Genomic DNA, 114,285 nt, shown 5'->3' with positions numbered 1-114,285 from the left:
GCTGGAGTTCGGCCGCGTCCTCGACCGTGATGATGCGCTCGTGGTCGGGGATGAGCCCGGAGAGCGCGTTGAGCAGAGTGGTCTTCCCGCTGCCCGTCCCTCCCGAGACGATCACGTTGAACCGGGCGCGGATGAAGCCCGACAGCAGCGCGACGGCGTGCTCGTCGAGCGTGCCCATCGCGATCAGTTCATGCAGCGCGTAGGCGCGGGGGAAGCGACGGATGGTGAGCGTCGGGCCGGTGAGGGAGAGCGGCGGGACGATGACGTTGACACGCTCGCCGGAGGGCAGGCGGGCGTCGACCATCGGATTCGACTCGTCCACACGCCTGTTGACGGTCGAGACGATGCGCTCAATGGTCTGCATGAGCTGCTCTTCGGAGGCGAACCGGACCGGCACCTGCTCGACACGGCCCGACCGCTCGACGAAGACCTGATCCGGTCCGTTGACCATGATCTCCGTGATGGAGGCGTCCTCCAGCAGCGGTTCGAGGACGCCGAGCCCGAGGGCCTCGTCCACGACGCGCCGGATGAGCAACTCCCGGTCGACCGTGGACAGTACGGGCCCCTCGCGGCTGATGAGGTGCCCCAGCACACGCTCCAGGCGGGCCCTGCGCTCCGACGAGGGAAGGGCGGACATCTCCGCGAGGTCTATCTCTTCGAGGAGCTTCGTGCGGTAGGCGGACACGAGGTGGGCGGTGCCGCCGTCGGCTGGCGCCCCGGTACGCGTCCGGGACTCAGGGGTGGTCATGCGGGCCCGCAGACTCAACTCCGACCTCCTCTCTGTACGTTCGCGGTGATCAGTCGCGCGGCATGGTCGCGGAACGGGTCGCGTCGCCGAAGTCGTCGACGCCGGGGACGACGGACGGGATGGTGACGGTGATGGTCACCTTCACCTCGTCCTCTCCCCCTCCGAGGTCGAAACTGGCGCGGGACGCCGTCCAGTCGGACATGGCCGCCTTGCCGGTCGTTTCGAAGTCCTCGGCGAGGTCCTCCTGGCTCGCGATACGTGCGGCGGCGCGGGCGCCCGTACCGGCCTGCTGGACGGTGTAGCCCGCGACGCCGAGCTGGATCGCGGCCATGGCCACGAGCAGGAGCAGCGGCATCATGCCCGCCAGCTCCAGGCTGGACGCGCCGCGTTCACCCTCCGCGCCCCCTGCGCTCCGGGAACGTGCCCGCAGGGCTCGCGCAACCTGCGTGAGTCCCCGGTCCGTCCGTGCTCTGCGCGCCGTCCGCGTCCGTCTCATGCCGCTCTCACTTCCCCTCCTCGGCAGCGCCGGCCGTGCCGGTGATGCTGAAGGGGAGCTTCCCCGCTCCGGGGAAGAGGACAGGTGCCGACAGGTCGACGTTCGCCTTCCACAGATGGCCTTCGAGGCTGCAGCTGACCGAGGACTTCTCCCGCCACTCGGCCGGCAGGTGCTCGGTCGCCGCTGACTCGCAGGCGCCCTCCGGGTCGCCGTTGAACGCGGCCGCCGTCGCGGCACGTGCCGCCTCGTCGGCGGCGTTTCCGGCGAGCGAGAACGTGTAGCCGACGAGGACGCACTGCCAAAGGATTGCCAGGACCGCGAGCACGACGGGCGCCATGCCCGCGAACTCCACGGTGACGGCGCCCTTGTCGCCCCACACGCTCGCCTCGCCCTCGTCATCGAGGTCGTCGACCTGCTGCCGTGCGTGCCGGCCTCCCGATACGTGCCCGATGTCGGGGCCCACCGGACCCACGCGCGTGCGCGTGTGGAAGGGCGCCGCGCTGTTGGGCTCGTGCGGCCTGCGGTGGTCGCGGTACTCGTTGCCCACGGGCGCCGCCGGTGCCTCCCCGGGCATGCCGTTCTCGCCGCCCGAGGCGCCGGGGGGCAGGGCCTGCCGGCTGCCCCCGGGGGTGCTCCCCTGCCGGGCCTGGGGGGTGCGTGGCGGAGGGAACTGGCCGGGCGGTGCCGTCTGCGGGCGCGGCGCTCCGCGGCCGGCCTGACCCGTCGGGCGTTCGGCGCCCTGGCTTCCCTGCACAGCCTGGACCTGGGAACTCCCCGATCCGCCCGCGGGCAGGGCGCGCCCGTCCGGCTCCGTGCCGGTGTCGGAGAGCGCCTGCTTGGACTGTCCGCTCTGGCCCTTCGACGCCTTGGCGCTGTGCTTGCCGCCGCTGTTGCTGCTGGTGACCTCCGCCGCGGTGACGAGGCCCAGTTCGGCCGCGAAGGACCACAGGGCCTGCTTGACCGTGCTCTTGACGTCGAGGTCCTGGATGCGTCCGGCGTCGACGGCGGCGTGAAGCTCCTTGTACCCGGCGGGAATCGTCGTCCCGGCCACGGACGTGCCGACGATGCGTGCGATGAGCCCCGGGTGGATCTCCGTGTAGCGCGACGTCCGGTTGACGAGTGTGACGGTCTCCTCGGCCTTGCGGATCTGCAGCCGGTCCCACATCCGGACCATGCGCTTGGCCGCCCGTACGGAGATCACGTCCGGTGTCGTCAGCAGCACCGCGCTGTCGGAGGTCTCGATCGCGGCGGCGTTGGCGGCGTTGAGCTGGGTGCCGCAGTCGATCACGACGATGTCGTAGCGGGCCTTGAGCGCGGAGATGATCTGGCGGGCCGCACGGTCGTCGACCTCCTCGCCCCGTTCGCCCTCGCCGGGGGCGAGCAGCAGCCCGAGCCCCGACTCGTGCGCGAAGAGCGCGTCCTGGAGCACGCGGTTGGAGATGTCGGCGATGCCCGCGAGGTCGGCCGCCGAGCGACGGAACTGCACGTCCAGGAACGAGGAGACGTCCCCGGACTGCAGGTCCATGTCCACCAGGGCCGTACCTCGTCCCGACGCCTGTGCCGCGAGCGCCAGCTGGACCGCCGTCAGGGTCGTGCCCACGCCGCCCTTGGCGCCCGTCACGGCGACGACGGTGCCACCGGGGCCGACCGTCTCCTCGGGAAGTGTGCCCAGATGCTTCCGTACGCCCACCGCCCAGGAGGCGGCGGCGCCGACCCGCGCGGCCAGGTCGTCGTAGCTGAGGGGCAGCCCGAGTACGCCGCGGGCTCCGGCGTCCATCGCCGCCGAGTAGAGCGGCTGGCTGGTGTCGCGGGTGATGAGGATGACGCCGACGGCCGGGAAGCGGAGCGCGATCTCACGGATCAGCTCCAACGCGGGCATTGGGCGGATGAGTTCGTGTACGAGCACGACCTCCGGCAGGTCCGCCACGGTCCCCTCGGCCAACCGCGCGAGCGAATCGAGCAGTTGGGTGGAGTCGGTGGCGGCGGGCACCGGCTCGCTGTCCGGAAGCTGGCTGAGCAGGCCAAGGACCGACCGGGCCGCTTCCTGGTCGCTGACGGCTGGCTGAATGCGGGTGACCATCGGCTGATTCCTGCCTCACTTGTCCCCGGTGAGCGTGTACGTCTTGTCGCTCTCGGGGATGTCGTTGCCGTCGCCCGGTGCCACGAGGGCGAGCCGGACGTGCTCCGCGAAGGACTCCGCGTAGGCGACGCGCTGCGCGTCGGCCGTGGAGAGGGCGAAGGTGATGGGGACGCCGTCCCGTTCGCTCAGCCGGGAGCGGTCCTCGTCGCCGGAGTTCTCCTTGAACGGCGTCAGCTTCCCGACGTCGATGACCTTCGCGTCGTTCACGATGACCTTCGACTGGTTCGCCGACTGGCCCTTGCCGCCCGTCTGCTGCTCACCCTCGAAGGTGGCGAAGATGTTGACCCGGCTGCCCGAGTTGATCTTGCCGGCGACACCGGTCTCGGCGTCGATCATGATGGCGATCTCCTGCTGGCCCGGCTTGAGTTCGGGCCGCTCGTCGATCATGTCCGTCTGCAGCAGCGACCCCTTGCGCAGCTTGTTGGTGGCGACCTTGCCGCGCACCTCGTCGAGGTCGGTGACCGCGGTCTCCGGAAGCCAGCGCTTCGGTATGGACACCTTCTTGAACTGCCCCTCGTCGAGGGACTTGTACGGCGGAACGTCAGCCTTGAGCTCGTACGCCGTCGTCTCGGGACCGACCTTCGACTCCACGTCGCGTATGAGTGTCAGCACGCCCCCGAACGCCGCGAGGGCACACAGGACGGAGACGACCAGCAGGATGACGCCACGGCGCTGGCGTGAATTCATGGACTACAGACCTCGGGGATCGGCGACAACGGCGTGACTGGATTGCGAGTCGGAGCGTGCGGCGGCGGCCGCGTGCCTCTGCTTGAGGAAGGCGCCGAGGCCGGCGCCCCTTCGTGAGTTGTCCGTACGGTCTCCGTCGTCGTCCTGACCGGTACCGGAGGAGGAACCGCCGGAACCGGAAGCGGTACGGGAGGAGAGCGCGGAACCGGAGCGGTTGCGGGCGGGCGCCGGGCGCACCGCCGCCGCCCTCCGTGAGCCGGTCCCGTAGGGGGCGGGCGCCGCACAGAACGCGCAGCGGTCACCGATGAGTTCGAGTCCGCACCAGTGGCACTCGTCCCGCCGCACCGAGGAGACGAGTCGGTAGAGCACCGAGACGTCCGGGATCGCGGCGGCGAACTCCACGAGCTTGCCGGTCCCCCACCAGCGGGCGGCCTCAGCCGGCAGATACGCCTCCTGCACGCTGCCGACGCGCCACTGCGGAGCCAGGGAGCGGGTGACCCAGTCGGAGTTGAGCTGGCCGTTGGCGTAGGTGAGATGCGTCGGGAACTGGGGCCCCGTGAGCGCGGCCCTGACCACGCCGCGGGCACCGCTGTCGGTGCGCACCAGCTGGGGCGTGGGCGTGGCCAGCACCGCGAACTGGGCCTTGGGATTCCAGGACCTGGCGCTCGCCGTGTAGGAGAGCGGCAGATGATCGAGCTTCGCCACGGAACTCAGCAGCGCACCCGCGTAGATGTAATGCGAGAGGAGCCGTACGGCGGCGCCCAGCACTCCCGGGCTGAACTCGCACAGCGAGAGCTGCCTCAACTGCCGTACGAGGACCGCGGTACCCAGCGGCGGCAGTGGCGTCGGCATCAGCGCGACGCGGTCGCTCTCCAGGACCGAGCGGATGGCGTGGAGCCTGTGCAGGAAGGGCTTGGGCAGCGTCGTGGGATGCACGACGATCAGATGGCCGTTCTGATCGATCAGCCTCTGCGTCTGTGCGAGCGCCACGTCGAACGGCTGCTCGTCCGGCGCCTGGTAGACATGCGCCCGCGGCGTGTGCCGGTCCGGCGGGGGCAGCATGTGGCCGTGGCTGGTGACTGCTATTGCAGTGGTCATCCCCGCCCCCGAGCTCCAAGTCGGACCGGTCCGGTCCGAGTACCCGATCGTCAATGTTGATCTGACGACACCACACCTTACGGGCGGGAGCCCTGCCTCGGAACAGCTTCGGCCCGCCCGCTCTCCCTGCCATACCCCGCGCCGTCCGTTGGTCAATCGGCTCGCGGGTCGGCACTCGTCCCGACTGCCGGGATAGTGACGTTTCGTCGGCGACTGTTTACGAGGGAATCTCCCTCACCTGTTACCAGGGAATCTCCCTCACCTGCTGCACGCACAGCACGATGAAAAGCATTCCCGATACGAAAAGCATCACGTTGCTGACAATTCCGTTGCGCCATTCCCGCGGGGTCCGGTCCGAATTGAGCAGCCAGAGGAGCGTCAGCGCGAGGAACGGCATGAAGAACGCGCCGAGCACGCCGTAGACCACCACGAGCAGGAAGGGCTGCTCCAGCCAGAGCAGGGTCATCGGCGGGAAGGTCAGCCACAGCAGGTACGCGCGGAAGGGCAGCGACCGCTCACGCTGACCGCCGACCACGGCCTGCACCCCGGCCTCGCCGCCTGCGCCCTCGCTGTTCGTCTTCCGGGCGGCGCGCATCCGCTCCACGAAGTCGGCGAACATCAGGCTCACGCCCTGCCACACGCCGATCAGCGACGTGAAGGACGTGGCGAAGAAGCCGATGAGGAAGAGCGTGGAGGTGAACGCGCCGAAGCGGTCCTCGAGCACCTTGTCGAGGTCGGCCAGGCCTTTGTCGCCCTCGGCGATCGCGATGCTCGTGGAGTGCAGCAGCTCGGCGCCGACGATCAGCATCGCGACGACGAAGATGCCAGTGGTGACGTAGGCGACGCGGTTGTCGAGCCGCATCATCTTCATCCAGCCGCTGTCGGTCCAGCCCTTGGCGTTCACCCAGTACCCGTACGCGGCCATGGTGATGGTGCCGCCGACTCCGCCGATCAGGCCGAGGGTGTAGAAGACCGAACCGTCCGGGAGGACGGGAACCAGCCCGGCGAAGCTGGCCCCGATGTCGGGCGAGACGAGTATCGCGACGTAGACGACGACCACGAACATGAGGCCGACCAGGAACGTCATGACCTTTTCGAAGATCGCGTAGCGGTTGAACCAGACGAACACGAGGCCCAGGAGGCCGGTGATGATCGCCCAGCCCTTGAGGTCGAGCACGCCGGGGAAGAGCGCCTCCAGGGGAAGCCCGGAGGAGGACATGGCGGTTCCGCCGTAGACGAAGCCCCAGATCACGACGTAGATGGCGAAGTAGACCGTGGTCCAGGAGCCGAGCGAACGCCAGCCGTCGAAGATGGTACGGCCGGTGGACAAGTGCCAGCGGCCGGTCGCCTCGGCGAGCGCGATCTTGATGATGCAGCCGATGACGGCGGCCCACATGAGCGCGTAGCCGAACTTGCTTCCCGCGATCAGCGTGGCGACCAGGTCACCGGCACCGACTCCCGTCGCGGCGACCACGAAGCCGGGGCCGATCAACTTCCAGCTGGCCTTGCGTACTCGGGGCCCGGAGCCGCCCTTGTCCTCGCCGGACGAGTCCGGGGTGGAGGCGGCTGCCCCGCTCTGCTCGCTGTCCTCGGTTGCCATCGCTGACCGCCTTCGCACTCGTCCCCTGGAAGCGCCCTACCTGTGAAGAGGCCCTTTCCCGGCGCATCCAATCCCCCGATGGCGATCAATACAAGAGCTCGGACGACTGCCGGAAGTCTTGACAAGGCAATTGGTCTGGACCATCTTGTCAGCCAAGCGCAGGGCCCGCGCACCACGCTCGACCCCTTTCCTCCCCATCTCCCCCCACCCCGGAGGCAGTTGTGGCACGCGCAAGATTCCTGTCCCACTCGTATGCACGCCCCCGCGTCCTCGCCGCCGTCACAGCGGCGGCACTGACCTTGTGCGGACTGCTCACAGCCGGCGCCGCCAGCGCGGGCGCGGCCCCGTCCGCCGGAAAGGCCCCGGCCGTCGGCGCATCCGCCGTACCCGCGCACGCCGTGACGGGCTACTGGCAGAACTTCGACAACGGCGCGACGACCCAGAAGCTGTCCGACCTGCCGGACGACTACGACATCATCGCCGTGGCCTTCGCCGACGCCACGGGCACGCCGGGCCAGGTCGACTTCAAGCTCGACCCTGCGACGGGCTACGGCTCGGAGGACGACTTCAAGGCCGACATCAAGGCCAAGCACGACGCGGGCAAGTCGGTCATCGTCTCGGTGGGCGGCGAGAAGGGCGCCGTCAGCGTCGCCGACGAGGCCTCAGCCGGCGCCTTCGCCGACAGCGTCGTCTCCCTCATGGACGAGTACGGCTTCGACGGGGTCGACATCGACCTGGAGAACGGCCTCAACTCGACCTACATGACCAAGGCGCTGGACGCCGTCCACAGCAAGAAGAGCGACGTCGTGGTGACGATGGCCCCGCAGACCATCGACATGCAGTCCACCTCGACCGAGTACTTCAAGACCGCGCTGAACATCAAGGACTACCTGACGGTCCTCAACATGCAGTACTACAACAGCGGTTCGATGAACGGCTGTGACGGCAAGACCTACGCGCAGGGCGGCGTCGACTTCCTGACGGCCCTCGCCTGCATCCAGCTGGAGGGCGGCCTCGACCCCTCACAGGTGGGGATCGGCACGCCGGCCTCCTCCAGCGCGGCGGGCTCGGGCTTCGTCGACCCCAAGGTCGTCACGGACGCGCTGGACTGCCTCGCCGAGGGCACCAACTGCGGGAGCTTCAAGCCGGAGAAGAAGTACCCCGGCATCCGCGGCGCCATGACCTGGTCGACCAACTGGGACGCGACGAACGGCAACAAGTGGTCGGGCACGGTCGGCCCGCACGTGCACGGACTGCCGTAGGCCCGAACCGCGGCCGCCCCTACGGAGGGGCGGCCCACCGGCTGCTGCGGGGTGGCCCCCACCTCCCCGTACGCACGCGACGCCCCCGGACAAGCTGTCCGGGGGCGTCGCCCGTCCTCGGCCGTGTGCGGAGGTCAGCGCCGGGCCGGCGTCATGGTGCCGCCGCACCACGCCGCCGGCCGGCAGCCGCCGGGCTCCGACACTGGCGGCCCGACGCTTACGGCTTCGGCAGCTTGCAGTCCGGCAGACTCAGGTCGACCTTGTTCCCGGCCGCGACGCAGCTGGTGAGGGTGTGGGTCTGCTGCCCGTAGGCGATGCCCTCGTGAACCGTGACCTTGCCGTCCTTGTCCACCTCGCACGGGTTGTTGAGGGTGCACTCCTCGCCGTCCTCGTTACGGGTGTTGTTGATCCCGACGATCTTCCCGGTCGAGTCGTCGATCACCGGAGAACCCGAGGTGCCGCCCTTGGTCTCGCACTCCTTCGTGTACCGGATCGAGTCCTTCATCGTCCAGCCGTCCTCGCGCAGTTCGGGCACGAAGGCGTCGATGGAGCAGCTGTAGGTCTCCTTCCAGTACCCGGAGACGACGGTCATGGCGGTGCCCTCCTTGGGGTGCTCCGCCTGGACCTCGAGCGGGTCGAGATTCGTGTCCTGCTTGATCTCCTCGTACGTGGCGTCGAGTTCGTAGAGCGAGACGTCCGTGTCCGTCATCGTCGCGTAGGCGATCTTCGTGGAGGTCAGCGAGCCGGCGTCTTCGCCCTTGGCGTCGAGCAGCGTGAAGTTGCGCTTCACGTCCTCATCGACGATGACCTGGCCCGGCTCCGGCATGCCCGCCTCACGGCAGTGCCCGTTGGTGAGCACGAGCCCCGGGTCCGACGCCTTCGACTCGGGCATCTTCACCAGCGAGCCGGAGCAGTTGCTCAGCGCGACGGTGCCGGCGAAATCCGGTGCGACCTTGGCCTTCTTGGTGTCGGCGGCCCTGGTGTCCTTCGCCTCCTTGGCGGCCTCGGCCTTGGGGGCGTCGGCGGCGGAGGCGGTCGTGGGGACGACGGCGATCCCGGTGACCGCGGCGGCTCCGAAGAAGGCCGTGGCCAGGATGCCGACGAGAGGTCTCTTCATGGTGGGGGGTTCCTCTCCTTGATCGAATCAAATGTGACGGTGATTCGTCGGGGGTGACGCCGTGCATTCTTGGCGCAGGAGAGGCACCCCCACAAGACCCCAACGGCGCCACCCGAAACGGACGATGATGTTCCGCGCGGGGGCGCCGTCGAGCCGGCTCTCTCTAGACGAACGGACTGATGACGGCCGCCACGGCGAAGCCCGCCACCGACAGCACGGACTCCAGCACCGTCCACGACTTCAGCGTGTCCCGCTCCGAGATGCCGAAGTACTTGGAGACGATCCAGAATCCCCCGTCGTTGACGTGCGAGGCGAAGATGGAACCCGCCGAGATCGCCATGATGACGAGGGCGATGTGCGGCTGCGAGTAGTCGCCGGACGCCAGTAGCGGAGCCACGATGCCCGCGGTGGTGACGATCGCGACCGTCGCCGATCCCTGTGCGACCCGGAGCACCAGGGAGAGCAGGTAGGACAGCACGATGACGGGGAGTCCCGCGTCGCCGAAGGTGTCCGCCAGCGCCTGGGCGACGCCGCTCCCGTCCAGTACCGCGCCGAAGACACCACCCGCACCGACGACGAGCAGGATGTTGCCGATCGGCTTCAGCGAGGCCGTCGAGACGGTCTCCAGCGACTGACGCGACCAGCCGCGCTTCAAGCCCAGCAGCCAGTACGCCAGCAGCAGCGCGATCGTCAGCGCGACGAAGGGATGCCCGAAGAACTCGATGACGGAGCGGAGCGTCGACGGGTCGAGCGCGATGGACGAGAACGTCGCCAGCAGGATCAGGATGAGCGGGGTGCCGATGATGCCGAGCACCACGCCGAGCGAGACGGGCTTCTCCGTGGAGACGCCTGCCGCCTTCTGCTCGGCGGCGACGGCCGCCTTGGCCTCCTCGGCCGCCTCGACCATGTCGTGCGGCACCTCGACGAAGAGGCGGTTGCCGATCCACGCGGAGTACGCCCAGGCGGCGATCACGGCCGGGATGCCGGTGATGATGCCCATCAGGATGATCCAGCCGAGGTCGACCTTCAGCAGCCCCGCGGCGGCCACCGGACCGGGGTGGGGCGGCAGGAACGCGTGCGTCATCGACAGGCCGGCGAGCAGCGGCATCGCGTAGAGGATGATCGATTTTCCGGAGCGCTTGGCGGCGGCGTAGACGATCGGTGCGAGGACGAAGATGCCGACGTCGAAGAAGACCGGAATGCCGAAGATGAGGCCGGTCAGGCCCATGGCCAGCGGTGCGCGCTTCTCCCCGAAGAGGGCCAGCAGACGGCTGGAGAGCGCCTCGGCGCCACCGCTGACCTCGAGTATCGCGCCCAGCATGGTGCCGAGCCCGATGATGATGGCGACGTGGCCGAGGATGCCGCCCATCCCGTCCTCGATGAGGGAGACGGCCTCGGACTTCTGCACGGTGCCGAAGAGTTCGGTGACCGAGAGGCCGGCGGCCAGGCCGACGGCTATGGAGACGCCCAGGAGCGCCACGAAGGGCTGCAACCGGACTTTGATGATCAGGAACAGCAGCAGCACGATGCCCAGGGCGGCGACGGTCAGCAGACCTGGGGTGCCGCCTATGAGCGCGAGAAGGCCGCCAGTGTGTGGTGGCGCCTTCTCGGGCGCGGATGCGAGCAGCATGGGTGGACCTCGGATTTTCTGTGTCAACAGCCGTGACTCTTCAGAGGGATGGGGACAAACGAGGGGGGTGGTGGTGTGTTGGGGTCCGGCGTCCGTTCCCACCGGTGCGCCGGGAGTCGTCCGGGCGGGCCCGGTCCGGCTCAGCCGAGAACCGCCAGCGCGTCGATCTCGACGAGCAGCCCGGCCGGCAGGCCGACGTAGACGGTCGTGCGGGCCGCCGGGGCCTCGGTGAGGCCGGCGAAGTACTCGTTGTAGATCTCGTTGAGCTCCGCGAAGTGCGAGGTGTCGGTGAGATAGACGCGGATCATCACCACGTCCTCCCAACTCGCCCCGCCCTCCTGCAGGATGGCCTCGACATTGGAGAGGGTGCGCAGCGTCTGCTCGCGCAGCCCCGGGCCCACCGGTACCGGCGCCTGGCCGGGTACGGCGGGCGCGAAGCCGACCTGGCCCGCGACCTGGAGGATGTTGCCCTTGCGCACGCCGTGCGAGAACTTCGCGGGCGGCGTGGTGTGGGTGGAGGGTGTGAGGGCCGTCTTGGCCGGCTTCTCGCTCATGGCTGCCGTTCCTTGTCTGGGGTCTTTCCGGAGTACTCGTCGCTGATGGCGTCGGCCGTGCGCCGCACCAGCGGGAGAAGGGTGAGGAGTTCCTCGGCGCTGACCACGACGTTGGGTGCCGACACGGACATGGCGGCCACGGCACGCCCGTCCGGACCGCGCACCGGGGCGCCGACGCAGTTGATGGACTCCTCGTGGCCACCCAGGTCGGTGGCCCAGCCCTGTTCGCGCACCGTCGCGAGTTCGGCGAGGAACGCCGCGGAGTCGGTGATCGAACGGGAGGTGTAGCGGGGGTAGTCGAGCCGTTCGGCGAGCGAGCGCCGCTCCTGCTCGGGCAGATCGGCCAGCAGCAGCTTCGCGACCGCGGCGACCGTGATGGCCACCGGTTTGCCGATCCGCGAGTACATCCGCACGGGATAGCGGCTCTCCACCTTGTCGATGTAGAGGACTTCGTCCTCCTCGTGGACCGCGAGGTGGATGGTGTGCCCCGTCCTCGCGTTCAGCTCCACGAGGTGCGGATGGGCAATCTCGCGCACATCCAGGTTCTCCACGGCCTGCTGCGCGAGCGCGAAGAGCCGCGTCCCCAACCGGTAGCGCTGGTCGGGCTGGCGGTGGACGATGCCGTGCTCGTGGAGCGTGCGCAGGAGCCGCAGCGCGGTGGACTTGTGCACGCCGAGCCGGTTCGCGACCTGCTCGAGGTTCGCCGGTCCCTCTGCCAGCAGGGGCAGGATGCTCAGTGCGCGGTCGACGGTCTGGCTCATGACGGATTCGCCTTCCCTGTGTTCCAGCCGGGCCCCAGGTGCAGTGCCCGCCAGTCCTTGTCGTCCAGGGCCGCCAACCGGTCGGCGACCTCGCGCGACGGCGGTTCCGCGAGATCGCCGGGCACGGTGAGAGCCGCCGCCGCGGTGAGATGTCCGTGCCGCAGCCGCTCGGCCAGGGGCAGTCCGCGCAGCGTCGCCGAGAGGAAACCGGCTGCGAATCCGTCGCCGGCACCGACGGCTCCCGCGACGTCGATCCGCAGGGCGGGCTCGTAGTGGGCGGTGTCGGCGGCCTCGTCGTCACCGCCCTCGTCGCCGCGCACGAACGCGGTCGCTCCCTCACGCCCCTGTTTGACCACGAGCACCGCCGGCTCGGGCAGCCGCTCCCTGAGCGCCTCGGGGCCGCCGGTCACGCCCCACGCCGCGGCGGCCTCGTCCTCGCCGGCGAAGACGACATCGCAGCCGCGGGCGAGTTCGAGCAGCACACCGGGGCCGGGGGCCGCATCGCCCTCGGCTCGGTTCCACAGACCCACGCGGTAGTTGACGTCGAAGGAGACGAGCGGGCGGTCCGGGCGCGGGCCCGTGAGCAGGCGCATCAGCTCCAGGCATTCCTCCGAGAGCGCGGCGGTGATGCCTGTGACGTGCAGCACCTCGGCGTCGTCGACGATGTCGAGGTCCACGGTCTGCGGCGACATGGCGGACGCGGCCGACCCGGCGCGGTAATAGACGACCTCGGCCGAGCCGACGCGGTCACCGGCCGCGTCGAGCGTCGTGGGGCGCTCGCCCTCCGTGCGGAAGTAGATGCCCGTGGGCCGTCTCGGGTCGCGTCCGACGAAGCCGATGTCGACCCCGCGCGCGGCGATGGTCTCCACCAGGTGGTCGCCGAATCCGTCGGCGCCGACACGGCTGACCCACCGCACGGAGTGCCCCGAACCGGCAAGCGCACAGGCCACGTTGGACTCGGCCCCGCCGATGGCCCGCTCGAAGGACGGCACGTCCGCGAGGCGTCCGGCCTGCGAAGGCAGGAACGTGACCATGGATTCGCCAAGGCAGACGACGTCGGTACTCACCACTGTCGGCATCCGCTCCCTCATCGATTGACGGGTGTTCGGCGGGATGCTAAACAGCTCTGAGCGAAATACGCAATGTCTATTGCACTTACTGCAACGCCACGACGCAAATGCCGAGGAGTAGGAGTCCACATGGCCGGCGCGGACCCTCTCGCCTCCCTCGCCGAGGAGCGCATCGATCACCGCTTCAAGGGGCTGCCCCCGGACGCCGCCGGCCGCACCGTGGCCGACCTCACCGCAGAGGGCCGCAACCTCTTCACCGGAGGCTTCACCACGCCGGTCCTCGCACTGTCCGCGGAGCGCCTGGAGCACAACCTCGCCCTGATGCGGACCTACACGCAGCGGCACGGCCTCTCCTTCGCCCCACACGGCAAGACCTCCATGGCCCCGCAGCTCTTCCACCGCCAACTCGCCCACGGCGCATGGGGGATCACGCTTGCCGTGCCCCATCAGGTGCGCGTGGCCAGGGCGTTCGGGATCCGGCGCATCTTCCTCGGCAACGAACTCGTCGACCCGGTCGCGCTCCGCTGGCTCTCCCGGGAGCTCGACGCCGACCCGGACTTCCGCTTCATCTGCTACGCCGACTCCACCGAGGGCGTCGCGCAGATGGACGCCGCCCTGAAGGAGGCCGGGGCCGCGCGTCCCGTCGACGTCGTCGTCGAACTCGCTGCCGGGGAAGGCGCCCGTACCGGAGCCCGCACCGAGGCCGAGTGCGAAGCGATCGCCACCGCCGTGGCGGGCACATCCACCCTCCGGCTGGCCGGGGTCGCGGGTTACGAGGGCGAAGTCCCGGACGCCTCCCCCGAGACGGTCACGGCGTGGCTGCGCCGGCTCAGCGCGCTCGCGACCGCGTTCGACGCCGACGGACGCTTCGACGGGCTCACCGAGATCGTGCTCAGCGCCGGCGGCAGCGCGTGGTTCGACACCGTCGCCGAAGTCTTCGCCGCACTGCCCCCGCTCTCCCGGCCGGTACTGAAGCTGCTCCGCTCCGGCGCGTACGTGTCGCACGACGACGGCGCCTACCGGGAGAAGACGCCCTTCAACCGGATCCCCGAAGAGGGCGCGCTGCAGGCGGCGTTCACGCTGTGGGCGCAGGTCGTCTCCCGGCCCGCTCCCGACCAGGCTTTCCTCAACGCGGGCAAGCGCGACGCCGCGTTCGACCTGCACCTGCCGCAGCCCCACACCGTCCGCGCCGGCGACGGCACGACGCGCCCGGCGCACGGCATCACGGTCACGGCGCTCTCCGACCAGCACGCCTGGGTCCGTACTGAAGCGCCCCTGGAGGTCGGGGAGTGGGTGGGGCTCGGCCTGTCACACCCGTGCACGATCTTCGACAAGTGGCAGCTCATCCCCGAGACGACTGCGGACGGCACGGTCACCGGCTACGTCCGCACGTTCTTCTGACGGGCGGACGGCCCGCACCGGCTCCGAAGGGACCGCCCTCATGGACCTGCTCATCCGCAACGCCGACATCGTGGACGGTTCCGGGACGAGCGCCGCGTACCGCGCCGACGTCGCCGTCGAGGACGGCCGCATCACCGCCATCACCCGGGAGTCGGACGGCCCCGGCGCCCGTGCCGCCGGTGCCCGTCGGACGCTCGACGCAACAGGGCTCGCCCTGGCCCCCGGGTTCATCGACATGCACGCTCACTCCGACCTGGCCCTCCTGCGCGACCCCGACCACTCCGCCAAGGCAGCGCAGGGAGTCACCCTCGAAGTCGTCGGCCAGGACGGCCTCTCCTACGCACCGGCCGACGACCGCACCCTCACCGAGGTGCGCAGCGCCATCACCGGCTGGAACGGCAGCGCGCCCGGAGACACCTCCGTCGAATTCGACTGGCGCACCGTCGGCGAGTACCTGGACCGCCTCGACCGCCAGGGCACGGCCGTCAACGCGGCCTACCTCGTGCCGCAGGGCAGCGTCCGCATGCTCGCCGTCGGCTGGGACGACCGTCCCGCGACGGCCGCCGAGACGGAGGCGATGCGGCGCCTGGTCGCCGAGGGCCTGGAGCAGGGCGCGGTGGGCATGTCCTCCGGCCTCACCTACACGCCCGGCATGTACGCCTCCGACGCCGAACTCACGGATCTGTGCCGCACGGTGGCCGCTTACGGCGGCTACTACTGCCCCCACCACCGCTCGTACGGCGAGGGCGCCCTCCAGGCCTACGAGGAGATGGTCGCCCTCACGCGGGAGGCGGGGTGCGCGCTCCATCTCGCCCACGCCACCATGAACTTCGGCGTCAACAAGGGCAGGGCGCCGGAGCTGACAGCGCTGCTCGACCGTGCGCTCGCCGCCGGCGCGGACATCACCCTGGACACGTATCCGTACACCCCCGGGTGCACGACGCTCGTGGCGATGCTGCCGAGTTGGGCGAGCGCGGGCGGCCCGGAGGCGATCCTCACCAGGCTGTCGGACGAGGAGACCTGTTCCCGGATCCGGCACGTCATGGAGGTGGAGGGCGCCGACGGCTGCCACGGCGTCCCCATGGACTGGGAAACGATCGAGATTTCGGGGGTCAACGACCCCGCCCTGGCCGGCCATGTCGGCAGGACCGTCGCCCAGTCGGCGAAAGAGAACGGCGAGGAGCCCTTCACCACGGCCCGGCGTCTGCTGATCGAGGACAAGCTCGGCACGACGATCCTCCAGCACGTGGGCCACGAGGAGAACGTGCGCCACATGATGCGCCACCCGGCTCATACCGGCGGCAGCGACGGCATCCTCCAGGGCGCCAAGCCGCACCCGCGCGCGTACGGGACCTTCCCGCAGTATCTCGGCCGCTACGTACGGGAGTTGGGCGTCCTCTCCCTGGAGGAGTGCGTCGCGCACCTCACCTCGCGCCCGGCGGCACGGCTGCGCCTCCCCGACCGGGGCCTGGTCCGGGAGGGCTACCGCGCGGACCTCGTCCTGTTCGATCCGGCCACGGTCGCCCCGGGCGCCACGTTCGACAATCCGCGCGTGCTGCCCACCGGCATCCCGCACGTGCTGATCGACGGCCGCTTCGTCATGGAGGACGGCCGTCGCACGGACGCCCTCGCGGGCCGCTCCGTCCGCCGCACGCCGACGCCGACGCCCTAGGCCCCGCCGACCGCGGCGTTCGGGGGCTCGTCTCCGCCATTCCCGCGCCGGTGTCACCTCGGCTCAACGAGCGGCCGAATAGCTCAGATCCAGCGCTTTCATAGCCGACGGAACCAGGCGCAGCCACATCGTGCCGCGCCGTTCGGGGTCGTCGTGCAGGTAGTCAACGAAGCGCCGGTCCCAGCGGGACTCGTCCGCGCCCAGATAGCGGACGAGCTTGCGCCGGCCCCGAGGCACGTCGAAGTCCCTGAGCTCGGCGCTGCCTCGAGCGACGACCTGCAGCACGCTGCCCGTCACGATGTCGCACTCGTCGACGACGAGCGCGACCCGGGGATCGGCCCTGACACGGTCGAACAGCCTTGCCCACGGCCCCGTCAGGATCCAGAAGGCCCCGTCCTCCCACAGGAACCACACGGGCCGCACGGTCGGTCCGCCGGTCGCGATACGTGCGGTGAGCGGCCGGCTCAGGAAGGCGTCCACGTCGAACGGAGATGAGGTCATCCCGTCATCCTCGTGCCGTGCAGGCGCCGCTGACAGGGCGCCGGACCCAGGTCCCGCGGAGGGGCGACCGTTACGCCCGCCCGGCGCCAGGGTTACGCGTGCTGGTAAGCCACGAGCGAGATCCCCACGTAGTGCACGACGAACGCGGCCAGCGTGAACGAGTGGAACACCTCGTGGAATCCGAACCAGCGCGGTGACGGGTTCGGCCGCTTGATGCCGTAGACGACACCGCCCGCGCTGTAGAGCAGGCCACCCACGATCACGCACACGAGCACGGCGATGCCGCCCTCACGCATGAAGTCGGGCAGGTAGAAGACGGCCGCCCACCCCATCGCGATGTAGCACGGCGTGTAGAGCCAGCGCGGAGCACCGACCCAGAACACGCGGAAGCCGATCCCGAACAGGGCCGCGGCCCACACCCCCCACAGCAGCGGCCTCCCCGACCCGTCGGGGAGGAGAAGGATCGTGAGCGGTGTGTACGTCCCCGCGATGATCAGGAAGATGTTCGCGTGGTCGAGGCGCCGCAGTACGGCATTGGCCCTCGGCCCCCACTCTCCCCGGTGATAAAGCGCGCTCACACCGAAGAGCAGACAGGCTGTCAGGGTGTAGACGGCGCAGGCGATCCGGCCACGGGTGCTGTCGGCGAGCGCGGTGAGAAATATCCCGGCGGCGAGCACCGCGGGGAACATCCCGGCATGCAGCCATCCGCGCAGCCTTGGCTTGATCAGCGCGGGAATGGCCGCGGCACCCCTGGAGGCAGCCGAAGTCACGGCCGCGGCGGCCGACTCCACGGAGGCTGCGGCAGAACTGCCGGTGCTTTCCGGCTTCTCGGTTCCGTCAACGCCGTCTTCGGAGTCCGCGCAGTTCACGGGCTCAAGCGGACGAGGCGCGTCAGTCATACGGCCCATCGTAGCTACGGGGCCGCAACCGGCGACATGCTCTTCCGAGGGTCCATGCCGCTCATCGGAGTGGTGATGGACACATCCTTTCCATCTGGACAGGCAGCCGATACGCTCACATGCTCAGAGGAGCAAGGGTGACACCGGATGAGCGAGCCGCGCAGACGCACCAGCCCAGCACCACCACGAACGCATCCGGGTCGCGGCCCCCACGGGGCGAGTTGAAGCACCAAGCCAAAAAATGCGGATACCAGTGCAGTTATCCGTCGAACCCTCAACGTCTGGAGAGATCGTGGCGCGCAGTTCTGCGGCTCCCGCCATCAACCCCGTTCCCACCCGCCACCAGGAGCTGGTCTCCTGGGTCGAGGAAATCGCCGCTCTCACAGAACCGGCCCGCATCGTCTGGTGCAACGGCTCCGAATCGGAGTACGAGCGCCTCTGCGAAGAGCTCGTCGAGAACGGCACGTTCACCAAGCTGGACCCGGTGAAACGGCCGCACTCCTACTACGCCGCCTCCGACCCCAGCGACGTCGCACGCGTCGAGGGCCGTACGTACATCTGCTCCGACAAGGAGGAGGACGCCGGCCCGACCAACAACTGGAAGGCTCCTGACGAGATGCGGGCCGTCTTCCAGGGCGAGAACGGCGAAGGGGGAATCTTCCGCGGCTGCATGCGCGGCCGCACCATGTACGTCGTTCCCTTCTGCATGGGCCCCCTCGGCTCCCCGCTCTCCGCGCTGGGCGTCGAGATCACCGACTCCGCGTACGTCGCCGTCTCCATGCGCACCATGACGCGCATGGGACAGCAGGTCCTCGACGAGCTCGGCGAGGACGGATTCTTCGTCAAGGCGGTCCACAGCGTCGGCGCCCCACTGGAGGCCGGCGAGCAGGACGTGCCCTGGCCGTGCAACAACACCAAGTACATTTCCCACTTCCCCGAGAGCCGCGAGATCTGGTCCTTCGGATCGGGCTACGGCGGCAACGCACTGCTCGGCAAGAAGTGCTACGCGCTGCGCATCGCCTCCGTCATGGCGCGCGACGAGGGCTGGCTCGCCGAGCACATGCTCGTCCTCAAGCTCACCCCGCCGCGCGGTGAGTCCAAGTACGTCGCCGCCGCCTTCCCTTCGGCCTGCGGGAAGACGAACCTCGCCATGCTCGAGCCCACCGTCAAGGGCTGGACGGTGGAGACCATCGGCGACGACATCGCATGGATGCGCTTCGGCGAGGACGGACGGCTGTACGCCATCAACCCGGAGGCCGGCTTCTTCGGTGTCGCCCCCGGCACCGGCGAGCACACCAACGCCAACGCCATGAAGACCCTTTGGGGCAACTCGGTCTTCACCAACGTCGCCCTCACCGACGACGGCGACGTGTGGTGGGAGGGCATGACCGAGGAGACTCCCGCTCACCTCACCGACTGGAAGGGCAACGACTGGACTCCCGAGTCCGGGACTCCGGCCGCCCACCCCAACGCCCGCTTCACCACCCCGGCGGGACAGTGCCCGATCATCGCGCCGGAGTGGGAGGACCCGCGGGGGGTGCCGATCTCGGCGATCCTCTTCGGCGGTCGCCGCGCCACGGCGGTGCCGCTGGTGACGGAGTCCTTCAGCTGGCAGCACGGCGTCTTCCTCGGCGCCAACGTCGCCAGCGAGAAGACCGCCGCCGCCGAGGGCAAGGCCGGCGAGCTGCGCCGCGACCCGTTCGCGATGCTCCCCTTCTGCGGCTACAACATGGGCGACTACTTCGCCCACTGGGTGAACATCGGCAAGAACGCCGACCAGGCCAAGCTGCCGAAGATCTACTACGTCAACTGGTTCAAGAAGGACCAGGACGGCAAGTTCGTCTGGCCCGGCTTCGGCGAGAACAGCCGCGTGCTCAAGTGGGTCGTGCAGCGGCTCAACGGCGAGGCGGAGGGCGTCGAGACGCCCATCGGCGTCCTCCCGACGAAGGAGTCCCTCGACCGGGACGGGCTCGACATGACGGACTCGGAGCTCGACTTCGTCCTGGAGGTGGACAAGGAGGTCTGGCGCGACGAGGCCGCGCTGGTCCCCGAGCACCTCAACACCTTCGGTGACCACACGCCGAAGGAGCTGTGGGACGAACACCGCGCGCTGGTGGAGCGGTTGGGCTGACGGTCGGGCTGACGCCCACAGTCTTCCGGCTGGAGACGGTGCCCCTCACCTCTTGGTGGGGGGCACCGTTGTGCGCGTACGGTGCGCGGTCGACCGGTGCGTGCCGCTCCGTCGCCGGACGCACGCGCACTTGTCGTCCGGGCAGAAAATGTACACGGCTCAACTTTAGACCGAGTCTAAGTTAGGCTGGCATCCAGGCGATGTGACGCAGGAGGCCGACCGTGTACGAACCGATCCGCAGCAAGTCGGTACATGCCATGGCCGACGCCGATTTTCCCCACCGCTCGCGGGAAGAGGAGCTGGACATCCGCCTGGCCGGTCACCTGACGGCCCTGCTGACGGTGACGGACGAGCTGCGCGCCCTCACCCCGTCCGACGAGCTGGACGAGGCCGCGGAGGAACTCGCCTCCCAGGTCACGCGCCTGCGCGCGGCCCCGCTCAGGGCCGACCCCTCGGCGCACGACGCGGACCCGGCGCACATCGATTCTCTGCACCACCGCGCGCACACCCTGGCCGGCCATGCGGTCGTGATCGCCACGTACCGCAACGACGAACCGGCGATGGCGGTGGCCGGCCAGTGCCGCGACTTCCACGCCGCCGCCCTCGGCCTGACAGCCGCGTGACCACGACGTACTGACGGCCGCCGACGGCGGAAGGGCAGGACCCGGAAGGGGCAGGACCCCGGAATCGAACCGGTTGCGCCCCGCGAGGCTACGGCTGGCTGTAGCCGTCCAGGAAGGCGCCGATGCGCGTCACCGCGTCCTCCAACTCGTTCACCGGCGGCAGGTTCACGATCCGGAAGTGGTCCGGGTCGGGCCAGTTGAAGCCCGTGCCGTGGACGATCATGATCTGCTCGGCCCGCAGCAGGTCGAGGACCATCTCCCGGTCGTCCTTGATCTTGTGCACCTTGGGGTCCAGCCGCGGGAACGCGTAGATCGCACCCTTCGGCTTCACGCACGTCACGCCGGGGATCTGCGTCAGCAGATCGTGGACCATGTCGCGCTGCTCCAGGAGCCGCCCGCCGGGGAGCACCAGGTCGTTGATCGACTGCCGGCCGCCGAGCGCGGCGGCCACCACGTGCTGCGCGGGCATGTTCGCGCACAGCCGCATGTTGGCGAGGATCGTCAGCCCTTCGATGTAGCTCTGCGCATGACTCTTCGGCCCGCACACGGCCATCCAGCCGGCGCGGTACCCGGCCACCCGGTACGACTTCGAGAGCCCGTTGAAGGTGACGGTGAGCAGGTCGGGGGCGACGCGGGTCGTGGGCGTGTGCGTCGCACCGTCGTAGAGGATCTTGTCGTAGATCTCGTCGGAGTAGACGATCAGGCCGTGGCGCCGCGCGATGTCCGTGAGGCCGCGCAGCATCTCCTCGTCGTACACGGCGCCGGTGGGGTTGTTCGGGTTGATGACGACGAGCGCCTTCGTGCGATCTGTGACCTTGCTCTCGACGTCGGCCAGGTCCGGCATCCAGTCCGACTGCTCGTCGCAGCGGTAGTGCACGGCCCTGCCGCCGGAGAGGGAGACCGAGGCCGTCCACAGCGGGTAGTCGGGGGCCGGCACGAGGACCTCGTCACCGTCGTCGAGCAGCGCCTGCATCGACATCTGGATCAGCTCGGAGACGCCGTTGCCCAGGTAGATGTCCTCGACGGAGAGCTCGATGCCCTGCGTCTGGTAGTGCTGCATCACCGCGCGGCGCGCTGAGAGGAGCCCCTTCGCGTCGCCGTAGCCGTGAGCCTCGCCCACGTTGCGGATCATGTCCTCGAGGATCTCCGGCGGACACTCGAACCCGAAGGGTGCCGGGTTGCCGGTGTTGAGCTTGAGGATGCGGTGACCTGCTGCCTCCAGCCGCATCGCCTCCTCCAGGACCGGGCCCCGGATCTCGTAACAGACGTTTGCGAGCTTCGCCGACTGGATCACCTGCATTCCGCCACCATACGGGCCGACCTGGTGCGCGGCCACGTGTTATTGACCACCCGGGGTACGGCCGGGCACTCATCTTGACATGGCAAACTTTTTGAGAGTCACTGTCAAAAGACACTGACCATCGGAGTTGGCCATGACTGCACCGCCCGACCCCCGCCGCTGGTGGGCCCTCGCAGCTCTCGGCACGAGCATGCTCGTGCTGGGTTTCGACCTGACGATCCTCAACGTCGCCCTCCCCGCGATGGGGCGCCAACTCGGCGCCGGAACGGGGCAGATGCAGTGGATCGTGGACGCGTACATCGTCGTCTTCGCCGCCGCGATGCTGCCCGCGGGACTGCTGGGCGACCGATTCGGACGGCGGCGGCTGCTCGTCGCGGGCCTTACGGTCTTCCTCGCCGCCTCGCTGCTCGGCGGGCTCGCCGACGACGCCGGCTGGGTCATCGCCGCCCGCACCTTGATGGGGCTCGGAGCCGCACTGGTCACTCCGCTCGCGCTCTCCGTGATCCCGTCCCTCTTCGCGGACGAGGCCGAGCGCACCAAGGCCGTCGGCATCATCACCGCCTCGGTGGCCGGAGGCATGCCGCTCGGGCCCGTCCTCGGGGGCTGGCTCCTCGACCACTTCTGGTGGGGCTCGGTCTTCCTCGTCAACGTGCCGCTCGCCGCACTCGGCATCCTCGTCTGCCTCACGCTGCTCCCCGAGTCCCGCGACGAGTCGGCGCCCCATGTGGACGTGTTCAGCGCGGTGTTGAGCATCGCCGGCCTCGGCTCACTCGTCTTCGGCATCATCGAGGGGTCCGCGCGGGGCTGGAGCGACGCGTACGTCGTCGCTGCTCTCGCGGCATCGCCGGTGCTGCTGACGGCGCTCGTGCTGCGTGAACGCCGGGTCGAGCGGCCGATGCTGGACCTGAAGCTGCTGGCCCGGCCAGCGTTCGCACGGAACGCCTTCACCGCGACGCTGATCACGCTCGTGCTGGCCGGGCTGCTCTTCGTGCTGCCTCAGTACCTCCAAGCAGTGCTCGGCGTCGACGCGTTCGGCACCGGGCTGCGGCTGCTGCCGCTGATGGCGGGCCTCCTGGTCGCGGCGCGCGGATCGGGACCGCTGGCCGCGCGGCTCGGGTCGCGGCCGGTGATCAGCGCAGGGCTGGTGGTGCTGGCGTTCGCCGCGTTCCTCGGTGCGCGTACCGACGTGGGCGACGGATACGGGCTGACGGCGACCTGGCTGACCGTCACCGGGTTCGGCGTCGGATTCGCGATGGTGCCGGCGATGGACGGTGCTCTGGCTGCCGGCCGCGCAGGCCGGAAGCGGTTCGGGACTGTTGATGACCGTGCGTCAGACCGGTGCAGCGATCGGCATCGCCGCCCTGGGGAGCCTGCTGTCCGGCACGTACGCCGCCCGGCTCGCGACGGACGGACTGCCCGCGGGCGCGGCGGACGCGGCCGGGGACTCCGTGATCGCTGCCCATGCCGTCGCCGGGAGGCTGCATTCGGAGGCCCTGGCGGCCTCGGCGGACGCGGCCTTCATCGACGGCATGACGCAGGTGCTCTCTGTCTGCGGTGTCGCCGCGCTCGCCGCCGCCGTCATCACGGCACTGCTGCCGGAAAGGAAGCACGGGCAGGTACCCGTGCCGGAAGCGGAAGCAGCGGAGGGGGACGGCAAGACTTGGGGGTCCCCCCGGCCGGAGGTTGGGGGAGGGCCTGGATCGCTCCCCGTCCCCGGCGCATAGCTGGCCCCGGAGAGCCCGGATGGCGGACAATGAGCCACATGGCCCCTGCACGTACCGAGTCCTCCGCGGTTACCGAGCCCCGTCCGGGCCTCCGCGAGCGGAAGAAGATCAAGACCAGGCAGGCGATCCGGAAGGCCGCCTACCGGCTCTTCGACGAGCAGGGCTACGCCGCCACGTCCGTCGAGCGGATCGCGGACGAGGCGGAGGTCTCCCCCAGCACCGTCTTCCGCTACTTCCCCACGAAGGAAGACATCGTCCTCACCGACGAGTACGACCCGCTGATGCACGACGCGCTGCTCGCACGCCCCGCCGATGAGCCGCCGGTGACCGCGCTGCGCAGGGCCATGCTGGACGTGATCGAGCAGGCCATGCGCCTGGAGCCCGGCCGGGAGCCCGCCGAGTCCCACCAGCGGATCCGGCTCGTCCTGGAAGTGCCCGCGCTGCGTGCCCGGATGACCGAGCAGATGTCGGAAACGGTACGGATCCTGGCGGCCGCGCTGGCCGGGCGGACCGGACGGGATGCCGACTCCCTCGAACTGCGGGTGTGCACAGGGGCGTTGGTCGGTGCCATGTCCGAGGCCATGTTCTATTGGGCCAGGCGCGACGAGCCGCAGGAGGACCTCTTCGCGATCGTCGAGCGGGCGCTGCGCGTGGTGGAACGGGGAATCCCCCAGGCCCTCGGGGCGGAGGGAGCGGCTCCCCCAGGTCTTTAGGACCGAGCGGTGGGGGCACCCCTGGCCCCGCAGGACCTAGGGGGGTCAGCTCCGCAGTGACCGCTCCAGGACCTCGGGATCGGCGGTCGGAGCGTCGCACGTGAAGTTGCGGCACACATAGGCCGTCGGGTTCCCGTCCAGCAACGGACGGTCCCGCAGCAGCGGCACGTCGAGCGCCGCCGGGGAGCCCGGCTCCCCGAGCGCGACCACCGCTCCGGGCGCGGTCGCCAGCAGCGCCGTACGGTGCAGCGTGCCCGTACCGGCATCCGTGTGCGGGCCGACCACGGCGATCTCCCTCGGGCCGTCCAGCACGGCTTCGGCCGCGGCGAGACCCCACCCGATGAAGCGCGGCGCGCGGGATGCGAGAGCCCGCACGATGCCGAGCGCCCGCTCGGCGGCCTCTCGGTGGCGCGAACTGCCGGTGTAGGCGGCGTAGGAGAGAAGGGCCTGCGCGGCTGCCGTCCAGCCCGACGGGGTGGAGCTGTCCGTGGGGTCCTGCGGGCGGCGGATGAGGGCTTCGGCGTCGTCGGCGGTGTCGAAGAGCGCGCCGTCGGGATCCGTGAAGTGGTCGAGCACGGTCTCCAGCAGTACGCCGGCGGTGTCGAGCCAACCGGCCTCTCCGGTGACGGAGTAGAGACCGAGCAGGCCCTCGGCCACGTCGGCGTAGTCCTCCAGCACACCCGCACCCGAACCGGTCGTGCCGTCGCGCGAGGTGCGGGCGATGCGGCCGTCGCCGTTCAGGTGCAGATCGGTCAGCAGACGTGCGGCCGCGGATGCGGCCTCGACCAGGTCGGGACGGTCGAAGTAGGCACCGGTCTCCGCGAGCGCGGCGACAGCCAGCCCGTTCCACGCCGCGACGACCTTGTCGTCACGGGCGGGGCGCGGCCGCTGTTCGCGGGCACGCAGCAGCCTCTCCCGTACGGACGCCGCACGCGAGGCGTCCGAGAGCTGCTTGCCGTCCCGGAGTTGGAGGACGGACGCGCCCTCTTCGAAGGTGCCCTCGTCGGTGACGCCGAAGTAGGCCGCCGCCCACTGCCCGTCCTCCTCGCCGAGGACCTCGGTCAGCTGGTCGGGGGTCCACACGTAGTAGGCGCCCTCACTGTGCCTGCCGTTGCCGTCGTCGCTGTCGGCGTCGAGAGCGGATGCGAACCCGCCCTGGGGCGTGCCCAGTTCGCGGACCATGAAGTCCGCGGTCTCCAGGGCGACCCGGCGGGCCATGTCGGAGCCCGTGCTCCGCCAGGCGTGGGCGTAGACGCGGCAGAGCAGGGCGTTGTCGTAGAGCATCTTCTCGAAGTGCGGCACGACCCAGCCCGCGTCCACGGAGTAGCGCGCGAATCCGCCGCCGAGCTGGTCGTAGATGCCGCCGCGCGCCATCGATTCGCACGTGGCCCGGGCCATCTCCAGCGCGCCCTCAGAACCGGTGCGGGCGTGGTGGCGCAGCAGGAACTCCAGCGCCATGGACGGCGGGAACTTCGGCGAACCGCCGAACCCGCCCCGTTCGGCGTCGAATTCACGCGTCAGCTCCAGCAGCGCCGAGGCCAGCTCCTCGGGGCCGGGCGGCTGCGGCTGCTCGTAGCGGATGCTGCGCGCGGCGAGGTCCCGCACGATCCGGCCGGCCACGTCGGCGACCTCCTCGCGCCTCTCCGACCATGCCGTGGCGACGCCGTCCAGCACCTGCCGGAAGGAGGGCATGCCGTGGCGGGGAGCGGGCGGGAAGTAGGTGCCGAAGTAGAAGGGTTCGGCGGCGGGCGTGAGGAAGACGGTCATGGGCCATCCGCCCTGGCCGGTGGCCGCCTGCACGGCCTCCATGTAGACGGCGTCAACGTCGGGGCGTTCCTCGCGGTCCACTTTGACGGGGACGAAGTGGGCGTTGAGGTATTCGGCGGTGGCCTCGTCCTCGAAACTCTCGTGGGCCATGACGTGGCACCAGTGGCAGCTGGCGTAACCGACGCTGAGCAGCAACGGCACCCCGCGCCTGCGCGCCTCGTCGAAGGCGGCCTCCGACCAGGGCCACCAGTCGACCGGGTTGTCGGCGTGCTGAAGGAGGTACGGGCTCGTCTCGTCCGAGAGTCGGTTGGCCATCTGTCCATCGTGCCTGACGTGCCCCCGGGCGGGCGTACCCCGCACCCCTCGGCGGAGGTCTTCGAGCGTGGTTCCACCCGCCGGACCAGCTCGTCTCCGCCCCCGCGGCACTGCGAGGGGTGCGCAGCAGGCGCCTCCGGTCCCGCCGGCCGCGGTCAGATCTGGGCGCGGTCTCCGCCCGTCGCCTCCCAGCCGGAGACGGCCAGCGCGCGGTAGGCCGAGTAGTGGCTCGCCGGGTCGCCCGAGTCCGCCCAGGGGATCGCGCCCACGTAGCCGTCGACGACGCGCAGCGCCTCCATGGCCTCGCCGTACCGTTCGGAGCGTACGAGGAAGCAGACCAGCAGGTGCAGGACGTGCGGCCGCACGGGATGGCCGGCCTCGACCTGGTCGACGGCGTACTCCGCGGCCTCCACGGCCTTCTCGATTTCCGCGCTCTGGTACAGGCCGCGCACCATGTTGACCTCCGGCAGATGCTCGTACGCGGCGAAGAGCGGGAGCGCGGGAAGCAGGGTGCCCTCGGGCGCGTGGGCGGCGGCGGTCTGCGCGAAGGCATCGGCCTCCGCGCGCGAGCCGCAGCCCTTCTCCGACCAGTACGGCAGGGCGGCCATGTGCGCGCCCATGTGGTTCGGGGCCTTGCGCCGCAGCGTCGCCCACAGTTCCTCGAAGTCGGCGCGCCGGTAGGAGAGATGGCGCGCGATGAACAGTTCGGTTATGTGCGGCGTGGGGTCGTCGGGAGCGAGCCGCGCGGCCTCCTCGCAGACCGTACGGGCCTCTTCCAGGATGATGCGGTGATCGGCGGAGGAGGGGTCGGCGACGGCCTGCCACACCAGGAACTGCGCGTAGACCTGGGCGCCGCCCGGGTCGCCGGGCTGCTCGGTGCGCCACTGCCGCAGCCAGCTCGCGTCGCGCAGGCCCGGTTCCTTGCTGAAGGAGACGCCGCCCGCGGAGCCGCCCTTGCCCGTGGCCGGCGACTCCGGTGCTCCGAGCGCACGCGCGTGGGCCAGCTCCATCGCCGCCGCGCCCGCCATCGACTGCACGCGCTGCCAGCGCAGTTCCCACTCGTCCCCGGTGAGGGCCAGCAGCCGCGCGACGGGCTGCCAGTCCTGGGTGCGCTGCGTCTCGTCCAGCGCCTCGGTGAACTCGTGGTCGGGGCCCGGCAGTCGTACGTCGAGCTGCTCTGTCGGTACGAAGCCGTAGCCCGCGCCCGGGTCGACGGCGCGGGCTACGCCCTGAGCGCCTTGAAGACGCTGGCGCCGGCGGCGCATCGCCGGGGCGACCAGGACGCCGAAGATGGCGGTCAGTGCGATCAGCACGAGCAGGGCTTCCATGGCTGCGTTCTCCCCGTTGGTGCGCGGGCCGGACGTGACAGGAGTAATCCTCTGAAGCGGTTCGCTTGAGCCGCTCTGCCTACACCGTACGGCGCATTACGCTCGCCCCATGAGCGACCAGCGCGACAGCGGGCACACGCCCCAGAGCTTCGAGACCCTCGCGATCCACGCGGGGCAGACCGCCGACCCCGCGACGGGTGCGGTCGTACCGCCGATCTACCAGGTCTCCACGTACAAGCAGGACGGCGTCGGCGGGCTGCGCGGCGGCTATGAGTACAGCCGCTCCGCCAACCCGACGCGTACCGCACTCGAGCAGAACCTCGCCGCCCTGGAGGGCGGACGCAACGCCTTCGCGTTCGCGTCGGGCATGGCCGCCGAGGACTGCCTGCTGCGGACCCTGCTCGTGCCCGGGGACCACGTGGTGATCCCGAACGACGCCTACGGCGGTACGTTCCGCCTCTTCGCGCGCGTCGCCGAACGGTGGGGCGTGGACTGGTCCGTGGCCGACACCTCCGACCCGGCGGCGGTACGGGCCGAGCTGCGCGAGCGCACGAAGGCGGTGTGGGTGGAGACTCCGTCCAACCCGCTGCTCGGCATCAGCGACATCACCGCGCTCGCCCAGCTCGCGCACGGCGCCGGCGCACGGCTGGTCGTGGACAACACCTTCGCGAGCCCCTATCTCCAGCAGCCCCTCGCGTTGGGGGCGGACGTCGTCGTCCACTCGACGACGAAGTACATGGGCGGCCACTCGGACGTCGTCGGCGGCGCCCTCGTACTGGACGAGTCGGAGCTGGCCGCGGAGATCGCCTTCCACCAGAACGCGATGGGCGCCGTGGCGGGCCCGTTCGACTCCTGGCTGGTCATGCGCGGCACGAAGACGCTGGCCCTACGGATGGAGCGGCACAGCGCGAACGCCTCGCGCGTTGCCGAGATGCTCCAGGCCCACCCGAAGGTGACACAGGTCTACTACCCGGGCCTGCCCTCGCACCCGGGGCACGAGACGGCGGCCAAGCAGATGCGGGCCTTCGGCGGGATGGTCTCCTTCCGGGTCGCGGGCGGCGAGGAGGCGGCGGTGGAGGTGTGCGACCGCGCGCGCCTGTTCACGCTCGGGGAGTCGCTGGGCGGCGTCGAATCGCTGATCGAGCACCCCGCGCGCATGACGCACGCGTCGGCGGCGGGCTCCGCGCTGGAGGTGCCCGCGGACCTCGTTCGCCTGTCCGTCGGCATCGAGTCTGTGGAGGACCTGCTGGCGGATCTGCAGCAGGCCCTGGGCTAGAGCTGCACGGAACGGCGCCGGGGCCGGACCGCCCCGGCGCCCTGCCGCCCAGCGCACGAGCTGCTCGGCGAACGGGCGGCGCGCCGCTACCAGCCGAGCGGCGGAGTCGTGACGGCCGGCTGCCCCATCCAGGGCTCCGCGACCGCGGCCCACACCGCGACGGCCACGGCCACGGCGAAGAACCCCCACAGCAGCAGCGCGAGGGTGCGCCGCCGGTGCGCGATGCGCAGCCCCCGCAGCAGGGCGCGCCCGGCCAGGTCCGTCGGCACAGCGGCGGGGGGCACGGACTCCAGCAGGCGGCGGACCTCGGTCTCCTTGCGGTCGGGAAGTCTCATGCAGCCCCCCTCGGCTCGCGGCCTGCGCCGTCGCGCTGTTGCACGGCCCCGGTGGCCGCCCCCGCTTCCCTGTGCCGCAGGCCGGTGACGATGCGGGACGCGATCAGGGACACGGCACCGGACATCGTCCCGGGCGCCGGGCCGGTCGGGGTTCCGCCCTCGTCCCCGTTGCTCGTCCCGCGGCTGAGGACCGTCGCCATGCCCCGGGTGCACAGTCCCCGTACCCGCTCCACCGGCAACCCGAGCGATGCGGCGACCTGCTCCTCGGCCACGCCCTCGTACAGCCGCAGCACCAGCATCAGCCGCTCCTGCGGGGGCAGCCCGCCCAGCAGGCCGCCGCGCGGACGCCGGTAGTGCCGGGCTGTGTGTGCGAAGTGGGCGGCGAGATCCTGCCGCGTGTGTTCGTAAGGGTCCTCGCCGCGCAGGCGGTCCCAGTCCGCGTACGTACGGGACAGGGCACCGACGAGCAGTTCCTGGGCGGCGGGAGCGGCACCGAAGGGCTCCCCGGTGAGCAGCGTGGCGGCATGCAGCAGCCTGCCGGCCGCGCCCGCGACGAACGCCTCGAACTCCCGGGCCCGGCGGCGTTCCTCTCGCGCACGCCGCTCTCCCACCTGCGCCTCCCGTACGGCAATGGGACGGCAGCCGCACTGATCAAATCAAGAGGGCGGTACTTCCGGAGTCTCCGTTGCGGGGTGGATGCCCTGCATCGCGGTGTTGAAGCGGGTCAGGAGCCTGCAGAAGATCTCGCGGTCCTCCTCGCTCCAGTCGTCCGTGAGCACCGCCATCAGCTCGCGCCGGGAGGAGCGCACCTGGTGGAGGCGGGCGATGCCGTGCGGGGACAGCTTCAGAACGACGGCGCGGCCGTCCTCCGGGTGCGTGGTCCGGGTGACCAGGCCTCCTTCGACGAGCGGCGCGACCTGCCGGGTGACGGTCGAGGAGTCGATCCCCATCCCCGAGGCGAGCGCCTTGACGCCCATCGGCCCGTTCTCTTCGAGCCGGTTGAGCAGCAGGTACGCGGCACGGTCCATGGAGTTGCGCGCCTGGCCTATCCCGCCCAGACGGGTCTGCTCGGCGCGGCGCGCGAAGACGGCGACCTGGTGCTGCATGGCGTCCAGGACGCGCCCTTCCTGCGTGCCGGCGCGGTCGAGGGTCTCGCGGTGTTCGGCTTCATGCCCGGCGAGGGCCTGATCCGGGGCCTGATCTGTGCTGTTCACTGTCATCATGTCCGGTTGCATGGGCATGCCGAGATGCTCGCTTCTTCGGGAAGTTCCACGGAAAAGACCTGATTCTGCTGCCCAGCGTAAACGGAGCGCGCCCGAGCCGTACCTGTGCTGCGTGAACAGCGTCGATACCTGGCGGCGCCCGCGGCGCCGCGAACTGCGACACTGACGCCATGGTCTCCCCCGCCCCCGACGCCACGGGCGTCACGGCGTCCGTCACCGTCGACGACGTGCGCGCCGCGCAGAAGACGCTCACCGGCGTGGCCCGTACGACATCCCTGGAGGGCAGTCGGCACCTCACGCGCCTCGTCGGCTCCCCCGTGCACCTCAAGTGCGAGAACCTGCAGCGCACCGGCTCGTTCAAGCTGCGCGGCGCATATGTGCGCATCGCCGGGCTCTCCCCTCAGGAGCGTGCGCGCGGCGTGGTCGCGGCGAGCGCCGGCAACCACGCGCAGGGCGTGGCGCTGGCGGCCTCCCTGCTCGGTGTGACCTCCACGGTGTTCATGCCGGAGGGCGCCCCGTTGCCGAAGGTCGCCGCGACGCGGGACTACGGCGCCGAGGTCGTGCTGCACGGACAGGTCGTCGACGAGACGCTGCGGGCGGCGCAGGAGTACGCGGAAGGGACGGGTGCGGTCTTCATCCACCCCTTCGACCACCCCGACGTGGTGGCGGGGCAGGGCACGCTCGGGCTGGAGATCCTCGAACAGTGCCCGGAGGTCCGCACGATCGTCGTCGGAGTGGGAGGCGGCGGGCTCATCGCGGGCATCGCGGTGGCGGTCAAGGAACTGCGGCCCGACGTACGGATCATCGGCGTCCAGGCGGAGGGAGCGGCGGCGTATCCACCCTCGCTCGCCGCGGGGAAGCCCGTGGTCCTGGACTCTGTCTCCACGATGGCCGACGGGATCAAGGTGGGGCGCCCCGGAGATGTGCCGTTCAAAATCGTTGGCGACCTCGTCGACGAGGTCCGTACGGTGTCCGAAGACGCTCTCTCCAGCGCGTTGTTGCTCTGCCTGGAGAGGGCGAAGCTGGTGGTGGAGCCGGCGGGGGCAAGTCCCGTGGCGGCCCTGCTCGCCCGGCCGGAGACGGTTGACGGTCCCGTCGTCGCCGTGCTCTCCGGAGGCAATGTCGATCCCCTGGTGCTCCAGCGGACGCTGCGTCACGGCATGGCGGCCGCGGGCCGCTATCTGTCGCTGCGGCTGCGGCTGACCGACCGGCCCGGGGCGCTGGCAGCGCTGCTGAGGGAATTGTCAGTGGCCGACGCTAACGTCCTGGACGTGGGCCATGTTCGGACCGATCCACGGCTCGGGCTCGACGAGGTGGAGGTGGAGCTGCACTTGGAGACGAAGGGACCGGAGCACTGCGAGGACCTCGCGGGCAAGCTGCGCTCGGCCGGCTACACGGTCGTTCTGACGCGCTGAGCCGTCGGCCCGCCGCGAAAGGCAGCCGAGGAAGCCGCCTTCCACGCTCGAACGCCCAGGCCCGACCACCTGAGCTCCGCATCGGAGCACTCGCGACTGTCGCGAGCTTTCGCGATCGGTTGACGCGATGTATCGCGTTCACTCATACTGCTGGCCTACTGGTCTGCCGTATGGCTATCTGATGGCATGCCGGACATCTCCGGCCCGTTCGACATTCACCGTTACTTCTCCACATCTGGGAGCCCACTTATGCCAGGCGCCATTTACGCCGAGGGTCTCGTGAAGACCTTCGGCGAGGTAAGGGCACTGGACGGCGTCGACCTCGATGTCCCCGAGGGCACCGTGCTGGGTCTGCTCGGGCCCAACGGCGCCGGCAAGACCACTGCCGTGAGGGTGCTGACCACCCTCATCCAGCCCGACAGCGGCAAGGCTGTCGTGGCCGGGCTCGACGTCATCAAGCAACCCAACGAGGTCCGGCGATCGATCGGCCTGTCCGGCCAGTTCGCCGCCATCGACGAGTATCTGACCGGCAGGGAGAACCTGCAGATGGTCGGTCAGCTCTATCAGCTCACCGCGCGCGACGCGAAGCGCAGGGCGGGCGAACTCCTCGAGCGCTTCAACCTCGCGGACGCCGCGGACCGCACGGCCAAGACGTACTCGGGCGGCATGCGCCGGCGTCTCGACCTCGCCGCGGCGCTCGTCGTCCACCCGCCCGTGATGTTCATGGACGAGCCGACGACCGGTCTCGACCCGCGCAACCGCCTCCAACTGTGGGAGGTCATAGAGGAGTTGGTGGCCGGAGGCACGACGCTCCTGCTCACCACGCAGTATCTGGAGGAGGCCGACCGCCTCGCCCACGACATCGCCGTGGTCGACCACGGCAAGGTCATCGCCCGCGGCACCTCCGACCAGCTGAAGGCCCAGACGGGCGGCGAACGCGTCGAGGTCGTCGTGCACGACCGCGACGAGATCCCCACGGCCGAGGCCGTCCTGGCCAAGCACGGCCTGCCGGGCACCGGCCCCGAGGGCGTCACCGTCGAGCACCACACACGAAGGCTCACGGTGCCCGTGACGGGCGGCGCGAAGCTGCTCGCCGAGATCATCCGTGACCTCGACGGCCGGGGCATCGAGATCGACGACATCGGTCTGCGCCGCCCCACTCTCGACGACGTCTTCATCACGCTCACCGGCCACGCGGCTGAGGAGCGCGACGAGAACGGCGCCGCGGAGGCCGCCGGCGAAGCGGCGGCCGGCAAGAAGCAGAAGCGCAGGGACAAGAAGCAGAAGAAGGAGGCCGTCAAGTGACTGCCACGCCCACGGCACCGACGGCACCCATGCCGGCCACCCCGGCCGGAGGCGGCCTCCGCCAGTCCGTGCGCGACTCCCTGACGGTCGCCAAACGCAACCTCATCCGGATGCTGCGCATTCCCGAGGTCGTCATCTTCGGGCTCTTCCAGCCCATCATGTTCGTGGTGCTCTTCAGCTACGTCTTCGGCGGTTCCATCAACCTGCCGGGCGCGGGCCTCGACCCGGGGCTCTACCGCGAGTTCCTGATGGCCGGCATCTTCGCCCAGACCGTCACGTTCGCCACGGCGGGCGCGGGCGCGGGCATCGCCGAGGACATGCACAAGGGCCTCATCGACCGCTTCCGTTCACTGCCCATGGCCCGCGGCGCGGTGCTCACGGGTCGTACGCTCGCGGACCTCGTGCAGACGGGACTCACGCTGATAGTGCTGGCCCTCGTGGCACTGCTCGTCGGCTGGCGCACCCATGAGAACGGGCTGAAGGTGCTGGCGGGATTCGGCCTGCTGCTCCTGCTCGGATATGCCTTCACCTGGATCGGCGCGCTGATCGGCCTGACGGTCCGTACACCGGAGGCGGCCACCTCCGGCGGGCTGATCTGGCTCTTCCCGCTGACGTTCATCTCGAACGCCTTCGTGCCCTCGCAGAACATGCCCACGGTGCTGCGGCACTTCGCCGAGTGGAACCCGTTCAGCGCCACGGTGCAGGCCTGCCGTGAGCTCTTCGGCAACCTCCCGCCGAACTACCCGGTGCCGGACGCATGGCCGATGCAGCACCCGGCCTGGGCGTCGCTGATCTGGTCGGTCCTGATCGTCGCGTTCTTCCGCACGCTGGCAGTGCGCAAGTACAAGTCGGCGAACTCCTGACCCTCCGCAGAACCGGCACACTTGTGGGCCACGGCCGCTCCGGCCGTGGCCCACAGTGCTGTCTGCTTCCGTATCTGTCTCTGGTGCGGTGCTTCCCGTCGTCTCCGCCCGTGCCGTACGCGGCCCTGCGCGGGCGTGGGGGGCCTCAGCCCTGGTACGGCTTCGCCTCAAGGATCTTCACCGACGCCATCTTCCCGTTCGGCAGTTCGTACTCGGCGTCCGTACCGACCTTCTTGCCGTTCACGCCGCTGCCCAACGGGGACTGCGGCGAGTACGTCTCGATCTCCGAGCTCGCGTACTCGCGCGAAGCGAGCAGGAAAGTCACCGTGTCGTCCTCGTCACCGTCGAAGGCGATCTTCACGACCATGCCGGGAGCCACCACTCCGGTGTCCGCGGGAGCCTCGCCGACCTTGGCGTTCTCCAGCAGCTGTTCGAGCTGCCGCACCCTCAGCTCCTGCTTGCCCTGCTCCTCCTTGGCCGCGTGGTACCCGCCGTTCTCGCGGAGGTCACCCTCTTCGCGAGCTGCCTCGATCTTCTTGGAGATCTCGGTACGTGCAGGACCCGACAGGTACTCCAGCTCCGCCTTGAGCTGGTCGTACGCCTCCTGGGTGAGCCAGGTGACGTTGTCGCTGGTCTGGGTCACAGGTGCTCCTCGTCGGTACTGGGAATAAAAACATCGCCCTGCCCAGAGGCTGCGCCTTCGGGGTGGGGCGGAAACTACGAGCCTAACAATTCAGGTGGAAAAGGGAAGAAGGTCGAACGCTGCGTACGGTGTCAGTGACCTTCGGTTTCCCGCGGTTCGCAGCCCACCAGCTCCGCGCTCGTGGCACGCCTCGTGGTCCGTACGGAAACGACTTGGTCCACCTGCTCCGTGCCGCCCGCGACGGTCACGTCCTTGCGTCCGACCTCGCCACCGTCGGCGGCACGCGTACGCAACGTGCACACTCCCGTCGCGTCCGTGTCCTTGCGGACCTCGAGGTGCACTTCCACCGTACGGCCGGAGACCACCTTGAACTTGATCACCTGACCGCTCACCGGCTGCCCGCCGATGTAGTCCGCGCCGAACCAGGCGACCCCCGCGAGCGACAGCACGGCCAGCACCCCGCCGACGATCTTCAGCCTCCGGTCGGTGCGCGCGTCGCGCCCCAGACCGCCCGAGGCCCCGTACCGCCCCTCCGGCGGACCGCCGGCAGCGTGGGCGCGCCCGGCGCCGTCCGCGCGTCGCACGTCAGCCATGGCCGGGTCCACTTTCGTCGCATCGATGGGCGTGGGATATCGGGAATACATCGGGATCCCGATTCGGTCACTATAGGTGTCGCCCGCCATGACGAGTTGACGAGGACCGAGTCTTGACTGAGCAGCTGCGACTGATGGCCGTACACGCCCACCCCGACGACGAGTCGAGCAAGGGCGCGGCCACCATGGCCAAGTACGTTTCCGAGGGGGTTGACGTGCTGGTCGCGACCTGCACAGGAGGCGAACGGGGCTCCATCCTCAACCCCAAGCTCCAGGGTGATCCCTACATCGAGGAGCACATCCACGAGGTCCGCAAGAAGGAGATGGACGAGGCCCGGGAGATCCTCGGCGTGAAGCAGGCCTGGCTCGGCTTCGTCGACTCCGGGCTTCCTGAGGGCGACCCCCTGCCTCCGCTGCCCGAGGACTGTTTCGCCGTACAGGACGTGGACGTGGCGGCCGGCGCTCTGGTGCGCCTCATCAGGGACTTCAAGCCGCACGTGATGACCACGTACGACGAGAACGGCGGTTACCCGCACCCCGACCACATCATGACCCACAAGATCTCGATGGCGGCCTTCGAGGCCGCGGGCGACCCGGAGAAGTATCCGGAGGCCGGCCCCGCCTGGCAGCCGCAGAAGATCTACTACAACCAGGGCTTCAACCGGCCCCGCACCGAGGCCCTGCACAAGGGGCTGCTGGACCGAGGCTTGGACTCCCCTTACGGGGAGTGGCTGGAGCGCTGGAAGTCGATGGGCCGCGAGCGCACGCTCACCACCTACGTGCCCTGCGGCGACTTCTTCGAGATCCGCGACAAGGCGCTCATCGCGCACGCCACGCAGATCGACCCCGACGGCGGCTGGTTCCGTGTCCCGCTGGAGTTCCAGCGGGAGGTCTGGCCGACGGAGGAGTACGAGCTCGCGAAGTCCCTCGTGGATACGTCGCTACCCGAGGACGACCTCTTCGCGGGCATCCGCGACAATTGAAGGTATGACCCTGACGAGTCCGGCCCAGACCGCCGCCTTCCAGGTCCTTCCGCTGGCGAAGGACCTGGATGAGAACAAGGTGACGCCAGGCGTTCTCGGCTTCGTCGTCTTCGCCGTGATGGGAATCGCGGTGTGGATGCTGATGAAGTCGATGCACCGGCACATGCAGAAGGTCGACTTCGAGGAGACGCCCGCGCGCGGCGCGGGTGACAGCGCGGGCGACGGCAAGAAGCCCGCCGCCTCTCCCGCCCCCTCCTCGTCCGCGACGGCCCGTGACGGGAAGAGTTCCGGGCCCGGCGTCTGACCGGTACGACACGACGTACGACGGGAGTTCCGCCATGCTTTTCGGCAGCCACAAGAATCACCTCCCGACCGCGGACGAGGCCCTGCCGGGCCGCCCCGAACGCGAGTTCAGGATCCCCGAGCGCCACACCGTCCTCGGCAACCCTCTGCTGGGCCCGTACCCGGAGGGCCTTGAGGTGGCGGACTTCGCCATGGGCTGCTTCTGGGGCGCCGAGCGGATCTTCTGGGGCGCCGACGGCGTCTGGACGACCCTCGTCGGCTACCAGGGCGGCCACACCCCGAACCCGACCTACGAAGAGGTCTGTTCGGGCATGACCGGGCACACCGAGGGGGTGCGCGTGGTCTTCGACCCGTCGAAGATCTCGTACGAGAGCCTGCTCAAGCTCTTCTGGGAGTCCCACGACCCCACGCAGGGCTTCCGCCAGGGCAACGACACCGGTACGCAGTACCGGTCGGCGATCCACACCCACGGCCCCGCGCAGCAGGCGGCGGCCGAGGCCTCTCGGGACGCGTACCAGAAGGAGCTGACCGCCGCCCGTCACGCGGCGATCACCACGGAGATCCTTCCCGCGGCCGACCGCCCCTTCTACCCGGCCGAGGGCTACCACCAGCAGTACCTGGACAAGAATCCGGCGGGTTACTGCGGCATCGGCGGCACGGGCGTGAGCTGCCCGGTGGGGGTCGCGCCCGCCGACGGCTGACCGATGTCCGTCCCCGGCGCCGAGCGGTCCGCCCGCCCGACGCCGGCACCGGCGCGCCGTGATCAGTTCCGGGGACGGAAGGTGGTGCCTTGCGCAGCGTCACGTTGGGCACCCTGTCATTCCATGACGAGGCACCGACGAGGATCGCGTCGGCGAACTCCGAGGCGGATCCCACGTCGTACGTGATGACCGTCGCGCCCTTCTTGGCTCCGTCCGCGGACGGTTCCGGGGCGGGAAGATCGGTCGCGACGTTCCCCTTCAGGTCGTCCTCGGGCCATTCCGCCGCTTCTCCGCCTTCGGGGCGCTCGGACGGAGCCGCCCCTCGGCTCCGTCCTCCGGCTCACCGCCGCTCGGGGAGGGCTTCGCGGATGAAGCGGTGGGAGTCCCGGGCGCCTGGGCGTCGTCGGACTCCTCGGGTCCGCAAGCGGCAATCGCAAGCAGAGCTGTGCCTGCGAGCACGTACGTACGCGCGCCGCGGACCCTTGGGCAGGCGGACGCGACCAGCCGACGGCACGGGCGCCGGCGGAGGCGACCCGCCACGCGCATCGGAAGGTCCTGCGGGAGGCGGGATTCGGTTCGGTGCTTAATTCGCTGGCCGCCGCGGGGCGAACTCAGCAGGCTGACCGTATGACGGCTCCCGCTGAGTTCCTCCCAGGTCTTGAGTTGTCACGGCTCTTCTACGAGGACGCGGTACAGCCGATCCTCGACAGCGAGTTTCCGGGGCTGAGGTACGCGGCTGCGCGGGTCGGCAGCGGATCCGAGGTGCTTGGTTTCGACACCGCGCGGTCGGCGGACCACGAGTGGGGTCCGCGCCTGGACCTGTTCCTGTCGCCGGATGAGGCTGCCGTGCACCGGGCTGACCTGCTCCGGCTCCTGTCGGACCGGTTGCCCAAGCAAGTGCGGGGTTGGTCCACGCACTTCAGCCACGACGATCCGACCGACCCGGTCGGTCACATGGCCACCACGGACGGACCGGTCAATCACCGGGTCTCCGTGGCCGATGTCGGCGGATGGCTGAACGCTCAGCTGGGCATCGACGCCGGGACTGCCGAACCGACGCTCCGTGACTGGCTGGCGATGCCACAGCAGAAGCTCGCCGAAGTCACGGGCGGCGCGGTGTTCCACGACGGGCTCGGGTCTCTGAGTTCAGTGCGGCGGCACCTGGCCTGGTACCCCGACCAGGTGTGGCGGTATCTGCTGGCCTGCCAGTGGCGGCGCATCTCCCAGGAAGAGGCGTTCGTCGGACGCTGTGCGGAGGTCGGGGACGACATCGGGTCCTCGGCGGTCGCAGGGCGGCTGGTGCGCGACCTGATGCGGTTGTGCCTGCTGCTCCAGCGGCGATATGCCCCGTACAGCAAGTGGCTCGGCAGCGCGTTCGGACGCCTGCCGGTCGCGGGAAAGCTGACGCCGTCGCTGCGGGGCGCGCTGACCGCGACGAAGTACTCGGCGCGCGAACGCCATCTGTGCGACGCGTACGAAGGCGTGGCGGAGCTGCAGAACGACGCCGGGCTTGCCCGGCCCGTGGACCCGACGCGTCGGCCGTACCACAGCCGCCCCTTCCAGGTGCTGCACGCCGAACGCTTCGCCGAGGCGCTTCTGGACACAGTCACCGACCCCGGGCTGCGCGCCCTGCCCCTGTCCGGGAGCGTGGATCAGTGGGCGGACAGCACCGACTTCCTCGCGGAGCAGCGTCTCGTCCGTGGGGTTCTCAACGCCCTCCCGTGAAGCGTTCAATGACGCCCGATGCGCTCAGGCGCTCTTCTCAGTGACCCCGAACGCGGCGACCTTGCGGACCGCGATGATCGCGACCGTCAGCAAGATGCTGCCCCATGACAGGTCGGCCGCGAGGCGGATCAGGCCGGCCGCCATGAGGAAGTCCAGGAGCAGCGGCAGGGCGACGCGGATCGTGCGCGTGGCCGCGTAGGCCACCAGGAAGGACAGGACGCCGACTGCGGTGATCAGCAGCGCGGCCGCCTCGATCGCCGCGTTCACCCCAGGGCGCCTTTCGCCCCGCCAGGACCGGCCCCCGCGTCCCGCTGAGGTTCTGCCGCGGCGTCACGTTCGAGCTCAGCACGTTCATGGGCGATCTCGCGGCCCAGGAAGTAGTTGAGCGCCGTCCGGATGGCGGCGATCGCGGCGAGCTGCCCGATCTCCGTGAAACTGGGCGCCACCGCGGTACGCAGCACATCGCCCGCCAGCTGGAATTCCAGTCCCAGCACGAGAAACCGGCCCAGCGTCAGCCGGATCCGGTTGAAGCCCTTCACGTGCCCCCTGCCACGCACCACGGCCGCGATGAAACTGACGAACGCCCAGCACGCCCCCACAAAGATGATCAACGCGCCCGCGGTCTCCACCAGACGTACGAGGACACCGATAGCCTCACGCAGATTCGACTCCGGCAGTACCTCCCACGAAAGGATCATGTCTGGCCGTTACCCGCCCGCTGGACCGCCTCTCACCGAGCGGCTCCAGGCCCTTCCAATGGCAGACACCCGGCCCCGGATCCACCGCCGCCACGGTTCGGGTCCAGGGCGACCACGGGCTCGGGGCGATCGTCGAGTTGGATCTCCTGTTCGGCGCCCCGACCAGGGAGTCTTCCGGCGCCTGAGGGGTACTCAGGCGGACATGCGAGTTGGAGTGATCGACGCGGGGTCGAATACGGTGCGCCTGGTGGTCGCGGACGCGGAGGGGCAGGTGCCACTGCCGGTACACACTGCGAAGCGACGGCTGAGGCTGGCAGAGCACGTGGGCCGTGACGGCCGGCTCGCTCACGAACCGGTCCAGCAACTCACCGACGCCGTGGCCGCCGCCCGGCAGGAAGCGCAACGGTGGGGCGTGACCACTCCGCTCGCCTTCGGCACCGCCGTCCTGCGCGACGCACCGAACTGCATGGACGTGCTGCAAGCGGTACAGGACGGGAGCGGCGTGCGGTTGGCCATCCTTCCCGGCGAGGTCGAGGCAGAGCTGGCCTTCCTGGCGGCCCGCCGCTGGATGGGCTGGCGTGCCGGGCCGCTGGCCCTGCTCGACATCGGCGGCGGCTCGCTGGAAGTGGCTGTCGGCCGAGGGCGGCTGCCGGGCTTCGCCGTCTCCCTGCCGCTGGGCGCCGGCCGGCTGACCCGCGAGTTTCTTCACGACCAGGACCCGCCGTCGAAGCAGGTCATCAAGGCCCTGCGTCGCCACGTCCGTCATCAACTGCGCGACGCGGCCGCACGAGTCCGCTGGGAGACGCCGCACACCACGGTCGTCACCTCCCGCACCTTTCAGCAACTGGCCCGGCTCTCGGGAGCGTCGCCGGGCCGCCACGGACCCTTCGTGCAACGCGAGATGGCCCGCTCCGACCTCCGTGAGGCCGTTCACCGGCTGCGGTCCATGCCCGCTACCGAGCGCGCCGACCTCCCCGGCATCTCCGCAGCTCGTGCCGGACAGTCGCTGGCGGGCGCCGTCGTCGGGCACACCGCGCTGAAGCTGATGGGCATCGAGACGGTGACGGTGTGCCCATGGGCCGTACGGGAGGGGATCCTGCTGCGGTTGATCGAGGAAGGCGATGCCAGTTGGTGGACGTCGCCGGCTGCCGAGGACGACACCGCCGACGGGAACAGGGCTCCTTTGCACCTTGCCAGTACCCGGTGACGAGAACCCCGTCGCTCAGCGGGCGGGGACTCCCGGATGCGGGCGCCCCGCCGGCTCCTTCCTGCAGAGGCAGAACGGGTGGCCGACCGGGTCCGCGTAAACCCGGAACCCCGCCGAGCACGCTGAAAGGCGAGCCGTGGGCCTCCGGGCACGTGGAGGTCTTACCAGTCCTCGTCGTCCTTCTTCGGTTCGCCGCCGAGAACCCCGGCGTGGAAGTCGGCCAGGGCCTTCGGGTCGGTCGGGTTCACCCGCGGCCCTGCGACCTCACCGCACGACCGCGTCGCCGCGTCGCCGCGTCGCCGCCGAAGAGTTCTGCCAGAGCACGGCGGTCCCGCGACGACACGGCCAACGGTCTCCTAGTCCTCGAACTCGAACGGCAAGAGTTCGACGCAGCGCTGGTACTTCGACTCCAGCTCGTCCTCGTCCTGGGCGCCGATGTAGAGGGCGGCCAGCTCGTAGCTGTAGCTGTCCTGTGCCGACAGGTCGGACAGCCGCTGGCCCTGAGTTGCGGTGATGTCCACGATCGTGTCGGGCACCTCTCGCTCGACACGGGCAACGTCGTCCTCGCTCGGGCTCCGGCTCACGTACCCGTCGGAGAACCGCCGCAGGAACCACTTCCCGGAGACGTTGTACTCGCCCTTGCGGTACGGCAGTTCAGGGTCCCGGCCCAGCGCGAGACTGATCAGGCACTGGTGGTTGGGCACACCGTCGACGTACTCGAACAGCGGGGCGTGCGACTGCGAGAGCCTCGGGTTGACCTCGATGATGTCCAGACGGTCCCGTTCCTGATCCCAGAAGAACTCGACGTTGAACGTCGAGTTGTCCAGGCCGACCTGCTGCACGACCCGGGTGGAGATGACACACATCTCCTCGGCGAGATCTTCCGGTACCGAGGAGGGGTACTGGTACCGCAGGAAGCTGGAGGTGCCCTCGTACAGGACGGAGTCGATCACGCCGTAGCAGTGGACCTTGCCGTCGATGCTGTAGCCCTCCACGGTGAGCTGCCGGCCGGAGATCTCCTCCTCGGCCAGACAGGCCGCCTGGCCACCCGCGGCCTCGACCTCGGGCGGAAGGTCCAGCATCGACAGCACGACGTCGAACGCCTCGCCGATCCCGCCGATTCCGTCCCGGATCTGGGCGACGGCGTCGTCGAACTGCTCGTTGTCCTCCACCCGGAACGCGAGAGCCGACGAGTACGACTTCACCGGCTTCAGCCAGATCGGGAAGTCGAGCTCCGCCGGCCGGCTCGGATCGTCGAGATCGACCAGGGCGAACCCCGGGTGCGCCTCGCAGACCTTCTGCTGCTCCAGCCGGCTCCAGTACTTGTCCTCGCACTTCACGACCGATTCCAGCGAAGCGGACGGCAAACCGTGGCGCTCGCACAGGATCGGCACCATGGAACTCACGGGGAAGTCCCAGTACCCCACGATCGCGTCGATCGACCCGTCGAATGCCTCCAGCCTGCGCTCCGCCTTCTCCAGCAGACTTCGAAGGGGCACATGATCATCCTCCATGAGCTCGTCCTTGCCGAGCAGCGCATGGAAGCGATACGCGGACAAGTGGGGCAGATCGCGCAAGAGTTCATGGTTGCGTTCGTCGAGGCCCAGTACGAAAACGTTCTCCGGCCTGCTGGCCATTCGAGTCACTTCCCTGCGTTCGTCGTTCATGCTGACGTGTGAGAACCGCGAGCTCACCGGCCGTTCCGAGTCGTTCCGCCGACCCGCCGGTGACCGGCAACTGCTGCTCCCGGTTCGGGATGACTGCGGTACCCCTCCGTTCGCATGCCACACCGCCACGCCAACAGCAGCCGACACTCACCAGGGTTGTTCTCGAAGTGTTCGACCGGCCGTCTCCGGAGCGCTAGTCGCGCATGACTTCGGGTTCGTGCCGGCGTAGCAGGCGGGCGACGGCGAAGCCGCAGGCCAGGCCCAGCGCCAGGAGCACGCCGAGGTCGAAGCCCCACTGGGTGACGGCGTGGGCCCACAGCGGGTCGAGGTCGTCCGGCCGTTCGAGGTCCCAGGGCGGCATGGTGTGCGCGAGGTCGAGTGTGGTGCCGGCCCCTGCCACGGCCCAGCGGGCGGGCATCAGCCAGCCGACCTGTTCGATGCCCGGTGCCTCGAACAACTTGAAGAGGACACCTGTGAATACGACTTGGACGACGGCGAACATCACCAGCAGCGGCATGGTCTTCTCGGGGGTCTTCACCAGCGCGGAGATGACCAGACCGAACATCATCGACGTGAAGCCGAGCGCGCTGATCACCGCGCAGACCTCGACGGCTGTGGGCAGTAGCAGCCCCCGGGCCGGCAGGTCACGGACGGAGAAACCGATGGCACAGATCACGGCGCCCTGGATCGCGGTGATCAGGCCGAGCACGATCACCTTCGACACCAGATAGGCGGACCGGGACAGGCTCGTCGCTCGTTCCCGCTCGTAGATCACCCTTTCCTTGATCAACTCGCGTACCGAGTTGGCCGCGCCGGAGAAGCACATGCCGACGACGAGGACCAGCAGGATGGTTCCGGATTCCTGGTTGTAGTGGAGCCCGCTGGAGGGCGGCGGCGGGACGAGTCCGTACTTGGCCGGGACCAGGCAACTCACGCCGCCCAGTACGGCCGGCAGCAGGAGCATCAGCGCCATGAAGCCCTTGTCCGAAGCGATGACGGAGACATAGCGGCGGACCAGCGTCCACAACTGCCCCATCCACCGCTGCGGTTTGGGCGGCAGCGACGCCCGGCGGGGCTTCTCCGGACGGCCGCCCGGCGCCCGCGGCGGGACGGCCGAGTCGATTTCCGCCGCGCAGAGTTCGTACTGCCGGGACTCCCGCCAGCGCCCGCCCCAGTCGTCGTCGCGATGGTTCTCGAAGGCCGAGAAGACATCGGCCCAACTCGCGTGGCCGAGGAAGCCGAGCGCGTCGTCCGGCGGGCCGAAATACGCCACCGAACCCCTCGGGGCCATCACCAACAGCCTGTCGCACAGGGACAGTTCGGCGACGGAGTGCGTGACGACCAGGACGGTACGGCCGTCGTCCGCGAGACCGCGCAGCAGCTGCATCACGTCGCGGTCCATGCCCGGGTCCAGGCCCGAGGTGGGCTCGTCGAGGAAGATCAGCGATGGCTTGGTGAGCAGTTCCAGAGCGACGGAGACCCGCTTGCGCTGGCCTCCGGAGAGCGAGGCGACCTTCTTGTCGCGGTGGACGTCGAGCCTGAGCTCCTGGAGCACCTCGTCGATCCTGGCCTTGCGCTCGGCGGCCCTGGTGTCACCGGGGAAGCGGAGCCCGGCGGCGTACTTCAGGGCGGTGTCGACGGTCAGTTCCGTGTGCAGGATGTCGTCCTGTGGAACCAGACCGATACGGCGACGCAACTCGGCGAACTGCGTGTAGAGATCCCGGCGGTCGTAGAGGACGTCGCCGCGGTCGGCGGGCCGGTAGCCGGTGAGCGCGCGCAGGAGGGTCGACTTTCCGGAACCCGACGGGCCGACCACGGCGACCAGCGTCTTCTCCGGAACCGCGAAGGAGACGTCGTCGAGGATGGTCTTGCCGCGTCCGACGGTCACGGTCAGATTCCGGGCGGCGAAGGAGACTTCGCCGGTGTCGACGAACTCCTCCAGCCGGTCCCCCGCGAGCCGGAAGGTGGAGTGGCCGACTCCCACGATGTCGTGCGGGCCGATGATCCGGCGGTGCACGGGCTGCCCGTTGACGTAGGTGCCGTTGTGGCTGCCGAGGTCGACGATCTCGTGGCGGCCGTCGGGTGCGGGACGGAACTCCGCGTGGCGGCGCGAGACATACGGCCCCTCCACCACGAGTTCGTTGTCCGCCGCGCGGCCGATGCGCAGCCGACGCCCGACGACGATCGGATGCACGCCCGAAGGGTTGCGGTCGATGGAGAGGACCTCGGCCGCCCCGCGGGCCCGGTGGCCCGGGTCACCGGCCGCCGCACCTGCGGGGGCACCACGACCACTACTTGCGTGACTGGCGGCCCCTAATCCACCGGCAGGGCGTGGTGCACTGTGGCCGGTCGCGGGCCCGAACTGCCCCCCGGCGGGTGCGGTTTCAGACTCCGGGGCTGATCGCGGTGCGGGTGCCGCGGCCGGTGCGATCACCGGTTCCGCGAGCCGGGCCGAGGCCGGGGTCGCCGCCAGGGCCGCGGCCGGAGCGGCCGACGTGCCCTGGTCCGCGGCCCGTTGGTCCTCCGGGGTACGCCCGGCCGTGCCCGCTGCCGAGCCGGTATGCACGGCGGTCCGATGCGCATCGCCGCTCGCCACCGGTGAGTGGCCGGTGAAGTCCAGTCGCAAGCCGCCGGAGGCGTTTCCCAGCCTGACGATCGAACCGTGGCCGAGCTCGATCCGCCGGACACGACTCCCCTCGCTGAAGGTGCCGTTGGCGCTGTCGAGGTCCTCCAGCACCCACCTCCCGGCCTCACAGCGGATCGTGATGTGCCGACGGGAGACCCTCCGGTCGATGCAGGTGATGTCGGCCTGCGGATCGCGGCCGACGGTGTAGCTCCGCGACGCGTCCAGGGTCCAGGTGCGTCCGTTGGCATGCAGTACAAGTTCAGGCACGTCTGCCCCAAGTCGGTCGTGTACGCCCGAGGGCCGCCTGCCGGAAGGCAGTTGGACCTTCGGCTCCCGCGGTTCCGGCGTACGCCCGCCCCACCCGGGTAGGTACGAGCGTCCAACGGCGCACGGCCCGGTGCGCCCGCCGGTGGAAACGGCGGGCGCACTGTCTCCTCGAAGATCCTCGAAGACAGTGCCCCGCACCGTTGTCGAGTTGGTGCCGCTGAAGCGGCACCCCGCCGGTCCGTGTGTCAGTCGGTCGAGGACGGGACGTCGACGGTCAGCGTGACCAAGTCCGGGTCGCTGCTGTCGAACTGGATCGTCGCGGGACCCTTGGTCGCGGACGTTCCGCCGTCGGTGGGCGTCTCCCATCCCTGGTTCGCGAGTTCGCCGACGTAGGACTTGACCATGGAAACGGAGTCCGAGGACTCACCGTCCAGTCCGAAGGTGAGCTTGAGGGTGTCGTCGGCACTGCTGCTGATCTTCTGCACCGGCGCATCGGGAAGCGGGGGCGCCTGGTCGGGGTAAGTGAGCGTCACCTCGACGGAGTCGGGTTCCCTGCCCACGTCCACCTTCTGCTTCCCGCGCGAGAAGGTGGCGGTCGGCGACTCGTAGCCGTTCTTCTGAAGCTTCTGTTCGTAGGCGGTGGCCGCGTCGTCGGCGGACCCGCCGACAGCGGCGAAGGCCATGACGAGGGTCTTGCCCTCGGAGACGACGCTGGTCACCTCGGCACCCCTGGGCAGAGGAAGTGCCACGGGCTTGCTGTTGTCGAAGACGTCCCCCTCGCCGGCTCCGTCGCCGCCGTTCTCCTTACCGTCTCCGCCGGACGACCCGGTGGTCCCCCCCTGCCCGGACGAGCCTTGGCCCTCGGATGCGGAGTTGCCCGGCTTGTTTCCGGAGCCGTTCTCTTCTTCGGGCCCGCACGCCGAAAGCGAGAAGGTCAGCGCCGCGGACAGCAGAAGCGCACTCGTGAGTCTCAGATTTCGCTGATGCATGATGAGCAGATTCCCCTTGGACTGAGCTGAATTTCCCGAGGAACGCTAGGGTCCGCCCGCGGGGATTCATTGAGTAATCACTACTCAAGAGACGGGAGTTGACCTCCGCAACCGGCTCCGATCAGCGATCTCCCGAAATGGAATGGGCGGGTTCGGTTCCATCATTCGCAGGCCTATTGCCTGCCCGTGACAGCCCTGTGACGAATTTCGTACGACGTTCACCAGGCGACTTGCCCGCGAATATCGCGAGTCCCGCGCGAGGCAGAACCCCGGCCCCGCGGCCGGACTGGCCCCGCCGGACGCCCAGTTGCATTCACCGATCAAGCACGGAACCGCTCTGTCTCTCACAGCGGAGGACGTCGATCCTGTTCACTGGAAGGACCGGTATGCATTCGGCGGGAGGGCCAATCCGGGCCGCTTGCGGAGGCGGTGGAAATACTCCGGAAAGCGCCGACGCGGTCACCGCCCTGGTGGAGCGGGCCGTCCGCCGTCACGGCGATGTGGTCGCCGCCCACGTTCCAGGGCTGTGCGACCTCGCGGACCGGACGGCCCGTTCGCTGAGAGGGCGGGATCGATCCTGGACAAGCTCTTGGCCGGGCGCACGTGGCTGGATGAGCAGCAGGACGGTTCCCCCGCCACGGAATGAATGGCCGGTCACGGCGAACTTCCCGCACCGGGTGCAACAGGGAAGTACCCCGGGGGCGGGTGGGAGGGCTCACGGAGCGCGGTCGGAAGACCCCGAGCGCGCCACAGCACAACACGACCCGGGCCGTAGGCCCGGGTCGGAGGGATTCCGTGCACAAACATGGCCCCCGGAAATCCTGGTCGACGCTTTCACGCCTCTCAGAATTCTCCGGGAACCCGGCCGGTGCCGAAATATGCCTCTTTTACGAGGACCTTCCGTAATTCACCGGCCCAATAACCAGGATTACTCCGATTTGCCCCCCGGTCAAGCGATCCCGAGACGTGGTTGGGGTCAGGACTGCGCAGAGCCCGCCTGATCCGGCTTTGCGCCCGTGTACCCGAGGCGTTCCGAGAGCTGCTCGGCCGCTTCTTCTGCCAGCGGAACCAGGGCGAGGAGCTCGTCCCGTCCCGCCCGTACGGACGGGATCGAGATGCTGAGCGCGGCCGCGACGACTCCGCGGTGGTCTCGCACGGGAACCGCGAGAGCCACCACTCCGGGCACGCGTTCCTGGAGCGACAGCGCGAATCCGTCCCGCAGGATCGCGGTCAGCTCGGACGTGAGATCGGCGGCGTCGAGTTCGGATTCTCCGTCCGCGGTGGGGATCGCGCCGTCCAGCACACGCCTGCGCAACTCTTCGCCGGCGTGCGCGAGCAGCAACTTGCCGGGGGCGCCCTGATAAGGGGGACGGGGCGCACCGAGGTCGGTGTAGGTCCGCCGCAGCGCGTGCGGGGACTCGGCCTGGGCGATCGTGCGCCTGCTGGGCAGGTCGTCGAGGATGTGCAGGCCCACCGTCTCGGTGCTGCGGTCGCGTAGCCACGCCATGACCGGTCCGGCCTGCGCCTCCAGCGAGATCTGCTGGCGGGCGACCTCGGCCAGGCCCAGCAGGCGTGGACCCAGGCAGTAGCTGGTCGTGTCGGGCACCTGGGTGAGCAGCCCGTGCGAGACGAGGGCGGTCACCAGCCGGTGGGCGGTGCCACGCGCCAGGCCCGTCGCACGGGCGAGTTCGGAGACCCCGACGACCGGCCGTGCCGTGGAGAAGACCGACAGCAGCGACATGGCCCTGTCGATCGACTGCACGCCAGGCACGCCGTGCTGCCCGGTCACCTTGTCCCCCGCACCCTTCGTGTCCCCCACGCCCGCCGCACTCCCGTCTTCGTTATCCGGTGCCGGTCCCTTGCGCACCGTGGACGGCTGACCCTATCGTGCCCGCAATTCAAAACACCGTACCGCAATATGGGCAGCCATCGAGCAAGAGCCGCACAGGAGGCCGGGGTGGAGACGACGACGGCAACGAAGCCGGAGACGGAGAGGGTGCAGGACCGACAGGAACGCTTCGACCACGCACGCCACCGCGTGGGACTGCTCCTGGGGCCGCTCGCCTTCGCCGCGGTCCTGCTGTTCGGCGGCGGACTGCCGACCGCGCAGCGCACACTCACCGCGATCTTCGCGCTCGTGATGATCTGGTGGATCTCGGAGGCGATACCGCTCGCGGTCACCGCGCTGCTCGCCATCGCGCTGTGCGTACTGCTCGGAGTCGGCGGCGAGGACGCCGTGTTCGGGGCGCTCGGCAGCGACACGATCTTCACCTTCCTGGGCGGCTTCGTGATCGCCCGCGCCATGACCGTGCACGGTCTGGACCGGCGCATCGCCCTGCGCCTGCTGGCCGTCCGGGGCGTGGTCCGCTCACCGGCGCGCATGGTCATCGCCTTCGGCTGCCTCGCCGCCGCGATCTCCGCGTTCGTCTCCAACACGGCGACGGTGGCGATGCTGTTCCCCATCGCGCTCGGCATGATCTCGTCGGTCAGCTCGATCAGCACGGCGGACTCCGGCCATGACCTGCGCCGCTCGCGCATCTCGATCGCCCTGCTGCTGATGGTCGCCTACGGCGCGAGCATCGGCGGACTCCTCACGCCCGTCGGCGCACCGCACCAGCTCATAGGCCGCCAGCTGATCGAGGAGCAGACCGGCGAGAACATCGACTTCCTGCACTGGGTCGGCCTGTTCGCGCCGATCGTGCTCGTCATGTTCGCCGTGCTGTGCGTGGTCCTGCTGCTGCTGAACCGTCCGGAGGTCAAGCGGCTGGAGGGGGCCGAGGAGTACGTCGCCGCCGAGCGCGCGAAGCTCCACACCTTCAGCCCGGGCGAGCGGAACACCTGCATCGCCTTCGCCGTCGCGGTGGTGTTGTGGGTCTCCCCCAGCATCCTCACGGCCGTGCTGGGCGAGAAGCACCCCTTCGCCGAGCTGCTCGTCACTCACGTCACCGAGGGCGTGGCCGCGATCCTCGCGGCGACCCTGCTGTTCCTGCTCCCCCTGCCGGGGCCGGGGAACAAGGCCACGCTGGAGTGGTCCGACGCGGCGAAGATCGACTGGGGCACGATCCTGCTCTTCGGCGCCGGCATCGTGCTCGGCACCCTGAGCGCCGACACGGGCCTCGCCAAGACGCTCGGCGGCGCTCTGTCCGATCTGATCGGCGTCTCCTCGCTGACGAGCGTGACGATCCTGGCGGCGGTCACCGGGGTGCTCATCTCCGAGTCGACGAGCAACACCGCGAGCGTCGGCATCGTGCTGCCGATCGTCCTGCCCATGGCGCAGGCGCTCCACGTGGACCCGCTCATCCCCGGCCTGGTGGCCACCGCGGCCACCGGCTACGGGTTCATGCTCCCGGTCTCGACGCCGCCGAACGCGATCGTCTACGGCTCGGGTCTCATCCCCATCACACGCATGGTCCGTACGGGAGTCGTCTTCGACGTGCTCGGCATCGCCGTCCTGGTGACCGGGGTGCTGACGATCGGACCGCTGATGGGCCTGTGAACCAGGGGCGCCACGACGCCGCTCACGAACCGAACGACCGAAGCGAACACGCAGGACGGAAGAGGGACTTCATTGGTCAGCAGCCGCACAGCCGAGGTGATCACCGAGGCGGTGGAACAGCCCCTGCCCGAGGACGTGCTCACCATGGCACGCCGCACACTGCTCAACGTGGCAGGGACCGCGATCGGCGCCAGCCGGCACCAGGCGGTCGACGCGGTCGTCTCCGGTTCCCGGGGAGCCGCACGCGTACCGGGGCGCAAGGAGAGGACCGCTCCGCTCGACGCCGCGCTCGCCACGGGGATCGCAGCACATCTGGACGACTTCGACGACACACACCTGGCCACCGTCATCCATCCGGGAGCCGCCTGCCTCGGCGTGCTGGCCGCCCTCGAACCCGAGGCGGGCGCCGCGTCCGCGACGGACGTGCTGACCGCCTACGCATGGGGCTGCGAGCTCCAACTGCGCCTGGGAGTGGCCGTCTCGCCCTCGCACTACGACCTGGGCTGGCACATCACGGGAACCTGCGGGGCCTTCGGCGCCGCCGCGACGTCGGCCCTGCTGCTCGGGCTGCGCGGTGAGCGCCTGGCGGCCGCGCTGTCGTGGGGGATCAGCCGGGGTCTCGGCATGCGGGAGGGTTTCGGCACCATGACGAAGCCGTTCCACCCGGGCAAGGCCGCGGCCAACGGCCTGCTGGCGACGCGGCTCGCCGCCGCGGGCGGGCCCGCACCGAGCGACGCCCTCGGGGGATTCGTCGCACGGCTGACCAGGGAGTACGACGAGCGGCAGTTCCTCGGCGAACTCGGCGACCACTTCGAACTGCGGCGCAACACCTTCAAGCCCTACCCCTGCGGCATCGTCACGCACCCCGTGATCGAGGCGGGCGAACACCTCGCCGCGCCCATCCGGGACGCGGGCGGAGCCGATGCTGTGGCCGACGTGGACGTCCACTGCCATCCGCTGGTTCCCGAACTCACGGGGAACCCCGACCCCGCGGACGGGCTCCGGGCGCGGTTCTCCACGGTGCACGGCGTGGCTGCGGGTCTGCTGCTCGGACTCGTCGATCTCTCCGCGTACGAGGACGAGTTCGTCACGTCGGAGGCGATGAAGCGGATGCGCGCCAAGGTCCGCCTCGTGGCCTCGCCGGAACGCGACCGTGCGGAGGCCGAGGTCGTGGTGACCATGGCGGACGGCACCACGCTGCGGCATCACGTTCCGGCGGCACGCGGCAGCGAGCAGGTGCCGATGACGGAGGACGATCTGTACGGCAAGGTCTCCCGCCTCATCGACCCGGTGCTGCCCGGGAGGACGGACTCCGTCGCAGGGGCCGTCGCGGGTGAGGGGCCCGCCTATCTGACCGCGCTCATGAACGCCTGCACCGGGGAGGAGAACTGATGACGGACGTCAGCGGTTCGCTGGTTGGTTTCGCACTGTCCGCACGGTCCTCCGTTCCGGACGGGCTGCGCGCGACGGTCCCCGCCCCCGCCGCGGCAGCTTCTCCTCCCGCCCAGGAGGAGCACGTGGCGGCCCTGCGATCGGCCTACCCGGACGGGGATCCCCGTGCCGACGCGCTGGAGGCCGCAACGGCGCTCGTGCACGCCGGCCATCACCCGCTGGTCGCCGCGACCGCCGCAGCGGCCCGCATCCGCAACGGCGCACGTGCGGAGGAGGCGACCGTGCTCGGATGCGAGATCGCGTGCCGGCTGGCTGCCGCGCTCGGAGTTCGCCCGGACGAACTGTCCGTCGTCGGCGCCGCGCTGGCCGCGTCCACGGCGCCCGCGGGCGGGCTGTACGCCCTCGGGCTCGCAGCCACCCAGGCGACCACGGCTACGGGCAGCTCCGACGAGCCCCGCGAGGTCACCGCCCTGCGCACGGGCCTCGCGGCGGCGGACGGAGTCGAGGCCGCGCTGCTCGGCGACAGGGGGTTCACCGCACCGGAGGTGCCGGTCGAAGGCCGCCGGGGGCTCCTCGCCCTGCTCGCACCCGAGGCGGACCCGCAGGAGCTCGTACAGGACCTGGGCACCCAGTGGTACGCGGAGGCGGTCGTGGGGCCGGGCTGACCCGTCCTGGCGACGAGGGCCCGGTCCGCGCAGGCCGCTGCGGCGCGCGACCGGGCCCTGCCCGTTGCGGACGGCGTCGGCGCGTGAGCAGCATGACCGTGCCCTGGCTCGGGCGGTCGGCCGCGCACCCTCCACACGGCCGCCCATGTGCCGCGACCTGCACGGGCGGTGCGCTCTGCCCTCGGCGAATCTGCTGCGGGGCGAGATCGCTGACGTGGCGCCCCTGACGGGCCAAAGCTGAAGTGAGAGCAGCGGATCACGCCGGGGCACATCACGATCAGGAGGGCCCATGTCGCCACTCGCCATTCCACTGGACCTCGCCTCGCCCCCTCGGGCCGAAGAGGGGGAGACCGTCCGGTCGCGGTTCGACGACCATCTGGCCGCCCAGCTCCTCACGCAGCGCATCGTCTTCCTGAGCAGCGAGGTCGACGACGCCTCCGCGAACCGCGTCTGCGCGCAGCTGCTCCTGCTCTCCGCGGAGGACCCGCGCACCGACATCAGCCTGTGCGTCAACAGCCCCGGCGGCTCGGTCACCGCGGGCCTGGCGATCTACGACACGATGCGGCTGGTCCCCAACGACGTCTCCACGCTGGCCATGGGCTTCGCCGCGAGCATGGGTCAGTTCCTCGTCACAGTGGGGGCGGCGGGAAAGCGCTACGCGCTCCCCAACTCGCGGATCATGATGCACCAGCCCTCCGCGGGCATCGGCGGCCCGGCGGCGGACATCGCGATCCAGGCCGAGAACCTCCAGTACATGAAGAAGGCCATCGAGCGGATCACCGCCGAGCACACCGGCCAGAGCGAGGAGACGATCTCGCGGGACGGCGACCGCGACCGCTGGTTCACGGCCGAACAGGCCCTGGAGTACGGGATGGTGGACCGGGTCGTGGAGTCGCTGGACGACGTCCGCCCGTCCGCCTCGAAGCGGAGGGTGGGTCTCTGAGATGAGCCAGTACACGATCCCGACCGTCGTCGAGCGCACTCCGCACGGGGAACGCGCGTACGACATCTACAGCCGGCTGCTCTCCGAGCGCGTGATCTTCCTCGGCACGGAGATCGACGACGGGGTGGCCAACGTCGTCATCGCACAGCTGCTCCACCTGGAGTCCTCGGCGCCCGAACGCGAGATCGCGATCTACATCAACTCGCCCGGCGGCTCCTACACTTCGCTCACCGCGATCTACGACACGATGACCTTCGTCGGAGCGCCGATCTCGACGTTCTGCGTGGGTCAGGCCGCTTCGACCGCCGCCGTGCTGCTGGCCGGGGGCGATCCCGGGCGACGGTTCGTGCTGGAGCACTCGCGCGTACTGCTGGGCCAGCCTGCGAGCGGCGGCAGCCGTGGCACCGTCTCCGATCTGAGTCTCCAGGCCAAGGAGATGCTCAGGATCCGCTCCGAGGTGGAGGAGATCCTCTCCAGGCACACCCACCACGAAGTCGCGGCCCTCCGGGCGGACATGGACCGCGACAAGGTCTTCACCGCACACGAGGCCGTCGCGTACGGGCTGGCCGACGAGGTTCTCAGCCGACGGCAGTTGGCAACCGCGGCGGCCTGACCCGGTGCCGTGGCCGTCGGGGTTCCTCAGGCGGCGAGGCGCACGTCGCCCGGCCGCGGCGCCGCCGGCCGGGCGGAGGCCCGCCGGTTGCTCAGCGTCGACACGGACGTGTCCGTGCCGTCGTCGCTCTCCTCGGCGACGGCACGGCCGACGTGGACGTCGGTCAGGGAGCCGCCGGTCGCGGTGGGCGAAGCGGCGGGAGCGGTCGGCGCCACCCGACCGACCACGGACGGACGGCCGGGCCGCGCACGGCGTTCCAACTCGCCCTGGACCAGGCCCAGCACTTCGGCCAGGCTCAGGCCCAGCGCCTGGGCGGCAGCGGCGAGCACTTCGGACGAGGCCTCCTTGCGCCCCCGCTCGACCTCGGAGAGGTAGGGCATCGAGATCCGGGCGGCCTCGGCCACGTCCTTGAGGGTGCGCTCCTGGGCGAGGCGCTCACCGCGCAGCACGCCGCCGACGACGTGCCGCCACAGCGGCTCCTTGGCCGCGGGCGCCGTGGCTTCGGGCACCGGCACGGCGGTCGCCGGACGCAGTGGGACGACGCGGGCCCTGTCGGGCGTGTGTGTGCTCACCACTTCAGATTAGAAGCGCCGCGCCGAGCCGGAAGGGGAGGGCGTGAACTTCCGCCACCGGCGAAACGAGCCGGGGCAGGCGCTCACCCCGGCCCGCGGACCCGGACGGCGGGCGCGCGGAAAATCCGTGGCAGTGCGCGCCCGTTCGGTGGAAGCTCAGGGGATGGAGACTGTCGCGGAATCAGCAGCGGAGCACGGGCCCGAGCGGCGTTTCGGGTGGTCGGACATGTTCGTGCACCCCGACGACGATCCCCGCTCCCAGGAGGGATACGCGGACGAACGCACCTCCCTCACCGGCTACCTGCACGACCAGCGGCTGACGCTTCAGATGAAGTGTTCCGGTCTCGACGCCGCCGCTCTGGCCAGGCGCTCCGTCGAGCCGTCCAACATGTCGCTGCTGGGCCTGGTGCGCCACATGGCGGGCGTCGAGCAGAGCTGGTTCCGGCGCGTGCTGGCCGGGCAGGACGTGCCGCGGCACTACCGCTCCGAGGCCGACCGCGACGGCGACTTCAACGGAGCGGTTGCGGATCCGGAGGTCGTCGCCGAGGCGTGGGACACATGGCGTGCGGAGGTCGCCTTCGCGGAGCGGTTCGTACGGGACGCGCCGAGCATGGACTTCTCCGTCACGCACGAAGGGGAGCCGCTGACCCTCAGGGACGTGCTGGTGCACATGATCGAGGAGTACGCACGCCACAACGGCCACGCGGACCTGCTGCGCGAGCGGATCGACGGGCGCGTCGGCCAGTAGCGGCACCCGCGCCGGGCCGCATGGCCGTCGTATTGACCTTGTCGTTACGTCAAGGTCTTCAATCAAGGCATGCGAATCGGCGAACTCGCGGCCCTGGTCGGGGTCTCCACCAGGACCGTGCGGCACTACCACCGCCTCGGGCTCCTCCCCGAACCCGTACGGCTCTCCAACGGCTACCGCGACTACCGGCTGCGCGACGCCGTGGTGCTCGCGCGCGTACGGCGGCTCGCGGAGCTGGGGCTGTCCCTGGACGAGATCGGCGATGTGCTGGCCGAGGACCGGGACCTCGAGCTGCGCGAGGTGCTCATGGAGCTGGACGCCGACCTGGCACGGCAGCAGGCGACGATCGGCGAGCGGCGCGAGCGGCTCGCGGCGCTGCTGGCCGACCCGGACCTGCACCCCGACTCGGCGGTGTCCCCCGAAATGGCGGCCGTCCTGCGCGAACTGCCCACCGGAGGCTCGACGTTCGCCGAGACGGACCGCGAGATGCTCACGCTCGTGTGCGCCATGGCGCCGCCCGAGGAGCGGGAGCGGCTTCTCGGCCTGCTGCGGCCGCTCACCGAGCCCGAGGCCGTCGCCCGGGGCCAGGCCCTCTATGGACGCCTCGACGAGCTGGCCCACGCCTCGCCCTCCGACCCCCGGGTGGCACCGCTCGCCGCTGACCTCGCGGCTCACATCCCCGAGGAGATGGCGGCGCTGATGGTCGAGAACCTCGGTTCGGCACCGGAGCGGCTGCGCCCGTCCGGCTCGGAGAGCCCTTCGGGAAGCCGGTCCGGGACCAGGACCGTCCCCGGGAGCTGGGACGACGGGCGGTCGATGGAAGCGGTGTTGGCCGAGATGCCCCCGGCACAGGCGGAGGTGTTCCGCCTCGCAGTGGCCGCCATGACGGACCGGGCCCGGAACCGGGACCGGAACCGGGACCAGGAGCAGCACCAGGACCAGCACCAGGGCCAGGACGGTGAGGGGACATGATGCTCAAGATCGCCCGCGCCGCCCTGTTCGCCGTCCTCCCGGCGGAAGCGCTGACGGTGGTGCTGCTCGTCTCCGGAGTCGCGCTCCCCGAGTCCGTGCTCGTGGTGGCCGAACTGGCCGTCGCGTCGGTGCTCGTGCTGGAGGGCGTCACCGCGTACAGGCTCTTCAAGGCCGCGATCCGCGAAGGCTCGGCCCGCCGTACGGCACTTCGCAGGACCGTCGACTCCCTGGTCCCGGCACGGGTGCGCCGCGTCATGTCCTTCGACGTACGGGGGATGGTGAGCCTCGCTCTGTGGATCGCACGCCGGCGCGACGGCGTGCCGCCCGGGGCCGTCGCCGTCCCGTATTCGCGCGAACAGAGCCCGTTCGTGCTGCTCATCCTCTTCGTGACGGTCCTGGAGACGGCCGGCACGGAGGTGCTGCTGCGCGGGCTGGGCGCACCGGCCGGTCTGCGCACCGTGATGCTGGTGCTGGATCTGTACGCGACGACTGCGGTGCTGGCGATCTGGGCGGCGGGCGTGACCCGTCCCCACGTCGTGACCGGCGGCGAACTGCGCATCCGCAGCGGGGCGTTCTTCGACCTGCGAATACCTCGCCCGCTCATCGCCTCCGTACGGATCGCGCACAACTACAACGAGCGCGGCATGATCTCCGTCGAGGAGGGGCGGCTCTCGGTGGCGGTCTCGTCCCGTACGAACGTGGTGGTGGAGCTCGCGGAGCCCGTCACGGCAGTGCGTCCGCTGGGCAGCGAGGCACGCGTGACCACGGTCCGGTTCTTCTCCGACGATCCGGGCCTCGCGCTCGAGGCGCTGCGAGAGAAACCGGCCGCCGGTGTGCCCGCAGGAGAGTGACGTCCGGTCGCCGGGTACACGCACGTCATGCAGCCGGCACCGACAGGAACGGAATGACCATGACCCTCCAGCACCCCGCCGAGCGAGGCGGCGACCAACGGGGCCGCTTCGAGCGCATGGCCGAGACAGCTTCCAACGTCACCGGCTCACCGGTCTTCTACAGCTTCTGCGTGCTCCTGATCGCCACGTTCGTCGTCGTGCACTTCACGCCCGTGCCGGTGAGTTGGATGATCTTCGTGGGCGACATGATGGCCGCGGTGAGTCTGCTGCTGCTGGCCCTGCTCAAGAACACCGAGCGGCGCGCCGAGCACGCGCTCCAGCGCAAACTGGACGCGATAGCCAGGGTGCTGCTCGAGGAGCACGACGGGGGTTCGCACAAGGCCCACGAGAATCTGCGCGAGGCGATCCGCATGGACGAGAACGTGTGAGGCACAGGCCCCGTTCGCGCCGATGAACCGGCCCGCCTCATCGCAGCGCGCAGCCACGCGGGGCGGCCGACGGCACCGGTGGCTCCGGTGCCGTCCGCCATGGACCGGGCAGCGGCCTGCGCACCTCGATCAGGACGGGATCAGGACGCCGACAGGACGGCCGCTCGCCTCGTTCCGCATGGAGGAGCCGGGTTGTCCCCCTGGGGGTCCCCCCGGCGAAGCCAGGGGGACTGACGGCCCGGGCGGTGCCCCCAGCTCCATCGGTTCGCATTCCCCCGCGGCCGCAAGCGGCCGCGTATCACCCGTGGTTGAGCAGGAACCGCGTGCGTCAGCTGTTGGCAGCCGTGTTGATCATCTCCCGGGCCTTGGCCTCGTTCTGGTCGTAGCGGTCGGGGAAGGCGGAACGTTGAACGCTCTGGGCGAGCTGACCGGCGGTCATGCTCGGGTCGTTCTGGTCGTTCGGGATGGCCTGGTCGAGGAACGCGTTGGTCGCGTAAACCGGGTCCAGGATCTGCTCGGGCGTGCCCCAGCCGGCACTGGGCCGCTGCTGGAAGACGCCGAGCGAGTCGCGGTCACCACAGTTGAGGTTGTTCATGTGGGACTCGACCCAGCCGGCCTCGAACGCGGCGAGCATGACCTTGTCATTCACACCACGCTGAGTCGCGACGTCGTGGACGGTGTTGATGATGGCGGCGTCGAAGTCCGGCGGGACGGCGCACTTCTCGTCCAGGATCTCGGCGTTGGCGCGCGTGTCCTTGGCCTTCACGTCGGCCTCACCGGCGCTGGCCGTAACGGCCAGTCCGCCCGCGACGAGCACGGCTGCGGCCATGGCGCTGGCGCCGCGGATCACCGTCTTGCGTCTGATCTTCGTGGTAAACGTCATCGGGTATTTCCTTCCAGGTGGGGACAGGAACGCGCGTAGATACGCATCCCTGCTGGCGCGGAACCCTGTAACCCTCGCCACTCCCCTGGGCCTTGCGGTGACCTGCGGAAGTGCGAGCAATCGATTTCGTTGCGGGACCGTACAAGTCTGACGGTGACGCGTCAATGGACGCTGGTTTTCACACTCCAGACACAAGGAGCAGATCCCAAAAAGACTCCAGGAAGCGGAAAATGAGCCGCCAACCAGCCACTGCCCCGGCGCGGAAACCGCAGGTGACGCTCACGAGTCTTCACGAAATCGATTTCATGCGGCGGCCCCCGCGGTGAGATGTGGTGATCACCCCGAGCCTCACAGAGGGCGTGGTCGTGACACGTGTCATGGTGTAGTTGTATAGGCCATCGATATATTTTGATGTGGCGTACACCGACCTCGGTGGCGCACATCAGCACAGCCGAGCCCCACCGGGACGGCTCCGCACCGAACCGAAGGGACGCCCCTCAATGAACGGGCCGGAGACGACCACACCCGAGGCGCCGGCCGGACCGGACCCCACGCCGGACCGCGCGGCCGCCCGACTCGCACCTTCCGGCGCGGGCTCCGGGAGCCCGGCGGCCGGCACTCCGCAGTCCGGCAGCTCCCCGTCCCGCGCTTCGCACGACCGGCCGCCGCACCCCCGTGCTGAGAGCCCCTTCCGCCAGCCAAAGGCCGTCTGGGCGGTCGCCTTCGCCTGCGTGATCTCCTTCATGGGCATCGGGCTCGTCGACCCGATCCTCCCCGCGCTCTCCAGCCAGCTCGACGCCACTCCCAGCCAGGTGACGCTGCTGTTCACCAGCTATCTGGTCGTCACCGCCGTCGCGATGCTCATAACGGGGTGGGTCTCCAGCCGCCTCGGCGCCAAGCGGACCCTCCTGGTCGGCCTCGTCCTCATCGTCGTCTTCTCGGCGCTCGCGGGAGCGACCGGCAGCATCGACGGGATCATCGGGTTCCGTGCCGGCTGGGGCCTGGGGAACGCGCTGTTCATCGCAACGTCCCTCGCCGTCATCGTCGGATCCGCCAGCGGCGGCTTCGCGGGCGCGATCGTCCTGTACGAGACGGCGCTCGGCGTCGGCATCGCCACCGGGCCGCTGCTGGGCGGACTGCTCGGCAACGTCAGCTGGCGCGGACCCTTCTTCGGCGTGGCCGTCCTGATGGCGGGTGCCCTCGTCGCCACCGCAGTGCTTCTCCCCCGCACGAAGGCCCCCGAGCGGCCCGAATCGCTCGTCGAACCGCTCGCGGCCCTGCGTCACCGCGCGCTCGCCACCACCAGCCTCACCGGCCTGCTCTACAACTGGGGCTTCTTCACCATGCTCGGCTACGCGCCGTTCCTGATGGGCCTCGATGCGATCGAACTGGGCTGGGTCTTCTTCGCGTGGGGCCTGCTCGTCGCCGTGTTCGCGGTGTTCGGGGCCCCCGCGCTGCGCGGCTGGTTCGGCACTCCCCGCACGCTCTACGGCAATCTGCTCTTCATGGCCGCGGACCTGGCCGTGATCGGCATCTTCCCCGACGAGCGCTGGGTCGTGATCGGGGCGGTCATCGCCGCCGGCGCCTTCATCGGCGTCAACAACACCCTCGTCACCACTGCCGTGATGAGCATCGCGCCCGTACCCCGTCCGGTCGCCTCCGCGACGTACGGCTTCGTGCGCTTCATCGGCGGCGGTCTGGCGCCCTTCGCCGCGGGCAAGCTCGTCGAGCACTACAACGCCCATGTCCCGTTCGTCCTCGGCGCGGTGAGCGTCACCGCGGGTGCCGTGCTGCTCGCGACGGTGCACCGCTCCCTCGACGAGGCGGACAGGACGGCCTGACGGGGGGGCCGCACCGCTTCCCTGCCCTGGCCTTCCTGACCTGCCTGCGTGCCGGGCAGTCCCGGGCATGACGGGCGCGACACCGGGGACCCGGCCATGGCAAGCGATGAATCCCTCGCGCCGACCGCGGCGCGGAAGGAAGTGGCCAGAATGCGCATCGCCTTTCTCATGGCCCCCGAAGGGGTCGAGCAGGTGGAGCTGACGGAGCCCTGGAAGGCCGTGAAGGACGCCGGGCACACGCCCCGGCTGGTGTCGACGACGGCAGGCCGCATCCAGGCGTTCAACCACCTCGACGAGGCCGACACCTTCCAGGTGGACCAGACGGTCGACGAGGCCGCGGCCGATCAGTACGAAGCACTGCTCCTGCCCGGCGGAGTGGCGAACCCGGATGCGCTGCGGCTGGACGACGACGCCGTGCGACTGGTGAAGACGTTCTGTGAGACGGGCAAGCTCGTCGCGGCGATCTGCCATGCCCCGTGGACGCTGATCGAGGCGGACGTCGTACGCGGCCGCACGCTCACGTCGTGGCCGAGCCTGGAGACCGACCTGCGCAACGCCGGCGCCCACTGGGTCGACGAAGAGGTTGTCGTGGACGAGGGCACGTACACGCTCGTCACCAGCCGGAAGCCGGGAGACCTCAAGGTCTTCAACGACGCCGTGGTGACCCAACTGGGCGGCTGAGGCGGGCACTTCGCCCGCCCCTGCAACGTCCTGACGGACGCGGGAGGGGCGGGGCACCCGGTCCTGCGACCGGTGCCCCGCCCCTCCCGTGCTGCCGCGTGTCCTTACGCGTGGACCGGAACCCGGGTCAGACCGCCGAGCCGGCCGTCCACTGCGCCCAGCTCATGTTCCAGCCGTTGAGGCCGTTGTCCGGCTGGACGGTCTTGTCCGGCGAGCCCTTCACCTCAACGACGTCGCCGACCATCGAGTTCGAGTAGAACCAGGCGCCGTCGGTGCTGTTGTCGTGCGCACCGCGGGTGTCCTTCAGACCCACGCAGCCGTGGCTGGTGTTGCCCGAACCGAACGGCGCACCCCAGTAGTTGCCGTGGATGAAGGTGCCGGACGTCGACAGCCGCATGGCGTGGGGGACGTCCTTGATGTCGTAGCCCTCTTCGCCCTTGCGTCCGAAGCCCACGGTGTTGCCGTCCATCCGCGTCTCCTTGTGCTTCTCGGAGATCACCATCTTGCCGTTGTACGTGGGGTTCTTGGCCCCGCCGGCGGAGATGGGGATGGTCTTGAGCTTCTGGCCGTCGCGCACCACCGTCATCTGGTGGCTGTTGACGTCGACGGTGCTGACCTGCGAGCGGCCCACGTTGAAGGTGACCTTCTTGTTCTGGACGCCGGTCATGTTCTGCGAGCCCTTCACCCCGTCCAGCTTGAGGTCGAGGGTGATCTTGGAGCCGGGCTTCCAGTACTCCTGCGGGCGGAAGTCGAGGCGGGTTCCGTCGAACCAGTGCCCCACGACCTGCTGGCCGCTGGTCGAGTTGACCTTGATCGCGGACTGCACGGCCTTCTTGTTCGTGATCGGCTTGTCGAACTTGATCGACACCGGCATGCCCACACCGACGGTCTGGCCGTCCTCGCCGGCGTAGGTGCCGATGAAGCTGTTGTCGGGCGAGACCGTGGTGAAGGTCGAGTTCTCGACGGCCTTGCGGCCCCCGCTGTCCTTCGCCTTCGCCGTGATCTTGTACTGGGTGGCCCGCTCGAGCTGCTGCTGCGGCTTCCACGACTTGCCGTCGCCCGCCATGGTGCCGGTGACGCTCGTGCCACCCTCGACGGCCGTCAGCTTCACCGAGGTGAGCTTCCCCTGGCTCACCGAGACGTCGCCGCCGGAGTTGATGCTCGCGCCCTCGGAACCGTCCTTGGAGGCCAGCTTTATTCGCGCCTCCGAACTCTTCTTGCCGTGCGCTTCCGAGTTCGCGTTCTTGGCGTCGCCGCTGTCGGTGCCGGACGAACCGCAGGCACCCAGCGTGAGTACACCGCCGAGCACCATGGCCGTAGCCGATACAGCCTTACGGTGCTTACCCAGCGTCGTCACAGGCTTCTCCATTGCCTCGAATCCCAAACTCCCCGAATTCACCACGTACATCCCCGACCAGACCAACCCGGACATGTGTGACGCAGCTCTATGGGTTGGAACGCTCTTCGGCAGGTGACCGGTTCCACGAGTTACAAAACTGTGTTCCAGGACACGTACCTGCGGGAATTCGATGCGAGAGAAGGCATTGACCTGCGAAAACGTCTCGGCGGACAATCCGTCAGATCTGTGACGCGTTACACTCAGCGGCGCGCGCCGTCGAGGCCGCGGAGCTCGCCCCGTACCCCTTCTCGGAGGTCCTCGTCGAGGTCGTCGCCGAGAGGCCCGTCGAAGTCCTCGGGGCCGTTCCCCAGAAGTCCGGGGGCGTCCTCGCCGTCGCGGTCGTCGAGGTCGCCCGCGCCGTCGAGGAACGAGAACGCGTCGAGATCGTCCGCGTCCATCTCCTCGCTTCCCCAGCTGGCGTGCGCGAGTTCGACTCCCGGCAGCTCTCTGACGAGGTCGAAGGGGTCGACCAGACAGGCCAGCGCCTCCCCCGCGTCCCCGCTGATGATCTCCTCGGCGTCCGCACGCTCCTCGTCCGGCATCAGCTCGTCACGCGCGACGTGATCAAGAGCCGACCTGGTCAGAGCATCCGCGTCGGCGATCTCGACGACCAGATCGACGCGGAGCCTGATGTGCGGCGAGGGCAGTGCGGAGGTGTCGGACGGTTCGGTACGCGTTGTCTCGTCGGCAGCCATGTCCGGAGCGTAGGACGGAACGGAGGCTCGGCTTCCGTACGACCCGCGGCTGTCTATAACATCGGCCATCGTGCCGCCAGTTCGTGGCGCGACCGGACGACGACAGCGCTTGGAAGGGGCTTGCTCCGTGCCCGCAGCCGGACGATCCAGCATCTCCTCTCACCGCCGGGCCCTGATGACGGCCACCGGGGCGGGTGCGGTGCTGTGTGCCCTCTTGTTCGTCCCCTCGGCGAAGGCCACACCCGACGCGCCCGGCACGGGCGGGGCACGCCATGCCGCGACGTCGTACCCGGACTCCTCCTCGTCGTACGCGAGGGACTCCGCCGCCGACCGTGACCACCGGGCGTCCGCCGGGGAGCAACCGGGCGAGGACGGCTTCACCTCGCCCTTCGTCCTGAGCGCACTCGGAGTGGCCGGTGCGGGCGGCGCCATGATCGCCCGGGCGCGCCGCCGCAAGGCCGGCTAGTCGCAGGGCGAACCGTTGCTGTCGACGGACTGCTGAAGGACGTCGCAGGTGTGCTGGCACTCGTCCATGAGCCGCGTCGCCTCCGCCAGGAGGATCCCGTACGGGCGGGAGGGGTCGCCCACCGGCAGCGAGTTCTCCTCCGCGGCATCCACCAGGCGCGTGCGGTATCGCTGCGCCTTCTCGGCCGCCTCGCACAGTTCAGGTGCCTGCTCGTGCAGATGATCCTCGTCGATCCTGCTGAACAAGTCGGTGATGTGCGCGAGCGTCGCCAGGAAGTCCCCGTAGTCGCGCAGGAAGTCGCCGTAGGCCTCGCCCTCCTGGCTGTCGTGCCACTGATCCAGGCTCCGGGCCATCGACGCCAGCTGGTACGTCACTCGCTCGAGGGCGTCGATGACTGCCCGGTATCCGGCGAACGTCGCACGGCCCCGGTGACGCTGCAGCAGCCGACGGGGGTTGAAGTACGTGCTCTCCACCGCCGTGTGCACCGCGGACTGGGCCTGGTTCACGATCGGCCCCAGCTGCGACGCCCGGTGTCGCCAGTTGCTGGTGCGCTCCCCCTCCAACTGCTGCTTGCGCAGCGCCGGGTACATGTCGCTGATCAGATCGCACAGCGAGTGCGCGAGCGTATGGATGCCGCTCTCGGCGCTGCGGTAACGCATCGGCGGCAGCACCACCACGTTGATCAGCGCTCCCACGCCGCAGCCGATGAGGACGAGCACGATGATCTGACTCAGCTGGCTGAACTTGTCGCCCGGGGTCGTGGCCGTCACGTACGTGGAGAACGCGAAGAAGGCGGCCGTGGCCACCTGCGACCCCTGGGAGCCCAGAGGACGCCACCGCCCGATGGCCATCGCGGCGAGCGCCACGAGGGCGAACGTCAGCAGACCGGGTCCGGCGAGGAAACCGATCAGCCCCTGCAGTGCCACGCCCAGCGAGACGGCCCCGACGTAGCGCAGCGCCTGAAGGAGCGACCGGTAGACGGTGACCTGCATGATCAGCACCGAGGAGAACGGGGCGAACGCCGGCGACTGCGCGGCCATCACGTCCTTGGCGATCCACCAGGAGACCAGGGCGGCCAGCGTGCTCTTGCCGATCAGCGCCAGCGTGTGCCGTTCGTGCCCGTCGGAGCCCGCCGCACGCCGCAGCCACTGCTGCGCACGGGCGGCACGCCCCTGGGAAGCCGCCTGCGTCCGTTGCGGCAGTGCTGTCTGCTGTGCCATCGACCTCTCCTGTCGGATACGGGGACCGACGGCCACGCGTACCCCGCGAGGGCGCTTTTGCGCATGCCCGCGGGGCCCGGGGCGGGTGATGAGGCCAACTCCCGGATGTGTCACGGGCGGATCGGGGGCGGACGCCGGCCTCGCCCCCTGGCCTGCCCCGGTTCGGGACCCGTGCTCGGTTCAGGAATCGGGTCCGCCCTCCCGGGAATCCGATTCGGCCTCAGGCGAGTTCGCCCGTCACCGACTCGGCCGCCCGGACGAGCGCTCCCGTCCCGACGAACCGCTCGGCCACCGCCAGGTCCGGCGAGAGGAACCGGTCGGGTCCCGGTCCGTCCACGCCTGCCTCGCGCAGCGCGTCCACGATCGCGCGGGACGCCGCGCCGGGCGTCAACCTCCCGCCCGCGGCGCGCAGTTCGACGGCGCGTGCGGCGGCGTACAGCTCAACGGCGACCACACGGGTCAGGGCGTCGACCGCGTTCCGCAGCTTCCGCGCCGCGGACCAGCCCATCGAGACGTGGTCCTCCTGCATCGCCGAGGAGGGGATCGAGTCGACGGAGGACGGGACGGCCAGCCGCTTCATCTCGCTGACCAGGGCGGCCTGCGTGTACTGGGCGATCATCAGTCCGGAGTCGACGCCGGCGTCGTGGGCCAGGAACGGCGGCAGGCCGTGCGAGCGGTTCTTGTCCAGGAGGCGGTCGGTCCGGCGTTCCGCGATCGACGCCAGGTCCGCGGCGGCCACCGCGAGGAAGTCGAGCACGTAGGCGACGGGTGCCCCGTGGAAGTTGCCGTTGGACTCCACACGGCCGTCAGGCAGCACCACCGGATTGTCGACGGCGGAGGCGAGTTCGCGCTGGGCGACCGTGAGGGCGTGCGCGAGCGTGTCGCGTCCGGCGCCGGCGACCTGCGGGGCGCAGCGCACCGAGTAGGCGTCCTGGACGCGCGGAGCGTCGTCCTGGTGGTGTCCCGTCAGACCCGAACCGGCAAGCACCTTCAGCATGTTGGCCGCCGAGGCGGCCTGCCCGGGGTGGGGCCGGATGGCGTGCAGTTCGGGCGCGAGGACCTTGTCGGTGCCGAGCAGCGCCTCCAGCGTGAGCGCGGCGGTGATGTCGGCGGAGGTGAAGAGGCGGGCCAGATCCGCGCAGGCGAGCAGGAGCATGCCGAGCATGCCGTCCGTGCCGTTGAGGAGGGCGAGCCCCTCCTTCTCGCGCAGTTCCACGGGCGCGATGCCGTGGGCGGCCAGCAGCTCCGCGGCGGGCTCCACGGCTCCGTCGGGGTCCTCTGCCTCACCCTCGCCCATGAGGGTCAGCGCGCAGTGGGAGAGCGGCGCGAGATCGCCGGAGCAGCCGAGGGAGCCGTACTCGTGCACGACGGGGGTGATGCCGGCGTTGAGCAGTGCCGCGATGGACTGCGCGACCTCGGCCCGTACGCCGGTGTGGCCGGATGCGAGGGTCTTCAGACGCAGGAACATCAGCGCGCGCACGACCTCACGCTCCACGTGCGGGCCCATGCCGGCGGCGTGCGAGCGCACGATGTTGCGCTGCAGCTCGGCGCGGAGGCCGGGGCTGATGTGCCGGACGGCGAGGGCTCCGAAGCCGGTGGAGACTCCGTAGACGGGCTCGGGCTTGGCCGCCAGTTCCTCGATGTGACGCCGGGAGGCGTCGAGTGCGGCCACCGCCTGCGCCGACAGCTCCACACGGGCGCCGTCCCGGGCGACGGCGATGACGTCTTCGGGGCTCGTGCCGGAATCGCCCAGCACCACGGTGTGCATACTCATATTCAGGCACCCTAAAGAGTGAATCGATTCCTGTCACGGCCGGGGTCCGCAGGGACGGGGACGTGGGAGGGTGCGTGGCCTTCCCCGCGACTTTTCGCCGTGGGGCCAGGCGCTGCAGGAAAACCCCGAGGGCGTGGGTGCGCCGGGGCTGCCGGGCGGGCAGTGCGGGGGACCACGCGGCGGACGGATCCGGATGCGCGGCGTCAGCGGCTCACAGCTCGGGGCTCCGGACGCGCGGTCCGTGCCGCTCCGGCCCGCGGGTGCCGCTTGCGTGACCGTGCTCGCGGGAGGAACCGTCAGGGCGTTCGGGGCGTATGCGCAGCTCCGGCGAGTCCGAAGGGTTCGGGGAGTTCGGGGGGTCAGTGCGATCCGGCTCCCGACCGCGAGGCCCCCGACGCCGATCCTCCCCGCCCTGGATTCCCCCGCCCTGCGCGTTCCGGTCACGCGGGCTCTGCTCCTGCGCGTTCCGGTCCTGCCGGCCTTGACGGTCCGGCGGATCCTGCTGGTCGTTCGGCCCGGGTTCCGCGCCCCCGGCCTCGTCCGGCTTCGGAGTGTGGCCTCGGAAGTGGCGGCGGTCGCCCACCGCCGGTGTCGGCGCGGCCTCCTCGGCCTCCGAGGCGTCGGCGAGACGCACCACGGGATCCTCGATGCCACCCTGGCGACCCGCGACAACCGGTTCGAGCGCTCGCGCCGCCTTCGCCCTGTACTGCGCGGCGTCGGCCAACCGGAAGAGACGGGCCGCCGAACGTATCGGCCCTATCCGATGCCCTGTGGACGCGACGCCGCAGGAGACGCCGTCGCCGCCCCTCAGTCCGAGGGCGTTGCGGCAGACCTCCTCGGCGGCGCGTACGACCTGGTCCGCGGGCGGCCCCACCATCAGCAGGCAGAACTCGTCGCCGCCCAGCCGCGCCGCCAGCGCACCCGGCAGCTTCGCCCCGGACATCGACAGCACCATCCCGAACCGCTCCAGCAGGCGGTCCCCTGCGGCATGGCCGAGCTCGTCGTTGACGCGCTTGAGGCCGTTGACGTCGCAGACGACGAGGCTCACCACGGTGCCGTCCTCGCGGTGCCGCTCCAGACCGTCGTCCAGCTTGCCCTCGATGGCCCGCCGGTTGGCCAGGCCCGTCAGCTGGTCGGTGAACGCGAGCCGGCGTACCTCTTCGAGCTGCTCGTTCTGCGCGATGCCCGCGGCGATGATCTCGGCCAGTATGGCCGCGAACTGCGCGTCGGAACGGCCGAAGACCGGCGCCCCCGGACGGCGGGCCACGTACAGCTCGCCCCAGGCGCGCCCACGCAGCACTATCGGCGCCACGACACAGCAGCCGCGGCCACGGCGGCGCAGGGCGGCCACGCGTGCATGACGGGGTCCACCACCGGGCGGGCCGTATCCTTCGTACCCCTCCCCCTCGGCGGTCGTGATCCAGGCGAGCGGCTCCTCGTCGCCCTCCGCCGTCCACCGTTCCGGCAGCGGCTCGGTGATCTCGGGGAAGTCGTGCACCGGGTAGGACTCGTCCTCGGGGAACTCGCTCTCCCCCGGGGCGAGCTCGCCCACGTTGACCAGTACGTCCAGCCGTCCGCGTGCGCGGTCCCAGGCGGAAAGGGCGGCGAAGGCGGCGTCCATGGCGTCGCACGCCCGCAGGGCCGCGGCGTGCGCGACCTCACGGCGCGTCGAGTGGCGGGGGTGCGCCTCGCAGAAGCGCTGCGCCCCTGCCATGGCCTGCGCCAGCTCGACGACAGCCCGCAGCCGTTCGTCCTCTCCCATGAGAGCCAGGCTAGGACGAGTCCGGACAATCCTCTCGGGCCGATGGCGCCTCCGCGGCAGCCACTACGGCCGTCCCTGCCGCGCCGGCACGGCCGTACGGGCGTGCCGGAGAAGCCCGCGCGCGGACCTGCCGTACGGGTTACTCCGGCGGAATCCGGGGACGTACGCGGCGGCCCGGCGACCTGCCGTCAGTGCCTCACTCCCCGGGCCACTGCGGCTTCCGCTTCTCGTTGAAGGCGGCGACGCCCTCCGTGCGGTCCCCGGAGAAGGCGACGGTGCGCCAGGCGGCGTCCTCGATCTCCAGCCCGGCCCACAGGTCCAGCCCCCAGCCCGTACGCAGCGCACGCTTCGCGGCCCGCAGACCCACCGGCGAGTTCCCGGCGATGCGGCCGGCCAGCGCGAGCGCCTCGGCACGGTCCTCCCCTGCTTCGACGAGCTCATCGACGAGGCCGATCTCGCGTGCCTCGGCCGCCTCGACCCGGCGCGCGGAGAAGATCAGCTCTGCGGCGCGGGCCGCGCCGACCCTGCGGGGCAGCAGCTGCGTGCCGCCGCCGCCCGGGATGACGCCGACGGAGACCTCGGGCAGTCCCACGACGGCCGTGGTGTCGGCGACGATCACGTCGCAGGAGAGCGCCAGCTCGAAGCCTCCGCCGAGTGCGAATCCGTGCACGGCGGCGATCGTCGGCATCGGCAGATCCAGGACCCCCGTGTAGGCGGCGCGGGCCGTCGGCCGGTGACGGCTCAGGTCGGCGTCGCTGAGGGCGTTGCGCTCCTTGAGGTCCGCGCCGACGCAGAACGCCCGGTCGTTGCTGGAGCTGAGCACAGTGGCGCGCACGTTCCGGTCCTCGCCGAGAGCGGTGCACGCCTCGACCAGATTGGCGGCGAGCTCGGCGGAGACGGCGTTCATGGCCTTCGGCCGGTCCAGTACGAGCTCGGCGACGTGGGTCCCGGAGTCCCTGCGGACCACGATCCACTCGCCGTAACGCTCTTCACTCACCGTGCTCATGCGGCCCTCCGGGGTTGACACGCGCTCAGGATCGACGCGCATCAGACTACGGTCCGCCGCCCGGCGGCCGGTAACACGGGACGAAGAGCCCGCCGCGAAGTGAGCACTCCTCAGCGGCGGTTGAGCATCCAGGGCTCGACGACTCCGAGGCCGCGAACCGGCCGCTGGTACAGCGGCTGCAGCGCGTAGCGGTAGTCCGAGAGGTCCTCGGTCTCCTTCTCCGACTCCGGTGCGTCGCCCGAGGCGACCAGTTCCGCGCGGAAGTCGCCGTCCACGAGGACCCTGTCCTTCGGCGCTATCGACGTCAGCCTGCTCGCCAGATTGACCGTGTTGCCGAAGACGTCGCCCATGCGCGTCGTCATCGTGCCGAAGGCGATGCCCACGCGCAGCTCGGGCATCGTCGGGTCGTTCGCCATGGTCTCGATGAGCCGCAGGCCGATCTCGGCGGCGGTGCCCGCGTCCTCGGCCACGTAGAGGATCTCGTCGCCGAGGGCCTTGATGAGACGGCCACCGTTCGCGGCGACCAGATCGGCGGCCGTCGTCTCGAACGCCTCGACCAGCTCGCCGAGTTCGTCATCCTCCAGACGGCGCGTCAGGCGCGTGAAGCCCACCAGGTCGGCGAAGGCGATCGCCTGCCGCCGGTCGATGGTGTCCTCGTCGTCCAGGGCCTGTACGACCCGGCCGGCGGCCGCGGCGAGCTGGCGCCGCCACACGTAGACCAGGAACTCCTCCAGCTCGGGCAGGAGCAGCTGGACCAGCGGATAGGTGACCTCGTTGCGCGTCATGCCGGGCTCGGGCGGCTCCGTGAGCCCCATCAGGAAGGAGTCGATCTGCCAGTCGGCCAGCCGCGACGTGGTCTGCCCGGTCGAGCGGGCGACCTGCACGGCCATCGGCTCGCTGAGCAGCCCCGCCTCGACGAGGCCCGCGAGCCGCCGCAGCGCCAGCACGTCCGCCTCGGTGAGGGCCTTGGCCTGGCCGACGTCGGCGAAGCCCATCGCACGCCAGAAGCGGGAGGCCAGCTCCATGGAGACACCGGCCGCCCGGGCCGCCTGGAAAGGGGTGTACTGCCGCTTCGAGCCGAGGATCAGCTGTTCGATGCGTGTGGCGCTGGGGTCGTCCCCGTCGTCCTCGAAGGGGGCCTGGGGATCCGTAACGTCGCCGACGTCCGGCCCGTACTGTCCGTCCGCGCTGCCGGGGGACGCGGGGAATTCGAACGCCGCCTCGCCGTTGCCGTCGGAGCCGCCTGTCCGTGCGGCCCGGGCCGGTCCTGTGCCCCCCTGCCCGCTCCCCGGCTCCGGCGCCGACGGCGACCCGGACGTGCGCGCGGGAATGTCCGGTTCATTCTCGGCCACTGTCCGCCCCTTGCCAGGTCCGGTCGTCCCTGCGCACTGCCCTTCCGTTCTCTTGCTGAGATCCTCCGGGGATCACCGGGACGCCTCACATCCGTGTCCCCTCCACCGCGTGCCAACAATACGGCAGCAGCGCGCTGAACTGGTCCCTCTGCGAACGGACCCTCAGAAGCGGACCACCGGCTCGGCGGAACATCTACCCTGTGCGACCCGTGCCTGTGGGGTGCCTGCGGGCGCCCGGGAGCCCCCGGCGGTCACGCCTCCGCGCCGCCGTCGCTCCCGTGGCCGCCGTCACCGCGCAGATGCACGATGTCGCCCGCCGCGACGGGCCGCTGCACCCCTTCCTCGGTACCGATGACGAGCCGTCCGTCGCTGTCGACGGCCACCGCCTCGCCGAGGAGCTCCCCGCCGCCGGGCAGCTCCGCCCGTACATGGCGGCCGAGCGTCGCGCATCCGGCGGCGTAGGCCTCCAGCAGGCCGGAGGCGACGGGGTCACCGTCGGCGGCGGCCCAGCGCCCGTACCAGTCCTCGACGGAGCGCAGCACCGCACGCAGCAGCGGATCGCGGTCGGCGGCCTGTGCCCCGGCGAGGACGAGCGAGCCGGCGGTGGGCACGGGCAGCTCCGGTTCGCGCAGCGAGACGTTGAGGCCGATGCCGAGGACGATCCCAGGGCCGCCGGCGCTCCTCTCCTCGCCCTTCCCCTCCTCACCGCTCCCCTGCTCGGGTTTCACGTCAGTGCGTTCCGCGAGGATGCCGCCGGTCTTGCGCTCCTCGCCCCCGATGTCCACGAGGACGTCGTTGGGCCACTTCAGCTTGGTGTCGATGCCCGCCGTGCGGGCCAGCGCGCTCGCCGTCGCCACCCCGGCGAGAAGCGGTACCCACCCCCAGCGCTCCTGCGGAACCGGCGGCACGATCAGCATCGAGACGAAGATGCCGGAGCGCGGCGGTGCGCTCCACTCCCGTTCCAGCCGGCCCCGGCCCGCAGTCTGCACCTCGGCGACGAGCACGGCACCCTCGTGCGCGCTCCCGTCGCGTGCACGCGCGGCCAGGTCGGTGTTGGTCGAGCCGGTGCGCTCGACGACGTCCAGCGACGTCCACATGCAGTCCGCTCCGGTCAGTGCACGGCGCAGCGCGGCCCCGTTGAGCGGAGGGCGGCTGAGGTCGGACCAGCGGCTGCCCGGGTCTTCGGAGGGGTTCGGCGTCATGGCGTCAGCGTAGGGCCGCGTCCCGTGGCGCCGCCCGCTCGGCCGGAGGCGTGCCGGTGCAGGTGAAGAGTGTGGCCAACGCCGCACCGACGAACGGCTTCTTCGCGGATAGCCTACGAACCGGTAGCCGCACGCTGACGAGTAGGAGCCGCACGCAGATGTCCGAGCAGGAGAGCCCAGACATCCACACGACCGCGGGCAAGATCGCGGATTTCGAACGCCGCGCTGCGGAGGCGACGCACGCGGGTTCGCAGCGCGCGGTGGAGAAACAGCACGCCAAGGGAAAACTGACCGCGCGTGAGCGGGTCGATCTGCTGCTGGACGAGGGCAGCTTCACGGAGCTGGACGAGTTCGCCCGGCACCGCTCCACCAACTTCGGCCTGGAGAAGAACCGTCCGTACGGCGACGGCGTCGTCACCGGCTACGGCACGGTCGACGGCCGTCCCGTCTGCGTCTATTCGCAGGACTTCACGATCTTCGGCGGCTCGCTGGGCGAGGTGTACGGGGAGAAGATCGTCAAGGTCATGGACTTCGCCCTGAAGAACGGCTGTCCGATCATCGGGATCAACGACGGTGGCGGCGCCCGCATCCAGGAAGGGGTCGTGGCGCTCGGCCTGTTCGCGGAGATCTTCCGCCGGAACGTGCACGCGTCCGGCGTCGTCCCGCAGATCAGCCTCATCGTCGGCCCGTGCGCCGGCGGCGCGGTCTACTCCCCCGCCATCACCGACTTCACGGTGATGGTGGATCAGACCTCGCACATGTTCATCACCGGGCCCGACGTCATCAAGACGGTCACGGGCGAGGACGTGGGCTTCGAGGAACTCGGCGGCGCCCGCACGCACAACACGACTTCCGGTGTCGCGCACCACATGTCGGGCGACGAGAAGGACGCCATCGAGTACGTCAAGGCGCTGCTGTCCTACTTGCCGTCGAACAACCTCTCCGAGCCCCCGGTCTTCCCCGAGGACGCCGACCTCGAGACCTCCGACGAGGACCGCGAGCTGGACACGCTCATCCCGGACTCCGCGAACCAGCCCTACGACATGCACTCCGCGATCGAGCATGTCCTCGACGACGGTGAATTCCTGGAGACGCAGGCGCTGTTCGCCCCGAACATCATCACCGGGTTCGGACGGATCGAGGGCCAGTCGGTGGGCGTGGTGGCCAACCAGCCGATGCAGTTCGCCGGTTGCCTGAACATCGACGCCAGCGAGAAGGCAGCGCGTTTCGTGCGCACCTGCGACGCGTACAACGTGCCCGTCCTCACCTTCGTCGACGTCCCCGGGTTCCTGCCGGGCACGGACCAGGAGTACGACGGCATCATCCGACGTGGCGCCAAGCTCATCTACGCCTACGCGGAGGCGACGGTGCCGCTGGTCACCGTGATCACGCGGAAGGCCTTCGGCGGCGCGTACGACGTCATGGGCTCCAAGCACCTCGGAGCCGACCTCAACTTCGCATGGCCCACCGCGCAGATCGCCGTCATGGGCGCTCAGGGCGCGGTCAACATCCTCTACCGCAAGCGGCTCGCCGGCGTCGACAACGACGAGGACCGGGAGGAGCTGCGGGCGGAGTTGACGCAGGAGTACGAGGACGCGCTGCTGAATCCGTATGCCGCGGCCGAACGCGGGTATGTGGACGCTGTGATCATGCCGTCCGAGACCCGCCGTCACATCACCCGCGGTCTGCGCACGCTCCGTTCGAAGCGCGAGCAGCTGCCCCCGAAGAAGCACGGCAACATCCCGCTGTGAGGAGGCCGTTCGCCATGCTCGACCCGACGACAGAGGAGCAGGGGGAGAACCCGCCGTTCCCGCCGATCAAGGTGGTGCGGGGCAACCCGACCCCTGAGGAGCTGGCCGCCGCGCTCGCGGTGGTCAGGGCGCGGGCGGCCGCGGTGGCGTCGCAGGCGCCGGATGCCCGGACCGCCGACGAGTGGTCGGACCCTGCCCGTACGGTCCCGCGCCGTGTCCCTCACCCGGGCCCGAAGGCGTGGCGAACGGCGTTCTGGCCCGCCTGAACCGGCCTGAGCACCGCTCCGCGCCCGGACGGACCGGATCCCACCGGGCGCGGACGTGAACGGCCGGGAATGAGTACGCGTACTCAGGCGCGGCGACGGCGTCCGCCGCAGCATGGAATTCATGCTGTGGTCGGATCCCCGCGACGAGCCTCCGAAGGAGATGCGCGCGACGCTGGCGATGCTGCGGCGCCTGTACTGGCTGCTGCCCGTCGTCGTGATCGCCTCCGTCGTGCTGGCCAACGTCAGGCCTGACGCCTAGGGACTGCCCGGTGGGCGGCCCCTGCCGGGTCTCTACGATTGCGCTCATGGCCACTTCTCCCGCTACTTCCTCGCAGCAGCCGCAGCCCCGGCAGCCCGTGCGCCGGCTCGTCCTCGCCTCCGCGTCCCCGGCCCGGCTGAGTCTGCTGCGGCAGGCGGGATTCTCGCCGGACGTGATCGTCAGCGGCGTGGACGAGGACGGGCTGTCCGCGCCGACTCCCGGCGAACTGGCGCGGGTGCTCGCGGAGGCGAAGGCGCAGGCCGTCGCGGCACTGCCGCAGGCCGCCGACGCGCTCGTGATCGGTTGCGACTCCGTGCTGGAGCTGGACGGTGAGCCGCTGGGCAAGCCCGCCGACGCGGAGGAGGCGACGGCCCGATGGAAGGCGATGCGCGGGCGCTCAGGCGTGCTGCACACCGGGCATTGCGTCCTTGACACCCGTGACAGCACGGGCACTTCGGCGACGGCCTCCACGACCGTGCACTTCGGCGAGCCCACCGACGAGGAGATCGCCGCCTACGTGGCGACGGGCGAACCCGTGCACGTCGCGGGCGCGTTCACGCTCGACGGCCGCTCGGCGCCGTTCGTCAAGGGCATCGAAGGAGACCACGGAACGGTGATCGGGCTCTCGCTGCCGCTGCTGCGCGATCTCCTCGCGCAACTGGGCGTCGGCATCACCGACTTGTGGTCCTGAGAGCACCGGGGTGCGGCCGTCCGGGGCCGAACCCGTGTTCCGCTTCTACGGTGCCGAGGGCTCCGGATGCGGACCGCCCGACGGCGGCGGCGAGTTGTCCGAGGAGGTCTCCGCGGTCCCTTCCGCGGCTGTCTCCTCGACGCTGTAGGACACCAGAGTCCAGACGAGCAGCCCCAGCACCACCATCATGAACAGGAACGCGTGCCAGCCGACCAGCCCCACGGTCACGGCTCCGAGTACTCCATGCACCACCGCGGCGCTGATGAGCACGATGCGCAGCATCCCCACGGGCGTCCGGTCGCGGATCGCCGTACGGACCAACACCAGGGCGCACAGGAGCAGATAGACCCCGAAGAGCACACCTCCGACCACGACGGAGAGCGACATGGAGTGAGGTTCGAGCCCGGCCAGGGACATCTGCTGTTCGTCCACGACCATGCCCATGAAAATCTGCAGCAGAACGATGCCGACTGCCTCGACCACCAGTATCAGCGCCGCGGCCGCGGCCACCGATCGTCGGAGCCCCACCTCGCCCACCTACTTCCACTTTTCATCGGCCATGGCCCGATGTTCTTCGTTACCTGGAGTACGCCGCCAGGGCACCGTGAACGCTACTTACGGGTATCACGGCGGGCAAGAGGCCCGGCGCGAAGCAAAGTTTCCCTCCGCGATTCATAGGAACCCCACAAAGACGAGACGCTCGTTCACCGGGGGCCGCGCGGAGACCTTGACCACATCAGAAGATCCCCGAGCTTCACCGGAAACCCGGCGTACCTTGGGATGACGGGAAACACCGAGGGCGGTGACGGCCGCACGTCACAGTCCGTGTGGGAAAGCTCACGCCTGTGGGCGACTCGGCCAGTGGTGTGGTCAGTACCTAAACTCGCACCACTCACCACATCAAATCCACTTGCGGCGCAGCGCCAAGTAGGGAGTCATCGTGCGCAAGGTGCTCATCGCCAACCGCGGCGAAATCGCTGTTCGCGTCGCCCGTGCCTGCCGGGACGCGGGGATCGCCAGCGTCGCCGTCTATGCCGAGCCGGACCGGGACGCGTTGCACGTCCGGGTTGCCGACGAGGCGTTCGCACTGGGCGGTGACACTCCGGCGGCCAGCTACCTGGACATGGACAAGGTCCTGCAGGCCGCGGCCGATTCGGGTGCCGACGCGGTGCACCCCGGCTACGGATTCCTCTCCGAGAACGCCGACTTCGCGCAGGCCGTGCTCGACGCGAACCTGACCTGGATCGGGCCGCCGCCGGACGCGATCCGCTCCCTCGGCGACAAGGTCGCAGCGAGGCACATCGCGGAACGTGCCGGTGCGCCGCTGGTCGCGGGTACGAAGGACCCGGTCTCGGGCGCGGCGGAGGTCGTGGCCTTCGCCGAGGAGAACGGGCTGCCCATCGCCATCAAGGCGGCGTTCGGCGGCGGCGGCCGCGGGCTGAAGGTCGCGCGCTCCCTGGACGAGGTCGAGGAGCTCTACGAGTCGGCCGTGCGCGAGGCCGTGGCCGCGTTCGGCCGTGGCGAGTGCTTCGTCGAGCGGTACCTGGACCGTCCGCGACATGTGGAGACACAGTGCCTGGCCGACAAGCACGGCAACGTCGTGGTGGTCTCCACGCGTGACTGCTCGCTGCAGCGGCGCCACCAGAAGCTGGTCGAGGAGGCGCCCGCGCCCTTCCTCACCGACGAGCAGAACGCGGAGCTGTACCGCGCGTCGAAGGCCATCCTCAAGGAGGCGGGCTACTCCGGCGCCGGCACCTGTGAGTTCCTCGTCGGCCAGGACGGCACGATCTCCTTCCTCGAGGTCAACACCCGTCTGCAGGTGGAGCACCCGGTGACCGAGGAGGTCACCGGCATCGACCTGGTGCGCGAGATGTTCCGCATCGCCGACGGCGAGACGCTGGACTACCACGACCCGCAATTGCGCGGTCACTCCTTCGAGTTCCGCATCAATGGCGAGGACCCGGGCCGCAACTTCCTTCCCGCGCCCGGCACCGTGACCACCTTCGAGGCCCCCGGCGGCCCCGGCGTGCGGCTGGACGCGGGTGTCGAGTCCGGCAGCGTCATCGGCCCGGCCTGGGACTCGCTGCTGGCCAAGCTCATCGTCACCGGAGCCACGCGGCAACAGGCTCTTCAGCGGGCCGCACGCGCGCTGGAGGAGTTCACCGTCGAGGGCATGGCCACCGCGCTGCCCTTCCACCGCGTCGTCGTGCGGGACCCGGCCTTCGCACCGGAGGTCAACGGCCGCTCGGGCGCACCCTTCGACGTCCACACCCGGTGGATCGAGACGGAGTTCGTCAACGAGATCAAGCCGTTCGCCGCTCCGGGCACGGACGCAGAGGAGGACGAGGGCACCCGCGAGACCGTCGTCGTCGAGGTCGGCGGCAAGCGGCTGGAGGTCTCACTGCCCTCCTCGCTGGGCGTGACGGCGGCGCCGGCGGGCGGCGGCAGCAAGAAGCCCAAGCGCAAGGCGTCCAAGAAGGCCGGCAGCGCGGCCTCCGGTGACGCGCTCGCCTCCCCGATGCAGGGCACGATCGTCAAGGTCGCCGTGGAGGAGGGACAGCACGTCGAGGAAGGCGAACTCGTCGTCGTGCTGGAGGCGATGAAGATGGAGCAGCCCCTCAACGCGCACCGCTCCGGCACCATCAAGGACCTGCACGCGGAGATCGGCGGCTCGCTCTCGGCGGGCACCGTCATCTGCGAGATCAAGGACTGAACGGCGGACGCCGCGGACCGCGCGGCTGAGCGCCGTACGGTCCGCACCGAGCCCGAACTGATGCGCCCGCCGTCCCTGTTGAGGGACGGCGGGCGCATTCGCGTCCAGGAGAGCCTCAGCGGCGCCTGGGAGCCAGGTCCGCCACTCGGTTCCCGACGGGCGACTGCTCGGGCAGCGTGGGCGCGCTGCGCAGCTGCGGCGGCTGTGAACCGCCGCCGCCCGGTGGGACGTTGCGCCGCTGGCCCGGCATCGGCACGTCCCGGCGGCCGTGCCCCTTCTCGCCCCCGGAGCCGCGTCCGCCCGAGCCCTGCACGGGGCCCGGCGCCTCGGCGGCGCCTGCCGGGGTCATGCCGGCGACGGTGATCTGCACGCCCTGGTCGGCCAGCGCCTGCAACTCCGTGCCGGCGCGGTCGTCCTGGGGCGGCGGCTTGTCCGTCACCAGACGCGTCATCACGTCCGTGGGGACGGTCTGGAACATCGTGTCGGTGCCGAGCTTCGTGTGATCGGCCAGGACCACGACCTCCGCCGCGGCCTGCACCAGCGCCCTGTCCACGCTCGCCGAGAGCATGTTGGACGTGGAGAGCCCGCGCTCGGCGGTGAGCCCGCTGCCGGAGAGGAAGGCCCGCGACACACGGAGCCCTTGAAGGGACTGTTCGGCTCCGCTGCCGACCAGCGCATAGTTCGAGCCGCGCAGCGTGCCTCCCGTCATCACGACCTCGACGCGGTTGGCGTGCGCCAAGGCCTGCGCCACGAGCAGGGAGTTGGTCACCACCGTCAGGCCCGGCACGCGGGCCAGTCTTCGGGCCAGCTCCTGCGTGGTCGTCCCGGCGCCGACGACGATCGCCTCGCCCTCCTCGACGAGGCCCGCGGCGAGGTCGGCGATGGCCGTCTTCTCCGCCGTGGCCATGTGGGACTTCTGCGGGAAGCCGGTCTCACGGGTGAATCCACCGGGCAGGACGGCGCCGCCGTGCCGGCGGTCGAGCAGCCCTTCTGCCTCCAGAGCACGTACGTCACGGCGCACGGTCACTTCGGAGGTCTGGACGACGCGGGCGAGCTCTCGGAGCGACACGGCTCCGTTGGCGCGCACCATTTCCAGGATCAATTGGCGACGTTCTGCAGCGAACACGGGACTGACAGTAACCCCAACGACCGTCTGCTTTCAGCAGTTTTCGTCGATTTTTGGAAGTTGTCCATACCTGCACTTGCTGCGTGGTATAGACACAACTGGACGAATCAGCCGATCGGTTCAGCCGTCCTGGGCCGTCTTCCGCGTGTGCAGCTGCCGCGCGACCTCGCCGATCGAGCCGGTCAGCGACGGGTACACGGTGAAGCTGTTCGCGATCTGCCCCACCGTCAGGTTGTTGTCGACCGCGACCGACAGCGGGTGGATCAGCTCGCTCGCACGCGGCGCGACGACGACACCGCCCACGACGATGCCCGTGCCCGGCCGGCAGAACACCTTCACGAACCCGTCCCGGATGCCCTGCATCTTCGCCCGCGGATTCCGCAGCAGCGGGAGCTTCACCGACCAGGCGTCCATCCGGCCGCTGTCCACGTCGGCCTGGCTGTAGCCGACGGTGGCGATCTCGGGGTCGGTGAAGACGTTCGCCGAGACCGCCTTCAGGTTCAGCGGCGTGACCGTCTCCCCGAGGAAGTGGTACATCGCGATCCGGCCCTGCATCGCCGCGACCGAAGCGAGCGCGAAGACACCGGTGCAGTCACCCGCCGCGTAGACGCCCGGCGCGGACGTGCGGGAGACCTTGTCCGTCCAGATGTGCCCCGAGTCCTTCAGCCGGACGCCGGCCTCCTCCAGGCCCATGTCGGCCGTGTTGGGGATCGCGCCGACGGCGACGAGGCAGTGGCTTCCGGTGATCGTGCGGCCGTCCTGCAGTTCCACCTCGACCTTGTCGCCGACGCGCCTCGCGGAGGCCGCGCGGGAACGCGCCATCACGTTCATGCCGCGGCGCCGGAAGACGTCCTCCAGCACGGCGGCCGCGTCCGGGTCCTCACCGGGGAGCACCCGGTCCCGCGACGAGACGAGCGTGACGTTCGAGCCCAACGCCCGGTAGGCGCCCGCGAATTCGGCGCCTGTGACGCCGGAGCCGACCACGATCAGCTCATCGGGCAGCTCCTCCAGGTCGTACAGCTGCTTCCAGTTGAGGATCCGCTCACCGTCCGGCTGCGCATCCGGGATCTCACGGGGATGTCCTCCGGTCGCGACCAGCACGGCGTCGGCGGCCAGCCGCTCCTCGGCCTCACCGGCCGCGTCCCCCGTCGGCGTGACGACGACCTCACGCGAACCGTCCGGCCCCTGCGTCGGCTCGAGCCGGCCACGCCCGCGCAGCACCCGCACGCCCGCACGCGTCACGGAGGCCACGATGTCGTGCGACTGCGCGAGCGCGAGCCGCTTCACCCTGCGGTTGACCTTGCCGAGATCGACGCCGACGACGCGGGCGGGGTCGTCCGGGTCGTGGGTGCTGTCCTCGACACGGATGCCGAGCTCCTCGTACGAGGAGTCGAAGTTCGTCATGACCTCGGCCGTGGCGATGAGGGTCTTGGAGGGCACGCAGTCGGTCAGCACCGACGCGCCTCCCAGACCGTCACAGTCCACAACGGTCACTTCGGCGCCGAGCTGCGCCGCCACGAGGGCGGCTTCGTAGCCGCCGGGTCCGCCACCAATGATCACGATCCGAGTCACATGCTCCATTGTCCCGCACATGCTTGCGGGTGCGTGCCGCACCCCCGCGCGGGCAGGGGGCACCCCGGCGCCACCCTCCAGCCACCACCGCCGCGACGACCGACTCCCGTACCCTCGTCGTCATGTCCCTCTACGCCGCTTACGCCGCGAACCTCGACGCGCGGCTGATGTCGCGCCGAGCTCCGCACTCCCCGCTGCGCGGGACAGGCTGGGTCACCGACTGGCGCCTGACATTCGGCGGCGAGCAGATGGGCTGGGAGGGTGCGCTGGCGACGGTCGTCGAGGCGCCGGTCGCGCAGGTCTTCGTGGCGCTCTACGACATCGCGCCCATGGACGAGGAGGCCATGGACCGCTGGGAGGGCGTCGGCATGGGCATCTACCGGCGCACGAAGCTCCGCGTCCACACGCTGGACGGCGAGACGACGGCCTGGTGCTACGTCCTCAACGGGTACGAGGGCGGCCTGCCCTCGGCCCGCTACCTCGGCGACATCGCGGACGCGGCGGAATCCGCGGGCGCGCCCCACGACTACGTGATGGAAATCCGCAAGCGGCCCTGCTAGGCGGGGCGGTGTGCGCCTCGGGCTGCCGTTGTACGCCTCGGGTTCGTTCTTTGGGTGCCGGGTGCGGGCCCTTCGGGATTACCGGTGTGCGCCTTCGGTTTGTGCGTGGTGCCGGGAGCGGGCCGTTCCGGGTTGCCGGTGTGCGCCTTCGGTTTGTGCGTGGTGCCGGGTGCGGGCCGTTCCGGCGGTTGCCCCGGGGCGGCACGCCCCCGCCACCGTCCACGCACCGATAGCGAACACCGGCCAACCCCAGCGGCGAGCGGACCCCCGGGACCCTCTACGCGCGTAGGCTCGAAACCGCTACGCTCATCGCGTGAACGAATCAGCCTCGAACACCGCCGACGATCCGTACCGTTCCGCCGATTCCGCCGCCGAGCGGCTTCGCGAGTTGACCGGTACGGACAGCCACGACGTCGTCCTCGTGATGGGCTCCGGATGGGTTCCCGCCGCGGACGCGCTCGGGGCCCCCGAGTCCGAGTTCCCGGTGACGGAGCTGCCCGGATTCCCCCCACCGGCCGTCGAGGGCCACGCAGGCACCGTGCGCTCCCATGAGCTGGGCGACAAGCGGGTGCTGGTCTTCCTCGGCCGCACCCACTTCTACGAGGGGCGCGGTGTCGCCGCCGTCACGCACGGCGTGCGTACGGCGGTCGCTGCGGGCTGCAAGACCGTCGTGCTCACGAACGGCTGCGGCGGCCTGCGCGGCGACATGGTGCCGGGCCAGCCCGTGCTCATCAAGGACCACATCAACCTCACAGCCACCTCACCCATCGTCGGCGCCAACTTCATCGACCTCACCGACCTGTACTCCCCCCGCCTGCGCACCCTCTGCCAAGAGGTCGATCCGTCACTGACGGAGGGCGTCTACGTCCAGTTCCCCGGCCCTCACTACGAGACCCCCGCCGAGATCGGCATGGTCCGCGCGATCGGCGGGGACCTTGTCGGCATGTCCACCGTGCTGGAAGCGATCGCCGCCCGTGAGGCGGGCGCGGAGGTGCTCGGCATCTCGCTGGTCACCAACCTCGCGGCAGGCATGACGGGTGAACCCCTCAACCACGAGGAAGTGCTTCAGGCGGGCCGCGAGTCGGCCGCCCGCATGGGTTCGCTGCTGGCGCAGGTGCTGAGCCGGATGTGAGCGGCCGGGCCGCCGTCACGGCAGCCCGGAATCTCCATACCGCGGGGCCCGTGCCCGGGGACGCAGAAGAGAGAGGCAGAGCTGTGCAGCACGATGTGACGGAGCTGGTCGCCCGCGCCCGGGCCTGGCAGGCCGAGGATCCCGACCCGGAGACGAGCGAGGAGCTGGCGAAGCTCATCGAGGCCGACGGGGAGGGTGGAGGGACGGAGCTGGCCGCCCGTTTCTCGGGCACCCTCCAGTTCGGTACAGCGGGGCTCCGCGGTGAGCTGGGCGCGGGACCCATGCGGATGAACCGTTCCGTCGTGATCCGGGCCGCCGCCGGGCTCGCCGCGTATGTGCGCGAGCAGCTGCCCGCGGAGAGCGGCCAGGACGGCACCGGCCTCGTCGTCATCGGCTACGACGCCCGTCACAAGAGCTACGACTTCGCGCGCGAGACGGCATCCGTCATGACCGGCGCCGGTCTGCGGGCGGCGCTCCTGCCGCGACCGCTGCCCACTCCCGTGCTCGCCTTCGCCATCCGCCGGCTGCGCGCCGTCGCGGGTGTGATGGTCACCGCCAGCCACAATCCGCCGCGGGACAACGGCTACAAGGTCTATCTGGGCGGGGGTTCGCAGATCGTCCCGCCCGCCGACGCCGCGATCGCCGCCAGGATCGACGCGGTCGGGCCGCTCGCCGGCGTCCCACGCGCGGAGTCGGGCTGGGACGTGCTCGGCGAGGACGTCGTCGACAGCTATCTGGCCCGTACGGGCGCTGTGCTGACGGAGGGCATGCCACGGGACGTGCGGACCGTGCACACCGCGCTGCACGGCGTCGGCTCCAGCACGCTGCTGGCCGCCTTCCGCCGGGCGGGCTTCCCCGAGCCGGTCCCGGTACGCCGGCAGGCAGAGCCCGACCCGGACTTCCCCACCGTCTCCTTCCCCAATCCGGAGGAGCCGGGAGCGATGGATCTCGCCTTCGAGACGGCTCGCGACACCGCCGCCGCGTCCGGTCCCGTCGACCTCGTCCTCGCCAACGATCCGGATGCCGACCGCTGCGCCGTCGCCGTGCCCGACCGCGCCGCCGAGGGCGGCTGGCGGATGCTGAGCGGGGACGACGTCGGTGCGCTGCTCGCCACACACCTCGTGCACAAGAGGGCGCGGGGCACGTTCGCCACGTCGATCGTGTCCTCCTCCCTGGTCTCGCGGATCGCACACGCCGCGGATCTGCCGTACGAGGAGACGCTGACCGGCTTCAAGTGGCTCGCACGGGTCGACGGCCTGCGCTACGCCTTCGAGGAGGCGCTGGGCTACTGCGTCGACCCCGAGGGCGTGCTCGACAAGGACGGCATCACGGCGGCACTGCTCATCGCCGAACTGGCCGCCGAACTCAAGCAGGCGGACCGCTCGTTGACGGATCTGCTGGACGATCTGGCCGTCGAGCACGGGCTGCATGCGACGGACCAGCTCTCGGTGCGTGTCGAGGACCTCTCGCTCATCGCCTCGGCCATGGAGCGCCTGCGGGCGGCCACGCCGGTCTCGCTCGCGGGCCTGGCCGTCGTCTCCGCGGAGGACCTGAGCGAGGGCTCCGACCTGCTGCCGCCCACGGACGGGCTCCGCTATCAGCTGGCGGGCGACCCGGATGCCGGTGTGGAGAAGGCGCGCGTGGTGGTGCGTCCCAGCGGTACGGAGCCGAAGCTCAAGTGCTACCTGGAGGTCGTCGTCGCCGTCCGCGACCAGGCGGCACTGGCTGCGGCGCGCACGGCGGCGAAGTCGGTGCTGGCCGAGCTGAAGGCGGACCTGGCAGCCGCGGCGGGCGTCTGAGCGCGAGGCCGCTGGGCGCTCGGCCGCCGGGCGCGACGGCGTGCGGGCGCTGCCTGTCCGGACTCCGACAGGTTGTCGTCTTCACTGGGCGCACGATATTGTGCGTCCAGTGAAGACTTCGCCGCCCCTCCTGCCACTGCTGCGCTCACGGCTGCAAGGAGAACTGCTCGCCCTCGTCCTCCTGCACCCCGAGCGGGAGTACAGCCTGACCGAGCTCGCCCGCGAACTCGGCGCTTCGCACACCGCGGTGATGCGCGAGGTCAACCGCCTCGCCGAGACCGAGGTCCTCACGTCCCGGAACGTCGGCCGCACGCGCCTGGTGGCGGTGCGCTCCGATACGCCGCTCGTGCGTCCCCTGACCGAACTGATCGCGATGTCGTTCGGGCCCGTGCCGCTGCTGACCGAGAGCCTGCGGGAGATCGACGGGGTGGAGCGGGCGTTCATCTACGGCTCCTGGGCCGCCCGTTACCTCGGCGAGCCGGGGCAGCAACCCGCCGACGTCGACGTCCTGGTCGTCGGCAGCCCGGACCCCGATGAACTCTTCGACGCGGCCGAGGGCGCGGGCCGCGACCTTCAACGCGAGGTCAACATCCACCGCGTCACGGCGTCGTCGTGGAACTCGCCCACGAGCGACCCGTTCCTCACCAGCGTCCGCGAGCGGCCGCTGGTCGAACTCCAACTGGATCAAGGGCAGGGGGCATCACCGTGAGTCGGTGGAACCAGGGGCGGCCGGTCGTGGACAAGCTCATCAGCCGGGGCGAGATCGAGCGGGTGCCCGCGTCCCAACAGGCGGCCGAGGCCGAACTGCGCCGCAGCCGCACCCACGTCGCGTCCGCCCGTGAACTCCTCACGTCGGACCCGGAGGGCGCCTACACCCTCGCGTACGACGCCGCGCGCAGAGCACTGGCGGCGGTCCTGCAGAACCAGGGGCTGCGCGCGACCAGCCGGGGCGGCCACAGGGCGGTCTACGAAGCCGTACGGGCGCAGCTCGACCCACCTCTCGGCGCCGTCCTCCGGCCGTTCAACCGCATGCGCACCCGCCGCAACGAGGTCGAGTACCGCTCGTCCGAAGCACCGTCGGTGACCGACGAGGAGCTGACGGCGGATCTGCCGAAGGTCGAGGCGCTCATCGATCTCGCCGAGAAGGCGATCCCCGAGATGCCGCGATTCTGAGCCGACGGGCCGGGCGCCACCCACGAGCTGAACTCCCAGGCGCCGCCCGGGAGTTCAGCGCTCCCCCTGCCCCGCCCCGAGGAGGTTGTCGTTGACCGCACGGGCCGCACGTGCCGCGTCGTCGACCGTGATGACGAACTCCCTGCCGCTCTTCAGCCGCAGCCACAGCGCGTCCCCGGCCCGCAGGGAGAGGGCCCTGCGCCGCGGCAGCCAGCGAAAGCCCCACCCTCCGAGTTCCATGGGCCGTGCCCGCTTCGCGAATGCCCCGGTGATCCTCGTGAGCGGGATGCGGCGACGCAGCGGCGGGACCAGGACCGACCGGACGGTGACGTCCCGGCCGTTCACCGAGACCTCCACCGATCCCACCGCGAGGAGCGCGACCGCGGCGACGAGCACCCCGACGAACAGGAACGCCCGGTCGGGGAAGAGGGACGCGAGGACGAGAAAGGCCAGGGCGAGCAAGCCGCCGGAGATCAGCATCCACGGTGCGGCGACCCGGCCGCTCCACTCCGCGGGCCTGCCGCTCCTGCGCTGCGCGCTCGCGCTCATGTCCCTCCTCCCCGATCGCCGGTCCCGCCGGCTTCCCTCAGGCCCCGCACCGCCGGACCCCGGCCCGAACGGACGGCACGTTCGCGGCCCTGCGTGCGGGCACACGGCCCCGCGCCACGTCTCCCCGCTCACCGGCGCGGCAACCGTCCTCGCACCCGCAACGACAGAAGACCCGCCGAGGGCTTCCGAAGAAGCCCTCGGCGGGCCGGAGATCAGGCTCGGCGCCGTGGGTCAGCGGCCGTACGCACCGCCGTCGAGGGCAGTCGTGCCGCGCGGGCAGTAGACGACCGCTCGCTGAGCACCCGACATCGCCCTCGGCGTGACGTAACGGCGGCCGTCCGAGCAGTCGGCGTAGGCGCGCCAGCGCATTCCCGAACACGAGACCACGGAGGCCCGCCCCGAGACGTATGAGCTGTAGCAGTGCAGGGAGGTGGATGAAGCCGGCTCCACCGCCGAGGCGCCACCCCGCATCGCGACGGCGCCCCCGGCACGCGTGACGCCGGTCTGCGGGTCGGACTGCGTGTACGTGGCGTAGTCCCAGATGGAGGCCGGGCCGTGGGCTTGGGCAGAAGGCGCCATCACTCCGCCGAACCCGAGCGCCAGCGCGGCACTCGCCCCCAGCACTGCCAGAGATTTTCTGATCTTCACTTCTGTCTCTCGCTTTCTCGTTGCTCGGCCGGCTTGGCCGAATGCCCGGTGAAGGGCTGCGCCCAGATTCCCCACCGGATGGCAACGAAACAAGAGAACTCGATTCTGCTGACGATATGCATTTGTCCTCCGAGTGAGCCGCTATGCCTTGCAGCCATTCAGAGAATCGGTTCGCCGGACGTACGACCGTCAATGGGATTTCACCCGCACGAGCGAGCCTTGAGACAGGTTCGCGGGCACACGGCGTACCTGGTGGGTGCGAATGCGCCCGTGCGCCAACTCGCGGACGTGGTGGCCGAATTCACGGAATCTCACCATGCGTCGTCGCTACCCACGGGCCGGGGACGAACGCACCCCGTTCCCGTAGCACAAGAATGAGAAAGACGCCGCCAGGCACCGCCGCCGGTTTCTCTTCGCAGCAGAACGCGAACATTTTCGAGGATCCGCTTGCAACGTGGAAATTCCGCGGTGTCCGGCGCGGAGAATTCCCCCGAACGGGCCGGTTCCTGAGCCCGTCTCAGCCCGCGGCGAAGAGGACGGCGAGCGCAATGGCGCCGACGAGGGAGGGGGCCGCGATCTCGTAGGCCCAGCGGACGGTGACGTCGCCCTGCGCCGCGGGCTTCTCGCCGTTGTCGGCGGCCAGGGCCCGCAGATCGTCGATCGCCTTGTCCGAAGGGGCGCGCTTCTCGCCGCCCTCGTCCGCACCGGGCACCCCGCCCAGCCCGAACAGGCCGGTGGGCCGCGCCAGGGCGTTGGCGGTCTCGCCGCTGGAGGCTGCGCGCTCGGCACGCTCGGTCTGCCGGGCGGCACGCTTACGCGCCCGCAGCGAGACCGGGATCGACCACAGCTGGTACTTCGTGCCGCCTGCCATGACCTCGTTGGAGTAGCCCGCACGCAAGCCCTCGACCGCGCCCCACGGGACCGTGATGGTGCGGAAGGGGTTCCTCACGCGCATCTGCTGCTGCCCCGCGTACACGGCGGGACGCAGCGTGAAGGCGACGACGAGCGGGACGGCGAAGAGGAGTCCGAAGCCGGCGATCAGCCGCGTGCGGTCGTTCCCGTTGACGAGAACGTCCGTACCGAGCCAGACCGCGAGAAGCAGCAGCAGGACGCCGCCGGCCAGGGCACCCGGCGAGCGGTAGCAGCGGTCGGCGTACACCTGTGCCGCGGGCTGCTCGACGGGCCCGGCGGCGGACTCCTTGGCGGACTCCTCGCCGGACTGCGGCGCGCCCTCCGACTCGGTCGTGGCGCCGGGCTGCGCGCCGTCGCCGGTCGCGCGCGGGGACTTCTCCTCCTGCCCGTTCCGGGATCCGCGGTCGCTCTCGGGTCGGGACTCGTTGGTCATGGGGCCTGATTGTGCCGGACCCCCCGTACGGGGGACGTTGCGGCTCGGCATCGATCTGTCTCATCCCGCACGAGATGGCCCCTACCAACGGAGCTACGCGTGTAGATATGCTCCTCTGGTGACCATGTCTTCAGCGTCCACCACCACAGCGTCCACCGCCTCCGCGTCGGCGTCCGCGCTCGCGGACGTGACCGCCTCCGACGCCTCGCTGCGCCGCTATCTGCACGGGCTGCCAGGCGTCGACGCGGTGGGGCTGGAAGCCCGCGCCGCGACCCTCGGCACACGTTCGATAAAGACAACGGCCAAGGCGTACGCCATCGACCTCGCGATCTCGATGATCGACCTGACCACCCTCGAAGGGGCCGACACCGCCGGCAAGGTGCGGTCCCTGTGCGCCAAGGGCGCCAACCCCGACCCGAGCGACCGCACCACGCCCCAGGTCGCGGCGATCTGCGTCTACTCCGACATGGCGGCCACCGCGAAGCGGGCCCTGGCCGCGGGCGGCGGAGCCGGGATCAAGGTCGCCTCCGTGGCGACGGCCTTCCCCTCGGGGCGCGCCGCCCTGTCCGTGAAGCTGGCCGACACCCGTGAGGCGGTCGCCGCCGGCGCCGACGAGATCGACATGGTGATCGACCGCGGTGCCTTCCTCTCCGGCGCCTACGGCAAGGTCTTCGAGGAGATCCAGGCCGTGAAGGAGGCCTGCGCGCGGCCCCAGGGCCAAGAGCCGGCCCACCTGAAGGTGATCTTCGAGAACGGTGAGCTCTCGACGTACGACAACATCCGCCGCGCCTCGTGGCTGGCGATGCTCGCGGGTGCCGACTTCATCAAGACCTCGACCGGCAAGGTCGCCGTGAACGCGACACTTCCGAACACGCTGCTGATGCTGGAGGCCGTGCGCGACTTCCGCGCCGCAACCGGCACCCAGATCGGCGTGAAGCCGGCCGGCGGCATCCGCACCTCCAAGGACGCCATCCGCTACCTCGTCGTCGTCAACGAGACGGCCGGGCCGGACTGGCTGAACCCCGACTTGTTCCGCTTCGGCGCCTCCAGCCTGCTGAACGACCTGCTGATGCAGCGCCAGAAGCTGAGCACCGGCCGCTACTCCGGTCCCGACTACGTGACGGTGGACTGAGGCAGAGATGACTGAGCAGATCTTCCAGTACGCACCCGCGCCCGAGTCCCGCGCGATCGTCGACATCGCCCCGTCCTACGGGCTGTTCATCGACGGCGAGTTCCGCGAGGCGGGCGGCGGCAAGGTTTTCAAGACGGTCTCCCCCGCCACCGAGGAGGTGCTCTCCGAGGTCGCGCAGGCCGACGCGGAGGACGTCGACGCCGCGGTGCGCGCCGCCCGTGCGGCCTTCCCCGGCTGGTCCGCGCTTCCGGGCGCCGAACGCTCCAAGTACATCTTCCGGATCGCCCGCATCCTCCAGGAACGCTCCCGTGAGCTGGCCGTCCTGGAGACGCTCGACAACGGCAAGCCGATCAGGGAGACGCGCGACGCCGATCTTCCGCTTGTCGCCGCGCACTTCTTCTACTACGCGGGCTGGGCGGACAAGCTCGCGCACGCCGGATTCGGCGCCGACCCGCGCCCGCTCGGGGTCGCGGGGCAGGTCATCCCGTGGAACTTCCCGCTGCTGATGCTGGCCTGGAAGATCGCACCGGCTCTGGCCACGGGCAACACCGTGGTGCTCAAGCCCGCGGAGACGACGCCGCTCTCGGCGCTGTTCTTCGCGGACGTGTGCCGCCAGGCGGGCCTGCCCAAGGGCGTCGTCAACATCGTCACGGGCGACGGTTCGACGGGCGCCGAGCTGGTCGCGCACCCCGGCATCGACAAGGTCGCCTTCACCGGTTCGACTGCGGTGGGCAAGCAGATCGCCCGTACCGTCGCCGGCACGCGCAAGAAGCTCACCCTCGAACTGGGGGGCAAGGGCGCCAACATCGTCTTCGACGACGCCCCGATCGACCAGGCCGTCGAGGGCATCGTCAACGGCATCTACTTCAACCAGGGGCAGGTCTGCTGCGCGGGCTCGCGACTGCTGGTGCAGGAGTCCGTCCAGGACGTATTGCTGGAGGCGCTGAAGCGGCGACTGAGCACGCTCCGCGTCGGCGATCCGATGGACAAGAACACCGACGTGGGGGCCATCAACTCCGCCGAGCAGCTCGCCCGGATCGAGGAGCTGGCCGACTCGGGTGAGGCCGAGGGCGCCGAACGCTGGTCTGCGCCCTGCGAGTTGCCCGCCAACGGCTACTGGTTCGCGCCGACGCTCTTCACCGGCGTGAGCCAGGCGCACCGGATCGCCCGCGAGGAGATCTTCGGGCCGGTGCTGTCCGTACTGACCTTCCGCACTCCCGACGAGGCGGTGGCGAAGGCCAACAACACGCCGTACGGGCTCTCGGCAGGCATCTGGACGGAGAAGGGCTCACGCATCCTGTCCATGGCGAACAAGCTCCGGGCGGGCGTCGTCTGGGCCAACACGTTCAACAAGTTCGACCCGACCTCGCCCTTCGGCGGCTACAAGGAGTCCGGATTCGGCCGCGAAGGCGGGCGTCACGGTCTGGAGGCTTACCTCGATGTCTGACAACTCGAAGCAGGCGGGGCAGGCCGGGCCGTCCAAGGCGGCCCGGGCGGGCAAGCCGGCCAAGGCAGCCCAGTCGGCCAAGTCCGGTAAGGCGGCCGGTACGGCCAAGGCTCCGGCAACGGCGCGGACTTCGGTGCGCGGGCCGGCGCGGATCGACGTGATGAAGACCTACAAGCTCTTCGTCGGCGGCAAGTTCCCGCGCAGCGAGAGCGGACGGGTGTACGAGGTGACCGACTCCGAGGGCAACTGGCTGGCCAACGCGCCGCAGTCGTCACGCAAGGACGCGCGCGACGCCGTCGCGGCCGCACGGAAGGCATTCGGCGGCTGGTCGGGAGCGACGGCCTACAACCGGGGCCAGATCCTGTACCGCGTCGCCGAGATGCTGGAGGGCCGCCGCGAGCAGTTCGCGGCCGAAGTCGCCGCGGCAGAAGGGCTGTCGGGAGCGGCCGCCGCCGCACAGGTCGACGCGGCCGTCGACCGCTGGGTCTGGTACGCGGGCTGGTCCGACAAGATCACCCAGGTCGCGGGCGGCGCCAATCCCGTCGCCGGGCCCTTCTTCAACCTCTCGACGCCCGAACCGACCGGTGTCGTCGCCGTGCTGGCCCCGCAGGAGTCCTCCTTCCTGGGCCTGGCCTCGGTGCTCGCGCCGGTCATCGTCACGGGCAACACGGCCGTCGTGGTGCCGTCGGAGAAGGCGCCGCTGCCCGCGCTGTCCCTCTCGGAGGTACTGGCCACCTCGGACGTTCCGGGCGGCGTGGTCAACGTCCTCTCCGGCCGCACACGCGAGGTCGCGGCAACCCTCGCCGCCCACCAGGACGTCAACGCACTGGACCTGGCGGGCGCCGCAGGGGACGCCGAGCTGGCGAAGGAGCTGGAGACGACGGCCGCGGAGAACCTGAAGCGGGTGCTCCGCCCGGAGGAGGCAGGCACCGATGGCGCCGACTGGTCCGCCGATCCCGGCATCTCCCGGCTGCTCGCCTTCCTGGAGACGAAGACGGTCTGGCACCCGATCGGGGTGTGACGGCGTCGCGACGCGGCTTTGATCGCCGCGAGCCGGGGCTTGTCTCTCTGCCGGTCCGGATCCGGGAGAGGCAAGCCCCGCGTGAACGTGCACCTGGGCGGCGGGGGGCTGAAGGCCCGTTCTGCCGTGCCGCGGCGGCCCGCCCCGAAACCGTGTCCGTCCCGGGCTGTCACCCGGCAGGCGGGATGGCCGACAATGGTCTCTCGTGACCGACCCCCGTGACATATCGCGCTCGCCCCGCGTCATTCTGCTCACCGGGCCCTCCGGCTCCGGGAAGTCCCGTCTCTCCGCGCGCAGCGGGCTGCCCGTCATGCGTCTCGACGACTTCTACAAGGAGGCCGGCGACCCGACGCTGCCCCAACTCCCGCACGGGATAGGCGTGGACTGGGACTCGCCCTCCTCCTGGGACGCCGACGCAGCCGTCGCCGCCGTGTGCGACCTGTGCGCGACGGGGCGCACGACCGTGCCCCTGTACGACATCGCCTCGAGCGCCCGCGTGGGCAAGGAGACGCTCACGCTCGACGGTGCGCGGCTCTTCATCGCCGAGGGAATCTTCGCCGCGGACATCGTGGGCCGCTGCCGCGAACTGGGCCTGCTCGCCGACGCGATCTGTCTGCGCGGACGCCCGTCGACGACGTTCCGGCGGCGGCTGCTCCGGGACCTGCGGGAGGGCCGCAAATCGGCGCTGTTCCTGGTGCGCCGCGGCTGGCGGCTGCTGCGGGACGAGGGCGGAATCGTGGCGCGGCACCGTGAACTGGGCGCGTATCCGTGCGCGAGGGACGAGGCCGCCGAGCGGATCAGGAAGCTCCGGGAGGCGCGTCCCACCCGGACCCGGATGTGAGACCGCGGGTGCGGCCGGTCGGGCCGTGCACGGGACGCCCCGTCGAACCGGTCACGACGTAACAAGCCCGCGCAAGACGGCACATGGAGGGGCAGAAAGGGAGAGAGCGGGTTCGGACAGACCCCCCGGTTGTCCGTACCCGCTCTCTCGTCCCGTCCCCCCGGACGGGTTCCCCGTTTTCCCCTCTGTTCCCCCGGTGCACCCCCCTCGGGGCTCCCCAGCCCCTCTTCCGAGGCTGCGGCGAGGGCCCATCCCCCGGCTCTCGCCCCCCTCGGGTCCTTGCGGTCAGGCGACCAGTTCGCCGAACGACTCTTCCTGGTCCCTGCCGAAGCTGAGCACTTCGTCGTCGCGCAGGCGGCGCAGAGAACGCCAGATGCTGCTCTTCACCGTGCCGACGCTGATGCCCAGTATGTCCGCGATCTCCGGGTCTGTACGTCCCTCGTAGTAGCGCAACACCAGCATGGTGCGCTGCAGTTCGGGGAGCCGGGCGAGCGCCTGCCAGAGCACGGTGCGCAGTTCGGTGCCGCGCATCGCGTCCTGGTCGCCGGCGGTCTCCGGCAGTTCCTCGGTCGGGTACTCGTTCAGCTTGCGACGGCGCCACGCGCTGATGTGCAGGTTCGTCATGGTGCGGCGCAGGTAGCCGCCGAGCGCCGCCTTGTCGCTGATGCGGTGCCACGCGCGGTACGTGGAGAAGAGCGCGCTCTGCAGCAGGTCCTCCGCCTCGAAGCGGTCGCCCGTGAGGTGGTAGGCGGTGGCGTACAGGGAGGCGCGGCGCTCGCGCACGTAGGCGGTGAACTCCGCCTCCGACGCGGCCTCCTGCCGTGCTCCCGGCTCCTCCCTGTACTCACCGTCCCCCGTGCTGCGGGCCTCCCCTCGAAGGCCCTCCACCGCAGTGATGTGCGGCGGCCGTGCACGCCCGGCAGAACGGACGCACCCACGTCCGAACGTCCCGGACTTCTCGGCGACCTTGTTCGTCGGGTTTCCCGGAACCGGCGGGGTGTGCAGGCGCGTGTGAATGACTGCGCTGACGTTGTCCTTCTGCAGTGTGTTCATCTTGCGCCCCCCTCGGGCAAACCTGGTCGCTCGCTGATGACGTACACATTGCACGGCCGATTTCATCGCCAGGTCCCCCGACTGTCACAGCGGTGTCACAAGGACATGAGTGGCCGTGTCCTGCCGCCTGAGCTGCGGTCTCCCGCCCTGAACGGAGCGCCGACGGTGTGCCGTGGCGGGCAGGGAGCAGGACCGTAGTGTCGAAGTGAAAGGGGGGCATGGGACAGAATGGCCGGCGTGCCTTTCCTGTTGCTGATCGAGGACGATGACGCTGTCCGTACGGCCCTTGAGATGGGCCTGACCCGGCAGGGTCACCGAGTGGTGACCGCCGCCTCCGGTGAGGACGGCCTCAAACTGCTGCGTGAACAGCGGCCGGACCTGATCGTGCTGGACGTGATGCTGCCGGGAATCGACGGATTCGAGGTGTGCCGCCGTATCCGGCGCACCGACCAGTTGCCCATCATCCTGCTGACGGCCAGGAGCGACGACATCGACGTGGTCGTGGGTCTGGAGTCCGGCGCGGACGACTATGTCGTCAAGCCGGTGCAGGGCAGGGTGCTGGACGCGCGCATCCGGGCCGTGATGCGGCGCGGGGAGCGCGAGTCCAACGACGCGGCCACGTTCGGCAGTCTGGTCATCGACCGCTCCGCGATGACCGTGACGAAGAGCGGCGAGGACCTCCAACTGACGCCCACGGAGCTGAGGTTGCTGCTGGAACTGAGCAGGAGGCCGGGGCAGGCCCTGTCCCGGCAGCAACTGCTGAGGCTGGTCTGGGAGCACGACTACCTCGGCGATTCACGCCTCGTCGACGCGTGCGTGCAGCGGCTTCGCGCCAAGGTCGAGGACGTGCCGTCGTCGCCGACGCTCATCCGGACCGTCCGCGGCGTCGGATACAGGCTGGACGCCCCGCAGTGACCGCCCCGGCGCAGCCGACGCCGGAGCGGGGCAGAGACCCCGGGAGCCGGGGGCAGGAGGACAGGACACAGCAGGACCGGGCGCACGGCGACCCCCCGCCCGATGACCGGGTGCGCGGCTGGTTCGCCGGGATGCTGCCGACCCTGCGGCTCAGGCTCGTCGTCGTCTTCGCGTTGGTGGCGCTGACCGCCGCGGTCTCCGCTTCGGGGATCGCGTACTGGCTCAACAGGGACGCCGTCCTCACACGCACCCAGAACGCCGCGCTCAACGACTTCCGCAAGTCCATGGAGGACAACGCCGGAAGCCTGCCGCGTCGCTACGACTGCCGCCAACTGCGCGACGCCGCCGAGAAAATGAGCGGTACGACGCAGAACTACGAGGTGCTGCTCACCGGTGAGGTCGCCGACGGCTCCCGCTGCGCCGTCGCCTCCGACCCGGGCGCCTTCACCATGGGGGACGTACCGCCCCGGCTGCGCACGGCCGTCGCGAAGCGCCGCCCCGTCGACAGCGGCAACTCCTACCCGTACCACCTGTACTGGCAGCGGACATCCGAGGAGGGCGGCAACGAGCCCTTCCTCGTCGGCGGCGCCAAGATGATCGGCGAGGGGCCGACACCGTCCGGCTACATGCGCAAGTCGCTGGCCCCGGAACGGGACGATCTCAACTCGCTGGCCTGGTCGTTGGGCATCGCCACCGGCCTGGCGCTGGTCGGCGCGATGCTCATCGCCCAGGCCGCGGCGACGACGGTGCTGCGTCCCGTACGACGGCTCGGCGACGCCGCGCGGCGACTCGGCGAGGGAAAGCTCAACACCCGGCTGAAGGTCTCCGGCACGGACGAACTGGCCGAGCTGTCGCGGACGTTCAACCAGACCGCGGAGTCGCTGGAGCACCGGGTCGCCGACCTGAGCGCGCGGGAGGAGTCCTCGCGGCGCTTCGTCGCCGACATGTCGCACGAGCTGCGCACGCCCATGACGGCGATCTCTGCGGTCACCGAGGTTCTGGAGGAGGAGCAGGACAACCTCGATCCGATGATCGCGCCCGCGGTGCAGCTGGTGGTCAGCGAGACCCGCCGCCTGAACGACCTGGTGGAGAACCTGATGGAGGTCACACGCTTCGACGCGGGGACGGCGAAGCTGGTCCTCGACGACGTGGACGTGGCCGACCAGGTGACCGCCTGCATCGACGCCCGCGCATGGCTGGACGCCGTCGAACTCCACGCCGACCGGGGCCTGATGGCGCGGCTCGACCCCCGCCGGCTCGACGTCATCCTGGCGAACCTGATCGGCAACGCGCTCAAGCACGGCGGCGCACCCGTGCGCATCTCGGTGCGGACCGAGGAGACGGCCGCGCGCGCCGGTGAGCTGGTGATCGAGGTGGCGGACCGCGGTCCCGGCATCCCGGAGGAGATGCTGCCGCACGTCTTCGACCGCTTCTTCAAGGCCAGCGCTTCCCGTCCACGGTCCGAGGGCAGCGGACTCGGGCTGTCGATCGCGCAGGAGAACGCGCACATCCACGGCGGCTCCATCTCCGTGCGCAACGACACGGAGCACGGCGGCGCCGTCTTCACCCTCCGCCTGCCCCGCGAGTCGTACGAGGACGAGCCGGGCCAGGACGGGGACGACGGGCAGGAGCGCCGGCCGGACTGCGGTCGGCGCGGCCCGGACCGCGACGGGGACGACGGGCAGGACAGCGGGAAGGGGGGAGACCGTTGAGCAGTACGCCATGGCACCGCGGCGCGGCCCTGCGCCGGCTGCGGACCGCGTTCACCGGCCTGGCACTGCTCGGCGCGCTGGCCTCCGGCTGCGGCATCCGCTCCACGTCCGTGCCCGTCGACGCCGGCGCGGCACCCTCCCGTGTGGGCTGCGTCCTGCCCGGCTCCCGGGAGACGGCCGACGAGGACGACGGCGGGAATCTGCCGGTGCGGGTGTATCTCGCGTGCGGTTCACGGGTCTCTCCCGTCGAACGGCGTGTGGCCCTGCCCGACGGCGATGACTCGGAGCGGCTGCCCGTCGCCCGCGGGCTGCTGGACGCACTGCGGGCCCAGCCGGACTCCGAGGAGGAGGCCGCCGGCTTCAAAACCGCCGTGCCGGGCGACCTTAAGGTCTCCGGGCCGCGCGAGGGCGATCCGCCCGCGACGCTGCGGCTGAGCAGGCCGCTGAAGGACCTGCCGTCGTTCGCGCTCGCGCAGATCGTCTGCACGTACGCGGACACGGCCGCCGCCGGCACGGACCGTTCCGTGATACTCGGCGGCCGTGCCACGGACGGCGGGCCGGAGGAGCCGGTGCGCAGCTTCGCCTGCGACACCGCCCTGCGCACTCACCCGGAAGCCGCCGCGACGGCCGGTACACCACTGTGACCACGTCCCGGAACCAGCCGCAGGAGCGCGGCGTCCTTGGTGGTGTGCAGCGTCATGGCCGTGGCGGAGGTACCGCCGCTCCCGCTTCCCGAATCCGCGTCGCAGGTCTCGTCCTGCTGATCGCGTATCTGACCGTCGTCGGATGGCTGGCGCTGCGTCCGCTCCCTGTGCCGTGGGTCGCACCTGCGAATCTCCAGCCCCTCGCCACGATCCGCACCGACCTCGCCGAGGGCTCGCTCGACGCGCTGCGCGGCCTGGCACGTGATCTGGCGCTGCTGGCTCCGCTGGGCGTGCTCCTGCCGCTGGCGTCGGGGCGCGCGGAGCGTCCGCTGGCCGCGACCTGCGCCCGTACGGTCTCCGCGGGGGCGCTCATCTCCTCGGCGATACTGCTGTTGCAGTCCGGTGTTCCCGGGCACTCGGTCGACGTCGACTCGGTGCTGCTGAACACCGCGGGAGTGGCCCTGGCCTGCCTGCTGGTCTTTCCGCTGGTACGGGCGTGGCTGCGGCGCAGATCCGGTGACGTGCCCCCATGGGGCGAATCCGTCCACGGTACGGGCGCACCCGATGCGCTCCCCCTGCGGGACGAGGCCGGCGGGAGCGCGCCCCCGAGAGCGGCCAGGGTCGGGATCGCTCCGTAGACCGACGTCACGAGTGTGGACGCTCCATAACGTGGAAACCGCGGATACCGAGCAACCAGACGGAGTGAAGGAGTCGCGTCATGCCAGCACTTACCCGCCCGCGCGAAGGCCGGATGATCGGCGGTGTGTGTGCCGGACTGGCCCGCCGCTTCGGGATGAAGCCCAACACCATGCGCCTGATATTCGTGGTCTCCTGCATCCTGCCGGGACCGCAGTTCCTGATCTACCTGGCGCTGTGGATCCTGCTGCCGAACGAGGAGGAGCGCGCGGCCTGGTGAGTCGGCGGGCTCCCCGGGGGCCGGATACGAAGACGGGCCGCACATCGAAGCGATGTGCGGCCCGCTGCGTGTTCCTGGGTACGGAGACCCTCAGATACGCGGGGCCCCGCCCAGCGACTCGCTGACCGGGCCGTTGACGCCGATCGTCCTGCCGTTCTTCTGCAGCACGTTCTTGTCCGCACGGTTCACGGCGCCCTTGACCGCCGCCGCGGTGTCGTCCCCGTGCACCGCCTTGGCGGCGGGGCTCTTCGTCACGGAACCGAGGGTGTCGGCGGAGGCGACCCCCGCGCCGGCCGAGGCGAAAGCGGCGCCGAGCACGGCGACTCCGAGGATCTTCCTGGCTACCTGATGCATCGTGGCTACGTCCTGTCGTGTGTGGAGCAGTCCGGCGAAACGTAGCGATGCGGGCATCGGCGCGGCAAACATGCCAGAACCTGCGCAGATGCCCCGTCAGGCGTCGTGACCGGCCCGCCCGCGCCGCCGGACCGCCATCGCCACGACGGCGCGAGTGCAGGTCACAGCCTTGCCATGGCTCACTCGCGGAAGAGCCACTCCGACTTCAGCTCGGCGTAGCCGGGCTTGATCACCTCGTTGATCATCGCGAGACGTTCATCGAAAGGAATGAACGACGACTTCATCGCATTGACCGTGAACCACTGCATGTCGTCGAGCGTGTAGTGGAACGTCCTCACCAGGTGCTCGAACTCCTGACTCATGCTCGTGCCGCTCATGAGCCTGTTGTCCGTGTTGACCGTGGCGCGGAAGTGCAGCCGCCGCAGCAGCCCGATGGGGTGCTCCTCGTACGAAGGTGCCGCCCCCGTCTGGAGGTTGGAGGTGGGGCAGAGCTCGAGCGGGATGCGCTTGTCCCGTACATACGAGGCGAGACGGCCCAGCTTCACCGAACCGCCGTCGTCCTCCTGGATGTCGTCGATGATGCGCACACCGTGCCCCAGCCGGTCAGCGCCGCACCACTGCAGCGCCTGCCAGATGGAGGGCAGCCCGAACGCCTCGCCGGCGTGGATCGTGAAGTGGTTGTTCTCGCGCTTCAGGTACTCGAAGGCGTCCAGGTGCCGCGTGGGCGGGTGGCCCGCCTCGGCACCGGCGATGTCGAAGCCGACGACACCCAACTCGCGGTAGCGGTTGGCGAGTTCGGCGATCTCCAGGGCGCGCGCCGCGTGCCGCATCGCGGTGAGCAGAGCGCCGACCCGGATGCGGTTGCCGTCGGCCCGCGCCCGCTGCTCGCCCTCGCGGAAGCCCTCGTTGACGGCCTCCACGACCTGTTCGAGCGTGAGGCCCTTCTCCAGGTGCTGCTCCGGCGCGAAGCGGATCTCCGCGTAGACCACGCCGTCGGCGGCGAGATCCTCCGCACACTCCGCGGCGACCCGGGTCAGCGCCTCCCGGGTCTGCATGACGCCCACGGTGTGGGAGAACGTCTCCAGGTAGCGCTCAAGGGAACCGGAGTCGGCGGACGCGCGGAACCAGCTCTCCAGCCGGTCGGCATCGGTCTCGGGGAGCGCGTCGTACCCCGACTCGGAGGCCAGCTCGACGATGGTCGCGGGCCGCAGGCCACCGTCGAGGTGGTCGTGCAGCAGCGCCTTCGGAGCACGGCGGATCTGCTGGAGGTTGGGAATGGTGTTGAGGGTCTGGCTCGTCATCCATGTACTCTAGCTCCTACGCGCGTAGATGGCATCTGCACCACAACTCCCCTTTCGCCACCGGTCGTTGGACGGAGCCGCCCGCTTCGATACGCAATGGTGATCCCGCGACACCCGACGTGCACTCCCGCTTCTGCCATCGTCTTCCTCATGGCTCAGCAAGCTTTGCCCGAGCGGGAGGCCCGACTGGGGCGGGCGATGGGCGCGGACGCGTCCGGGGCAGCACCGCACGCGGTGGTCCTGCTGCTGCCGGGCGGGGGCATGGACCACAGTGCGCGGCGGCGCTCGGCCGTCGCGGCGGCAGCGGTACGGCCGCTCGCGCGGCGGCTGGTGCGCGGGGCGCAGCACGGCGAGCCTGAGACGTCGCTGGTGGCTCACGTCGTCCACTACCGGTACCGCGGCTGGAACGGCGAGGAGGCACACCCCGCCGGCGACGCGGAGTGGGCGGTTGCCGAGGTGGTCAGGCGGTACGGCGATGTGCCGGTGTGCCTGGTCGGCATCGATGTCGGCGCACGCGCGGCACTGCGCGCGGCAGGGCATCCCATGGTCACGTCGGTACTGGCGCTCTCGACATGGCTCCCGGAACCCTCGGCCGGCGGCGCGGGAGCTCCGGAGCCGCAGGAGCCTGTGAGGCAACTCATCGGACGCCAGGTGCTGTTCGTGCACGGCACCGACGACGAGCACACCGACCCGGAACTCTCCTACCGACTGGCGGAGCGCGCGAAGAAGGCGAACGCCGAGGTGTGCAGGTTCGAGGTCCACACGGACGGGCACCGCCTCCACCAGCACAACGCGGAGGTCGTCGCGCTGGCGGAGAACTTCGTACTCGGCACGGTGTGCGGCCGGGACTTCGCGCGTCCCGTCGTCGACGCCATGGCTGCTCCGCCGCCGCTGGGCCTGCGAATGCCGCTGGCGACGGGTTTCGGGCAGAGCCTGCGCCGCTAGGGTCGCCCCTTCGCGGGCCGGGTGCCCGGACGGTCTCCCCTCGGCCTGCCACCGAGTGCTCCTCCGCATGCGGGCCGTCGTGTCGCGCATCCCCCATCACGACCACCCCTTCGGGCCGCGACCCCCGCGTTCAGGCGGCGGGCGCCCCGAACCACCTCGGCAGCGTTCCGAGCAGGTCTGCCTGGTCCTCACCGGCCCAGGCCACATGGCCGTCCGGCCGCAACAGGACGGCGGGCACGTCCAGTTCCTCGCTGCCGTCGACCACGTGATCGATCCGGGCGTCCCACCCGGCGACCGAAAGGGCACCGGTCCGGTCGAGCAGCAGTCCGCGGCCACCGTGCATCAACTCGTAGAGGCGGCCCCCCTTCAGCTGCACGTCTCGCATCCGGCTGCCGAGCAGTTCGTGCCCCTCGCCGAAGTCGTAGCGGACCCCGATCGCGGTGATCTTCTCGATCAGATACCGGTTCACCTCGTCGAAGTCCATCAGCTCCGACACCAGCTTGCGCACGGCCCAGGGGCCCGGCTCGGGGGTCATCAGCACGGTCTGTGCGCGGGTGTTGTCCAGCACATCGGCGGCCACAGGGTGCCGTTCGGCGTGGTAGCTGTCCAGCAGTCCCTCCGGTGCCCAGCCGCGCACCTCGGCAGCCAGCTTCCATCCGAGGTTGAACGCGTCCTGGATGCCGAGGTTGAGGCCCTGCCCGCCGACCGGCGGGTGGACGTGCGCCGCGTCCCCGGCCAGCAGGACCCGGTCGACGCGGTAGCGCTCCGCGAGCCGGGTGGCGTCGCCGAACCGGGACAGCCAGCGCGGAGAGTGCACGCCGAAGTCGGTACCGGCGACCACCCGCAGCTGCTTCTTGAACTCCTCGAGGGCCACTGGGGGCACCCTCGCCAATGAGGGCGTAGCCGGCGGGGGAGGCACCGAGCGGTCCTCGGCGATCCCCTCGGCGGGCACGACGACGCGGTACGTCCCCTCGTTTCCGGAAGGCCCGACACCGAACCGCAACTGGGTCTTGCGGATCTCGGTCACCACGGCGGCCACCCGCTCCGCCTCTTCGGCGACCTCCATCTCGCCCAGCAGCGTCTCGGTCTTGCTGGGCTCACCGGGGAAGCCGACTCCGAGCAGCTTGCGCACCGTGCTGCGGCCGCCGTCGCAGCCGACGAGGTACCGGCAGCGCAGCCGCGTGGCTGCCCCGCCGTCGGCGGCCGGGCCCCCGGTGCCGGGGGACGCCAGCTCCGCGGTCACCCCGTCCTCGTCCTGGCTCAGCCCGGTCACTTCGCAGCCGCGCCGGATCTCCGCGCCGAGCTCCACGGCCCGCTCGGTCAGGAGGCGTTCGGTGACGGGCTGCGGGACGCCGAGGACATACCCGTGCGCGGTGTCCAGCCCTCCGGGTGACGGCTTGCTGATGGCGGCGAAGAAGCCGCCGACCGGATGCTTCCTGCCCTCGGCGAGGAACCGCTCCAGCAGACCGCGCTGGTCCATCACCTCGATGCTGCGCACGTGGAGGCCGAGCGAGCGGACGTACTTGACCGGCTCGGCCTCCTTCTCCAGCACGAGCACCCCCAGGCCGTGCAGCCGCAACTCACCGGCCATCATCAGGCCGGTGGGTCCGCCGCCGACCACGATCACGTCGATCATCGATCCCCCATTCAACGAGCTCGAAGCCGGGCCGGCCGCCCCGTCGACAAAACCTCATGTACTTCGCGAATCTCTGATTTCCACAGGTTCCGGCCTCGGCCGAGACATTCTGCGGCACGACCCCGGCCTTGCGGCAAGGCCCCCCACGCGCTATACGTTGAGAGAGGCAGGGAGAGGCGCTCTCCTTGCCTTTCGTTCGTCGCCGGGCGGACGCCCGTTGCTCCCGCCGAAGCCCCAGCTGGGCCTGTGGACTGTGAAGTCGAGACCCCCGACGGGGTCCCGTCCCGGCCGCCGGAGCAACGGCCTCAGCGGCGCCCCGCGTGGACCGTGGTGGCCGTCAGATAGAAGGCGTCCGAGCGGTGGAGGATGCCGGTGGGCGCCTCGTCGTCGAGGAGTGCGTCCAGGACGCTTGTGTCGTCGGGAGTGAGCCACTCCCCCAGCGTGTCGCGGGAGCGCCGCAGCCTGTCGTACAGGTGGACGCGGGCCCCGGCCTCCAGTGGTGCGGGGAGGTCGGTGAGGAATGTGCGGGTGCCGGCGGGGACCAGGCCCGCGCGGGCCAGCATCGCGGGCCAGTCCTCGACGCAGGGGGTATGGCCCGGCAGGGCCTCGCGCATGGCGGTGTAGCGCTCCTCGTTCGCCGCCTCCAGTCGGGCCAGAAGGCCGGGCCGGCCCATGCCGATGTCGCGCGGCAGGAAACGGGGCGAGAGGCCGCGTTCGACCACGACGAGCAGACCGCCGGGCCGCACCGATCCGGCGAGCGCGTCCAGCGCTGCCTGCTGGTCGCCCATGTGGTGGATGACGTTGCTCGTCCAGATGAGGTCCGCGTCGCCCAGCGTCCCGAATTCGTCGGGGAGTTGGGCATCCTGCGTGGTCACGTTCCCGGCGACGTCCTCGCGTGCCGCGCGGTCACGGGCACGCTCCAGGAGGCTCGGTTCGCCGTCGACCGCGACGACTTCGGCCTGCGGGAACGTCCTTGCCAGCAGCGCCGTGAAGACCCCGGGGCCGCTGCCGACGTCCAGCAGCCGGTCGGCCGTGTCGGGCCCGCAGCCGCCCTCGAGGAGCAGGCCGCGCAGCCACGCGAGAGCCTCCTCGACGAAAGGGATGCGCAGTTCGGCTTCTCTCTCGAGCTGGTCGGCCATGGCGTCCCAGTCGATGTCGTCGTGCTCGTGACCGGCATGTGTGTGCACGTGGTCCTCCTCGTCCGTACGGGAATCCTCACCCCGCGAGCAGCCTGTCGCGTCGGCTGAGCAGAAAGCTCTTGAACGCGGCGACGGGCGGCGTGTCGGGCCGGCCCGCGAGCCAGGCGACGCCGATCTCGCGCACCGCGCGCGGCGCGGTGACGGCGAGCTCGCGCACGCCGGGGCGCGGCACGGGCGGCGGGGGCAGCAGGGCGACGCCGAGTCCGGCCGCGACGAGCCCGCGGATCGTCTCCGGCTCCTCGCCCTCGAACGCGATCCGCGGCGTGAACCCGGCCTCCGCGCAGAGGGATTCGAGGATGCGGCGCATCCCGTAGCCGCGCTCCAGCGTCACGAAGGGCTCGTCGGACGCCTCGGCGAGACGGACGCGGCGACGGGAGGCGAGCCGGTGGTCATCGGGTACGACGAGCCGCAGCCGCTGTTCGGCGAGGCGACGCGCGACGAGGTCGGGGGCGTCGGGCACGGGAGAGGTGAGGCACAGGTCGAGATCCCCGGCCCGCAGCCGCTCCAGCATGGCCTCGCCGTAGTTCTGCACGAGGGCGAAGCGGACGCGTGGATGGTCGGCGCGGAAGGCACGGATCAGGACCGGGACGGTCTCCCAGCCCAGCGTGTGCAGGAATCCGAAGGCGACCTTGCCTTTCCCGGGGTCGGCGTCCGCGCGTACGGACTCGGCGGCCTGCTCGACGGCGGCGAGGGCCCGCTCGGCGGAGGCGAGAAAGGTGCGGCCGGCGGGCGTGAGGGAGACGGTGCGGCCGCGCCGGGCGAAGAGGGCCACGCCGAGATCGTCCTCGAGGCGGGTGATGGCACGGCTCAGCGTGGACTGGGGAACGCCGAGTTCATTCGCGGCGCGCGTCACGTGCTCGTGGCGGGCCACAGCCGCGAACTGCGCGAGGCGCGGGGTGAGCGACGCACCCCAGTCAGATGTGACAGGGATGTCTTTCTCGTTGCGTGCCGGTGACATACCTTCCTCAGCTGTACTGATGCATGAGAGGAACAGTTACGAGAGTTCTGTGCATTGGACGCATCAATGGGTGAATCGTAGCGTCGAAGCATGCCCTCCGCCGATACCGAGGCGCCCGCCACCGCGGGCGCCACCGATGCCAGTCCTCCCGACTCCACCACCCCCGTGTCCCGTCACGACGACGACGCCACCAAGCTGAGCCCCGGCGACCCGGGCCACGGAAGGATGCGCCTCGCGCTGTTCGCCGCAGGGCTCGCGACGTTCGCGCTGCTGTACTCCACGCAGGCGCTGCTCCCGGAGATGTCCCGCGACCTCGACGCCGACCCCGGCTCGGCGAGCTGGACGGTCTCGGGCGCGACGATCGGCCTGGCGCTGGCGGTGCTGCCGCTGGCGGCGCTCTCGGAACGCTTCGGGCGGCGCCGCATGCTGACCGTGTCGATGTCGGTGGCCGTCGCGCTGGCTCTCGCGGTGCCGCTCGCACCCGATCTGGGGACGCTGATCGCACTGCGCACCCTTCAGGGCGTGGCGATCGCGGGCGTGCCGGCCTCGGCGATGGCCTATCTCGCCGACGAGGTGCGCGGCAAGTATCTGGTCGGCGCGACGGGGCTGTTCGTCGCCGGGAACAGCGTCGGCGGCATGAGCGGCCGCATCCTCAGCGGATGGGTCACCGAGGCATGGGGGTGGCGCATCGGGCTGGCGTCGGTGGCCGTCGCCTCGCTCCTGTGCGTGGTGGCCTTCCGGCTGCTGGCGCCGCGCGCCCGTCACTTCCGCCCGAGTCCGCTGAACGCGCGGGCCCTGACCCGTACCGTCTCGGCGCACCTGCGTAATCCGCTGCTGGTGAGGCTGTACGCGATCGGCCTGCTGTTCATGGTCGTCTTCGGCGGTGTCTACACGGTGATCGGCTACCGGCTGGTCGCCGAGCCCTTCGGGCTCTCGCAGGGGCTCGTGGGTTCCGTCTTCGCCATCTACCTCGTGGGTACGGCGACTTCCGCCACGGCCGGCAAGCTCAACGCCCGGCTGGGGCGGCGCGGAATGATCTACGCGGGCATCGTCACGGCGTCGTCCGGGCTGCTGCTGAGCCTCCTGGACAACCTCGTCGCGCTCACCGCCGGGCTGGTCCTGATTACGGCGGGCTTCTTCGCCGGCCACGCGGTCGCCTCCGGCTCCGTCAGCCACACCGCGACGGAGGGGCGCGCGCAGGCCTCCGCGCTCTACCAGATGGCCTACTACACGGGCAGCTCGCTCGGCGGCGCGCTCGGTGCCGCGGCGTTCGCCGGGGGCGGCTGGGGTGCGACGGTCGCGCTCACGCTCGGCGCCATGGCCCTCGCGGGAGGCGTCACGTACTACGGCACGCGCAGCGCCGCCGCCGTCCACCGCCGCCGCCTCCTCGAAGCGCGGTCCTGACGCGCGGAGCTCGGAGTCAGTCGAGGGGGAAGTCCACTGTGTCCAGGGTCAGTTCGAAGGGTGCGGGCAGGTGGATGTCCTCCCGGCCTCCGGCCGGACCGTGGCTGACAGCGCGTGCACTCATGGCGGCTCCCCTCTCTGCGCGCCCCGACTCCAGCACGCCGGCACGCACCGGCGCGGGCGCTGCTGATCGCCATCACCCGAATGGGGACGTCACAGGACGGCGGCGGCCGGCCGAGGCACGGCGCTCCGCGCCGGAGTCACCCGCCCACGCGCTCCAGCACGATCGGCGTGACCGCGAACTCGGTGCCCTCCGGGGCGATGTCGTACGAACCCGCCAGTGCCTCCAGGGCGTACTGGAACTTCTCCGGGGTGTCCGAGTGCATGGTCATCAGCGGGCGGCCGGCCGTGACGGGGTCGCCCGGCTTCGCGTGGAGCTCGATGCCCGCACCCGCCTGCACGGGGTCCTCCTTGCGGGCGCGGCCCGCACCCAGACGCCATGCGGCGAGGCCCACGGCGTAGGCGTCGAGCCGGGTGAGGATCCCGGACGACGGCACCATGACGGGCTGCTTCTCGCGTGCCGAGGGGAGGGTCGCGTCCGGGTCGCCTCCCTGCGCGGAGATCATGCGGCGCCAGTGGTCCATGGCGCTGCCGTCGGCGAGCGCCTTGGCCGGGTCGGCGTCGGGCAGTCCGGCGGCCGCGAGCATCTCGCGGGCCAGAGCGAGGGTGAGTTCGACGACGTCGGCGGGGCCGCCGCCCGCCAGCACCTCCACGGATTCGCGCACTTCGAGGGCGTTGCCGACGGTGGCGCCCAGCGGGGTGTCCATGTCGGTGATCAGCGCCCGGGTCCGCAGGCCGTGGTCGTTGCCCAACTCGACCATGGTGGAGGCCAGTTCACGCGCATCGTCCAGCGTCTTCATGAAGGCGCCGGAGCCGGTCTTCACATCGAGCACCAGCGAACCGGTGCCCTCGGCGATCTTCTTGCTCATGATGGAGCTGGCGATCAGCGGGATCGACTCCACGGTCCCGGTGACGTCGCGCAGCGAGTACAGCTTCCTGTCCGCGGGGGCCAGGCCCGCGCCGGCCGCGCAGACGACCGCGCCGGCCTCCTCCAGGACGCTGAGCATCTGCTCGTTGCTCAGCGACGCACGCCAGCCGGGGATCGACTCCAGCTTGTCGAGGGTGCCGCCGGAGTGGCCCAGTCCGCGGCCCGACAGCTGCGGCACCGCCGCGCCACAGGCCGCGACCAGGGGGGCCAGCGGCAGCGTGATCTTGTCGCCGACGCCGCCCGTGGAGTGCTTGTCGGCGGTGGGCCGCCGCAGACCGGAGAAGTCCATCCGCTCGCCGGACTCGATCATCGCTCCGGTCCAGCGCGCGATCTCGGGCCGCGACATGCCGTTGAGCAGGATCGCCATCGCCAGGGCCGCCATCTGCTCGTCGGCGACCTCGCCGCGCGTGTAGGCGTCGATCACCCAGTCGATCTGCTCGGGGGTGAGCGTGCCCCGGTCGCGCTTCTTACGGATGACGGAGATGACGTCCATGGACATTGAGCGGAAGTCTCCTTCACACAAAGGGACCGGACAGAGAGGAATCAGAGAGGAAAAGGCGCGGAGCGGGCGCGCGGCCCGCCCGGTCAGCGTTTCAGGTCGGCCGGACCGAACGCATCCGGCAGCAGGTCGGCCAGTGTGCGGACGCCGCCCGCGGTCTCCATCAGCAGCTCCGGGCCCCCGTGTTCCCACAGCAGCTGACGGCAGCGTCCGCACGGCATCAACAGATCACCGTGCTTGTCGACGCAGGTGAACGCGGTCAGCCGGCCGCCGCCCGAGGCGATCAGCGAGGAGACCAGGCCGCACTCGGCGCACAGCGCCATGCCGAAGGCGGCGTTCTCCACGTTGCAGCCGGACACGGTGCGGCCATCGTCGGCGAGAGCCGCCGCGCCGACCGGGAACCCCGAATAGGGGGCGTAGGCCCGGGTCATCGCCTCCCGGGCCGTTTCCCGCAGCGCCGCCCAGTCGACATCCGCGGAGCCGACCGGGGCGGTCGTCATGTGCCTTGCCCCCGGCGGTAGGACTTGCCGATGGCCTTGGGTGGACGCAGTCGCTGGGCGGCCAGCGAGAGCACCAGAAGAGTGGTGATGTACGGGCTCATCTCGACGAACTCCAGGGGGACGGTGTCCGTCATCAGATACCACACCAGCAGGCCCACAGCGGTCACGCCACTGATCGCGGCCTGCACCATGCCGCCCTTGCGCAGCTTCCACAGCGCGAGCGCCGCGAGCATCACGGCGACGAGAAGCAGCAGCGCGTGAACCGTCGGGCCGCCGGCGCGCAGCTGGAGCGCGTCCATGAAGCCGAAGAGGCCGGCGCCCATGGCGACGCCGCCCGGACGCCAGTTGCCGAAGATCATGGTGGCGAGGCCGATGTAGCCGCGGCCGCCGGTCTGCTGGTCCTGGTAGATGTGCACGCCGATCGCGAGGAACGCACCGCCGAGCCCGGCGAGCCCGCCGGAGACGGTGACCGCCGCGTACTTGTACCTCAGGACGTTGACGCCGAGGGTCTCCGCGGCGACGGGGCTCTCACCGCACGAGCGCAACCGCAGCCCGAACGGGGAGCGCCACAGCGCGAAGAAGCTTCCCGCGAAGAGCGCGACGGCGAGGACCGTCAGCCAGGAGACGTTGCTGACGAACGAGCCGAGGATGCCCGCGAGGTCTGAGACGAGGAACCAGTGGTGCTTCTCGACGGCCTGCAAGCCGTCGGCGAGGCCCGGCACCGTGAACGTCGGCATGTCCTCCATCGGCGGTGACTGCTTGTCGTTGCCGCCCGCGTCGGCGGCGGCGCTGCCCTCCGCGCCGAACCACAGCTTGGCGAGGAACTGCACGACGCCGAGCGCCAGGATGTTCACGGCGACACCGGAGACGATGTGGTCGACGCCGAAGGTGACGGTGGCGATCGCGTGGATCAGGCCGCCGAGCGCGCCGCCCGCGATCCCCGCCAGTGCCGCCATCCAGGGCCCGTGCTGCCAGCCGATCCAGCCGGCGGCGAAGGTCCCGAGCATCATCATGCCTTCGAGGCCGATGTTGATGACGCCCGCACGCTCCGACCACAGGCCGCCCAGCCCCGCGAGGCCGATGGGGACGGCCGCGGCGAGCGCACTGGAGTACTGGCCGCTGGAGGTGACCTGGTCCGAGCCGGTGATCATGCGCAGCAGCGAGAGGGCGACGATCCCCCCAGCGATGATCAGCAGGACGACGGGATACGAGAGCTTGCGGCGTGCGCCGTCCGGCCTGCGGGCGGCGGAGGTGCCGTTCCCGCCGCCGGGCTTCTTCCCGTTGCCGTTGCCCTTGCCGTTCGCGCCGCTCTCACCGTGAGTTCCGGTGCCGTTCCCGCCGGTCTTGGCAGTGATGTTCGTGCTCACGCGGACACCTCCGCCTTCTTCTTCTCGCTCTTACGGGCCTGAGCGGCCAGCTGCTCGCCGACCTGACGTTGCTGCCTGCTGAGCCCGTAGCGGCGTACGACCTCGTAGGCGATGACGACGCACAGGACGATGACGCCCTGCATCACGCCGACGATCTCCTGGGCGTACTCCTCGAACTCGAGCTGCGTGCCCGTCCGTTCGAGGAAGCCCCACAGCAGCGCGCCGAGCGCCATGCCCATCGGGTGATTGCGGCCGAGCAGGGCGATGGCGATGCCGGTGAACCCGATGCCCGCGGGGAAGTCGGTGCCGTAGTTGTACGAGGCGTTGAGCAGCGTCGGCATACCGACCAGGCCCGCGACGATGCCGGAGAGCACCATCGAGGTGACCACCATCCGCTTGACGCTCACGCCGCTCGCCGAGGCCGCCGATTCGGAACGGCCCACCGCGCGCAGGTCGAAGCCGAACCGCGTGCGGCCGAGCACGAACCAGTAGGCGGCGCCGACGAGTACGGCGATGATGACCGTGCCGTAGATCGGATCCGGGTCGGTCGGGATGGTGAAGAACTGGCTGGAGGCCGGGATGTCCGGGGTGTGGAAGAGGTTCCCGTCCTTCACCGCGAGCCGGCCGTCCTGGAGGAAGAAGCCGATGGTGGAGGCGGCGATGAAGTTCAGCATGATCGTCGTGACGACCTCGTGGATCCCCCGCGTGATCTTCAACAGCCCCGCGATGCTGGACCAGATACCGCCGACCACCATCGCGACGATGATGACGATCGGAATCTGGATGATTCCGGGAAGCGTCAGCGCACCGCCGACGACCGCGGCGAAGAACGCCGCGATGCGGTACTGGCCGTCGACGCCGATGTTGAAGAGGTTCATCCGGAAGCCGATCGCGACGGCCACGGCTGAAAGGTAGTACGGGATGGCCTTGTTGATGATCCAGACCTGGCTGTCGCTCTTCGAGCCGAAGTCGATCATCACGTAGAACGCGTGGAACGGGTCCTTGCCGGTCGTCAGGATGACGCCGGAAGTGATCACGAGCGCCGCGACGATCGCGAGCAGCGGGGCGGCGAGCGCCAGGAGCAGCCGCTCCTTGTCGAGCTTCTTCACCGCTCAGCACCCCCGTCCCGCTGTCCCGGAACGGCGTCCTGCACCGAGTCCTGAACGTCCCCGTCGTCGGTGCCTTCGAGGTGGCCGCTGGCGGCGCCGGTCATGGCGGAGCCCAACTCCTCCGGGGTGATGGTGGCGGGGTCGGCGTCCGCGACGAGGCGGCCGCGGTACATCACCCGCAACGTGTCGGAGAGCCCGATCAACTCGTCCAGGTCGGCGGAGATCAGCAGCACGGCCAGGCCCTCGCGTCGTGCCTCACGTATCTGGTCCCAGATCTGCGCCTGGGCGCCGACGTCGACGCCCCGTGTGGGGTGTGCGGCGATGAGCAGCCTGGGATGGTGGCTCATCTCCCGTCCGACGATCAGCTTCTGCTGGTTGCCGCCGGAGAGCGAGGCCGCGGTGACCTCGATGCCCGGCGTGCGGACGTCGTAGTCGGCGACGATGCGGGCGGTGTCCGTCCTCGCGCCCGCGATGTCGAGCAACTGGCCCTTGCTGTTGGGCGGTTCGGTGACGTGCCCGAGCATGCGGTTCTCCCAGAGGGTGCCTTCCAGGAGCAGTCCGTGCCGGTGCCGGTCCTCGGGGATGTAGCCGATGCCGCCCTCGCGCCGCTCACGCGTGGAGCGCGCGGTGACGTCCTTGCCGTCGAGGGTGACGGTGCCGGCGTCGAGCGCGCGCATCCCCATGACGGCTTCGACGAGTTCGGCCTGACCGTTGCCCTCCACGCCCGCGACGCCCAGGACTTCGCCCTTGTGGATGGTGAACGTGATGTCGTCCAGCACCTCACGCACCGGGCCGTCGGCGTCGTTCGCGCACAGCCGCAGCCCGTCGACCGTCAGCATCGGCGTGGTCGTCACCGTCGACTCGCGGGTCTCGGGCGAGGGCAGTTCGCTGCCCACCATCAGCTCGGCGAGCTGCTTCGGCGTGGTCTCCCGCGGCTTCACGGAGGCGACGGTCGTTCCGCGCCTGACGACGGTGATGTCGTCGGCGACGGAGAGCACCTCCCCCAGCTTGTGCGAGATGAACAGCACCGTGAGGCCCTCGGCCTTCAGCTCCCGCAGGTTCTCGAAGAGAGCGTCGACCTCCTGCGGGACGAGCACCGCCGTGGGCTCGTCGAGGATCAGCGTCCGCGCGCCGCGGTAGAGGACCTTGAGGATCTCCACGCGCTGCCGGTCGGCGACGCCCAGGTCCTCGACGAGCACGTCGGGGCGGATGCCCAGCCGGTACGCGTCCGACAGCTCCTTGATCTTCTGACGGGCGCGGGCGCCGATCCCGTGCAGGCCCTCGGCGCCCAGCACGGTGTTCTCGAGCACCGTGAGGTTGTCGGCCAGCATGAAGTGCTGGTGCACCATGCCGATTCCCCGCTCGATGGCGTCGCCGGGGGTGGCGAACGAGACCTGTTCGCCGTCGACGGCGATGGTGCCCTCGTCCGGCTTCTGCATGCCGTAGAGGATCTTCATCAGGGTCGACTTGCCCGCGCCGTTCTCACCGACGAGGGCGTGCACTGTGCCACGGCGGACGGTGAAGTCGATGTCGTGATTGGCCACGACGCCCGGGAACCGCTTGGTGATGCCGCGCAGTTCGACGGCAGGCCGGGAGGCCGGGCCGTTCTCTGTGCCCGCCGCGTCTGCGGCCGCCGGGGGGCTGCTGCTGGACGTTGAGATGACGCACTCTCCTGAAACGCTGCAGTTCAGTGGAGGGTTCGAGCCCGTACCGGCAGGGGCGGGACGGTCACGGGCGCATCCACAGGCATCCGCTGCCTGTGGATACGCCCGATCCCGGAATCCGTACCGCCTCCCGTTCCGTGCACGGGAGTTGCTGCCGGCCGCCGTTACTCACGGCGGACCGGCAGCAGGGTCACGGGGTGTCCTTGACCTTGATCTTGCCGTCGATGATTTCCTTCTTGGCCTTGTCGATGTCGCTCTGGATGTCATCGATGAAGCCGCCGGAGGTGGCCAGCGAGACGCCGTCCTCCTTCAGGTCGAAGGCGGTGGTGCCCTTCATCGGCTGCTTGTCCTCGACGCTCTTGACCAGGTCGTAGACGGCGACGTCCACGTTCTTGACGGCGGAGGTGAGGATCGCGTCCTTGTACTTCGACAGACCGGGCTGGGTGTACTGGTCGGAGTCCACTCCGATCGCCCAGGCACCCTTCTGCTTGCTGATCTCCTCGATCGAGCCGACACCGGACTGGCCCGCGGCGGAGTAGATCACGTCGTTTCCGGACTCGAGCATGCCCTTGGCCTTGTCCTTGGCGGCCGCCGGGTCGTTGAAGCCCTTGGTGTTCGTCGGGTACAGGTACTGCGAAGTGACCTTGACCTTCGGGTCGGTCTCCTTCACACCCTGCTCGAAGCCCGCCTGGAACTTCTGGATCAGCGCGTTGTTGACGCCGCCGATGAAGCCGACCTCCTTGGTCTTGGTCTTCTTCGCCGCGGCGACACCCGCGAGGTAGGACGCCTCGTGCTCGGCGAAGACCAGACCGGCGACGTTCTTCCCCTCGGAGGGGGAGTCGACGACACCGAAGGTGGTCTTCGGGAACTTCTTGGCGACCTTGTTGATCGACTTGCCGTAGTCGAAGCCGACGCCGATGACCGGGTTGAATCCGGCCTCCGCGAGCGAGGTTATGCGCTGCTCACGGTCCGCCTCGGTCTCGTCGTTGCTGGCTGTCATCTCCTTGAACTTGACGCCCAAGTCCTTCTTGGCCTTGTCGACGCCACGCGCCGCCGCCTGGTTGAAGGAGTGGTCGTCACGCCCGCCGACGTCGAAGGCCAGGCCGACTCCCTTGTCCTTCTTGCCGGCGGAATCTGTAGAACTCTCACCGCACGCGGTGGCGGTCAGGGCGAGGGCCGCGGTAGCGGTGACCGCGGCTGCAAGCTTGGTTACCCGACGCAAGAGGACGTCCCCTTCGGCTCTTGGAAGCGCCTCTTCCGGCGCTGGCTTCCGGCACAGATTAACGCGCGTAGATTTCACGTAAAGACTTGCCGGAATGCTGTTATCGGATCGGTGCCAAGGGGGCTGCGCCCCCGGTCACGACGGTGCGACGCTGGGGTTGGCCGGGGGCGCGGTCGGTGCGTGGGTGGTGGCGGGGACGTGCCGCGGCGCTGAGGTTGGCCGGGGGCGCCATCGGTGCGTCTTGGGTGGCGGGGGCGGGCCGTTCCGGAGCCGCCCCCGGAACGGCCCGCACCCGGCACCCACCACGAACCGACAGCGCACACCCGCACCCCCATGGGAATCACCCCCGGCCCCGCGAGGGACCGGAGGCGAACCAGGTGGCGGCTGCGCCAGGTGGGAGCCGCTTAGGCGGGGGGTGGGGTGTCCAGGAGGGCCGCCGCCGTGAAGAGTTCGACGCCGACCGTGATCGCCGCCTCGTCCACGTCGAAGTCGCCCTGGTGGAGGTCCCGCGGGTGCCGGTCTCCCGGCGGGCGGACGCCGAGGCGGGCCATCGCACCGGGAACATGCTCCAGGTACCAGGAGAAGTCCTCGCCGCCCAGGCTCTGTTCGGTGTCCTCCACCGTGGGCGAGCCGCGCCGCGCCGTCATCGCCGTACGCAACAGCTCAGTCGTGCCTGTCTCGTTGACGACCGGCGGCACACCCCGCACGTACGTGATCTCCGACTTGGCGCGGTGCAGCGTGGCCGTCTCGTCGATGGCGGCGTGCACCAGGTCGGGCGCGTCCCGCCAGGCCGCGAGGTCCAGGCAGCGCAGGGTGCCGGAGAGCTCCGCCCGCTGCGGCACGACGTTGCAGGCGTGGCCGGATTCGATCCGTCCCCATGTGAGGGCCATGCCGGCGCGGGCGTCGACGCGGCGGGCGAGCAGCGCGGGCACCTCGGTGACGAGTTTCGCGGCGGCCGTGACCAGGTCGGTGGTCAGATGCGGCCGCGCGGTGTGACCGCCCGGGCCGCTGAGGCTCACCTCGACGCGGTCGCACGCGGAGGTGATCGGGCCGGGGCGCAGCCCGATACGGCCGGCGTCGACGCGCGGGTCGCAGTGGACGGCGATGATCCGGCCGACGCCGTCGAGCGCGCCGCCGTCGATCGCGTCGGTGGCCCCGCCCGGCAGGACTTCCTCGGCGGGCTGGAACAGGAGCCGTACGGAACGCGTGAGGTGGCCCGCGCGGGCCAGTTCCGCGAGGACGAACCCGGCTCCGAGCACGACCGTGGTGTGCACGTCGTGGCCGCAGGCGTGTGCGCGGTCGGGGACGGTCGACCGGTACGGGACGGCCTTGGTGTCCGGGATCGGGAGCGCGTCGATGTCCGCGCGCAGCGCCAGCATCGGGCGGACGCCGTCCCAGCGCTCGGCGAGGCCGGGGTGGATGTCGCAGATGAGGCCGGTGCCCATGGGCAGGGTCCGGGGCCGCAGCCCGACCTGCTCCAGGCGGGCCTTGATCGCGGCGGTCGTGCGGAACTCCTGGTTGCCGAGTTCCGGGTGCATGTGCAGGTCGCGCCGGAACGCGACGAGTTCCTCGCGAAGCTCGTCGGAAAGTCTGCCGGGCAGCTCGGGCACCACGCCCAGCAGGGCTGCTTCGACTGCTGCTTCGCCGGTCGGGTCCACCTCCGGCTCGGGGGACAGGACTCTGTTCATATCCGCAGGGTAGGCGTTTTCAGGCCACCGCATGCAGCCGATGTCGGAAAGTTCAGCCCCTCAGGGGACAAAAATTTTTGAGGATGGCGATTATGTCCTGATGGAGGTGGGTATACCTGTGCCCTTTTACGCGCTCGCCTGGCCCGCCTCCCTGGACATCGACGTGCGTGGCGGCTGCTGCGGCGGGGTTGCGCTCTCCGCAGGCCCCGTACGGGCGGCTGCGGGTCCGACCACTGTACGGCCCGCTCCCTGGACCTCCGGACCGCCGAGCTTGCGCACCCGGCGTGCACTGTCCGTGACGCCCGAGAGGAAGCCCTCGGCACGGGGTGAGGCGCCCGGCGTGAACCACGTACGGTCCACCTCGCAGACCGCCACCGAGACGGGCGTACCGGCCAGGGCCAGCGGCAGGGTGTGCACGACCGTGGAGGGGAAACTCACAACCGTCCGGCCGATGGGACCGCGTCGGGCGACGAGCTCCAGCGGCAGGTCGGGCCGGACGATCTCGAGTCCCGTCGCCGACTGCACCCGCTGGAGCTTCTCGTTGCTCTCGCGGCGGTGGGCGAAGTAGCGGGTGGCACCGTGCGTACGTGCCAGGTCCGCCACCCCTTCGAGATACCGCTCCAGATCCACGACCCCGGTTTCCACCAGTGAGGTGCCGACGAGGTCCGTGCCCCGGGTCAGCCGTGGCGGACCGAAGCGTGAGCGCGTCCAGGCGAAGTCGTTGGCGGCAACGGTGACGCCGAGCTCCCGCAGCCGCCCGTCGGAGGCGTCCACGGGCATCGAGCTGAAGATCTCCACCCTGCGGACGC

103 protein-coding genes and 4 pseudogenes (2 of these 107 running past the window's edge) are annotated in these 114,285 nt (G+C 70.4%); 49 read left to right on the top strand and 58 right to left on the bottom strand.

The annotated features are described in order from the left end of the window. The 6 genes from I004_RS0101600 to I004_RS0101575 all read right to left on the bottom strand — a co-directional run. A protein-coding gene (locus I004_RS0101600; RefSeq protein WP_028434062.1) for a TadA family conjugal transfer-associated ATPase crosses the window boundary here: on the bottom strand, window positions 1-766 show its 5' portion. The gene continues 587 nt to the left of window position 1, outside the view; 766 of the gene's 1,353 nt are visible here — the first part of the coding sequence; its start codon is at window positions 764-766; the stop codon falls past the left edge of the window. Window positions 767-797: 31 nt separating this feature from the next. Continuing rightward, window positions 798-1,121, bottom strand: a complete 324-nt coding sequence (locus I004_RS0101595; RefSeq protein WP_486579723.1) for a TadE/TadG family type IV pilus assembly protein — start codon at window positions 1,119-1,121, stop codon at window positions 798-800. 130 nt (window positions 1,122-1,251) lie between these two features. Further along, complete coding sequence (locus I004_RS0101590) at window positions 1,252-3,324, bottom strand: AAA family ATPase (RefSeq protein ID WP_028434060.1); 2,073 nt, start codon at window positions 3,322-3,324, stop codon at window positions 1,252-1,254. Window positions 3,325-3,339: 15 nt separating this feature from the next. Continuing rightward, window positions 3,340-4,071, bottom strand: a complete 732-nt coding sequence (cpaB, locus tag I004_RS0101585) for a Flp pilus assembly protein CpaB (RefSeq protein WP_028434059.1) — start codon at window positions 4,069-4,071, stop codon at window positions 3,340-3,342. 3 nt (window positions 4,072-4,074) lie between these two features. Then, window positions 4,075-5,169: a hypothetical protein gene (locus tag I004_RS31515; RefSeq protein WP_199779309.1), complete on the bottom strand. Its 1,095-nt coding sequence runs from the start codon at window positions 5,167-5,169 to the stop codon at window positions 4,075-4,077. 241 nt (window positions 5,170-5,410) lie between these two features. Next, entirely contained in the window at window positions 5,411-6,769 is a 1,359-nt protein-coding gene (locus I004_RS0101575; RefSeq protein WP_028434058.1) for an Nramp family divalent metal transporter, read from the bottom strand. Window positions 6,770-6,990: 221 nt separating this feature from the next. On the opposite strand from I004_RS0101575, the gene I004_RS0101565 reads away from it, so the two are divergent. Further along, window positions 6,991-8,031: a chitinase gene (locus I004_RS0101565; RefSeq protein ID WP_037974551.1), complete on the top strand. Its 1,041-nt coding sequence runs from the start codon at window positions 6,991-6,993 to the stop codon at window positions 8,029-8,031. A 217-nt stretch (window positions 8,032-8,248) separates the two neighbouring features. Here the strand turns inward: I004_RS0101565 and I004_RS0101560 are convergent, their stop codons facing one another. From I004_RS0101560 to I004_RS0101540, 5 genes are all read right to left on the bottom strand, one after another. Beyond that, complete coding sequence (locus I004_RS0101560; protein WP_028434056.1) at window positions 8,249-9,148, bottom strand: trypsin-like peptidase domain-containing protein; 900 nt, start codon at window positions 9,146-9,148, stop codon at window positions 8,249-8,251. Window positions 9,149-9,311: 163 nt separating this feature from the next. After that, on the bottom strand, window positions 9,312-10,778 hold the full coding sequence (locus I004_RS0101555; protein WP_028434055.1) for a GntT/GntP/DsdX family permease: 1,467 nt from the start codon (window positions 10,776-10,778) through the stop codon (window positions 9,312-9,314). 140 nt (window positions 10,779-10,918) lie between these two features. Then, a complete protein-coding gene (locus tag I004_RS0101550) occupies window positions 10,919-11,332 on the bottom strand; it encodes a RidA family protein (protein ID WP_028434054.1) in 414 nt (137 codons plus the stop codon). Continuing rightward, window positions 11,329-12,093, bottom strand: coding sequence for an IclR family transcriptional regulator (locus I004_RS0101545; RefSeq protein ID WP_028434053.1), 765 nt, complete (start codon window positions 12,091-12,093; stop codon window positions 11,329-11,331). Before I004_RS0101545 ends, I004_RS0101550 begins: the two co-directional genes overlap by 4 nt. Then, complete coding sequence (locus I004_RS0101540) at window positions 12,090-13,172, bottom strand: sugar kinase (RefSeq protein WP_486579648.1); 1,083 nt, start codon at window positions 13,170-13,172, stop codon at window positions 12,090-12,092. Before I004_RS0101540 ends, I004_RS0101545 begins: the two co-directional genes overlap by 4 nt. A 120-nt stretch (window positions 13,173-13,292) precedes the next feature. On the opposite strand from I004_RS0101540, the gene I004_RS0101535 reads away from it, so the two are divergent. Next, the gene (locus tag I004_RS0101535) at window positions 13,293-14,564 is read left to right on the top strand and encodes an alanine racemase (RefSeq protein WP_028434051.1); all 1,272 of its coding nucleotides are present in this window, start codon (window positions 13,293-13,295) and stop codon (window positions 14,562-14,564) included. A 40-nt stretch (window positions 14,565-14,604) separates the two neighbouring features. Continuing rightward, window positions 14,605-16,236, top strand: coding sequence for a D-aminoacylase (locus I004_RS0101530; RefSeq protein WP_028434050.1), 1,632 nt, complete (start codon window positions 14,605-14,607; stop codon window positions 16,234-16,236). A gap of 63 nt (window positions 16,237-16,299) precedes the next feature. On the opposite strand, the gene I004_RS0101525 is transcribed toward I004_RS0101530, so the two are convergent. Both I004_RS0101525 and trhA read right to left on the bottom strand, forming a co-directional pair. After that, window positions 16,300-16,737, bottom strand: a complete 438-nt coding sequence (locus tag I004_RS0101525) for a pyridoxamine 5'-phosphate oxidase family protein (RefSeq protein ID WP_028434049.1) — start codon at window positions 16,735-16,737, stop codon at window positions 16,300-16,302. A 92-nt stretch (window positions 16,738-16,829) separates the two neighbouring features. After that, window positions 16,830-17,636, bottom strand: a complete 807-nt coding sequence (trhA, locus tag I004_RS0101520; protein WP_486579647.1) for a PAQR family membrane homeostasis protein TrhA — start codon at window positions 17,634-17,636, stop codon at window positions 16,830-16,832. Between the two features lie 292 nt (window positions 17,637-17,928). On the opposite strand from trhA, the gene I004_RS0101515 reads away from it, so the two are divergent. Beyond that, on the top strand, window positions 17,929-19,767 hold the full coding sequence (locus tag I004_RS0101515) for a phosphoenolpyruvate carboxykinase (GTP) (RefSeq protein ID WP_028434047.1): 1,839 nt from the start codon (window positions 17,929-17,931) through the stop codon (window positions 19,765-19,767). Window positions 19,768-19,988: 221 nt separating this feature from the next. After that, window positions 19,989-20,390, top strand: a complete 402-nt coding sequence (locus I004_RS0101510; protein ID WP_028434046.1) for an SCO4983 family protein — start codon at window positions 19,989-19,991, stop codon at window positions 20,388-20,390. A gap of 88 nt (window positions 20,391-20,478) precedes the next feature. Here the strand turns inward: I004_RS0101510 and I004_RS0101505 are convergent, their stop codons facing one another. Next, on the bottom strand, window positions 20,479-21,690 hold the full coding sequence (locus I004_RS0101505; RefSeq protein WP_028434045.1) for a pyridoxal phosphate-dependent aminotransferase: 1,212 nt from the start codon (window positions 21,688-21,690) through the stop codon (window positions 20,479-20,481). Window positions 21,691-21,880: 190 nt separating this feature from the next. Between I004_RS0101505 and I004_RS31510 the strand changes: the two are divergent. Further along, window positions 21,881-23,414, top strand: a pseudogene (locus I004_RS31510) (MFS transporter). Between the two features lie 29 nt (window positions 23,415-23,443). After that, on the top strand, window positions 23,444-24,127 hold the full coding sequence (locus I004_RS0101495) for an acyl-CoA-like ligand-binding transcription factor (RefSeq protein ID WP_078510718.1): 684 nt from the start codon (window positions 23,444-23,446) through the stop codon (window positions 24,125-24,127). A gap of 45 nt (window positions 24,128-24,172) precedes the next feature. Here the strand turns inward: I004_RS0101495 and I004_RS0101490 are convergent, their stop codons facing one another. Continuing rightward, complete coding sequence (locus tag I004_RS0101490) at window positions 24,173-26,209, bottom strand: thioredoxin domain-containing protein (protein ID WP_028434043.1); 2,037 nt, start codon at window positions 26,207-26,209, stop codon at window positions 24,173-24,175. 155 nt (window positions 26,210-26,364) lie between these two features. Then, complete coding sequence (locus I004_RS0101485; protein ID WP_028434042.1) at window positions 26,365-27,537, bottom strand: hypothetical protein; 1,173 nt, start codon at window positions 27,535-27,537, stop codon at window positions 26,365-26,367. A gap of 109 nt (window positions 27,538-27,646) precedes the next feature. On the opposite strand from I004_RS0101485, the gene I004_RS0101480 reads away from it, so the two are divergent. Continuing rightward, the gene (locus tag I004_RS0101480) at window positions 27,647-28,813 is read left to right on the top strand and encodes a cystathionine gamma-synthase (protein WP_028434041.1); all 1,167 of its coding nucleotides are present in this window, start codon (window positions 27,647-27,649) and stop codon (window positions 28,811-28,813) included. 86 nt (window positions 28,814-28,899) lie between these two features. Here the strand turns inward: I004_RS0101480 and I004_RS0101475 are convergent, their stop codons facing one another. The 3 genes from I004_RS0101475 to I004_RS31500 are packed head-to-tail and all read right to left on the bottom strand — an operon-like array spanning window position 28,900 to window position 30,254. Beyond that, the gene (locus I004_RS0101475) at window positions 28,900-29,148 is read right to left on the bottom strand and encodes a hypothetical protein (RefSeq protein WP_028434040.1); all 249 of its coding nucleotides are present in this window, start codon (window positions 29,146-29,148) and stop codon (window positions 28,900-28,902) included. Next, window positions 29,145-29,759 (bottom strand): sigma factor-like helix-turn-helix DNA-binding protein, encoded by a 615-nt coding sequence (locus tag I004_RS31505; RefSeq protein ID WP_106965224.1) that lies wholly within the window; start codon window positions 29,757-29,759, stop codon window positions 29,145-29,147. The genes I004_RS0101475 and I004_RS31505 overlap by 4 nt, the downstream gene beginning before the upstream one ends. Before the next feature lie 45 nt (window positions 29,760-29,804). Next, window positions 29,805-30,254, bottom strand: coding sequence for a MarR family transcriptional regulator (locus I004_RS31500; protein ID WP_051344666.1), 450 nt, complete (start codon window positions 30,252-30,254; stop codon window positions 29,805-29,807). 287 nt (window positions 30,255-30,541) lie between these two features. Between I004_RS31500 and ilvA the strand changes: the two genes are divergently transcribed. From ilvA to I004_RS0101450, 3 genes are all read left to right on the top strand, one after another. Beyond that, window positions 30,542-31,786: a threonine ammonia-lyase gene (gene ilvA, locus I004_RS0101460; protein WP_028434038.1), complete on the top strand. Its 1,245-nt coding sequence runs from the start codon at window positions 30,542-30,544 to the stop codon at window positions 31,784-31,786. A gap of 249 nt (window positions 31,787-32,035) precedes the next feature. After that, on the top strand, window positions 32,036-33,091 hold the full coding sequence (locus tag I004_RS0101455) for a daunorubicin resistance protein DrrA family ABC transporter ATP-binding protein (RefSeq protein ID WP_028434037.1): 1,056 nt from the start codon (window positions 32,036-32,038) through the stop codon (window positions 33,089-33,091). Window positions 33,092-33,120: 29 nt separating this feature from the next. Continuing rightward, window positions 33,121-33,954: an ABC transporter permease gene (locus tag I004_RS0101450; protein WP_028434036.1), complete on the top strand. Its 834-nt coding sequence runs from the start codon at window positions 33,121-33,123 to the stop codon at window positions 33,952-33,954. A 145-nt stretch (window positions 33,955-34,099) separates the two neighbouring features. Here I004_RS0101450 and greA read toward each other — a convergent pair whose 3' ends face one another. Together greA and I004_RS0101440 are read right to left on the bottom strand one after the other, a co-directional pair. After that, window positions 34,100-34,597, bottom strand: a complete 498-nt coding sequence (gene greA / locus I004_RS0101445; protein WP_028434035.1) for a transcription elongation factor GreA — start codon at window positions 34,595-34,597, stop codon at window positions 34,100-34,102. A 131-nt stretch (window positions 34,598-34,728) separates the two neighbouring features. Then, window positions 34,729-35,190: a DUF4307 domain-containing protein gene (locus I004_RS0101440; RefSeq protein ID WP_028434034.1), complete on the bottom strand. Its 462-nt coding sequence runs from the start codon at window positions 35,188-35,190 to the stop codon at window positions 34,729-34,731. A gap of 113 nt (window positions 35,191-35,303) precedes the next feature. Here I004_RS0101440 and mca point away from each other — a divergent pair, with 113 nt between their 5' ends. From mca to I004_RS0101420, 4 genes are all read left to right on the top strand, one after another. Continuing rightward, entirely contained in the window at window positions 35,304-36,173 is an 870-nt protein-coding gene (gene mca / locus I004_RS0101435) for a mycothiol conjugate amidase Mca (RefSeq protein ID WP_028434033.1), read from the top strand. Window positions 36,174-36,177: 4 nt separating this feature from the next. Then, a complete protein-coding gene (locus tag I004_RS0101430; RefSeq protein WP_037974547.1) occupies window positions 36,178-36,477 on the top strand; it encodes a hypothetical protein in 300 nt (99 codons plus the stop codon). A gap of 34 nt (window positions 36,478-36,511) precedes the next feature. Next, complete coding sequence (gene msrA, locus I004_RS0101425) at window positions 36,512-37,177, top strand: peptide-methionine (S)-S-oxide reductase MsrA (protein ID WP_028434031.1); 666 nt, start codon at window positions 36,512-36,514, stop codon at window positions 37,175-37,177. 627 nt (window positions 37,178-37,804) lie between these two features. Further along, window positions 37,805-38,902 (top strand): DUF4037 domain-containing protein, encoded by a 1,098-nt coding sequence (locus tag I004_RS0101420; RefSeq protein ID WP_028434030.1) that lies wholly within the window; start codon window positions 37,805-37,807, stop codon window positions 38,900-38,902. Between the two features lie 24 nt (window positions 38,903-38,926). Here I004_RS0101420 and I004_RS0101415 read toward each other — a convergent pair whose 3' ends face one another. Both I004_RS0101415 and I004_RS31490 read right to left on the bottom strand, forming a co-directional pair. After that, window positions 38,927-39,169 (bottom strand): hypothetical protein, encoded by a 243-nt coding sequence (locus I004_RS0101415; protein WP_028434029.1) that lies wholly within the window; start codon window positions 39,167-39,169, stop codon window positions 38,927-38,929. Next, window positions 39,166-39,600 carry a DUF1622 domain-containing protein gene (locus I004_RS31490; protein ID WP_051344581.1) on the bottom strand — a complete coding sequence of 145 codons (435 nt, stop codon included), beginning with the start codon at window positions 39,598-39,600 and terminating at the stop codon, window positions 39,166-39,168. The genes I004_RS0101415 and I004_RS31490 overlap by 4 nt, the downstream gene beginning before the upstream one ends. 202 nt (window positions 39,601-39,802) lie before the next feature. On the opposite strand from I004_RS31490, the gene I004_RS0101405 reads away from it, so the two are divergent. After that, a complete protein-coding gene (locus I004_RS0101405; RefSeq protein WP_028434028.1) occupies window positions 39,803-40,807 on the top strand; it encodes a Ppx/GppA phosphatase family protein in 1,005 nt (334 codons plus the stop codon). Window positions 40,808-40,822: 15 nt separating this feature from the next. Here I004_RS0101405 and I004_RS40040 read toward each other — a convergent pair. From I004_RS40040 to I004_RS31485, 5 genes and pseudogenes are all read right to left on the bottom strand, one after another. Further along, window positions 40,823-41,055, bottom strand: a pseudogene (locus tag I004_RS40040) (VOC family protein). A 108-nt stretch (window positions 41,056-41,163) separates the two neighbouring features. Beyond that, a complete protein-coding gene (locus tag I004_RS0101395) occupies window positions 41,164-42,444 on the bottom strand; it encodes an ATP-grasp domain-containing protein (RefSeq protein WP_028434027.1) in 1,281 nt (426 codons plus the stop codon). 223 nt (window positions 42,445-42,667) lie between these two features. Beyond that, window positions 42,668-45,367, bottom strand: a complete 2,700-nt coding sequence (locus I004_RS0101390) for an FHA domain-containing protein (RefSeq protein WP_028434026.1) — start codon at window positions 45,365-45,367, stop codon at window positions 42,668-42,670. A gap of 245 nt (window positions 45,368-45,612) precedes the next feature. Continuing rightward, window positions 45,613-46,356, bottom strand: a complete 744-nt coding sequence (locus I004_RS0101385; protein ID WP_028434025.1) for a hypothetical protein — start codon at window positions 46,354-46,356, stop codon at window positions 45,613-45,615. A 976-nt stretch (window positions 46,357-47,332) separates the two neighbouring features. Beyond that, window positions 47,333-48,175, bottom strand: coding sequence for an IclR family transcriptional regulator (locus tag I004_RS31485; RefSeq protein ID WP_051344579.1), 843 nt, complete (start codon window positions 48,173-48,175; stop codon window positions 47,333-47,335). A 138-nt stretch (window positions 48,176-48,313) separates the two neighbouring features. On the opposite strand from I004_RS31485, the gene I004_RS31480 reads away from it, so the two are divergent. From I004_RS31480 to I004_RS0101355, 5 genes are all read left to right on the top strand, one after another. Further along, a complete protein-coding gene (locus tag I004_RS31480) occupies window positions 48,314-49,852 on the top strand; it encodes a DASS family sodium-coupled anion symporter (RefSeq protein ID WP_158676976.1) in 1,539 nt (512 codons plus the stop codon). A gap of 72 nt (window positions 49,853-49,924) precedes the next feature. Beyond that, a complete protein-coding gene (locus I004_RS31475; protein WP_037974538.1) occupies window positions 49,925-51,244 on the top strand; it encodes an MmgE/PrpD family protein in 1,320 nt (439 codons plus the stop codon). Continuing rightward, complete coding sequence (locus I004_RS37330) at window positions 51,244-51,909, top strand: MmgE/PrpD family protein (protein WP_028434024.1); 666 nt, start codon at window positions 51,244-51,246, stop codon at window positions 51,907-51,909. Before I004_RS31475 ends, I004_RS37330 begins: the two co-directional genes overlap by 1 nt. 289 nt (window positions 51,910-52,198) lie before the next feature. Continuing rightward, window positions 52,199-52,852, top strand: a complete 654-nt coding sequence (locus I004_RS0101360; RefSeq protein ID WP_028434023.1) for an ATP-dependent Clp protease proteolytic subunit — start codon at window positions 52,199-52,201, stop codon at window positions 52,850-52,852. Between the two features lies 1 nt (window position 52,853). Continuing rightward, window positions 52,854-53,465 (top strand): ATP-dependent Clp protease proteolytic subunit, encoded by a 612-nt coding sequence (locus I004_RS0101355; RefSeq protein ID WP_028434022.1) that lies wholly within the window; start codon window positions 52,854-52,856, stop codon window positions 53,463-53,465. Between the two features lie 230 nt (window positions 53,466-53,695). Here I004_RS0101355 and I004_RS40035 read toward each other — a convergent pair. Further along, window positions 53,696-54,037 (bottom strand): annotated as a pseudogene (locus I004_RS40035) (helix-turn-helix domain-containing protein); the annotation flags it as partial. Between the two features lie 226 nt (window positions 54,038-54,263). Here I004_RS40035 and I004_RS0101345 point away from each other — a divergent pair. The 4 genes from I004_RS0101345 (at window position 54,264) to I004_RS0101330 (ending at window position 57,036) form a co-directional block, all read left to right on the top strand. Then, window positions 54,264-54,785, top strand: a complete 522-nt coding sequence (locus I004_RS0101345) for a DinB family protein (RefSeq protein ID WP_028434021.1) — start codon at window positions 54,264-54,266, stop codon at window positions 54,783-54,785. A 69-nt stretch (window positions 54,786-54,854) separates the two neighbouring features. Then, window positions 54,855-55,757, top strand: coding sequence for a MerR family transcriptional regulator (locus I004_RS31460; protein WP_051344577.1), 903 nt, complete (start codon window positions 54,855-54,857; stop codon window positions 55,755-55,757). Beyond that, window positions 55,754-56,608 (top strand): hypothetical protein, encoded by an 855-nt coding sequence (locus I004_RS0101335; protein ID WP_028434020.1) that lies wholly within the window; start codon window positions 55,754-55,756, stop codon window positions 56,606-56,608. The genes I004_RS31460 and I004_RS0101335 overlap by 4 nt, the downstream gene beginning before the upstream one ends. Window positions 56,609-56,661: 53 nt before the next feature. Continuing rightward, window positions 56,662-57,036: a hypothetical protein gene (locus I004_RS0101330; RefSeq protein ID WP_486579642.1), complete on the top strand. Its 375-nt coding sequence runs from the start codon at window positions 56,662-56,664 to the stop codon at window positions 57,034-57,036. 328 nt (window positions 57,037-57,364) lie between these two features. Here the strand turns inward: I004_RS0101330 and I004_RS39755 are convergent, their stop codons facing one another. Continuing rightward, window positions 57,365-57,919, bottom strand: a complete 555-nt coding sequence (locus tag I004_RS39755) for a hypothetical protein (protein ID WP_051344576.1) — start codon at window positions 57,917-57,919, stop codon at window positions 57,365-57,367. 500 nt (window positions 57,920-58,419) lie between these two features. Here I004_RS39755 and I004_RS31450 point away from each other — a divergent pair, with 500 nt between their 5' ends. Both I004_RS31450 and I004_RS0101315 read left to right on the top strand, forming a co-directional pair. Beyond that, the gene (locus I004_RS31450; RefSeq protein ID WP_078510716.1) at window positions 58,420-59,760 is read left to right on the top strand and encodes an MFS transporter; all 1,341 of its coding nucleotides are present in this window, start codon (window positions 58,420-58,422) and stop codon (window positions 59,758-59,760) included. A gap of 150 nt (window positions 59,761-59,910) precedes the next feature. Beyond that, window positions 59,911-60,441, top strand: a complete 531-nt coding sequence (locus I004_RS0101315) for a type 1 glutamine amidotransferase domain-containing protein (protein ID WP_028434018.1) — start codon at window positions 59,911-59,913, stop codon at window positions 60,439-60,441. Between the two features lie 127 nt (window positions 60,442-60,568). On the opposite strand, the gene I004_RS0101310 is transcribed toward I004_RS0101315, so the two are convergent. Both I004_RS0101310 and I004_RS31445 read right to left on the bottom strand, forming a co-directional pair. Further along, the gene (locus I004_RS0101310) at window positions 60,569-61,810 is read right to left on the bottom strand and encodes an Ig-like domain-containing protein (RefSeq protein ID WP_199779308.1); all 1,242 of its coding nucleotides are present in this window, start codon (window positions 61,808-61,810) and stop codon (window positions 60,569-60,571) included. Between the two features lie 230 nt (window positions 61,811-62,040). Continuing rightward, the gene (locus I004_RS31445) at window positions 62,041-62,535 is read right to left on the bottom strand and encodes a hypothetical protein (RefSeq protein WP_199779307.1); all 495 of its coding nucleotides are present in this window, start codon (window positions 62,533-62,535) and stop codon (window positions 62,041-62,043) included. 127 nt (window positions 62,536-62,662) lie between these two features. On the opposite strand from I004_RS31445, the gene I004_RS31440 reads away from it, so the two are divergent. Further along, window positions 62,663-63,001: a hypothetical protein gene (locus I004_RS31440; RefSeq protein WP_037974536.1), complete on the top strand. Its 339-nt coding sequence runs from the start codon at window positions 62,663-62,665 to the stop codon at window positions 62,999-63,001. Here I004_RS31440 and I004_RS31435 read toward each other — a convergent pair. From I004_RS31435 to I004_RS31425, 6 genes and pseudogenes are all read right to left on the bottom strand, one after another. Beyond that, window positions 62,998-64,221 carry an aromatic acid exporter family protein gene (locus tag I004_RS31435; RefSeq protein WP_051344574.1) on the bottom strand — a complete coding sequence of 408 codons (1,224 nt, stop codon included), beginning with the start codon at window positions 64,219-64,221 and terminating at the stop codon, window positions 62,998-63,000. The genes I004_RS31440 and I004_RS31435 overlap by 4 nt on opposite strands. A 220-nt stretch (window positions 64,222-64,441) precedes the next feature. Further along, a complete protein-coding gene (gene hutH / locus I004_RS0101290; protein ID WP_037974534.1) occupies window positions 64,442-65,995 on the bottom strand; it encodes a histidine ammonia-lyase in 1,554 nt (517 codons plus the stop codon). A gap of 547 nt (window positions 65,996-66,542) precedes the next feature. Further along, window positions 66,543-67,757: pseudogene (locus tag I004_RS31430) on the bottom strand (GGDEF domain-containing protein); the annotation flags it as partial. Between the two features lie 196 nt (window positions 67,758-67,953). Beyond that, window positions 67,954-68,763 (bottom strand): enoyl-CoA hydratase-related protein, encoded by an 810-nt coding sequence (locus I004_RS0101280; protein WP_028434015.1) that lies wholly within the window; start codon window positions 68,761-68,763, stop codon window positions 67,954-67,956. 110 nt (window positions 68,764-68,873) lie between these two features. Continuing rightward, entirely contained in the window at window positions 68,874-70,115 is a 1,242-nt protein-coding gene (locus tag I004_RS0101275) for an adenylate/guanylate cyclase domain-containing protein (protein ID WP_486579639.1), read from the bottom strand. A 251-nt stretch (window positions 70,116-70,366) separates the two neighbouring features. Then, window positions 70,367-71,317 carry a biotin--[acetyl-CoA-carboxylase] ligase gene (locus I004_RS31425; RefSeq protein WP_037974532.1) on the bottom strand — a complete coding sequence of 317 codons (951 nt, stop codon included), beginning with the start codon at window positions 71,315-71,317 and terminating at the stop codon, window positions 70,367-70,369. A 158-nt stretch (window positions 71,318-71,475) separates the two neighbouring features. Here I004_RS31425 and I004_RS0101265 point away from each other — a divergent pair, with 158 nt between their 5' ends. The 4 genes from I004_RS0101265 to I004_RS0101250 all read left to right on the top strand — a co-directional run bounded on the left by I004_RS0101265 (window position 71,476) and on the right by I004_RS0101250 (window position 74,284). Next, complete coding sequence (locus tag I004_RS0101265; protein WP_028434013.1) at window positions 71,476-73,068, top strand: acyl-CoA carboxylase subunit beta; 1,593 nt, start codon at window positions 71,476-71,478, stop codon at window positions 73,066-73,068. A gap of 14 nt (window positions 73,069-73,082) precedes the next feature. Then, window positions 73,083-73,334: an acyl-CoA carboxylase subunit epsilon gene (locus I004_RS0101260; RefSeq protein ID WP_051344573.1), complete on the top strand. Its 252-nt coding sequence runs from the start codon at window positions 73,083-73,085 to the stop codon at window positions 73,332-73,334. A gap of 121 nt (window positions 73,335-73,455) precedes the next feature. After that, window positions 73,456-73,593: a morphogenic membrane protein MmpB gene (mmpB, locus tag I004_RS39750; protein WP_175437755.1), complete on the top strand. Its 138-nt coding sequence runs from the start codon at window positions 73,456-73,458 to the stop codon at window positions 73,591-73,593. 46 nt (window positions 73,594-73,639) lie between these two features. After that, entirely contained in the window at window positions 73,640-74,284 is a 645-nt protein-coding gene (locus tag I004_RS0101250) for a Maf family nucleotide pyrophosphatase (protein ID WP_051344572.1), read from the top strand. Between the two features lie 45 nt (window positions 74,285-74,329). On the opposite strand, the gene I004_RS31420 is transcribed toward I004_RS0101250, so the two are convergent. Beyond that, entirely contained in the window at window positions 74,330-74,812 is a 483-nt protein-coding gene (locus I004_RS31420) for a hypothetical protein (protein WP_486579637.1), read from the bottom strand. Window positions 74,813-75,224: 412 nt separating this feature from the next. On the opposite strand from I004_RS31420, the gene I004_RS0101240 reads away from it, so the two are divergent. Further along, window positions 75,225-76,997 (top strand): ATP-binding protein, encoded by a 1,773-nt coding sequence (locus I004_RS0101240; protein WP_028434010.1) that lies wholly within the window; start codon window positions 75,225-75,227, stop codon window positions 76,995-76,997. A gap of 115 nt (window positions 76,998-77,112) precedes the next feature. Here the strand turns inward: I004_RS0101240 and I004_RS0101235 are convergent, their stop codons facing one another. Further along, window positions 77,113-78,087: a DeoR/GlpR family DNA-binding transcription regulator gene (locus I004_RS0101235; RefSeq protein ID WP_028434009.1), complete on the bottom strand. Its 975-nt coding sequence runs from the start codon at window positions 78,085-78,087 to the stop codon at window positions 77,113-77,115. A 156-nt stretch (window positions 78,088-78,243) separates the two neighbouring features. Next, window positions 78,244-79,704 carry an NAD(P)H-quinone dehydrogenase gene (locus tag I004_RS0101230; protein ID WP_028434008.1) on the bottom strand — a complete coding sequence of 487 codons (1,461 nt, stop codon included), beginning with the start codon at window positions 79,702-79,704 and terminating at the stop codon, window positions 78,244-78,246. A gap of 113 nt (window positions 79,705-79,817) precedes the next feature. Between I004_RS0101230 and I004_RS0101225 the strand changes: the two genes are divergently transcribed. From I004_RS0101225 to I004_RS0101205, 5 genes are all read left to right on the top strand, one after another. Beyond that, window positions 79,818-80,255 (top strand): gamma-glutamylcyclotransferase family protein, encoded by a 438-nt coding sequence (locus I004_RS0101225; protein WP_028434007.1) that lies wholly within the window; start codon window positions 79,818-79,820, stop codon window positions 80,253-80,255. Between the two features lie 313 nt (window positions 80,256-80,568). After that, complete coding sequence (locus I004_RS0101220; protein ID WP_028434006.1) at window positions 80,569-81,387, top strand: purine-nucleoside phosphorylase; 819 nt, start codon at window positions 80,569-80,571, stop codon at window positions 81,385-81,387. 83 nt (window positions 81,388-81,470) lie between these two features. After that, complete coding sequence (locus tag I004_RS0101215) at window positions 81,471-83,186, top strand: phospho-sugar mutase (RefSeq protein ID WP_028434005.1); 1,716 nt, start codon at window positions 81,471-81,473, stop codon at window positions 83,184-83,186. A 109-nt stretch (window positions 83,187-83,295) separates the two neighbouring features. After that, on the top strand, window positions 83,296-83,895 hold the full coding sequence (locus tag I004_RS0101210; protein ID WP_028434004.1) for an ArsR family transcriptional regulator: 600 nt from the start codon (window positions 83,296-83,298) through the stop codon (window positions 83,893-83,895). Beyond that, the gene (locus I004_RS0101205) at window positions 83,892-84,359 is read left to right on the top strand and encodes a hypothetical protein (protein WP_028434003.1); all 468 of its coding nucleotides are present in this window, start codon (window positions 83,892-83,894) and stop codon (window positions 84,357-84,359) included. Before I004_RS0101210 ends, I004_RS0101205 begins: the two co-directional genes overlap by 4 nt. A gap of 54 nt (window positions 84,360-84,413) precedes the next feature. On the opposite strand, the gene I004_RS31415 is transcribed toward I004_RS0101205, so the two are convergent. The 3 genes from I004_RS31415 to I004_RS0101190 all read right to left on the bottom strand — a co-directional run bounded on the left by I004_RS31415 (window position 84,414) and on the right by I004_RS0101190 (window position 86,901). Then, window positions 84,414-84,908: a hypothetical protein gene (locus I004_RS31415; RefSeq protein WP_051344571.1), complete on the bottom strand. Its 495-nt coding sequence runs from the start codon at window positions 84,906-84,908 to the stop codon at window positions 84,414-84,416. A gap of 231 nt (window positions 84,909-85,139) precedes the next feature. Further along, window positions 85,140-85,556 (bottom strand): hypothetical protein, encoded by a 417-nt coding sequence (locus I004_RS0101195; RefSeq protein ID WP_028434002.1) that lies wholly within the window; start codon window positions 85,554-85,556, stop codon window positions 85,140-85,142. Window positions 85,557-86,073: 517 nt separating this feature from the next. Beyond that, complete coding sequence (locus tag I004_RS0101190) at window positions 86,074-86,901, bottom strand: PH domain-containing protein (RefSeq protein WP_078510713.1); 828 nt, start codon at window positions 86,899-86,901, stop codon at window positions 86,074-86,076. A 124-nt stretch (window positions 86,902-87,025) separates the two neighbouring features. Between I004_RS0101190 and deoC the strand changes: the two genes are divergently transcribed. The 4 genes from deoC (at window position 87,026) to I004_RS31410 (ending at window position 91,342) form a co-directional block, all read left to right on the top strand. Then, complete coding sequence (deoC, locus tag I004_RS0101185; protein ID WP_028434000.1) at window positions 87,026-88,033, top strand: deoxyribose-phosphate aldolase; 1,008 nt, start codon at window positions 87,026-87,028, stop codon at window positions 88,031-88,033. A gap of 7 nt (window positions 88,034-88,040) precedes the next feature. Continuing rightward, the gene (locus I004_RS0101180; RefSeq protein WP_028433999.1) at window positions 88,041-89,480 is read left to right on the top strand and encodes an aldehyde dehydrogenase family protein; all 1,440 of its coding nucleotides are present in this window, start codon (window positions 88,041-88,043) and stop codon (window positions 89,478-89,480) included. 160 nt (window positions 89,481-89,640) lie between these two features. Then, window positions 89,641-90,501: an aldehyde dehydrogenase family protein gene (locus tag I004_RS0101175; protein ID WP_037974734.1), complete on the top strand. Its 861-nt coding sequence runs from the start codon at window positions 89,641-89,643 to the stop codon at window positions 90,499-90,501. 205 nt (window positions 90,502-90,706) lie between these two features. Next, a complete protein-coding gene (locus I004_RS31410; protein ID WP_051344569.1) occupies window positions 90,707-91,342 on the top strand; it encodes a hypothetical protein in 636 nt (211 codons plus the stop codon). A gap of 285 nt (window positions 91,343-91,627) precedes the next feature. Here I004_RS31410 and I004_RS0101165 read toward each other — a convergent pair whose 3' ends face one another. Further along, complete coding sequence (locus I004_RS0101165; protein ID WP_028433997.1) at window positions 91,628-92,395, bottom strand: SigE family RNA polymerase sigma factor; 768 nt, start codon at window positions 92,393-92,395, stop codon at window positions 91,628-91,630. A 237-nt stretch (window positions 92,396-92,632) separates the two neighbouring features. On the opposite strand from I004_RS0101165, the gene afsQ1 reads away from it, so the two are divergent. From afsQ1 to I004_RS0101140, 5 genes are all read left to right on the top strand, one after another. Further along, a complete protein-coding gene (gene afsQ1 / locus I004_RS0101160) occupies window positions 92,633-93,310 on the top strand; it encodes a two-component system response regulator AfsQ1 (RefSeq protein WP_078505381.1) in 678 nt (225 codons plus the stop codon). Next, window positions 93,307-95,022, top strand: a complete 1,716-nt coding sequence (locus I004_RS0101155) for an ATP-binding protein (protein WP_486579635.1) — start codon at window positions 93,307-93,309, stop codon at window positions 95,020-95,022. Before afsQ1 ends, I004_RS0101155 begins: the two co-directional genes overlap by 4 nt. Beyond that, the gene (locus I004_RS31405; RefSeq protein ID WP_486579634.1) at window positions 95,019-95,666 is read left to right on the top strand and encodes a hypothetical protein; all 648 of its coding nucleotides are present in this window, start codon (window positions 95,019-95,021) and stop codon (window positions 95,664-95,666) included. Before I004_RS0101155 ends, I004_RS31405 begins: the two co-directional genes overlap by 4 nt. 44 nt (window positions 95,667-95,710) lie before the next feature. Further along, on the top strand, window positions 95,711-96,304 hold the full coding sequence (locus I004_RS0101145) for a VanZ family protein (protein ID WP_028433994.1): 594 nt from the start codon (window positions 95,711-95,713) through the stop codon (window positions 96,302-96,304). A gap of 80 nt (window positions 96,305-96,384) precedes the next feature. Further along, on the top strand, window positions 96,385-96,582 hold the full coding sequence (locus tag I004_RS0101140) for a PspC domain-containing protein (protein ID WP_028433993.1): 198 nt from the start codon (window positions 96,385-96,387) through the stop codon (window positions 96,580-96,582). Window positions 96,583-96,672: 90 nt separating this feature from the next. Here I004_RS0101140 and I004_RS40030 read toward each other — a convergent pair whose 3' ends face one another. Together I004_RS40030 and I004_RS0101130 are read right to left on the bottom strand one after the other, a co-directional pair. Then, a complete protein-coding gene (locus I004_RS40030; protein ID WP_037974528.1) occupies window positions 96,673-96,936 on the bottom strand; it encodes a hypothetical protein in 264 nt (87 codons plus the stop codon). A gap of 179 nt (window positions 96,937-97,115) precedes the next feature. Then, complete coding sequence (locus I004_RS0101130) at window positions 97,116-98,237, bottom strand: adenosine deaminase (protein ID WP_028433992.1); 1,122 nt, start codon at window positions 98,235-98,237, stop codon at window positions 97,116-97,118. Between the two features lie 150 nt (window positions 98,238-98,387). Here I004_RS0101130 and I004_RS0101125 point away from each other — a divergent pair, with 150 nt between their 5' ends. Continuing rightward, a complete protein-coding gene (locus tag I004_RS0101125) occupies window positions 98,388-99,182 on the top strand; it encodes a hypothetical protein (RefSeq protein WP_028433991.1) in 795 nt (264 codons plus the stop codon). Between the two features lie 130 nt (window positions 99,183-99,312). Here the strand turns inward: I004_RS0101125 and rox are convergent, their stop codons facing one another. From rox to I004_RS0101110, 3 genes are all read right to left on the bottom strand, one after another. Continuing rightward, window positions 99,313-100,818, bottom strand: coding sequence for a rifampin monooxygenase (gene rox, locus I004_RS0101120; protein WP_028433990.1), 1,506 nt, complete (start codon window positions 100,816-100,818; stop codon window positions 99,313-99,315). A 305-nt stretch (window positions 100,819-101,123) separates the two neighbouring features. After that, complete coding sequence (locus tag I004_RS31395; protein ID WP_037974526.1) at window positions 101,124-102,005, bottom strand: class I SAM-dependent methyltransferase; 882 nt, start codon at window positions 102,003-102,005, stop codon at window positions 101,124-101,126. A gap of 28 nt (window positions 102,006-102,033) precedes the next feature. Further along, window positions 102,034-102,975, bottom strand: a complete 942-nt coding sequence (locus I004_RS0101110; protein WP_028433989.1) for a LysR family transcriptional regulator — start codon at window positions 102,973-102,975, stop codon at window positions 102,034-102,036. Window positions 102,976-103,065: 90 nt separating this feature from the next. Between I004_RS0101110 and I004_RS0101105 the strand changes: the two genes are divergently transcribed. Beyond that, window positions 103,066-104,379: an MFS transporter gene (locus I004_RS0101105; RefSeq protein WP_028433988.1), complete on the top strand. Its 1,314-nt coding sequence runs from the start codon at window positions 103,066-103,068 to the stop codon at window positions 104,377-104,379. Window positions 104,380-104,639: 260 nt separating this feature from the next. Here I004_RS0101105 and I004_RS0101095 read toward each other — a convergent pair whose 3' ends face one another. The 8 genes from I004_RS0101095 to I004_RS31385 all read right to left on the bottom strand — a co-directional run. Further along, window positions 104,640-105,920 carry a thymidine phosphorylase gene (locus I004_RS0101095; protein WP_028433987.1) on the bottom strand — a complete coding sequence of 427 codons (1,281 nt, stop codon included), beginning with the start codon at window positions 105,918-105,920 and terminating at the stop codon, window positions 104,640-104,642. A 92-nt stretch (window positions 105,921-106,012) separates the two neighbouring features. After that, window positions 106,013-106,426 carry a cytidine deaminase gene (locus I004_RS0101090; RefSeq protein WP_028433986.1) on the bottom strand — a complete coding sequence of 138 codons (414 nt, stop codon included), beginning with the start codon at window positions 106,424-106,426 and terminating at the stop codon, window positions 106,013-106,015. Continuing rightward, window positions 106,423-107,793: an ABC transporter permease gene (locus I004_RS31390; RefSeq protein ID WP_486579632.1), complete on the bottom strand. Its 1,371-nt coding sequence runs from the start codon at window positions 107,791-107,793 to the stop codon at window positions 106,423-106,425. Before I004_RS31390 ends, I004_RS0101090 begins: the two co-directional genes overlap by 4 nt. Then, complete coding sequence (locus I004_RS0101080) at window positions 107,790-108,902, bottom strand: ABC transporter permease (RefSeq protein ID WP_028433985.1); 1,113 nt, start codon at window positions 108,900-108,902, stop codon at window positions 107,790-107,792. Before I004_RS0101080 ends, I004_RS31390 begins: the two co-directional genes overlap by 4 nt. Then, on the bottom strand, window positions 108,899-110,593 hold the full coding sequence (locus I004_RS0101075; RefSeq protein ID WP_078510712.1) for an ABC transporter ATP-binding protein: 1,695 nt from the start codon (window positions 110,591-110,593) through the stop codon (window positions 108,899-108,901). The genes I004_RS0101080 and I004_RS0101075 overlap by 4 nt, the downstream gene beginning before the upstream one ends. A 163-nt stretch (window positions 110,594-110,756) precedes the next feature. Further along, on the bottom strand, window positions 110,757-111,788 hold the full coding sequence (locus I004_RS0101070; RefSeq protein ID WP_028433983.1) for a BMP family ABC transporter substrate-binding protein: 1,032 nt from the start codon (window positions 111,786-111,788) through the stop codon (window positions 110,757-110,759). A 404-nt stretch (window positions 111,789-112,192) separates the two neighbouring features. Next, a complete protein-coding gene (locus I004_RS0101065) occupies window positions 112,193-113,476 on the bottom strand; it encodes an amidohydrolase (protein ID WP_028433982.1) in 1,284 nt (427 codons plus the stop codon). A 126-nt stretch (window positions 113,477-113,602) separates the two neighbouring features. Then, window positions 113,603-114,285 carry the 3' portion of a hypothetical protein gene (locus I004_RS31385; protein ID WP_486579631.1) on the bottom strand. Its footprint extends 679 nt past the window's final position, so 683 of the gene's 1,362 nt are visible here — the last part of the coding sequence; its start codon lies beyond the right edge, outside the window; it ends in the stop codon at window positions 113,603-113,605.

The organism is Streptomyces sp. TAA486 (assembly GCF_000426165.1).
This window is presented reverse-complemented; position numbering and strand designations above follow the sequence as displayed.

What these genes read in the sequence shown, in the direction of transcription:
- I004_RS0101590 (WP_028434060.1), bottom strand. Translation starts at nt 3,324, where the DNA reads ATGGTCACCCGCATTCAGCCAGCCGTCAGCGACCAGGAAGCGGCCCGG.
- cpaB (WP_028434059.1), bottom strand. Translation starts at nt 4,071, where the DNA reads ATGAATTCACGCCAGCGCCGTGGCGTCATCCTGCTGGTCGTCTCCGTC.
- I004_RS31515 (WP_199779309.1), bottom strand. Translation starts at nt 5,169, where the DNA reads ATGACCACTGCAATAGCAGTCACCAGCCACGGCCACATGCTGCCCCCG.
- I004_RS0101575 (WP_028434058.1), bottom strand. Translation starts at nt 6,769, where the DNA reads ATGGCAACCGAGGACAGCGAGCAGAGCGGGGCAGCCGCCTCCACCCCG.
- I004_RS0101560 (WP_028434056.1), bottom strand. Translation starts at nt 9,148, where the DNA reads ATGAAGAGACCTCTCGTCGGCATCCTGGCCACGGCCTTCTTCGGAGCC.
- I004_RS0101555 (WP_028434055.1), bottom strand. Translation starts at nt 10,778, where the DNA reads ATGCTGCTCGCATCCGCGCCCGAGAAGGCGCCACCACACACTGGCGGC.
- I004_RS0101550 (WP_028434054.1), bottom strand. Translation starts at nt 11,332, where the DNA reads ATGAGCGAGAAGCCGGCCAAGACGGCCCTCACACCCTCCACCCACACC.
- I004_RS0101545 (WP_028434053.1), bottom strand. Translation starts at nt 12,093, where the DNA reads ATGAGCCAGACCGTCGACCGCGCACTGAGCATCCTGCCCCTGCTGGCA.
- I004_RS0101540 (WP_486579648.1), bottom strand. Translation starts at nt 13,172, where the DNA reads ATGCCGACAGTGGTGAGTACCGACGTCGTCTGCCTTGGCGAATCCATG.
- I004_RS0101535 (WP_028434051.1), top strand. Translation starts at nt 13,293, where the DNA reads ATGGCCGGCGCGGACCCTCTCGCCTCCCTCGCCGAGGAGCGCATCGAT.
- I004_RS0101530 (WP_028434050.1), top strand. Translation starts at nt 14,605, where the DNA reads ATGGACCTGCTCATCCGCAACGCCGACATCGTGGACGGTTCCGGGACG.
- I004_RS0101525 (WP_028434049.1), bottom strand. Translation starts at nt 16,737, where the DNA reads ATGACCTCATCTCCGTTCGACGTGGACGCCTTCCTGAGCCGGCCGCTC.
- trhA (WP_486579647.1), bottom strand. Translation starts at nt 17,636, where the DNA reads ATGACTGACGCGCCTCGTCCGCTTGAGCCCGTGAACTGCGCGGACTCC.
- I004_RS0101505 (WP_028434045.1), bottom strand. Translation starts at nt 21,690, where the DNA reads ATGCAGGTGATCCAGTCGGCGAAGCTCGCAAACGTCTGTTACGAGATC.
- I004_RS0101495 (WP_078510718.1), top strand. Translation starts at nt 23,444, where the DNA reads ATGAGCCACATGGCCCCTGCACGTACCGAGTCCTCCGCGGTTACCGAG.
- I004_RS0101490 (WP_028434043.1), bottom strand. Translation starts at nt 26,209, where the DNA reads ATGGCCAACCGACTCTCGGACGAGACGAGCCCGTACCTCCTTCAGCAC.
- I004_RS0101485 (WP_028434042.1), bottom strand. Translation starts at nt 27,537, where the DNA reads ATGGAAGCCCTGCTCGTGCTGATCGCACTGACCGCCATCTTCGGCGTC.
- I004_RS0101480 (WP_028434041.1), top strand. Translation starts at nt 27,647, where the DNA reads ATGAGCGACCAGCGCGACAGCGGGCACACGCCCCAGAGCTTCGAGACC.
- I004_RS0101475 (WP_028434040.1), bottom strand. Translation starts at nt 29,148, where the DNA reads ATGAGACTTCCCGACCGCAAGGAGACCGAGGTCCGCCGCCTGCTGGAG.
- I004_RS31500 (WP_051344666.1), bottom strand. Translation starts at nt 30,254, where the DNA reads ATGCAGCACCAGGTCGCCGTCTTCGCGCGCCGCGCCGAGCAGACCCGT.
- ilvA (WP_028434038.1), top strand. Translation starts at nt 30,542, where the DNA reads ATGGTCTCCCCCGCCCCCGACGCCACGGGCGTCACGGCGTCCGTCACC.
- I004_RS0101455 (WP_028434037.1), top strand. Translation starts at nt 32,036, where the DNA reads ATGCCAGGCGCCATTTACGCCGAGGGTCTCGTGAAGACCTTCGGCGAG.
- I004_RS0101450 (WP_028434036.1), top strand. Translation starts at nt 33,121, where the DNA reads ATGCCGGCCACCCCGGCCGGAGGCGGCCTCCGCCAGTCCGTGCGCGAC.
- I004_RS0101440 (WP_028434034.1), bottom strand. Translation starts at nt 35,190, where the DNA reads ATGGCTGACGTGCGACGCGCGGACGGCGCCGGGCGCGCCCACGCTGCC.
- I004_RS0101430 (WP_037974547.1), top strand. Translation starts at nt 36,178, where the DNA reads ATGACCCTGACGAGTCCGGCCCAGACCGCCGCCTTCCAGGTCCTTCCG.
- msrA (WP_028434031.1), top strand. Translation starts at nt 36,512, where the DNA reads ATGCTTTTCGGCAGCCACAAGAATCACCTCCCGACCGCGGACGAGGCC.
- I004_RS0101420 (WP_028434030.1), top strand. Translation starts at nt 37,805, where the DNA reads ATGACGGCTCCCGCTGAGTTCCTCCCAGGTCTTGAGTTGTCACGGCTC.
- I004_RS31490 (WP_051344581.1), bottom strand. Translation starts at nt 39,600, where the DNA reads ATGATCCTTTCGTGGGAGGTACTGCCGGAGTCGAATCTGCGTGAGGCT.
- I004_RS0101405 (WP_028434028.1), top strand. Translation starts at nt 39,803, where the DNA reads ATGCGAGTTGGAGTGATCGACGCGGGGTCGAATACGGTGCGCCTGGTG.
- I004_RS0101395 (WP_028434027.1), bottom strand. Translation starts at nt 42,444, where the DNA reads ATGGCCAGCAGGCCGGAGAACGTTTTCGTACTGGGCCTCGACGAACGC.
- I004_RS0101385 (WP_028434025.1), bottom strand. Translation starts at nt 46,356, where the DNA reads ATGCATCAGCGAAATCTGAGACTCACGAGTGCGCTTCTGCTGTCCGCG.
- I004_RS37330 (WP_028434024.1), top strand. Translation starts at nt 51,244, where the DNA reads ATGACGGACGTCAGCGGTTCGCTGGTTGGTTTCGCACTGTCCGCACGG.
- I004_RS0101360 (WP_028434023.1), top strand. Translation starts at nt 52,199, where the DNA reads ATGTCGCCACTCGCCATTCCACTGGACCTCGCCTCGCCCCCTCGGGCC.
- I004_RS0101355 (WP_028434022.1), top strand. Translation starts at nt 52,854, where the DNA reads ATGAGCCAGTACACGATCCCGACCGTCGTCGAGCGCACTCCGCACGGG.
- I004_RS0101345 (WP_028434021.1), top strand. Translation starts at nt 54,264, where the DNA reads ATGTTCGTGCACCCCGACGACGATCCCCGCTCCCAGGAGGGATACGCG.
- I004_RS31460 (WP_051344577.1), top strand. Translation starts at nt 54,855, where the DNA reads ATGCGAATCGGCGAACTCGCGGCCCTGGTCGGGGTCTCCACCAGGACC.
- I004_RS0101335 (WP_028434020.1), top strand. Translation starts at nt 55,754, where the DNA reads ATGATGCTCAAGATCGCCCGCGCCGCCCTGTTCGCCGTCCTCCCGGCG.
- I004_RS0101330 (WP_486579642.1), top strand. Translation starts at nt 56,662, where the DNA reads ATGACCATGACCCTCCAGCACCCCGCCGAGCGAGGCGGCGACCAACGG.
- I004_RS39755 (WP_051344576.1), bottom strand. Translation starts at nt 57,919, where the DNA reads ATGACGTTTACCACGAAGATCAGACGCAAGACGGTGATCCGCGGCGCC.
- I004_RS31450 (WP_078510716.1), top strand. Translation starts at nt 58,420, where the DNA reads ATGAACGGGCCGGAGACGACCACACCCGAGGCGCCGGCCGGACCGGAC.
- I004_RS0101315 (WP_028434018.1), top strand. Translation starts at nt 59,911, where the DNA reads ATGCGCATCGCCTTTCTCATGGCCCCCGAAGGGGTCGAGCAGGTGGAG.
- I004_RS0101310 (WP_199779308.1), bottom strand. Translation starts at nt 61,810, where the DNA reads ATGGAGAAGCCTGTGACGACGCTGGGTAAGCACCGTAAGGCTGTATCG.
- I004_RS31445 (WP_199779307.1), bottom strand. Translation starts at nt 62,535, where the DNA reads ATGGCTGCCGACGAGACAACGCGTACCGAACCGTCCGACACCTCCGCA.
- I004_RS31435 (WP_051344574.1), bottom strand. Translation starts at nt 64,221, where the DNA reads ATGGCACAGCAGACAGCACTGCCGCAACGGACGCAGGCGGCTTCCCAG.
- hutH (WP_037974534.1), bottom strand. Translation starts at nt 65,995, where the DNA reads ATGAGTATGCACACCGTGGTGCTGGGCGATTCCGGCACGAGCCCCGAA.
- I004_RS0101280 (WP_028434015.1), bottom strand. Translation starts at nt 68,763, where the DNA reads ATGAGCACGGTGAGTGAAGAGCGTTACGGCGAGTGGATCGTGGTCCGC.
- I004_RS31425 (WP_037974532.1), bottom strand. Translation starts at nt 71,317, where the DNA reads ATGACGCCGAACCCCTCCGAAGACCCGGGCAGCCGCTGGTCCGACCTC.
- I004_RS0101265 (WP_028434013.1), top strand. Translation starts at nt 71,476, where the DNA reads ATGTCCGAGCAGGAGAGCCCAGACATCCACACGACCGCGGGCAAGATC.
- I004_RS0101260 (WP_051344573.1), top strand. Translation starts at nt 73,083, where the DNA reads ATGCTCGACCCGACGACAGAGGAGCAGGGGGAGAACCCGCCGTTCCCG.
- mmpB (WP_175437755.1), top strand. Translation starts at nt 73,456, where the DNA reads ATGCTGTGGTCGGATCCCCGCGACGAGCCTCCGAAGGAGATGCGCGCG.
- I004_RS0101250 (WP_051344572.1), top strand. Translation starts at nt 73,640, where the DNA reads ATGGCCACTTCTCCCGCTACTTCCTCGCAGCAGCCGCAGCCCCGGCAG.
- I004_RS0101235 (WP_028434009.1), bottom strand. Translation starts at nt 78,087, where the DNA reads ATGGTGCGCGCCAACGGAGCCGTGTCGCTCCGAGAGCTCGCCCGCGTC.
- I004_RS0101230 (WP_028434008.1), bottom strand. Translation starts at nt 79,704, where the DNA reads ATGGAGCATGTGACTCGGATCGTGATCATTGGTGGCGGACCCGGCGGC.
- I004_RS0101225 (WP_028434007.1), top strand. Translation starts at nt 79,818, where the DNA reads ATGTCCCTCTACGCCGCTTACGCCGCGAACCTCGACGCGCGGCTGATG.
- I004_RS31415 (WP_051344571.1), bottom strand. Translation starts at nt 84,908, where the DNA reads ATGAGCGCGAGCGCGCAGCGCAGGAGCGGCAGGCCCGCGGAGTGGAGC.
- I004_RS0101190 (WP_078510713.1), bottom strand. Translation starts at nt 86,901, where the DNA reads ATGACCAACGAGTCCCGACCCGAGAGCGACCGCGGATCCCGGAACGGG.
- deoC (WP_028434000.1), top strand. Translation starts at nt 87,026, where the DNA reads ATGTCTTCAGCGTCCACCACCACAGCGTCCACCGCCTCCGCGTCGGCG.
- I004_RS0101180 (WP_028433999.1), top strand. Translation starts at nt 88,041, where the DNA reads ATGACTGAGCAGATCTTCCAGTACGCACCCGCGCCCGAGTCCCGCGCG.
- I004_RS0101175 (WP_037974734.1), top strand. Translation starts at nt 89,641, where the DNA reads ATGAAGACCTACAAGCTCTTCGTCGGCGGCAAGTTCCCGCGCAGCGAG.
- I004_RS0101165 (WP_028433997.1), bottom strand. Translation starts at nt 92,395, where the DNA reads ATGAACACACTGCAGAAGGACAACGTCAGCGCAGTCATTCACACGCGC.
- I004_RS0101140 (WP_028433993.1), top strand. Translation starts at nt 96,385, where the DNA reads ATGCCAGCACTTACCCGCCCGCGCGAAGGCCGGATGATCGGCGGTGTG.
- I004_RS40030 (WP_037974528.1), bottom strand. Translation starts at nt 96,936, where the DNA reads ATGCATCAGGTAGCCAGGAAGATCCTCGGAGTCGCCGTGCTCGGCGCC.
- I004_RS0101130 (WP_028433992.1), bottom strand. Translation starts at nt 98,237, where the DNA reads ATGACGAGCCAGACCCTCAACACCATTCCCAACCTCCAGCAGATCCGC.
- I004_RS0101125 (WP_028433991.1), top strand. Translation starts at nt 98,388, where the DNA reads ATGGCTCAGCAAGCTTTGCCCGAGCGGGAGGCCCGACTGGGGCGGGCG.
- rox (WP_028433990.1), bottom strand. Translation starts at nt 100,818, where the DNA reads ATGATCGACGTGATCGTGGTCGGCGGCGGACCCACCGGCCTGATGATG.
- I004_RS0101110 (WP_028433989.1), bottom strand. Translation starts at nt 102,975, where the DNA reads ATGTCACCGGCACGCAACGAGAAAGACATCCCTGTCACATCTGACTGG.
- I004_RS0101105 (WP_028433988.1), top strand. Translation starts at nt 103,066, where the DNA reads ATGCCCTCCGCCGATACCGAGGCGCCCGCCACCGCGGGCGCCACCGAT.
- I004_RS0101095 (WP_028433987.1), bottom strand. Translation starts at nt 105,920, where the DNA reads ATGGACGTCATCTCCGTCATCCGTAAGAAGCGCGACCGGGGCACGCTC.
- I004_RS0101090 (WP_028433986.1), bottom strand. Translation starts at nt 106,426, where the DNA reads ATGACGACCGCCCCGGTCGGCTCCGCGGATGTCGACTGGGCGGCGCTG.
- I004_RS0101065 (WP_028433982.1), bottom strand. Translation starts at nt 113,476, where the DNA reads ATGAACAGAGTCCTGTCCCCCGAGCCGGAGGTGGACCCGACCGGCGAA.